The 115,343-nt window shown below is 56.5% G+C and carries 103 protein-coding genes and 2 pseudogenes (1 of these 105 running past the window's edge); 51 read left to right on the forward strand and 54 right to left on the reverse strand.

The genetic code is table 11. The features are described 5' to 3' along the window. Positions 1-830 carry the 3' portion of an NAD(P)/FAD-dependent oxidoreductase gene (locus tag B3511_RS09785; RefSeq protein WP_286782070.1) on the forward strand. The gene continues 373 nt to the left of window position 1, outside the view, so the window shows 830 of its 1,203 coding nt (coding positions 374-1,203); its start codon lies off the left edge, out of view; it ends in the stop codon at positions 828-830. A 67-nt stretch (positions 831-897) separates the two neighbouring features. Here the strand turns inward: B3511_RS09785 and araJ are convergent, their stop codons facing one another. Then, the gene (araJ, locus tag B3511_RS09790; RefSeq protein ID WP_046885429.1) at positions 898-2,073 is read right to left on the reverse strand and encodes an MFS transporter AraJ; all 1,176 of its coding nucleotides are present in this window, start codon (positions 2,071-2,073) and stop codon (positions 898-900) included. Between the two features lie 198 nt (positions 2,074-2,271). On the opposite strand from araJ, the gene ppk2 reads away from it, so the two are divergent. The 3 genes from ppk2 (at position 2,272) to B3511_RS09805 (ending at position 3,706) form a co-directional block, all read left to right on the forward strand. After that, positions 2,272-3,090: a polyphosphate kinase 2 gene (gene ppk2 / locus B3511_RS09795; RefSeq protein ID WP_040075650.1), complete on the forward strand. Its 819-nt coding sequence runs from the start codon at positions 2,272-2,274 to the stop codon at positions 3,088-3,090. 104 nt (positions 3,091-3,194) lie between these two features. Next, on the forward strand, positions 3,195-3,383 hold the full coding sequence (locus B3511_RS09800) for a hypothetical protein (RefSeq protein WP_040075649.1): 189 nt from the start codon (positions 3,195-3,197) through the stop codon (positions 3,381-3,383). Beyond that, the gene (locus tag B3511_RS09805; RefSeq protein ID WP_040075648.1) at positions 3,383-3,706 is read left to right on the forward strand and encodes a CcdB family protein; all 324 of its coding nucleotides are present in this window, start codon (positions 3,383-3,385) and stop codon (positions 3,704-3,706) included. The genes B3511_RS09800 and B3511_RS09805 overlap by 1 nt, the downstream gene beginning before the upstream one ends. A 43-nt stretch (positions 3,707-3,749) precedes the next feature. On the opposite strand, the gene fdnI is transcribed toward B3511_RS09805, so the two are convergent. Genes fdnI through fdnG form a run of 3 tightly spaced genes read right to left on the reverse strand, consistent with a single transcriptional unit; the run spans position 3,750 to position 8,342 of the window. Next, complete coding sequence (gene fdnI / locus B3511_RS09810; RefSeq protein WP_286782074.1) at positions 3,750-4,406, reverse strand: formate dehydrogenase-N subunit gamma; 657 nt, start codon at positions 4,404-4,406, stop codon at positions 3,750-3,752. Then, positions 4,399-5,283, reverse strand: a complete 885-nt coding sequence (gene fdxH / locus B3511_RS09815) for a formate dehydrogenase subunit beta (RefSeq protein WP_207293776.1) — start codon at positions 5,281-5,283, stop codon at positions 4,399-4,401. The genes fdnI and fdxH overlap by 8 nt, the downstream gene beginning before the upstream one ends. 11 nt (positions 5,284-5,294) lie before the next feature. Then, positions 5,295-8,342: a formate dehydrogenase-N subunit alpha gene (gene fdnG, locus B3511_RS09820; RefSeq protein WP_286782076.1), complete on the reverse strand. Its 3,048-nt coding sequence runs from the start codon at positions 8,340-8,342 to the stop codon at positions 5,295-5,297. A gap of 220 nt (positions 8,343-8,562) precedes the next feature. On the opposite strand from fdnG, the gene yddG reads away from it, so the two are divergent. From yddG to B3511_RS09835, 3 genes are all read left to right on the forward strand, one after another. Beyond that, positions 8,563-9,441 (forward strand): aromatic amino acid DMT transporter YddG, encoded by an 879-nt coding sequence (gene yddG, locus B3511_RS09825; RefSeq protein WP_286782079.1) that lies wholly within the window; start codon positions 8,563-8,565, stop codon positions 9,439-9,441. Between the two features lie 612 nt (positions 9,442-10,053). Next, positions 10,054-11,130, forward strand: coding sequence for a porin OmpC (gene ompC / locus B3511_RS09830; protein ID WP_286782080.1), 1,077 nt, complete (start codon positions 10,054-10,056; stop codon positions 11,128-11,130). Positions 11,131-11,198: 68 nt separating this feature from the next. Beyond that, complete coding sequence (locus B3511_RS09835; protein ID WP_286782082.1) at positions 11,199-11,639, forward strand: GFA family protein; 441 nt, start codon at positions 11,199-11,201, stop codon at positions 11,637-11,639. On the opposite strand, the gene B3511_RS09840 is transcribed toward B3511_RS09835, so the two are convergent. Next, positions 11,629-12,573, reverse strand: a complete 945-nt coding sequence (locus B3511_RS09840) for a LysR substrate-binding domain-containing protein (RefSeq protein ID WP_263616975.1) — start codon at positions 12,571-12,573, stop codon at positions 11,629-11,631. The genes B3511_RS09835 and B3511_RS09840 overlap by 11 nt on opposite strands. Before the next feature lie 171 nt (positions 12,574-12,744). Here B3511_RS09840 and B3511_RS09845 point away from each other — a divergent pair, with 171 nt between their 5' ends. From B3511_RS09845 to B3511_RS09875, 7 genes are read left to right on the forward strand one after another with little or no spacing between them, the layout of a single operon-like run. Continuing rightward, positions 12,745-13,695, forward strand: a complete 951-nt coding sequence (locus B3511_RS09845) for a branched-chain amino acid ABC transporter permease (protein WP_286782085.1) — start codon at positions 12,745-12,747, stop codon at positions 13,693-13,695. A gap of 8 nt (positions 13,696-13,703) precedes the next feature. Then, a complete protein-coding gene (locus B3511_RS09850) occupies positions 13,704-14,810 on the forward strand; it encodes a branched-chain amino acid ABC transporter permease (RefSeq protein WP_286782087.1) in 1,107 nt (368 codons plus the stop codon). Beyond that, a complete protein-coding gene (locus B3511_RS09855; protein WP_040075634.1) occupies positions 14,807-15,574 on the forward strand; it encodes an ABC transporter ATP-binding protein in 768 nt (255 codons plus the stop codon). The genes B3511_RS09850 and B3511_RS09855 overlap by 4 nt, the downstream gene beginning before the upstream one ends. Continuing rightward, complete coding sequence (locus B3511_RS09860; protein ID WP_286782089.1) at positions 15,567-16,286, forward strand: ABC transporter ATP-binding protein; 720 nt, start codon at positions 15,567-15,569, stop codon at positions 16,284-16,286. Before B3511_RS09855 ends, B3511_RS09860 begins: the two co-directional genes overlap by 8 nt. 24 nt (positions 16,287-16,310) lie before the next feature. Further along, a complete protein-coding gene (locus tag B3511_RS09865; RefSeq protein WP_286782091.1) occupies positions 16,311-17,468 on the forward strand; it encodes a branched-chain amino acid ABC transporter substrate-binding protein in 1,158 nt (385 codons plus the stop codon). 17 nt (positions 17,469-17,485) lie between these two features. Beyond that, on the forward strand, positions 17,486-17,971 hold the full coding sequence (locus B3511_RS09870; RefSeq protein WP_040075631.1) for an L-2-amino-thiazoline-4-carboxylic acid hydrolase: 486 nt from the start codon (positions 17,486-17,488) through the stop codon (positions 17,969-17,971). Further along, entirely contained in the window at positions 17,968-19,194 is a 1,227-nt protein-coding gene (locus B3511_RS09875) for a Zn-dependent hydrolase (RefSeq protein WP_286782094.1), read from the forward strand. The genes B3511_RS09870 and B3511_RS09875 overlap by 4 nt, the downstream gene beginning before the upstream one ends. A 74-nt stretch (positions 19,195-19,268) precedes the next feature. Here B3511_RS09875 and B3511_RS09880 read toward each other — a convergent pair whose 3' ends face one another. After that, positions 19,269-20,759, reverse strand: coding sequence for an MFS transporter (locus B3511_RS09880; RefSeq protein WP_286783675.1), 1,491 nt, complete (start codon positions 20,757-20,759; stop codon positions 19,269-19,271). 116 nt (positions 20,760-20,875) lie between these two features. Between B3511_RS09880 and B3511_RS09885 the strand changes: the two genes are divergently transcribed. The 6 genes from B3511_RS09885 (at position 20,876) to narI (ending at position 29,767) form a co-directional block, all read left to right on the forward strand. Continuing rightward, a complete protein-coding gene (locus B3511_RS09885; RefSeq protein ID WP_286782096.1) occupies positions 20,876-21,451 on the forward strand; it encodes a TetR family transcriptional regulator in 576 nt (191 codons plus the stop codon). 202 nt (positions 21,452-21,653) lie between these two features. Continuing rightward, complete coding sequence (locus B3511_RS09890) at positions 21,654-23,045, forward strand: NarK family nitrate/nitrite MFS transporter (protein ID WP_040075627.1); 1,392 nt, start codon at positions 21,654-21,656, stop codon at positions 23,043-23,045. Between the two features lie 68 nt (positions 23,046-23,113). Beyond that, positions 23,114-26,854: a nitrate reductase subunit alpha gene (locus tag B3511_RS09895; protein WP_286782098.1), complete on the forward strand. Its 3,741-nt coding sequence runs from the start codon at positions 23,114-23,116 to the stop codon at positions 26,852-26,854. Further along, positions 26,851-28,395 carry a nitrate reductase subunit beta gene (gene narH, locus B3511_RS09900; RefSeq protein WP_207293762.1) on the forward strand — a complete coding sequence of 515 codons (1,545 nt, stop codon included), beginning with the start codon at positions 26,851-26,853 and terminating at the stop codon, positions 28,393-28,395. Before B3511_RS09895 ends, narH begins: the two co-directional genes overlap by 4 nt. Beyond that, on the forward strand, positions 28,395-29,090 hold the full coding sequence (narW, locus tag B3511_RS09905) for a nitrate reductase molybdenum cofactor assembly chaperone (protein WP_286782100.1): 696 nt from the start codon (positions 28,395-28,397) through the stop codon (positions 29,088-29,090). The genes narH and narW overlap by 1 nt, the downstream gene beginning before the upstream one ends. Next, complete coding sequence (narI, locus tag B3511_RS09910) at positions 29,087-29,767, forward strand: respiratory nitrate reductase subunit gamma (protein ID WP_212476028.1); 681 nt, start codon at positions 29,087-29,089, stop codon at positions 29,765-29,767. The genes narW and narI overlap by 4 nt, the downstream gene beginning before the upstream one ends. A gap of 29 nt (positions 29,768-29,796) precedes the next feature. On the opposite strand, the gene nhoA is transcribed toward narI, so the two are convergent. From nhoA to B3511_RS09930, 4 genes are all read right to left on the reverse strand, one after another. After that, positions 29,797-30,642 carry an N-hydroxyarylamine O-acetyltransferase gene (nhoA, locus tag B3511_RS09915; RefSeq protein ID WP_212476027.1) on the reverse strand — a complete coding sequence of 282 codons (846 nt, stop codon included), beginning with the start codon at positions 30,640-30,642 and terminating at the stop codon, positions 29,797-29,799. 73 nt (positions 30,643-30,715) lie between these two features. Beyond that, on the reverse strand, positions 30,716-32,371 hold the full coding sequence (locus B3511_RS09920; RefSeq protein ID WP_286782103.1) for an ABC transporter permease: 1,656 nt from the start codon (positions 32,369-32,371) through the stop codon (positions 30,716-30,718). A gap of 38 nt (positions 32,372-32,409) precedes the next feature. Next, positions 32,410-33,378, reverse strand: a complete 969-nt coding sequence (locus B3511_RS09925) for an ABC transporter substrate-binding protein (RefSeq protein WP_046885407.1) — start codon at positions 33,376-33,378, stop codon at positions 32,410-32,412. Continuing rightward, the gene (locus B3511_RS09930; RefSeq protein ID WP_286782106.1) at positions 33,375-34,067 is read right to left on the reverse strand and encodes an ABC transporter ATP-binding protein; all 693 of its coding nucleotides are present in this window, start codon (positions 34,065-34,067) and stop codon (positions 33,375-33,377) included. The genes B3511_RS09925 and B3511_RS09930 overlap by 4 nt, the downstream gene beginning before the upstream one ends. A gap of 135 nt (positions 34,068-34,202) precedes the next feature. Here B3511_RS09930 and B3511_RS09935 point away from each other — a divergent pair, with 135 nt between their 5' ends. Further along, positions 34,203-34,775: a flavin reductase family protein gene (locus B3511_RS09935; RefSeq protein WP_046885406.1), complete on the forward strand. Its 573-nt coding sequence runs from the start codon at positions 34,203-34,205 to the stop codon at positions 34,773-34,775. Positions 34,776-34,821: 46 nt separating this feature from the next. Here the strand turns inward: B3511_RS09935 and fusA are convergent, their stop codons facing one another. After that, positions 34,822-36,924: an elongation factor G gene (fusA, locus tag B3511_RS09940; protein WP_286782109.1), complete on the reverse strand. Its 2,103-nt coding sequence runs from the start codon at positions 36,922-36,924 to the stop codon at positions 34,822-34,824. A gap of 159 nt (positions 36,925-37,083) precedes the next feature. Here fusA and B3511_RS09945 point away from each other — a divergent pair, with 159 nt between their 5' ends. Continuing rightward, complete coding sequence (locus tag B3511_RS09945) at positions 37,084-37,404, forward strand: ArsR/SmtB family transcription factor (RefSeq protein WP_286782111.1); 321 nt, start codon at positions 37,084-37,086, stop codon at positions 37,402-37,404. A gap of 19 nt (positions 37,405-37,423) precedes the next feature. Here the strand turns inward: B3511_RS09945 and B3511_RS09950 are convergent, their stop codons facing one another. Next, a complete protein-coding gene (locus tag B3511_RS09950) occupies positions 37,424-38,299 on the reverse strand; it encodes an MBL fold metallo-hydrolase (protein WP_286782113.1) in 876 nt (291 codons plus the stop codon). Between the two features lie 119 nt (positions 38,300-38,418). Between B3511_RS09950 and B3511_RS09955 the strand changes: the two genes are divergently transcribed. Beyond that, positions 38,419-39,342 carry a LysR family transcriptional regulator gene (locus B3511_RS09955; RefSeq protein WP_286782115.1) on the forward strand — a complete coding sequence of 308 codons (924 nt, stop codon included), beginning with the start codon at positions 38,419-38,421 and terminating at the stop codon, positions 39,340-39,342. Positions 39,343-39,486: 144 nt separating this feature from the next. On the opposite strand, the gene pptA is transcribed toward B3511_RS09955, so the two are convergent. The 10 genes and pseudogenes from pptA to B3511_RS10005 all read right to left on the reverse strand — a co-directional run bounded on the left by pptA (position 39,487) and on the right by B3511_RS10005 (position 48,549). Then, complete coding sequence (gene pptA, locus B3511_RS09960; protein WP_040075610.1) at positions 39,487-39,717, reverse strand: tautomerase PptA; 231 nt, start codon at positions 39,715-39,717, stop codon at positions 39,487-39,489. 36 nt (positions 39,718-39,753) lie between these two features. Further along, positions 39,754-40,371 carry a glutathione S-transferase family protein gene (locus tag B3511_RS09965; protein ID WP_040075609.1) on the reverse strand — a complete coding sequence of 206 codons (618 nt, stop codon included), beginning with the start codon at positions 40,369-40,371 and terminating at the stop codon, positions 39,754-39,756. Between the two features lie 40 nt (positions 40,372-40,411). Further along, the gene (locus B3511_RS09970; RefSeq protein WP_286782117.1) at positions 40,412-41,299 is read right to left on the reverse strand and encodes a transporter substrate-binding domain-containing protein; all 888 of its coding nucleotides are present in this window, start codon (positions 41,297-41,299) and stop codon (positions 40,412-40,414) included. A 9-nt stretch (positions 41,300-41,308) separates the two neighbouring features. Beyond that, positions 41,309-42,082, reverse strand: a complete 774-nt coding sequence (locus B3511_RS09975; protein ID WP_046885400.1) for an amino acid ABC transporter ATP-binding protein — start codon at positions 42,080-42,082, stop codon at positions 41,309-41,311. Next, positions 42,066-42,992, reverse strand: a complete 927-nt coding sequence (locus B3511_RS09980; RefSeq protein ID WP_286782120.1) for an amino acid ABC transporter permease — start codon at positions 42,990-42,992, stop codon at positions 42,066-42,068. The genes B3511_RS09975 and B3511_RS09980 overlap by 17 nt, the downstream gene beginning before the upstream one ends. A 10-nt stretch (positions 42,993-43,002) precedes the next feature. Beyond that, complete coding sequence (locus B3511_RS09985) at positions 43,003-43,512, reverse strand: GNAT family N-acetyltransferase (protein ID WP_286782121.1); 510 nt, start codon at positions 43,510-43,512, stop codon at positions 43,003-43,005. Positions 43,513-43,521: 9 nt separating this feature from the next. Next, positions 43,522-45,785: pseudogene (locus B3511_RS09990) on the reverse strand (NtaA/DmoA family FMN-dependent monooxygenase). 15 nt (positions 45,786-45,800) lie between these two features. Further along, positions 45,801-46,922 (reverse strand): amidohydrolase, encoded by a 1,122-nt coding sequence (locus B3511_RS09995; RefSeq protein WP_286782122.1) that lies wholly within the window; start codon positions 46,920-46,922, stop codon positions 45,801-45,803. Then, the gene (locus B3511_RS10000) at positions 46,919-47,899 is read right to left on the reverse strand and encodes an LLM class flavin-dependent oxidoreductase (protein ID WP_286782123.1); all 981 of its coding nucleotides are present in this window, start codon (positions 47,897-47,899) and stop codon (positions 46,919-46,921) included. The genes B3511_RS09995 and B3511_RS10000 overlap by 4 nt, the downstream gene beginning before the upstream one ends. Before the next feature lie 110 nt (positions 47,900-48,009). Continuing rightward, positions 48,010-48,549: an AAA family ATPase gene (locus B3511_RS10005; protein WP_046885393.1), complete on the reverse strand. Its 540-nt coding sequence runs from the start codon at positions 48,547-48,549 to the stop codon at positions 48,010-48,012. A gap of 343 nt (positions 48,550-48,892) precedes the next feature. On the opposite strand from B3511_RS10005, the gene B3511_RS10010 reads away from it, so the two are divergent. After that, complete coding sequence (locus B3511_RS10010; RefSeq protein WP_286782125.1) at positions 48,893-50,428, forward strand: methyl-accepting chemotaxis protein; 1,536 nt, start codon at positions 48,893-48,895, stop codon at positions 50,426-50,428. A 29-nt stretch (positions 50,429-50,457) separates the two neighbouring features. Here the strand turns inward: B3511_RS10010 and B3511_RS10015 are convergent, their stop codons facing one another. Further along, entirely contained in the window at positions 50,458-50,856 is a 399-nt protein-coding gene (locus B3511_RS10015) for a (R)-mandelonitrile lyase (protein ID WP_286782127.1), read from the reverse strand. Positions 50,857-50,966: 110 nt separating this feature from the next. Here B3511_RS10015 and B3511_RS10020 point away from each other — a divergent pair, with 110 nt between their 5' ends. Continuing rightward, positions 50,967-51,857, forward strand: a complete 891-nt coding sequence (locus B3511_RS10020) for a LysR family transcriptional regulator (protein ID WP_046885390.1) — start codon at positions 50,967-50,969, stop codon at positions 51,855-51,857. A gap of 1 nt (position 51,858) precedes the next feature. Here the strand turns inward: B3511_RS10020 and B3511_RS10025 are convergent, their stop codons facing one another. Further along, a complete protein-coding gene (locus B3511_RS10025; RefSeq protein ID WP_046885389.1) occupies positions 51,859-52,842 on the reverse strand; it encodes an aldo/keto reductase in 984 nt (327 codons plus the stop codon). A gap of 425 nt (positions 52,843-53,267) precedes the next feature. Here B3511_RS10025 and ansP point away from each other — a divergent pair, with 425 nt between their 5' ends. Continuing rightward, entirely contained in the window at positions 53,268-54,764 is a 1,497-nt protein-coding gene (ansP, locus tag B3511_RS10030; protein ID WP_286782131.1) for an L-asparagine permease, read from the forward strand. Positions 54,765-54,838: 74 nt separating this feature from the next. Here ansP and B3511_RS10035 read toward each other — a convergent pair whose 3' ends face one another. Further along, positions 54,839-55,900 carry a YncE family protein gene (locus tag B3511_RS10035; protein WP_207293740.1) on the reverse strand — a complete coding sequence of 354 codons (1,062 nt, stop codon included), beginning with the start codon at positions 55,898-55,900 and terminating at the stop codon, positions 54,839-54,841. Between the two features lie 264 nt (positions 55,901-56,164). Between B3511_RS10035 and pqqU the strand changes: the two genes are divergently transcribed. After that, on the forward strand, positions 56,165-58,279 hold the full coding sequence (gene pqqU, locus B3511_RS10040) for a TonB-dependent receptor PqqU (RefSeq protein WP_286782134.1): 2,115 nt from the start codon (positions 56,165-56,167) through the stop codon (positions 58,277-58,279). Between the two features lie 37 nt (positions 58,280-58,316). On the opposite strand, the gene B3511_RS10045 is transcribed toward pqqU, so the two are convergent. From B3511_RS10045 to B3511_RS10060, 4 genes are all read right to left on the reverse strand, one after another. Next, complete coding sequence (locus tag B3511_RS10045; protein WP_286782136.1) at positions 58,317-59,855, reverse strand: methyl-accepting chemotaxis protein; 1,539 nt, start codon at positions 59,853-59,855, stop codon at positions 58,317-58,319. 186 nt (positions 59,856-60,041) lie between these two features. Beyond that, positions 60,042-60,710, reverse strand: a complete 669-nt coding sequence (locus B3511_RS10050; protein ID WP_286782138.1) for a GntR family transcriptional regulator — start codon at positions 60,708-60,710, stop codon at positions 60,042-60,044. Positions 60,711-60,967: 257 nt separating this feature from the next. Further along, positions 60,968-62,005: an NADP-dependent oxidoreductase gene (locus tag B3511_RS10055; RefSeq protein WP_212475962.1), complete on the reverse strand. Its 1,038-nt coding sequence runs from the start codon at positions 62,003-62,005 to the stop codon at positions 60,968-60,970. A gap of 65 nt (positions 62,006-62,070) precedes the next feature. Further along, positions 62,071-62,646, reverse strand: coding sequence for a helix-turn-helix domain-containing protein (locus tag B3511_RS10060; protein ID WP_040075580.1), 576 nt, complete (start codon positions 62,644-62,646; stop codon positions 62,071-62,073). Between the two features lie 150 nt (positions 62,647-62,796). Here B3511_RS10060 and B3511_RS10065 point away from each other — a divergent pair, with 150 nt between their 5' ends. Next, on the forward strand, positions 62,797-63,315 hold the full coding sequence (locus B3511_RS10065; protein WP_286782141.1) for a GNAT family N-acetyltransferase: 519 nt from the start codon (positions 62,797-62,799) through the stop codon (positions 63,313-63,315). Beyond that, complete coding sequence (locus B3511_RS10070; protein ID WP_040075577.1) at positions 63,312-63,761, forward strand: DMT family transporter; 450 nt, start codon at positions 63,312-63,314, stop codon at positions 63,759-63,761. Before B3511_RS10065 ends, B3511_RS10070 begins: the two co-directional genes overlap by 4 nt. Before the next feature lies 1 nt (position 63,762). Here B3511_RS10070 and B3511_RS10075 read toward each other — a convergent pair whose 3' ends face one another. Then, the gene (locus B3511_RS10075) at positions 63,763-63,996 is read right to left on the reverse strand and encodes a YdcY family protein (protein ID WP_040075575.1); all 234 of its coding nucleotides are present in this window, start codon (positions 63,994-63,996) and stop codon (positions 63,763-63,765) included. A gap of 50 nt (positions 63,997-64,046) precedes the next feature. Further along, positions 64,047-65,645 carry an ABC transporter substrate-binding protein gene (locus tag B3511_RS10080; protein ID WP_286782143.1) on the reverse strand — a complete coding sequence of 533 codons (1,599 nt, stop codon included), beginning with the start codon at positions 65,643-65,645 and terminating at the stop codon, positions 64,047-64,049. Between the two features lie 281 nt (positions 65,646-65,926). Here B3511_RS10080 and B3511_RS10085 point away from each other — a divergent pair, with 281 nt between their 5' ends. The 3 genes from B3511_RS10085 to B3511_RS10095 are packed head-to-tail and all read left to right on the forward strand — an operon-like array spanning position 65,927 to position 72,430. Further along, the gene (locus tag B3511_RS10085; protein ID WP_286782145.1) at positions 65,927-67,291 is read left to right on the forward strand and encodes an SrfA family protein; all 1,365 of its coding nucleotides are present in this window, start codon (positions 65,927-65,929) and stop codon (positions 67,289-67,291) included. A 4-nt stretch (positions 67,292-67,295) separates the two neighbouring features. Next, the gene (locus B3511_RS10090) at positions 67,296-70,277 is read left to right on the forward strand and encodes a virulence factor SrfB (RefSeq protein WP_286782147.1); all 2,982 of its coding nucleotides are present in this window, start codon (positions 67,296-67,298) and stop codon (positions 70,275-70,277) included. Next, positions 70,274-72,430, forward strand: coding sequence for a virulence factor SrfC family protein (locus B3511_RS10095; RefSeq protein WP_286782149.1), 2,157 nt, complete (start codon positions 70,274-70,276; stop codon positions 72,428-72,430). The genes B3511_RS10090 and B3511_RS10095 overlap by 4 nt, the downstream gene beginning before the upstream one ends. A 162-nt stretch (positions 72,431-72,592) precedes the next feature. On the opposite strand, the gene B3511_RS10100 is transcribed toward B3511_RS10095, so the two are convergent. Both B3511_RS10100 and B3511_RS20660 read right to left on the reverse strand, forming a co-directional pair. After that, a complete protein-coding gene (locus tag B3511_RS10100) occupies positions 72,593-72,766 on the reverse strand; it encodes a GhoT/OrtT family toxin (RefSeq protein WP_046885377.1) in 174 nt (57 codons plus the stop codon). Between the two features lie 163 nt (positions 72,767-72,929). Next, entirely contained in the window at positions 72,930-73,022 is a 93-nt protein-coding gene (locus B3511_RS20660; protein ID WP_411815355.1) for a hypothetical protein, read from the reverse strand. A 131-nt stretch (positions 73,023-73,153) separates the two neighbouring features. Between B3511_RS20660 and B3511_RS10105 the strand changes: the two genes are divergently transcribed. The 3 genes from B3511_RS10105 to B3511_RS10115 are packed head-to-tail and all read left to right on the forward strand — an operon-like array spanning position 73,154 to position 74,048. Beyond that, positions 73,154-73,480 (forward strand): DUF1971 domain-containing protein, encoded by a 327-nt coding sequence (locus B3511_RS10105; protein WP_040075567.1) that lies wholly within the window; start codon positions 73,154-73,156, stop codon positions 73,478-73,480. A gap of 28 nt (positions 73,481-73,508) precedes the next feature. Next, positions 73,509-73,862 (forward strand): DUF1971 domain-containing protein, encoded by a 354-nt coding sequence (locus B3511_RS10110; protein ID WP_040075566.1) that lies wholly within the window; start codon positions 73,509-73,511, stop codon positions 73,860-73,862. Positions 73,863-73,865: 3 nt separating this feature from the next. Further along, complete coding sequence (locus B3511_RS10115; protein ID WP_286782152.1) at positions 73,866-74,048, forward strand: DUF1869 domain-containing protein; 183 nt, start codon at positions 73,866-73,868, stop codon at positions 74,046-74,048. A 37-nt stretch (positions 74,049-74,085) separates the two neighbouring features. Here the strand turns inward: B3511_RS10115 and B3511_RS10120 are convergent, their stop codons facing one another. The 8 genes from B3511_RS10120 to B3511_RS10155 form a co-directional block, all read right to left on the reverse strand. Next, entirely contained in the window at positions 74,086-75,531 is a 1,446-nt protein-coding gene (locus tag B3511_RS10120) for a flagellin (RefSeq protein WP_286782154.1), read from the reverse strand. Positions 75,532-75,695: 164 nt separating this feature from the next. Further along, positions 75,696-77,120, reverse strand: a complete 1,425-nt coding sequence (patD, locus tag B3511_RS10125) for an aminobutyraldehyde dehydrogenase (protein WP_286782156.1) — start codon at positions 77,118-77,120, stop codon at positions 75,696-75,698. Positions 77,121-77,143: 23 nt separating this feature from the next. Beyond that, positions 77,144-77,950 carry an ABC transporter permease gene (locus tag B3511_RS10130; protein WP_046885373.1) on the reverse strand — a complete coding sequence of 269 codons (807 nt, stop codon included), beginning with the start codon at positions 77,948-77,950 and terminating at the stop codon, positions 77,144-77,146. Next, on the reverse strand, positions 77,940-78,878 hold the full coding sequence (locus tag B3511_RS10135) for an ABC transporter permease (RefSeq protein ID WP_212476247.1): 939 nt from the start codon (positions 78,876-78,878) through the stop codon (positions 77,940-77,942). The genes B3511_RS10130 and B3511_RS10135 overlap by 11 nt, the downstream gene beginning before the upstream one ends. Positions 78,879-78,885: 7 nt before the next feature. Then, the gene (locus B3511_RS10140; protein ID WP_212475946.1) at positions 78,886-79,899 is read right to left on the reverse strand and encodes an ABC transporter ATP-binding protein; all 1,014 of its coding nucleotides are present in this window, start codon (positions 79,897-79,899) and stop codon (positions 78,886-78,888) included. Between the two features lie 17 nt (positions 79,900-79,916). Beyond that, complete coding sequence (gene ydcS / locus B3511_RS10145) at positions 79,917-81,062, reverse strand: putative ABC transporter substrate-binding protein YdcS (RefSeq protein WP_040075558.1); 1,146 nt, start codon at positions 81,060-81,062, stop codon at positions 79,917-79,919. A 280-nt stretch (positions 81,063-81,342) separates the two neighbouring features. Beyond that, positions 81,343-82,758, reverse strand: a complete 1,416-nt coding sequence (locus B3511_RS10150) for a PLP-dependent aminotransferase family protein (protein ID WP_212475944.1) — start codon at positions 82,756-82,758, stop codon at positions 81,343-81,345. A 113-nt stretch (positions 82,759-82,871) separates the two neighbouring features. Next, complete coding sequence (locus B3511_RS10155; protein ID WP_046885369.1) at positions 82,872-83,057, reverse strand: hypothetical protein; 186 nt, start codon at positions 83,055-83,057, stop codon at positions 82,872-82,874. 412 nt (positions 83,058-83,469) lie between these two features. On the opposite strand from B3511_RS10155, the gene B3511_RS10160 reads away from it, so the two are divergent. From B3511_RS10160 to B3511_RS10185, 6 genes and pseudogenes are all read left to right on the forward strand, one after another. After that, the gene (locus B3511_RS10160; RefSeq protein ID WP_040075554.1) at positions 83,470-84,495 is read left to right on the forward strand and encodes an LLM class flavin-dependent oxidoreductase; all 1,026 of its coding nucleotides are present in this window, start codon (positions 83,470-83,472) and stop codon (positions 84,493-84,495) included. 167 nt (positions 84,496-84,662) lie between these two features. After that, a pseudogene (locus B3511_RS10165) lies at positions 84,663-84,983 on the forward strand (tlde1 domain-containing protein); the annotation flags it as partial. A gap of 404 nt (positions 84,984-85,387) precedes the next feature. Continuing rightward, positions 85,388-86,794 carry a cytochrome ubiquinol oxidase subunit I gene (locus B3511_RS10170; RefSeq protein ID WP_286782163.1) on the forward strand — a complete coding sequence of 469 codons (1,407 nt, stop codon included), beginning with the start codon at positions 85,388-85,390 and terminating at the stop codon, positions 86,792-86,794. After that, positions 86,794-87,804, forward strand: a complete 1,011-nt coding sequence (gene cydB, locus B3511_RS10175; RefSeq protein WP_286782165.1) for a cytochrome d ubiquinol oxidase subunit II — start codon at positions 86,794-86,796, stop codon at positions 87,802-87,804. Before B3511_RS10170 ends, cydB begins: the two co-directional genes overlap by 1 nt. Then, positions 87,804-87,932, forward strand: a complete 129-nt coding sequence (locus B3511_RS10180; RefSeq protein WP_046885363.1) for a DUF2474 domain-containing protein — start codon at positions 87,804-87,806, stop codon at positions 87,930-87,932. The genes cydB and B3511_RS10180 overlap by 1 nt, the downstream gene beginning before the upstream one ends. Before the next feature lie 126 nt (positions 87,933-88,058). Then, a complete protein-coding gene (locus tag B3511_RS10185; protein WP_046885362.1) occupies positions 88,059-88,289 on the forward strand; it encodes a DUF2554 family protein in 231 nt (76 codons plus the stop codon). Here the strand turns inward: B3511_RS10185 and B3511_RS10190 are convergent, their stop codons facing one another. Together B3511_RS10190 and B3511_RS10195 are read right to left on the reverse strand one after the other, a co-directional pair. After that, positions 88,290-90,254 carry a peptidase U32 family protein gene (locus B3511_RS10190; RefSeq protein WP_286782167.1) on the reverse strand — a complete coding sequence of 655 codons (1,965 nt, stop codon included), beginning with the start codon at positions 90,252-90,254 and terminating at the stop codon, positions 88,290-88,292. An 80-nt stretch (positions 90,255-90,334) separates the two neighbouring features. Further along, positions 90,335-90,862 (reverse strand): helix-turn-helix domain-containing protein, encoded by a 528-nt coding sequence (locus B3511_RS10195; RefSeq protein WP_286782168.1) that lies wholly within the window; start codon positions 90,860-90,862, stop codon positions 90,335-90,337. 89 nt (positions 90,863-90,951) lie between these two features. Here B3511_RS10195 and B3511_RS10200 point away from each other — a divergent pair, with 89 nt between their 5' ends. Beyond that, positions 90,952-92,118 (forward strand): benzoate/H(+) symporter BenE family transporter, encoded by a 1,167-nt coding sequence (locus B3511_RS10200; protein WP_286782170.1) that lies wholly within the window; start codon positions 90,952-90,954, stop codon positions 92,116-92,118. Here the strand turns inward: B3511_RS10200 and B3511_RS10205 are convergent. Further along, positions 92,098-92,970 (reverse strand): helix-turn-helix domain-containing protein, encoded by an 873-nt coding sequence (locus B3511_RS10205; RefSeq protein WP_286782172.1) that lies wholly within the window; start codon positions 92,968-92,970, stop codon positions 92,098-92,100. The genes B3511_RS10200 and B3511_RS10205 overlap by 21 nt on opposite strands. Before the next feature lie 208 nt (positions 92,971-93,178). On the opposite strand from B3511_RS10205, the gene B3511_RS10210 reads away from it, so the two are divergent. Continuing rightward, positions 93,179-94,075 (forward strand): DMT family transporter, encoded by an 897-nt coding sequence (locus B3511_RS10210; RefSeq protein WP_046885357.1) that lies wholly within the window; start codon positions 93,179-93,181, stop codon positions 94,073-94,075. 35 nt (positions 94,076-94,110) lie between these two features. Here B3511_RS10210 and B3511_RS10215 read toward each other — a convergent pair whose 3' ends face one another. Both B3511_RS10215 and B3511_RS10220 read right to left on the reverse strand, forming a co-directional pair. Continuing rightward, positions 94,111-94,785, reverse strand: coding sequence for a DUF3313 domain-containing protein (locus tag B3511_RS10215; protein WP_286782173.1), 675 nt, complete (start codon positions 94,783-94,785; stop codon positions 94,111-94,113). Positions 94,786-94,924: 139 nt separating this feature from the next. Continuing rightward, the gene (locus tag B3511_RS10220; protein WP_286782174.1) at positions 94,925-96,517 is read right to left on the reverse strand and encodes an ABC transporter substrate-binding protein; all 1,593 of its coding nucleotides are present in this window, start codon (positions 96,515-96,517) and stop codon (positions 94,925-94,927) included. A gap of 110 nt (positions 96,518-96,627) precedes the next feature. On the opposite strand from B3511_RS10220, the gene pepT reads away from it, so the two are divergent. Then, complete coding sequence (pepT, locus tag B3511_RS10225) at positions 96,628-97,857, forward strand: peptidase T (protein WP_286782176.1); 1,230 nt, start codon at positions 96,628-96,630, stop codon at positions 97,855-97,857. Here the strand turns inward: pepT and tehB are convergent. After that, a complete protein-coding gene (gene tehB / locus B3511_RS10230) occupies positions 97,854-98,450 on the reverse strand; it encodes a tellurite resistance methyltransferase TehB (RefSeq protein ID WP_286782178.1) in 597 nt (198 codons plus the stop codon). The genes pepT and tehB overlap by 4 nt on opposite strands. Then, positions 98,447-99,451 carry a dicarboxylate transporter/tellurite-resistance protein TehA gene (gene tehA / locus B3511_RS10235; protein WP_286782179.1) on the reverse strand — a complete coding sequence of 335 codons (1,005 nt, stop codon included), beginning with the start codon at positions 99,449-99,451 and terminating at the stop codon, positions 98,447-98,449. Before tehA ends, tehB begins: the two co-directional genes overlap by 4 nt. 122 nt (positions 99,452-99,573) lie before the next feature. Between tehA and ydcK the strand changes: the two genes are divergently transcribed. Continuing rightward, on the forward strand, positions 99,574-100,554 hold the full coding sequence (ydcK, locus tag B3511_RS10240) for a YdcK family protein (RefSeq protein ID WP_286782181.1): 981 nt from the start codon (positions 99,574-99,576) through the stop codon (positions 100,552-100,554). On the opposite strand, the gene rimL is transcribed toward ydcK, so the two are convergent. The 4 genes from rimL to B3511_RS10260 all read right to left on the reverse strand — a co-directional run bounded on the left by rimL (position 100,549) and on the right by B3511_RS10260 (position 105,069). Beyond that, positions 100,549-101,088: a 50S ribosomal protein L7/L12-serine acetyltransferase gene (rimL, locus tag B3511_RS10245; RefSeq protein WP_233802513.1), complete on the reverse strand. Its 540-nt coding sequence runs from the start codon at positions 101,086-101,088 to the stop codon at positions 100,549-100,551. The two genes, ydcK and rimL, sit on opposite strands and share 6 nt — an antisense overlap. A 123-nt stretch (positions 101,089-101,211) precedes the next feature. Beyond that, positions 101,212-102,867 (reverse strand): glucan biosynthesis protein D, encoded by a 1,656-nt coding sequence (locus tag B3511_RS10250; protein ID WP_286782183.1) that lies wholly within the window; start codon positions 102,865-102,867, stop codon positions 101,212-101,214. A 247-nt stretch (positions 102,868-103,114) separates the two neighbouring features. Further along, positions 103,115-103,888, reverse strand: a complete 774-nt coding sequence (locus B3511_RS10255) for an ABC transporter substrate-binding protein (protein ID WP_046885350.1) — start codon at positions 103,886-103,888, stop codon at positions 103,115-103,117. 11 nt (positions 103,889-103,899) lie between these two features. After that, complete coding sequence (locus B3511_RS10260; RefSeq protein WP_286782186.1) at positions 103,900-105,069, reverse strand: pyridoxal phosphate-dependent aminotransferase; 1,170 nt, start codon at positions 105,067-105,069, stop codon at positions 103,900-103,902. Positions 105,070-105,180: 111 nt separating this feature from the next. Here B3511_RS10260 and B3511_RS10265 point away from each other — a divergent pair, with 111 nt between their 5' ends. Next, entirely contained in the window at positions 105,181-106,023 is an 843-nt protein-coding gene (locus B3511_RS10265) for a LysR family transcriptional regulator (RefSeq protein ID WP_286782188.1), read from the forward strand. Here the strand turns inward: B3511_RS10265 and B3511_RS10270 are convergent. Together B3511_RS10270 and hglS are read right to left on the reverse strand one after the other, a co-directional pair. Further along, positions 106,010-107,518: a carboxylesterase/lipase family protein gene (locus tag B3511_RS10270; protein ID WP_286782190.1), complete on the reverse strand. Its 1,509-nt coding sequence runs from the start codon at positions 107,516-107,518 to the stop codon at positions 106,010-106,012. The genes B3511_RS10265 and B3511_RS10270 overlap by 14 nt on opposite strands. Before the next feature lie 42 nt (positions 107,519-107,560). Further along, positions 107,561-108,904 carry a 2-oxoadipate dioxygenase/decarboxylase HglS gene (hglS, locus tag B3511_RS10275; RefSeq protein ID WP_286782191.1) on the reverse strand — a complete coding sequence of 448 codons (1,344 nt, stop codon included), beginning with the start codon at positions 108,902-108,904 and terminating at the stop codon, positions 107,561-107,563. A gap of 383 nt (positions 108,905-109,287) precedes the next feature. Here hglS and B3511_RS10280 point away from each other — a divergent pair, with 383 nt between their 5' ends. The 5 genes from B3511_RS10280 to B3511_RS10300 all read left to right on the forward strand — a co-directional run bounded on the left by B3511_RS10280 (position 109,288) and on the right by B3511_RS10300 (position 115,170). Beyond that, positions 109,288-111,687: a DMSO/selenate family reductase complex A subunit gene (locus tag B3511_RS10280; RefSeq protein WP_286782193.1), complete on the forward strand. Its 2,400-nt coding sequence runs from the start codon at positions 109,288-109,290 to the stop codon at positions 111,685-111,687. Next, positions 111,671-112,303: a DMSO/selenate family reductase complex B subunit gene (locus tag B3511_RS10285; protein WP_040075526.1), complete on the forward strand. Its 633-nt coding sequence runs from the start codon at positions 111,671-111,673 to the stop codon at positions 112,301-112,303. Before B3511_RS10280 ends, B3511_RS10285 begins: the two co-directional genes overlap by 17 nt. Beyond that, a complete protein-coding gene (locus tag B3511_RS10290) occupies positions 112,296-113,129 on the forward strand; it encodes a dimethyl sulfoxide reductase anchor subunit family protein (RefSeq protein WP_046885343.1) in 834 nt (277 codons plus the stop codon). Before B3511_RS10285 ends, B3511_RS10290 begins: the two co-directional genes overlap by 8 nt. A 5-nt stretch (positions 113,130-113,134) precedes the next feature. Then, positions 113,135-114,004, forward strand: a complete 870-nt coding sequence (locus B3511_RS10295) for a 4Fe-4S binding protein (RefSeq protein WP_286782196.1) — start codon at positions 113,135-113,137, stop codon at positions 114,002-114,004. Positions 114,005-114,246: 242 nt separating this feature from the next. Continuing rightward, positions 114,247-115,170: a LysR substrate-binding domain-containing protein gene (locus B3511_RS10300; protein WP_040075523.1), complete on the forward strand. Its 924-nt coding sequence runs from the start codon at positions 114,247-114,249 to the stop codon at positions 115,168-115,170. The last annotated feature ends 173 nt before the right edge of the window (positions 115,171-115,343 follow it).

Below are 115,343 nucleotides of genomic sequence, written 5' to 3' on the forward strand. Positions count from 1 at the left end.
CTTTTGATATCGACCAGATGGAATCTGCGCAAATCTTTGAAAAACACCTCGACGAACTGGTCAATCAGCCAGCGAGCCTTGCGCGAAATACGGTGGTGGTCTGCGGTGGCGGTTTTACCGGCATTGAGCTGGCGACCGAATTACCGGCACGTCTGCGTGCACGTCTTGGTGATGATACCCAGACCAGAGTTATCGTAGTTGAGCGCGGTGATAAAATCGGCGGACGTTTCAGCGAGGCACTGAGTCAGGTCATCGCGGAAGCCAGCATTGGGCTGGGCGTTGAATGGCGCGTGAACAGCGAAGTTGAGTCCATCGACGCGACGGGCGTAACGCTAAAAGGCGGCGAAAATATTGAATCGTCTACCGTGGTCTGGACCGCCGGTGTGGAGGCGCATCCCCTTACCCAGCAGATCCGCGCTGAACGCGATGCGCAGGGGCGTCTGCGCGTAAATGATTTACTGCAAATCCCGACCCAACCCGACGTCTATGCCACCGGCGATACGGCACATGCGAAAACCGACGAGCTCGGTAATACCGCGCTGATGACCTGCCAGCATGCGATCCAGCTTGGAAAATTCGCCGGTCATAATGCGGCGGCCAGCCTGCTGAACGCCGCGCCTCACCCTTATCGTCAGATTAATTATGTTACCTGTCTGGATCTCGGGGGCTGGGGCGCGGTCTACACAGAAGGCTGGGAACAGGCGGTGAAGAGCGTGCGTGAGGAGGCGAAAAAAATCAAAATCGCCATTACTAACGAACTCATCTACCCACCGGCGGCAAACCGCGCGATTGCCTTTGCCGCCGGCGATCCGCTGGCAAAATTTGTTTAATACCGCCAACCGCCCTCATGGGCGGTTGTTTAACATTCTGCATGAAACCAGACGGGCCTGAAAAGCATCAGGCTACCGCGCTGGCGCTGGAATGAGCCCCTTTAGATTTCCGATATCCGTACATCAATAAACAGGACATTGCGGCAAACGACAGCAGGGCTGCGGGCAGCGTGACATAGTCCCAGCTGTAGCCAAGCGTAATCATCAATCCACCGAACCAGGCCCCAATTGCGCTGCCAAGGTTAAAGGCCACCTGGCCGCCTGCCGCCCCCAGCAATTCCCCGCCCTTCGCGTTTTGCAGTAACAAAATCTGCAACGGCGCAGAGAGTGCAAAGAGGCCGGCGCAGCAGATAAAGCCCATCACCAGCGAGGCGGTTTGGTTCTCACCGAAAGTGAACAGCAGCAAGAGGGACAAGACAATCACCAGGTCTGTCGTGGCGGCAATGCGCAGCGGGCTGAAACGTCCTGATAACTTGCCGCTGAGCAGGTTGCCGAGCACCATCCCCAGCCCCATCAGCATCATGATGAAGGTCATAAACAGGTCAGAGAAACCGGAGACATTAACCATGAAGGGTTTAACGAAGCTAAACCAGGCAAACACCCCTGCGTTGCCAAACATGGTCGCGGCAAAGATCAGCCAGGGCTCAGGTTTCTTCAAAAAATGGAACTGCTCGGTGAGGCGGGCTTCGCTTTTATCGTAGAGCTTAGGCACCCATAAGAGTATGGAAATAATCACCAGCGCATCGAAAAGCGCAATCAGGGCGAAGGTGTAACGCCAATGATAGGTCTGGCCAATCCAGGTGCCCAGCGGCACGCCCATCAGATTGGCGACCGTCATGCCGGCAATCATTCCGGATACGGCCAGCGTGACTTTACCCGGCGGCGCAATTTTAGAGAGGAGGATGGCCCCGACGCCAAAGAAAGCGCCATGCGGAAGACCCGAGATCAGACGGCCCAGCGCCAGCATGGTATAGGAGTTTGCGCAGGTGAAAATGGCATTACCTGCCACGCAGAGCGCCACCAGAAAGAGCAGCGTGCTCTTCAGGGAAAACTTACTGGAGAAGAGCGCGATGATCGGCGCGCCAATCACTACGCCAAAAGCGTAAAACGAGATCATATTGCCCGCAGAGGGAATGGAGATCCCGGTATCCTGCGCCAGTTCAGTTAACACACCCATAATGCCAAATTCGGCCATACCCAGGCCGAAGGTGCCAAGTGCCAACGAAAAAATGGTTTTTTTCATACCACGACCACTTGTTAATAGATTGCGACGCGCATTATCGGCCAATCTTGCTGTGTGAGCCAGTTCAAAACTGTCCGCTGACCGTTTCATCCATTATTTCGGGTAGGGTGTGAATATTTTCCGCCAGCCTGCCACGCCACGATTACACTTCAAGGTGTTAGCACGCAATGAACCTGCAACTCCATCGAGGATCGCAACATGGCAGAGAAGAAAAAGAGCAAGGCCGCCGCGGATGCCACCCCCACTGCGCCGCTTAAAAACAAAGCGTATGAAAAAGAGCTGCGCCGACTGCACGTGGAGCTGGTTAAATTGCAGCAGTGGGTGGTCGCAAAAGGGTTAAAAGTCTGCATCGTCTTTGAAGGGCGAGATGGTGCCGGTAAAGGCGGTACCATCAAAGCCATTACCGAGCGCGTCAGCCCGCGGGTATTTCGGGTGGTGGCTCTCCCTGCCCCAACCGAAAAAGAGAAAAGCCAACTCTACATGCAGCGCTATGTGCCTCATCTGCCTTCTGCCGGCGAGATCGTCATCTTTGACCGCAGCTGGTATAACCGCGCCGGTGTAGAGCGAGTGATGGGATTCTGTACCGAGGATCAAGTCGAAAAATTTCTCGATGGCACCCCGGTAATGGAAAAGGCCATGGTGGATGCAGGCATTATCTTGCTGAAGTATTGGCTTGAGGTTACACCGAAAGAGCAAGAGCGCCGGCTTCGCGATCGTATTAACGACGGGCGCAAGACCTGGAAGCTCTCCCCGATGGATATTAAATCCTTCAATATGTGGGATGAATATACCGCCGCCCGCGACGCCATGTTTGAAGCCACTGACACCGCCTGGGCGCCCTGGTTTGTGGCGCGTTCAGAAGATAAAAAGCGCGTTCGCCTGAATATTATTTCGCATCTGCTGTCACAGATTCCGTATAAAGATCTGCATATTAAGCCGATGGATTTACCGAAGCGAAAAATAGGCAAGATAAAACCGACGAAATATCCGTTCAGGTATATTGCGGAGCGCTTCTAAAATTACTGGAAGACGCCTCGAAAGAATCACTCTTGCCAGGAGAAGTGCTATTGTCTTTTGTCGGCTGCGGTTGATAATAACCGCACCAACACAGGAGGTGAAAAATGAAAGCAAACGAGAAAGAAAATCGCTGTACTCAGCAGCATCTAAGCCCAGCGATGCCGCTTCCCGCCTTGCACAAAGATGATAAATTACCGCCGGGCCAGCACGACAAAGAATTTATTAAAGCTATGAATGCGTTTACAGCAAAAGCGGGGCTATTGTCAGATGATCCCTATTTCGGAGGGATTTGATGGGATATCAGTTCGATATTTACCGCAACCCATCGGGCAGGACTTGCGAGTATCAACCCTATTTTATGATCATTCAACATGATTGGTATGACGACTTATCAACGAGGCTTATTATACCATTAAGTTATCGTATTCATCTGAATAGCCATATTCACTCTGCAACTCCTCTGGTTAACATTGAATTCGAGAAGTTGTTCCTGAATACACCTGGTATGACTCATATAGATAAAAATAAGCTCAATAAGAAAAACTATGTCTGTAATTTACAGAGTGCACGAAGTCGTGTTATCGCAAGCATTGATGCTTTAATCACCAATACATGACCCGCAAAGCGCCGCCGGACTCTGCCGACGGCGCACGGCCGGGTTAGTTTATCCCCTCTTCACTCTCTTTCTTCGCTTCCAGACGTTCCACATCCTGATACCAGCGCGGATGGTGTTTCTTCGCCCAGCGGCGGCTCACCTTCCCTTCAATCATCCCCTTAATCGACCCTTTAACCCAGAAAGCCATATACATATGGATCAGAATGGCATGGATCAAAATAATGGCAGACGTCGCGTGGATCAGCAGGCTATAACGCACCAGCTGAATCGGGAATAAGTGGGCAAAATAAGGACGCCAGATTATGACGCCCGTCACCAGCAGCACAAAAATCATGCTCATGATGGTCCAGAACATCATTTTTTGCCCGGCGTTATATTTCCCCACTTTTGCGACTTTATGTTCGTTCCCTTTCAGGACCTCAACAATCCCCTTCACCCACGGAATATCCTGCTTGTCCGGAATGTTATGGTGTACGAAGCGCACGAACATAAACATCAGCGCCACGAAGATCAGCACGCCGAAGAACGGATGCAGAATGCGCCCCATCTGCGGGGTACCGAAGGTTTCGGTCAGCCACTGTAGCGTCGGGAAGAAGAACGAAATTCCCGATACCGCCACCAGGAAGAAGCAGATCACCACCGTCCAGTGACAGGCGCGGTCGATAAATTTCGTGCGCACAATCATCTTTGACTTACTCATGATGCTCCTCCTCGTCGTCATCCACCTCTTTGTTCGGACCAATGCCAATATAGTGATAAATCAGCCCCGCAAAGGTGGCGATAAAGCCCGCCGCAGAGAGGGGTTTCAACGCCCCTTTCCACAGGTTGATCGAAGTATCGATCGCCGGGTCTTTCGGCAGATTGTGGTACAGCTCCGGCTGGTCGTTGTGGTGCAACACATACATCACGTGTGTCCCCCCGACTCCCTGTGGATTGTAGATCCCCGCGTTGGCGTAGCCGCGCGCTTTTAACTTGTCGACGCGCTGCTGCGCCACTTCCAGCATCTCTTTTTTGGTCCCGAAGTGAATGGCGCCCGTCGGACAGGTCTTCACGCAGGCCGGCTCTTGCCCAACGCTGACGCGATCCACACACAGGGTGCATTTATAGACCCGGTTATCCTCTTTATTAAGACGTGGGACGTTAAACGGACAGCCCGCAATGCAGTAGCCGCAGCCGATACAGTTGTCCTGCTGAAAATCCACGATGCCGTTGGCGTACTGAATAATCGCGCCGGCAGACGGGCAAGCCTTGAGGCAGCCCGGATCTTCGCAGTGCATACAGCCATCTTTGCGGATCAACCACTCCAGCTTGCCGTTCTGGTCGGTTTCGCTAAAGCGCATCACCGTCCAGGATTTGGCGCTCAAATCCGCCGGGTTATCGTAGACCCCGACGCAATGGCCCACTTCGTCACGGATATCATTCCACTCTGAACACGCCACCTGGCAGGCTTTGCAGCCCACACAGGATGACACATCGATAAGCTTGGCAACTTCGGCCTTGTAATCCCGCGCGCGGGGCGCGGGAGTGATGCCATTGGTCGCGGAGCGTTTAATAATGTCTTGTGTTTCCATCGCCATCTTATCGCTCCTTACGCTTTCTCGATGTTAACCAGAAACGCTTTGTACTCCGGCGTTTGCGAGTTGGCGTCGCCGACGTTAGGCGTCAGGGTATTGGCGATATAGCCTTTCTGCGCCACCCCTTCAAAGCCCCAATGCAGCGGAATACCGACGGTTTCCACCTGCTGACCGTGTACGTTCAGGGTCTGCAGACGACGGGTCACCACCGCAACGGCGCGTATAAAGCCGCGCTTGCTGCTCACCTTCACGCGGTCGCCGTTGGCAATCCCCTTCGCTTTCGCCAGATTTTCACTGATCTCCACAAACTGTTCCGGCTGCGCGATGGCGTTGAGTCGCGCGTGTTTGGTCCAAGTGTGGAAATGCTCTGTCAGGCGGTAGGTGGTCCCCACGTACGGGAACTTGTCCTTCTTACCTAAACGCAGCACGTCGTCTTCGTAGATACGCACCACCGGGCTAGACACCACGTTCGGGTGCAGCGGGTTGGTGCCGAGCGGCGTTTCCATCGGCTCGTAGTGTTCCGGGAATGGCCCTTCCGCCAGTTTGTCGAGGGCAAACAGACGCCCCAGCCCTTCCGGCTGCATAATAAACGGACCGGTGTTGCTGCCCGGCGCGGCGGTGTTGAAGTCCGGGATATCATTCCCCGCCCACTTCGATCCGTTCCACGCGATCAGCATCCGTTTTGGATCCCACGGCTTGCCGTTGATGTCCGCCGACGCACGGTTGTAGAGCACGCGACGGTTAAGCGGCCACGCCCATGCCCAGCCCAGCGTATTGCCCAGACCTGATGGGTCTGCGTTGTCGCGGTTGGCCATCTGGTTACCCTGCTCGGTCCAGCTGCCGGTATAAATCCAGCACGAGGAGGCCGTGGTGCCGTCATCACGCAGCAGCGCGAAGCTGTTCAGCAGCTGGCCTTTCTTCGCCAGCAGGTTACCGTTAGCATCATAGAGATCCGCCAGCGCAACGCCGTTGTTCTCTTTGGCCACTTCCTCTGACTCAGGATGATCCGGCTGCTTATAGCTCCAGCTCATCTTCAGCAGCGGCTCGACGCCCTTGCCGCCTTCCGTGCGATACATGTCGCGCAGACGGTGGTAAATGCCTGCCAGAATTTCGCCATCGTTACGTGCTTCACCCGGCGCATCCTGGCCTTTCCAGTGCCACTGCAGCCAGCGGCCAGAGTTGGCAATAGAGCCATCCTCTTCCGCGAAGCAGGTGGACGGCAGGCGGAACACCTCGGTCTGAATCGAGGCCGGATCCACGTCGTTAGACTCCCCGTGGTTCTGCCAGAAGGTCGAGGTTTCAGTCACCAGCGGATCGATAACCACCATGTACTTCAGCTTGCTCAGGCTGCGAACCACTTTGTTTTTGTCCGGGAACGAGGCTACAGGGTTAAAGCCCTGGCAGATATAGCCCGTCACCTTGCCCTGATCCATCAGGTTGAAATACTTGATGACGTCCCAGGACTGATCCCACTTCGGCAGCCAGTCAAAGCCCCAGTCGTTCTCTTTCTGCGCCGCATCGCCGTAGAAAGATTTCATCAGGCTGACGTAGAACTTCGGATAGTTGCTCCAGTAGTTCACCTGATCCGGTAACGTCGCTTTTGGCGTATTTGCTGCCAGATAGCTTTGCAGATCGGTCTGTTTTTCTGACGGCAGCGTCAGGTATCCCGGCAGGCTGGTGGAGAGCAGCCCAAGATCGGTCAGACCCTGAATGTTGGAGTGGCCGCGCAGCGCGTTCACCCCACCGCCCGCCATCCCCATGTTGCCAAGCAGCAGCTGGATCATCGCCATGGTGCGGATGTTCTGCGCACCCACGGTATGCTGTGTCCAGCCCAGCGCGTACAGGAAGGTGGTGGTTCTGTCTGCTGCACTGGTTGAGGCCAGCACTTCACACACTTTCAGGAAGTCCGCTTTCGGCGTACCACAGATGTTTTCCACTACGTCCGGCGTATAACGGGAAACGTGCTGTTTGAGCAAATTCCACACGCAGCGAGGATGCGTTAGTGTTTCATCGCGCATCGCATAACCGTTTTCATCGAACTGATAGTTCCAGGAGGATTTATCGTACAGGCGTTTTTCCGCGTCATAGCCGCTGAACAGCCCGTCTTCGAAGGCAAAATCATCCCGCACCAGCAGGTTTGCGTTGGTGTAGTGCTTAACGTATTCCGCGTTAATTTTGTTATTTTCGATCAGATACAGCAGTACCCCAGAGAGGAACGTAATGTCCGTACCTGAGCGAATAGGCGCATAGATATCGGCCACCGATGCCGTACGCGTAAAGCGCGGATCGACGACGATAAGCGTTGCGTCGTTGTTGTTTTTTGCTTCCATCGCCCAGCGGAACCCCACCGGATGGGCTTCAGCGGCGTTACCGCCCATCACCACCACGACATTCGCGTTTTTGATATCAACCCAGTGGTTGGTCATCGCACCGCGACCAAATGTTGGAGCAAGACTTGCTACCGTTGGTCCGTGTCAGACGCGCGCCTGGTTATCTACCGCCAGCATGCCGAGGGAGCGCACAAACTTTTGCGTCAGCATGCCGGTTTCATTACTTGCCGCGGATGCACAAAGCATCCCGGTGGAAAGCCAGCGGTTAACCGTGACGCCCTGTGCGTTCTTTTCAATAAAGTTGGCATCGCGGTCGGCTTTCATTAATTTTGCAATTCGGGAGAAGGCCTCATCCCAGGAGATGCGCTGCCATTTATTGGAACCTGGCGCGCGGTACTCCGGATAGCGTAGACGGTTGCCGCTGTGAACGTAATCCAACAGCCCCGCCCCTTTCGGGCACAGTGCCCCGCGGCTTACCGGATGATCCGGATCCCCTTCAATATGATAAATCGCCTCTTTGGCGTTCTTCGCACCATCACCCAGGCTATACATTAATAGCCCGCATCCAACGGAGCAGTATGTGCAGGTGTTACGGATCTCTTTAGCGCGCAACAGTTTGTAGTTGCGTGCCTGAGCCAGCGCCATTTTGGGCGCAAATCCCAGCATTGCTGCTGTAGTCCCGGCCATACCGCCCGCGCAGATTTTAAAGAACTGTCTGCGGCTGACGTCCATTGCTGTCCTCTTTTTCTGATAACTCTTCGCGCCGCAAACTATCAGCAAAGCCCCTGTTTTTATTGCGTCAAATCAAAGTCACCTGAATTCGCCCTCTTAATTGTCATGATTAGTCGTTTTGCTTAACCCGTTGGTATTAGCTCGCTTACGTTTCATTCGCGAAAGCGGCTCAAAGGGTGCTATAAACTTTTCCCTTTATTTCAATACCTCCGGGAGAGATATGGACAAGAAAAAAGCCACGCTGATCGGCCTGCTCGCCATTGTGTTATGGAGCACCATGGTGGGACTTATTCGGAGCGTCAGCGAAGGACTGGGGCCGGTGGGTGGTGCGGCAATGATTTATACCCTGAGCGGCCTATTATGTTGGCTGATTGTTGGGTTTCCATCGCTTCGCCGTTTTACGCCAGGCTACCTGATTGCTGGTAGCCTGCTATTCGTCAGCTACGAAATATGTCTGGCGCTGTCGCTCGGTTATGCCAGTACTCGCCATCAGGCGATTGAAGTGGGGATGGTGAATTATCTCTGGCCAAGTCTGACCATTGTTTTTGCTATTCTCTTTAACGGGCAGAAAAGCAGCCTGTGGGTAGTGCCCGGATTACTCATCGCACTCTTCGGCGTAAGTTGGGTATTAGGAGGTGAACAGGGTCTGCATGTTGATGAAATAGTCAGCAATATTCTCTCAAATCCTCTGAGCTATGGCCTGGCCTTTGCCGGTGCGTTTATCTGGGCGGCCTACTGCACCGTTACCCGCAAATATGCTAAGGGTCAGAATGGCATTACGCTCTTTGTGTTACTCACCGCCCTGACGCTGTGGATGAAATATCTGCTGAGCGACCAGCCGGAGATGACCTTTAGCCTGCCGATCGTTTTCAAATTGCTTCTGTGCGGCATGGCTCTGGGTGTCGGCTATGCGTCCTGGAATATTGGTATCCTGCACGGAAATGTTTCCCTGCTGGCGACAGTCTCCTATTTCACACCGGTGTTATCTGCCGCCCTTGCCGCCGCGCTACTGAGCGCGCCTCTCTCTTTCACCTTCTGGCAGGGTGCATTACTGGTCTGCGCCGGGTCGCTGCTCTGCTGGTATGCCACGCGCAATTAACGGTTTGGCTCCCTCCCGCGGGGAGGGGGGCCTCAGTTGTTAATTAAAATGTGATCTCTCCTCAGAATATTTAGGTAAACACTAGCCGCTACGTTGTGTGTTTGTTTATATTTGTTTCCGTCGTAAATAAATATTTCATTGCACTTACATTTATTGACAACAGATGTAATTAATTGACTCCTAATACTCACGTGAGATATAGCACGAAGTGCAATAGTATGTTTCTGAATATTTCAAAGATAAATGTACAAAATATAGCCTTGCCGCTGGGTAACCCTCTGTTTTCGACTAATTAAATGTCTTAAGCCGATCAAATTTCGCACATCCGCCCTGCTAATTACGCTTCGAAACAAAACCTCTCCAAAACTATAAATAGATTAATAATAAATTACGGCACTAAATAAATTTCAGAACATTTTCTAAGCTAATTTTGCAATATATGCGCTCATTTTACCGATCGCGATCACACTAATTGAAATTAAGATTAATAATTTGAAACTTATTATTGAAACGATGCAGCAAGAATCTTAAAAATAGCGTGCCATTGACGAGCGGCCTCGTTCATCAAGGGTTGAGGGTGTGCTTAAAAGAAAATTATAAGGATTACAAGCAATGAAACTTAAATTAGTTGCAGTGGCAGTGACTACCCTGTTGGCGGCTGGCGCAGTAAACGCAGCCGAAGTTTATAACAAAGACGGCAACAAACTGGATCTGTACGGTAAAGTGACAGGTCTGCACTATTTCTCTGACGACACCGATAACGACGGCGACAAAACTTATGTTCGTCTGGGCTTCAAAGGTGAAACTCAGATCAACGATCAGCTGACCGGTTTTGGTCAGTGGGAATATGAATTCCGCGGTGACAATGCTGAATCTCAGGGTTCTGACGGTAATAAAACCCGTCTGGCCTTTGCTGGTCTGAAATTCAACGAGTTCGGCTCCTTCGACTACGGCCGTAACTACGGTGTTGCATATGACATCGGCGCATGGACCGACGTTCTGCCGGAATACGGCGGCGATACCTGGACCCAGACTGATGGCTTTATGACTGGCCGTACTACTGGCGTAGCGACCTACCGTAACACCGACTTCTTCGGTCTGGTGGAAGGCTGGAACTTCGCGGTTCAGTATCAGGGTAAAAACGACCGTGATGATATCGCCGAATCCAATGGCGATGGCTGGGGTCTCTCCTCTACCTATGAAATGGACGGTTTCGGTGTAGGTGCAACCTACGCGAAATCTGACCGTACCGACGATCAGGTTCGTGCAGCAGTTAACGAACTGAACGCTGGCGGCGATGACGCAGACGTATGGGCAGCGGGTCTGAAATATGACGCAAACAACCTGTACCTGGCAACCACCTATTCTGAAACTCGCAACATGACCAGCTTCGGTGACGGTTATATTGCGAACAAAACCCAGAACTTTGAAGCGGTTGCTCAGTACCAGTTCGACTTCGGTCTGCGTCCGTCCGTTTCTTACCTGAAGTCCAAAGGTAAAGACATCGGTTCTTACGGCGACCAGGATCTGGTTGAGTACATTGAAGTGGGCGCAACCTACTACTTCAACAAAAACATGTCTACCTACGTTGATTACAAAATCAACCTGCTGGACGACAGCACCTTCACCGATACTGCCGGTATTGCAACCGACAACATCGTTGCACTGGGTCTGACCTACCAGTTCTAATCGACATATCATGTCTAAGGCCAGCCTCCGAGCTGGCCTTTTTATTGGGCGTAATAAAGGAATATGCCATGCAACGTTTTACCGGGCGCTGTTTATGCGGGATGAGCCACTTCAGCGTTACGATCAAGAACTTCGAGGTCTATGCGTGCCACTGCACCCTCTGTCAGAAATGGTCTGGCGGGGTGGCAATGTACCTTGAAACTGAGGGCGAGCCGCAGGTAGAACAGGGTTCTATCGCCCCCTCGCATTTTCACTCCTCCGAACGCGGGGAGCGTCGGTTCTGCCCCGGCTGCGGCTGTCCGCTCTGGTCCACACTCACCAGCGTCGGACGCTATTTTGTTCCCTGGACGCTGCTGGAACTGAGCAAAGATGAACGCTGCCGCCTGGTCTTGGCCGCCGAAATTTACACCGAAACGCAGCCGGCCTTCTGGCGTTTGACCGGGCAATATGCGCGCTTCAGCGGCACCGAGATCGAAGCGCTGGATAATTACTGTTCGCTTACGCCGTAACGTCACCGCCCCCCGCCGCTCGGCGCAGCCACGATTGCAGCAGTTTGCCATCCTGGGTCATATCAGAATCCTGGCGCACACAAAGGTAATAATCGCGGCCGTCATCGATAGGGGCATCAAAAATTTTCACCAGTTCACCGCTCTCCAGATAGGGTGCAATCAGCGGCTCGCGCATGAGGGCGCACCCTAACCCCGCCTGCACCCCCGCCAGCGTCAATAAGCCATCTTCAAACATCGGCCCGCTGCGGCGCGCCGGACGTTTTACCCCCTGCTGGGTGAACCACATCTGCCAGGTTGCACGCTCTTCGTCATGCAGAAGCGGCATTTGCAGCAGCTGTTCCGGGGTATCGATATGGCCATGGAGCCGCAAGAACGCCCTGCTACAAACCGGCACCATCTGGCCCGAGATCAGCTTTTCACTCTGATAGCCCGTCCACTGACCGTTACCAAAGCGGATAGACATATCCGACGCGTCGCTAAGGTAGTTACGGTGGTTGGCATAGACCACGTTGATCTCGGTCTGGGGATTGGCACGCATAAAGGTCGGTAAGCGCGGAATAAACCACCCCATACCAAACAGCGGGATCAGGCTGATCGTGACCTGCCGGGTCTGCGCCTGCTCCACCAGGTGCTCGGTGGCCTGGCGCAGCACATTGAAGGCCGCCCGTATCGAGCGGTAATAGTCGCGACCATTTTGACTGAGTACCAGCTTGCGCCCCTGCCGTTCAGTCAGCGGCATTTGCAAATATCCCTCCAGCACCCGCAGCTGATGACTGACCGCTGAAGGAGAGATTGCCAGCTCCTGTGCCGCGAGCGTGACGCTGCCGAGTCGGGCGATGGCCTCAAAAGCGCGTACCGCCCGTAAAGGGGGATCGTTGGCCAGACGGCTCTCTGCGTAAGCGGCCAGCATCACTGATTGTTCTGTTTTATTCATATATTGATTTTAATGAAGAAATCGCCCTGAGGGTCCATTGCACTATTGTGTTTAAAATCATGCAGATAAATCAATCATTAAATATCATAAGAAATAATATATGCGTATTTTACAATTTAATTCATTTATCAGATGTTACCCGCTGAAAGAGCAATTTGTCGGGTAGGAACGTTGGACACTCTCATACAACAACTAATCAATGGGGTAATGCTTGGCAGCATCTACGCCCTGATCGCGCTGGGCTATACCATGGTGTATGGCATTTTGCGCATTATTAACTTTGCCCACGGCGATATTCTGATGGTTGGCGCGCTCACAACGCTTTCTGCCATTAACGCCCTGAATAACCATTTCCCTGAAATGCCGCTGCTGTTACAGCTCGGTTTTGCGTTGATCATCGCAATGGCGGTGTGTGCCCTGCTGGCGATGGCGGTAGAACGTTTCGCCTACCGCCGCCTGCGTAATGCCCCGCGCCTTGCGCCGCTCATCTCCGGTATCGGCGTCTCCGTACTGCTGCAGACGGTGGCGATGATCGTCTGGACGCGCAATCCGCTGATGTTCCCGCAGATCCTGCCCATGGATCCGATCGCCGTTACCGCCGGTAGCGACGCCCATCCTCCCGCAATTATCACCGTTACCGGCATGGTAACGGTTGCGCTGGCGCTGGTGGTGATGATCGGCCTCTGGTTGCTGGTGGAATACACCCGCCTCGGGCGTGGGATGCGCGCAGTGGCGGAAAACCCGCGTGTCGCCACCTTAATGGGCGTTAACCCTAACGCCATTATCACCCTCACCTTTGCCATTGGCGGCATCTTCGCCGCGCTGGCCGGGGTGATGATGGCCAGCAATTTTGGTAATGCCAGCTTCTCGATGGGCTTTTTGCCGGGGATAAAAGCCTTTACCGCTGCGGTATTAGGCGGCATCGGTAACATTCGCGGCGCGATGGTGGGCGGGATCCTGCTCGGCCTTATCGAATCGCTCGGCGCGGGCTACCTTGGCGATCTGACCCATGGCGTGTTCGGCAGTAATTACCAGGATGTGTTTGCCTTTATTGTGCTGATTCTGGTGCTGGTCTTCCGTCCGGCAGGTCTGCTGGGCGAGCGCGTAGCGCACAGGGCGTAGAGGAATTTATGACAACCATACAAATACAGGCACCCGCCTCTACCCGCCGATTCTGGTCCGGCATGACGCTGTTTATCATTGCCCTGCTGGTGGCCCCCGTGGTGGCCTCCCAGCTCGGCGGCAACTACTGGGTGCGCGTGATCGACTTCGCGCTGCTCTATATCATGCTGGCGCTCGGGCTCAATATTGTTGTGGGCTATACCGGCCTGCTGGATATGGGATTCATCGCCTTTTACGCGGTGGGCGCCTACCTGGCCGCGCTGCTGGCCTCTCCGCATCTGCTGGAGGTCTTCCCGATCCTTGCCGTCTGGTTCCCGAACGGGCTGCACACCTCTTACTTGCTGATTATCCCTGTTGCCGCGCTGGTGGCGGCGGTATGCGGGATCCTGCTGGGGGCGCCGACCTTAAAGCTACGAGGAGACTACCTCGCGATTGTCACCCTCGGTTTTGGCGAGATCATTCGCATTCTGATGCGTAACCTCGACCGTCCGGTCGACATCACCAACGGCGCAAAAGGCATTACCGGCGTTGATACCCTGAACCTGTTTGGCCTGAAGTTTAGCGGGGTTTATCACTGGTTTGGCATGAAGGTTCCCGCGCTGTGGCTCTGGTATTACCTGCTGATGGTCGTCATCGTCGGCATTATATTTGTCTGCCTGCGCCTGCAACACTCGCGCATCGGCCGGGCCTGGCACGCCATCCGTGAAGATGAAGACGTGGCCCGGGCAATGGGAATTAACGTGCGCAACTATAAGCTGCTGGCTTTTGCCATGGGCGCCTCGTTTGGTGGCGTGGCGGGCGCGCTGTTCGGCGCGTTCCAGGGCTTTGTGTCCCCAGAGTCCTTCACCCTGCAGGAATCCATTGCCGTACTGGCGATGGTCGTGCTGGGCGGGATGGGTCATATCCCCGGCGTGATCCTCGGGGCCGTGCTGCTGACCGCCCTGCCGGAAGTGCTGCGCAGCCAGGCGGCCCCGCTGCAACAGGCATTGTTTGGTTCCGTGCTGGTTGACCCGGAAATATTACGCCAGCTCTTCTACGGCCTGGCCCTGGTCGGCGTGATGCTGGTGCGCCCTTCCGGCATCTGGCCGATGCGCCACAAGGAGGTTAAAGCATGAGCCTGTTAACGGTGCGCAATATGTCAAAACGTTTTGGCGGCCTGACGGCGGTCGATAATGTTTCGCTATCGATTAATCGCGGTGAGATTTACGGGCTGATTGGCCCTAACGGCGCGGGCAAAACGACCTGTTTTAACCTCATCACCGGCCTTTACCCGGCGGACAGCGGTGAATTTTCTATTGCCGATAAACCCTATTACCCGAAGCAGATTGAGAAAGTGACCGCCGTCGGCATCGCCCGCACCTTCCAGAACGTGCGGCTGTTTAACGAGATGTCGGTACTGGAAAACGTGATGGTAGGCCGCCATGTCCGCACCCGAAATGGGCTGTGGGCCGCGCTGAGCCGCCATAAACGCGCCCGGGAAGAAGAGGCGCAAACCCGTGAGCAGGCATGGCACTGGCTGGAGTACACCGGTATCGCCAAATATGCCCATTATCGCGCCTGTGACCTCGCCTATGGCCATCAACGGCGACTTGAGATTGCCCGTGCGCTGGCAACCGACCCGCTGCTGCTGGCGCTTGACGAACCGGCCGCCGGGATGAATGCCGTCGAAAAAATGGCGTTAGGTGAGCTTCTGACTCGTATTCGCGACGATGGCAAAACTCTGTTGATGATTGAGCACGACGTAAAGCTGGTGATGGGGATTTGCGATCGTCTCACGGTACTGGATTACGGTAAAACCCTGGCAAGCGGCACGCCGGATATCGTCCGTCGCGACCCGGCGGTCATCGCCGCCTGGCTTGGAGGCAGTGCCCATGTCTGAGTTATTAAAAGTTGAACATCTGGATGTGCATTACGGCGGTATTCAGGCCGTGCGCGATCTCTCTTTCACCCTCCACGAAGGTGAACAGGCCACGCTAATTGGCGCTAACGGCGCCGGTAAAAGCTCCACGGTGCGGGCCATTACCGGGCTGGAGAACTTTAGCGGCCATATTGCTTTTAACGGTAAATCGGTACGCAAACATAAAGCCGAAGCGCTGCTGCGCGATGGACTGGTGATGGTGCCGGAAGGACGCGGGATCTTTGCCCGTATGACGGTGCTGGAAAATTTGCAGATGGGGGCGTGGCTTCGCCGTGACACTGTCACGGTCAGGCAGGAGATGGCAGAAATTTTTGACCGCTTCCCACGCCTTGGCGAGCGCCAGCATCAACTCGCCGGTTTGCTCTCTGGCGGTGAACAACAGCTGCTGGCGCTAAATCGCGCCCTGCTCAGCCGCCCGCGCCTGCTCATTCTGGATGAACCTTCAATGGGGCTGGCTCCACGGATGGTTGAGAACATTTTTGCGGTGATCGCCGGACTGCGGGAGCGCGGCGTGGCGTTACTGCTGATTGAACAAAATGCCCGTCTGGCGCTGGAGGTTACCGATCGCGTCTGGGTGATGGACAGCGGCAGCATCGTGCATCACGGCGAGTCAAAAGCGATGCTCGACGACGATCATATTGCACAGATTTATTTGGGCGAAATGCCCGTTTAATACACCAACATCAGGGAAAACATAATGAAAACAATCAAAATTAGCGCACTGAGCGCAGCACTGTTGCTCGGCGGATTTGGCACCGCTACCAGCTGGGCTGCCGACAGCGAGACCGTGGTTATCGGACTGGCTGGCCCGTTAACCGGCCCTTCTGCCCGTATCGGTAAAGATTTGGAAAACGGGGCGCAGCTGGCCATTGACGACATCAATAAGCAGCACCCCACCATCGGCGGCAAAGCAGTCACGTTCAAACTGCAGTCTGAGGACGATCAATCTGACCCACGTACCGCGGTAGCCGTCGCTCAGCGTCTGGTCGATAGTGATGTGGCCGGGGTTGTCGGTCACTGGAATACCGGTACCAGCATCCCGGCGGCGCGGGTCTACCACGATGCGGGCATCGCCCAGGTCGCACCGGTTGCCACCGGACACGCCTATACCAAACAGGGGTTTGATACCAGCTTCCGCGTGATGGGTCACGACGATGACGGCGGCCAGTTTGCCGGTGAGTACGCGGTAAATACTCTGAAAGCAAAACGCATTGCCGTGATCGATGACCGTACCGCCTTTGGCCAGGGGCTGGCCGATGAGTTCATCAAATCGCTCGAGGCGCAGGGGGTAAAAATTGTCGATCGCCAGTATGTGGATGATAAAACCGTCGATTTCAGCGCCGTGCTGACCGCCATTCGCAGTAAAAACGCCGATCTGATCTTCTTTGGCGGCGTCGATAGCCAGGCCGCGCCGCTGGCGCGCCGTATCAAACAACTCGGGATGAAAGCGACGCTGATGGGCGCAGGCGGTTTTGTTAGCCAGACCTTCCTGCAGCTGGCGCAAAAAGAGGGTGACGGCGTTGTTGCCCTGGAGCCAGGCCTGCCTGTTGATCAGATGCCTGGCGGTAAAGCCTTTGAACAGGCGTATCAGTCTCGCTATCACACCCATATCGAACTCCACGCCCCGTTCGCCTATGACGCTACCCGCGTGCTGGTTGCTGCCATGGAAAAAGCCGACTCTGTCGATCCTGCTGACTATCTGCCTGCCCTGCGCGCGATTAACTATTCTGGCGTCACCGGTCAGATCGCCTTTGACGGTCAGGGCAATCTGAAGGCGCCGTCATTTACCGTTTACAAAGTGGTGGACGGGAAATGGCAACCGCAAACCGTGCTGGGTGGCGCAAAAACGAAGTAACGTAGTGAGGCAATGTGATGAGCAATAATAATGAGCTGGGTATTCTCGCCCGCCGCAAAATTGAAGCAGAAATTATTAAACCTATTTACGAAATCCTGGTGCGTGAGATAGGCAAAACGCGCGCGCAGGCGGTGATCGGCGAGGCCATTGAGCAGGCCGCGATCGATGCGGGAAAGTCGTTTGCCAGTAAAGAGCCGAACGGTGCGGATGTTAAGAGCTTTATCGCCCTGCAGTATCTTTGGGAAAAAGATAATGCGCTGGAGGTAAAAGTCATCGACGCCGATGACCAGCAGTACAACTACGACGTCACCCGCTGCCGCTACGCTGAGATGTATCACGAGATGGGGCTGGGGGAGATTGGTCATCTGCTTTCGTGCGCCCGCGATGAGAAATTTATCGTCGGCTATGCACCTGACGTGAAGCTGACCCGTACTACCACCATCATGCAGGGCGGCAAATGCTGTGATTTCCGTTACCGTAGCCAGAAAAAGGACAACGCATGATACGCATCGATGCGGCGCGACTCTGGTCCACGCTTGAAACGATGGCACACATCGGTGGAACCCCTGCCGGCGGCGTTACCCGTCTGGCCCTGAGCGATGAGGATCGCATGGCGCGCACCCTTCTGCGCGACTGGGCTCTGGAGGCCGGATTCAGCTGCGATGTGGATAGCATGGGCAACATGTTCATCCGCCGCGCGGGCAAAAACCGCGCGCTCCCGCCGGTGATGACCGGTTCGCACGTGGATTCACAGCCGCTGGGAGGCAATTACGACGGCATTTACGGCGTTCTCGCCGGGCTGGAGGTGCTACGTACGTTGAATGACAACCAGACGGAAACGGAACGCGATATCGTACTGGTGAACTGGACCAATGAAGAAGGCGCCCGCTTTGCCCCGGCAATGCTGGCCTCTGGCGTCTGGTCCGGACAACTTACGCAAGAGTTCGCTTACGCGCGGAGCGACAGCGCAAAAATCACCGTCCGCGAGGCGCTGGAAGCTATCGGTTACCGGGGCGAACTGCCCGCCCGCGCGTTTCCGGTTCACGCCTGCTATGAGCTGCATATTGAGCAGGGACCGATCCTGGAAGATGAAGGCATAGATATCGGGCTGGTTCGCGCGGCGATGGGTCAGCGCTGGTTTACGATCGCCCTCGAAGGTTTTGCCGCACATGCGGGTACGACACCGATGCACAGCCGTCGGGATGCCCTCACCGCGTTTGCGGAGCTGGCGCTGCAGGTGGAGGCGATTGGCTATCAGCATGCGCCGGATGGACGAGCGACTATCGGCATGGCGCAGGTCATCCCTAACTCCCGAAACGTGGTCCCTTCCCGCGTAGTGTGCAGCGTGGAGTTTCGTCATCCCGACAGTGAAGCACTGGCGGCAATGGAAGCGTCGCTGCGTCAGGCCGCTGAGGAGCTGGCGGCCCGCGGCGTGCGGGCTGATGTAGAACGCATTTTTGACTACGCCCCTATTACCTTTGACGCCGACTGTCTGGCACGCAGTGAAGCAGCGGTCACAGCGCTGGGGTATACGGCAAAACCGATGGTTTCCGGTGCCGGCCACGATACCTGTTACATCAGCAAAATCGCCCCGGCGAGTATGATCTTTATCCCCTGCGTTAGGGGCATCAGTCATAACGAGGAGGAGCGGATCTTACCGGCGTGGTCTGAGAAAGGGGCAAATGTGTTGCTGCATAGCCTGTTGAGTGCGGCGCAGGAGTGTTAGTTTTGCACTTTCCCCGGCCACAGGCCGGGGAACCTTGTTGAAATAAAAACTAATAGTATGTTGTAACTAATGAATTAAGCCGAACGCGGTACCTCTGCCAGGCTAAACCAGATGCCGATGGCAAGTAACAGCAACATTCCGCCGGCACTCCCCAGCGCCACGCTATGGGAGCTGATAAACGCCGTTTTCGCCGCCTGGATGACCGACTCCGCCAGGGCCGGTGGCAGTTCCTGCGCCACTTTTACCGCCTCGCCAATCGACGAGGAGGCCTGTTCTGCCACCCTGCTCTCCAGCCCCTGCGGTAAGGCAATCGCGGCGGAGAAGCTGCGGGTAAGCAGCAAGCCAAACAGAGCAATGCCCAGACCGGCACCCAGTTCGTAGGACATGGTCTCGATGGCGCCTGCGGCCGCAGCCTTCTCCTTCGGCGCGGCGGCCATAATGGCCGAGGTCGATGCCAGCAAGGCACTGGCCGCGCTGAACCCGAGCAATACCATTAAGCCCCAGGCCAGCCACTGCTGAGTACTGAAATCGAGCATCGACAGGCCGATAAAGCTCAGCGCGCTCAGTCCCATTCCCCCGGCCGCAACGATGCGTAGCCCCAGCTTACTCACCAGCACACCCGCAATCGGCCCACTAAATCCGCTGGCCACCATCACCGGCAGCATAAACATGCCCGCGTCGAAGGGAGTAAAACCATGCACGAACTGAAGTTCCTGCGCCATCAATAGCTCAAATCCCACCAGCGCAATCATCGCCGTCATGGCCATCACCACCCCGCTCAGGATGATGCGGTGGCCGAAAAGACGCATATCGATCATGGGGATCGCGGCGCGCAGCTGGATGCGGACAAATATAAACAGCAGCATCGCCCCGATAAACAGCGTAGTGGCGACCATCCAGGGCGAGAGCGCCCCTTTCAGCGCGGTTTTGGCACTGAACACCAGCAACAGGATTGCCACTATCAACATAATGGCGTGGTTGATATTGAGCGGCTGCTCCGGGCGCCCCTGCTGCGGCGGCACCAGACGCGCCGTCAGGACCACCACAATCGCCACGATAGGAACGTTAATGAGAAAGACCGATCCCCAGTAAAAGTGTTCCAGCAATGCCCCACCAATCAGCGGCCCGAAGGCTGCGCCGCCTGACCCTACCGCGGCCCAGACGCCGAGGGCAATGTTGCGTTGACGCGCCTCGGTAAAGAGCGTGCGGATCCCGGCGAGGGTAGCCGGAATAATCATCGCCGCCCCTATCGCCAGGCTGGCACGCGCTGCAATCAGCCAGCCGGCAGAGCTGGACGCTGCCGCCCACAGGGAAGAGAGACCAAAGAGCACGCTGCCCAGCATTAACAGGCGTTTAAATCCGATACGATCGCCCAGGGCCCCCATTGGCAGCACCATACCTGCCATGACCAACGAATAAATATCGATGATCCACAGCAGTTCGTTGCCGCTGGCGCCCAGCGTCATGCTTAATGTCGGCGCCGCCACGTGCAGTACCGTGGCATCAATGGCCACAGGGATATAAACCAGCACGATTATCACTAACGCTAACCACTGACGAAACATAAATGTCCTTTTCATTACAAACCTGGACACATGTCCAGAAATGCGATCCTACGGAAAGCTGAACAACTGTCCAGCTTTTTGTTACACTCGTTGCGTCGCGATTGAGGGTGAACAGAATGGCCTATTTAAACAAGGATGAACGTCGGGAAGCGATCCTGCATGCCGCCATGCATGTGGCATTAAGTGAGGGATTAACCAGCATGACGGTTCGACGTATCGCGGCCGAGGCCGACGTCGCCGCAGGCCAGGTCCATCACCATTTCGCCAGCATTGGTGAGTTAAAATCACAGGCTTTTATTCATCTTATCCGCGACCTGCTGGATGCAGAGGTGGTGCCCGCCGATGCCAGTTGGCACGACAAGCTTCACGCCATGCTGGGTAGCGACGACCGCCACTTTGAACCCTACATCCGTTTATGGCGCGAAGCGCAAATCCTTGCTGCCCGCGATGAAGAGATTAAAGGTGCTTATGTCCTGACGATGGAGATGTGGCACAAGGAGACGGTAGCCATTATTGCTGCGGGTGCAGATGAAAAAGTCTTTAATCTTCATGACACGCCAGAGAATATAGCCTGGCGATTGATAAGCCTGGTTTGCGGTTTAGACGGAATATATATGTTAAATATTGCCGGTATGGATGAAGCTGCATTTAATAAGCATCTTCATAAAGTCATTACTCTGGAATTATATTAATCCGCGTTACAAAATTATAATTTTACAATTAGTAACACTTAAGCAGGCGCTTCTTAACCCTTCACAGCTCATGGATTCCCATTCTTATCTATCCTTTCAGACATATCCCAAAATTTCCTGATAATTCAATAGAACAAACCTGCAGGCAACTGCCTGATTCCCGGTGCTTTTTCTGCTGTTTATGGACATTTAAGAGGGCGATATGTCACAACTTAATGAGAAAAATAATCATTATCTATTAAACAACTGGAAACCCGAAAACCCCGCCTTCTGGGAAAATAAAGGCAAACATATCGCCCGTCGTAATTTATGGATCTCCGTCAGTTGTTTACTTTTAGCCTTCTGCGTCTGGATGTTATTTAGCGCGGTGAGCGTAAACCTGAATAAGGTGGGTTTTAATTTCACCACCGATCAACTCTTTATGTTAACGGCCCTCCCTTCTCTTTCAGGCGCAATATTACGCGTCCCCTACTCCTTTATGGTGCCTATTTTTGGTGGTCGCTACTGGACGGTATTAAGTACCGTAATACTGATTGTTCCCTGCGTCTGGCTGGGCATTGCCGTACAGAATAACGCTACTCCGTACTGGGTATTTATTATTATCGCGCTGCTGTGTGGTTTCGCCGGGGCTAACTTTGCCTCCAGCATGGGCAACATCAGCTTCTTCTTCCCGAAAGCGAAACAGGGCAGCGCGCTGGGTATCAACGGCGGGCTGGGTAATCTGGGCGTGAGCGTCATGCAAATGGTCGCTCCGGTCGTGATATTCCTGCCGATGTTTACCTTCCTCGGCGTGCACGGCGTGCCGCAGGAGGATGGCTCTCTCCTGTCGCTGGCCAACGCGGCCTGGATATGGGTACCGCTGCTGGTGCTGGCAACCCTTGCCGCCTTTTTTGGCATGAACGATATCGCCAGTTCTAAGGCCTCGATTGCCAGTCAGTTACCGGTACTGAAACAGCCGCACCTCTGGCTGTTGAGCCTGCTCTATCTTGCAACCTTCGGCTCGTTTATCGGCTTTTCCGCCGGTTTTGCGATGCTCTCAAAAACGCAGTTCCCGGATGTGAATATTCTGCACCTCGCCTTCTTCGGGCCGCTGATTGGGGCGCTGGCGCGATCGGCCGGCGGCGTGGTCTCTGACAAACTGGGCGGCGTGCGCGTGACGCTGGTGAACTTTGTTCTTATGGCGATCTTCACCGCCCTGCTGTTCTTCACCCTGCCGGGCTCAGGCTCCGGCAACTTTACCGCCTTCTACATCGTCTTTATGGGGCTGTTCCTCACCGCCGGGCTGGGCAGCGGATCGACCTTCCAGATGATCGCCGTCATCTTTCGGCAAATTACGATTTATAAAGTGAAATTGCGCGGCGGTAGTGAACAGCAGGCGCAACAAGAGGCCGTGACTGACACCGCTGCCGCGCTCGGCTTTATCTCCGCCATTGGCGCAGTCGGCGGGTTCTTCATTCCGAAGGCCTTCGGCACCTCGCTGGCAATGACCGGGTCCCCGGTAGGCGCGATGAAAGTGTTCCTCGTCTTTTACATCGTCTGTGTATTCATCACCTGGCTGGTGTATGGCCGCCGTCAAAAGCACATCAAATCATAAACATGCCATTAATTACGTTATGAGCAGTGTAACCACGGGGCGGGAGTCGCCCCGTCAGGAGAGACGTCATGAGTAAATTGTTGGATCGCTTCCGTTACTTCAAACAAAAAGGCGACAGTTTCGCCGATGGGCACGGACAGGTGTACCACACCAACCGTGACTGGGAGGACAGCTATCGTCAGCGCTGGCAGTTCGATAAGATCGTGCGATCCACCCACGGGGTTAACTGTACCGGCTCCTGTAGCTGGAAAATTTACGTTAAAAATGGCCTGGTGACCTGGGAGACCCAGCAGACTGACTACCCCCGTACCCGCCCCGACCTGCCTAACCATGAGCCGCGAGGCTGCCCGCGCGGTGCCAGCTACTCCTGGTATCTCTATAGCGCAAACCGCCTGAAGTACCCCCTGGTGCGCCGCGCCCTGATTGAACTCTGGCGTGAAGCGCTGGCGCAGCATGGCGACCCGGTGCTGGCCTGGGATGCCATCCAGAGCGACCCGGTGAAATGTCAGCGCTACAAACAGGCACGTGGGAAAGGCGGATTTATTCGATCGGGCTGGAAGGAGCTCAATCAACTGATTGCCGCCGCCAACGTCTGGACCATCAAAAACTACGGCCCCGACCGCGTGGCGGGGTTCTCGCCCATCCCGGCGATGTCGATGGTCTCCTACGCCGCCGGCACCCGCTATTTGTCATTGCTGGGCGGTACCTGTCTCAGTTTCTACGACTGGTATTGCGACCTTCCTCCCGCTTCGCCGATGACCTGGGGCGAGCAGACCGACGTGCCAGAATCGGCCGACTGGTACAACTCCGGCTACATCATCGCCTGGGGTTCCAACGTGCCGCAGACGCGTACCCCGGATGCCCACTTCTTTACCGAAGTGCGCTACAAAGGCACCAAAACCATCGCCATCACCCCCGATTTTTCGGAAGTGGCAAAGCTTAGCGATCAGTGGCTTGCCCCTAAACAGGGTACCGACAGCGCGCTGGCCATGGCGATGGGCCATGTCATTCTGAAAGAGTTCCACCTCGATAACCCCAGCGACTACTTCCTGAACTACTGCCGTCGCTACACCGACATGCCGATGCTGGTGATGCTCGATGAGCGTGAGGACGGGACCCATGTGCCAGGCCGGATGCTGCGCGCCTCGGATCTCACCGACGGGCTGGGAGAGGCCAATAATCCGGAGTGGAAGACCGTTGCCTTTACCCTGGCCGGTGAACTGGTGGCGCCGAATGGCTCTATTGGCTTCCGCTGGGGAGAAAAGGGCAAATGGAACCTGGAACCGCTGGCGGCAGGCCAGGAGACGGAGCTGACGCTCTCGCTGCTGATCACCCACGATCGCGTCGCTAACGTGGCGTTCCCCTACTTTGGCGGCAACGAAAATCCCCATTTCCGCAGCGTGAAGCAGGAGCCGGTGTTACTGCGCAAAGTACCGGCAAAAACACTGACTCTGGCAGACGGCACCACCAGACAGGTGGTCAGCGTCTATGACCTGGTGCTGGCCAACTACGGCCTCGACCGTGGGCTGGACGACAGCAACGCCGCCACCGATTACGCAGAGATCAAAGCTTACACCCCGGCCTGGGGCGAGCAGATCACCGGCGTGCCGCGCCACCATATCGAACAGATCGCCCGGGAATTTGCCGATACCGCCAATAAAACCCATGGCCGCTCGATGATCATTCTCGGCGCCGGGGTGAACCACTGGTATCACATGGATATGAACTACCGGGGGATGATCAATATGCTGGTCTTCTGCGGCTGCGTAGGCCAGAGCGGTGGCGGCTGGTCGCACTATGTGGGCCAGGAGAAACTGCGTCCGCAAACCGGTTGGCTGCCGCTGGCTTTTGCCCTGGACTGGAACCGGCCGCCGCGCCAGATGAACAGCACCTCCTATTTTTATAACCACGCCAGCCAGTGGCGCTATGAAAAGCTGACGGCGCAGGAGCTGCTCTCGCCGCTGGCGGACCCGGGGCAGTTTACCGGGCACCTGATTGACTTCAACGTCCGCGCCGAGCGCATGGGCTGGCTCCCCTCCGCCCCGCAGCTCAATCTCAATCCGCTGCATATTAAAGCCCGCGCCGATGCTGCCGGCATGACGCCGCAGGAGTACACCGTGCAGGGGCTAAAATCGGGCGATATCCGCTTTGCCTGCGAGCAGCCGGATAACGGTAAAAACCATCCACGTAACCTGTTCGTCTGGCGCTCTAACCTGCTGGGCTCCTCCGGTAAAGGCCACGAGTACATGCTGAAATACCTGCTGGGGACCGAGAGCGGGATTCAGGGCGAAGATCTGGGCTCGACGGATGATGTGAAACCGGAAGAGGTGGAGTGGCAGACCCCCGCCATCGAAGGGAAGCTTGACCTGCTGGTGACCCTCGATTTCCGCATGTCCAGCACCTGCCTGTTCTCGGATATTGTCCTGCCGACCGCCACCTGGTACGAGAAAGACGACATGAATACCTCGGATATGCATCCGTTTATTCATCCGCTTTCGGCCGCCGTTGACCCCGCCTGGGAGTCCCGCAGCGACTGGGAGATCTACAAAGGGCTCGCCAAAGTTTTCTCGGAAGTCTGCGTGGGCCATATCGGTACCGAAACCGATGTGGTGCTGCAACCCCTGCAGCATGACTCCCCGGCGGAGCTCTCGCAGCCTTTTGATATTCAGGACTGGCGCAAAGGCGAGTGTGAGCTGGTTCCCGGCAAGACTGCCCCCTCCATTGCGGTGGTGGAACGTAACTACCCGGAAACCTACGAGCGCTTCACCGCCCTCGGTCCGCTGCTGGATAAACTGGGCAACGGCGGGAAAGGCATTTCGTGGAACACCGAGAAAGAGATCGATTTCCTCGGCAAGCTGAACTACGTCAAGTTGGATGGCCCGGCGAAAGGCCGCCCGCGTATCGAAACCGCCATCGACGCTTCAGAGGTGATTCTCGCCCTCGCCCCGGAAACCAACGGTCAGGTTGCCGTGAAAGCCTGGGAAGCCCTGGGGCAGCTGACCGGACGGGATCATACCCACCTGGCGCTGAATAAAGAGGATGAAAAAATCCGCTTCCGCGATATTCAGGCGCAGCCGCGCAAGATTATCTCCAGCCCCACCTGGTCCGGCCTCGAGAGCGAACATGTCTCTTACAACGCCGGTTATACCAACGTCCATGAGCTGATTCCGTGGCGCACTCTCTCGGGCCGTCAGCAGCTTTACCAGGATCACCTGTGGATGCGCGCCTTCGGCGAAAGTCTGGTGGTTTATCGTCCGCCAATTGATACCCGTAGCGTGACGCACATGCGTGACATTCCGCCGAACGGCTTCCCGGAGAAAGCGCTGAACTTCCTGACGCCGCACCAGAAATGGGGCATCCACTCGACCTACAGCGAAAACCTGCTGATGCAGACCCTGTCGCGCGGTGGTCCGATTGTCTGGATAAGCGAAACGGATGCCCGGGAACTGGGTATTGAGGATAACGACTGGATCGAGGCATTTAATGCCAACGGCGCCCTCACCGCTCGCGCCGTAGTGAGCCAGCGCGTGCCGCCGGGCATGACCATGATGTACCACGCCCAGGAGCGCATTCTGAACATTCCAGGTTCGGAAGTGACTGGCCGACGCGGCGGTATTCATAACTCAGTTACCCGCATCTGCCCGAAACCGACCCACATGATCGGCGGTTACGCGCAGTTGGCCTACGGCTTTAACTACTACGGCACCGTCGGGTCGAACCGCGATGAGTTCATCATGATCCGCAAAATGAAAAACATTAACTGGCTGGATGGTGAAGGTCGGGACCAGGTACAGGAGGCGAAAAAATGAAGATCCGCTCACAGGTCGGCATGGTACTGAACCTTGATAAGTGTATTGGCTGTCATACCTGCTCGGTCACTTGCAAAAACGTCTGGACCGGGCGTGAAGGGATGGAGTATGCCTGGTTTAACAACGTTGAGACCAAGCCGGGCATCGGCTACCCCAAAAACTGGGAAGACCAGGAGGAGTGGCAAGGCGGCTGGATCCGCGGTATCACCGGCAAGCTCACTCCCCGCCTCGGCGGCAAAATGGGGGTGCTGTCGAAAATCTTCGCCAACCCGGTCTTACCGCAGATTGACGACTATTACGAACCCTTCACCTTTGACTACCAGGATCTGCACCGCGCCCCGCAGGGAGATCACTTACCTACCGCCCGTCCACGCTCGCTGATTGACGGCAAGCGGATGGATAAAATCAAATGGGGGCCAAACTGGGAAGAGCTGCTCGGCGGTGAGTTCGAAAAGCGCGCCCGCGACCGAAACTTCGACAAGATGCAGAAGGAGATGTACGGCCAGTTTGAAAACACCTTCATGATGTACCTGCCGCGCCTGTGCGAGCACTGCCTGAACCCAAGCTGCGTCGCCACCTGCCCCAGCGGCGCCATCTATAAACGCGAAGAAGATGGCATCGTGCTCATTGACCAGGATAAGTGCCGCGGCTGGCGTCTGTGTATCAGCGGCTGCCCGTACAAAAAAATCTACTTCAACTGGAAGAGCGGTAAGTCAGAAAAATGTATCTTCTGCTACCCGCGTATTGAATCCGGCCAGCCGACGGTCTGCTCAGAGACCTGCGTCGGGCGTATTCGCTATCTCGGCGTGCTGCTTTACGACGCGGATCGTATTGAGGAGGCGGCCAGCACCGAACATGTCACCGATCTTTATGAGCGCCAGTGCGATGTCTTTTTAGATCCGCACGATCCGGCGGTGATCGAAGAGGCCGTTAAGCAAGGTATTCCGCAGAACGTGATTGACGCTGCCCAGCGCTCGCCGGTTTACAAGATGGCGATGGACTGGAAGCTGGCCCTGCCGCTGCACCCGGAATACCGTACCCTGCCGATGGTCTGGTATGTGCCGCCGCTGTCACCGATTCAGTCCTACGCCGATGCGGGCGGCCTGCCCAAAACCGACGGCGTGCTCCCCGCCGTGGAGAGCCTGCGTATCCCGGTCCAGTATCTGGCAAATATGCTGAGCGCGGGCGATACCGGCCCGGTGCTTCGCGCCCTGAAGCGAATGATGGCCATGCGCCATTACAAACGTTCGCAAACCGTGGAAGGCGTGACCGATACCCGCGCCATTGAAGAGGTCGGGTTGACGGTCGAACAGGTGGAAGAGATGTATCGCTATCTCGCCATTGCGAACTACGAAGATCGCTTCGTGATCCCCACCAGCCACCGTGAAATGGCCCGGGATGCCTTCCCCGAGAAGAACGGCTGCGGCTTTACCTTCGGCGATGGCTGCCATGGCTCAGACACCAAATTCAACCTCTTCAACAGTAGCCGTATCGACGCCATCAATATTACCGAGGTGCGTGAACACGGGGAGGGAGAGTAATGCGGATTCTGAAAATCATTGCGCTGTTAATGGAGTATCCCGACGAGGTGTTATGGGAGAACCGCGATGAGGCGTTAGATCTCATTGCCCAGGATGCCCCGACGCTGTTGCCCTTTACGCGAACCTATCTCAGCGCCCCGCTGCTGGACAGGCAGGCCGAGTGGTGCGAAGTGTTCGAACGTGGCCGGGCCACCTCGCTGCTGCTGTTTGAACATGTGCACGCCGAGTCGCGGGATCGCGGCCAGGCGATGGTCGACCTGATGGCGCAGTACGAGAAAGTTGGTCTGCAGCTGGATTGCCGGGAGCTTCCCGATTATCTGCCCCTTTATCTAGAATATCTCAGCATAGTGGACGACGCGGAAGCGCGCGATGGGCTGCAGAACGTCGCCCCGATCCTGGCGCTGATTGGTGGGCGGCTGAAGCAGCGCGACGTTGCCCATTATCAGCTGTTTGACGCTCTGCTACGACTGGCCGAAACCCGGCTTTCCAGCGATAGCGTAGCGGCACAGGTTGCCACCGAGAAGCGTGATGACACTCGTCAGGCGCTGGATGCGGTGTGGGAAGAAGAGCAGGTGAAGTTTATCGAAGACAACGCCACGTCGTGCGACAGTTCGCCGATGCAGCAATATCAACGACGCTTTAGCCAGGACGTTGCACCGCAGTACGTGGACGTCGGCGCCGGAGGCCCCAAATGACGCACTACCTGAACGTGTTTTTCTATGACATCTATCCCTATATTTGCGCCACCGTCTTCTTCCTCGGAAGCTGGCTGCGTTATGACTATGGTCAGTACACCTGGCGTGCCTCGTCGAGCCAGATGCTGAGCAAGCGCGGCATGAACTGGGCCTCTAACCTGTTTCATATCGGTATTCTGGGGATCTTCTTCGGCCACCTGTTCGGGATGCTGACCCCGCACTGGATGTACGCCTGGTTTTTACCTATCGCCGTGAAACAGCAGCTGGCCATGTTCGCCGGGGGCGTGTGCGGTGTGTTAACGCTGATTGGTGGGTCAATGCTGCTCTACCGCCGGCTTTTTAATCAGCGGGTGCGCGCCACCTCCACCACGCCGGACATCATCATCATGAGCATTTTACTGCTTCAGTGCATTCTGGGGCTGAGCACGATTCCCTTCTCCGCCCGTTTTCCGGACGGCAGCGAGATGATGAAACTGGTAGGCTGGGCGCAGGGTATCGTCACTTTCCGCGGCGGCTCATCGGAGATGCTTAACGGCGTGGACTTTATCTTCCGTGTGCATCTGGTGCTGGGGATGACCATTTTCCTGATCTTCCCCTTCACCCGTCTGGTGCATGTGTGGAGCGCGCCGTTTGAATATTTCACCCGCCGGTATCAGGTTGTTCGGTCACGGCGCTAATTTATACGGGTGGCGTCGCCGCCACCCGGCTATTTCCCTGCCTGCGGATGCGTCTCAAACCCCGCCATCACCGCCGTCAGCTCGGCCAGTGAAAAACCGTTTTTCGGATCAGATACCCCCAGCCCAAACTGCTCCTGCAATACCTGATACAGCTCGGCGGCATCGGCGAGATGACGCTGCTCAACCGCCAGCGCCCCCTGCCAGCGGGTGAAATTAAAATTGGTTAAGGTCAGTTTGCCCCCCTCGGGCAGGTGTCGGCACATCAGCAGGTGATGGCGAAAATGCGATTGCGGCCAGTGAGCCGACCAGAAATTGCCCATCACATAGTCATTGAAATGCTGCTCTGCGAGATCGAACTGGTACATCGACTGCCAGCGATCGTGATGGTGAACCTGTAAGGCCCAGTTATCCCCTTCGTTCTGCAGGCGGTACATGCCGTGGGGCGTAGGCTGCTCCAGGTCGGCAATCAGGCGAACCGGCGCGGTCAACGTCTGGCCACCAAAGCCCACATCAGCAATCCAGCGTTCGCCGTTTAGCTCAACCAGCAACAGTCGGTGGGTACGCGGCGGCATCTGTGGCGGATTCGCCAGCACCACACGGCCCAGCAAGCTGCGGACCGTAAAGCCCACCTCACGCAGCACGCGCTCGAAGAGTCCGTTCTGCTCAAAGCAGTACCCACCGCGACGGGCGGTAACCAGTTTGTCTTGCACGCTCTCCTCGTCGAGCTGGATCTCGCGTGGCAACACCACGTCAAGATTCTCAAACGGGATACTGCAGTTATGGTGGAGATGCAGCCCGCGCAGGGTGTCGATATCCGGGGTCGCGGGCTGTTGCCAGCCCGTGCGGGCGAAATACGCAGTCAGAAATGGAGACATAGTGAACTTCCTTGCAATGATGTTCCCTGTTTATAAACTATTTTTGCGTCGCCACCTGTGTAAAAGTGCTTTTTTAGCGTCCCGTCGTGCGCTGCATGATACCCAGCGCGCTCAGCATCAATATCAGTCCGGTCACTAACGTCAGGGTGGCCATCGCCATTCCCTGGCCAATCGAGCCTTGTTCGAACTGGCGCCAGATAAAGACCGAGACGGTCTGCGTCCCCGCCGGGGCCAGTAATAGCGATGTCACCAGCTCGCGAGAGGCAATGGCAAAGACCATCAACATCGCCGCCAGCATGGCCGGCGACACCAGCGGTATCACGATAAAACGTAGCGCCTGCAGCGCCGACGCGCCGTGTACCCGCGCCGCCGGTTCGAGATTGCCACCCAACTGGCGCAGCGCACTGCCAATGTAGCGAACCGGCCAGGGTAATAGCAGGCAGCAGTAAGAGAGCAGCAGTATGACCCAGCTGTTATAAGGTGATAGCGGCCAGAAGGTGCGGTTCCACAGTAAAATAAGCCCCACGCCCACCACAATGCCTGGCAGCGCGGCGGGCATCAGGGATAACGCATCCACCAGCGCCCGGCCTCTGATTTTTTGCACCACCACCAGCCAGGCGGCTAGCAGCCCCAGTAGCCCGGTAATGCACGCCGTTCCCAGCGCCAGCGACAGGCTGGTACCCAGCGCAGCCAGGGCATCTCCCTGCTGGCTGAAGAGTGCCGCGTAATGTGACAACGTCACGTTAGCCGCAGTGACACCCGCCGATAAGGTGCCGAGCACGCCTGAAAGCGCCATCGAGGCCGCGGGCAGCACCACAGCAATCAGCCCAACCAGCCCCATCAGCACGACGACGGGCAATATAAAGATCCCGGCATCCGCCCCTCTGTTCTCGGTCGGCTTACCCGTGACGCTGGTTACGTCGTGCTGGCCCGTTAGCTTTTTCTGTAACGCCCAGGCGCAGAGCGCGATCGCCACCAGTATCACAGACAACATCGATGCCCCCGAGAGATCGATAGGCCAGTCGGCCAGCTTTTTCTCGATATCGGTGGTCAGCATCAACACCCCTGCCCGCGTCCCCAGCGCCGCCGGCACGCCGTACTCTTCGATCGCCAGCGTAAACGAGAGCAGCATGCCTGCCGCCAGCGCCGGTGAAAGCAAGGGCAGCGTGATATGCCAGAAGGCCCGCCCTGCGCTGGCACCATGCACCCGCGCAACCCACGCCAGCCGCTGCCCGCTGGCCAGCAGACTGCGCGAGACGGCAAAATAGACTACCGGGAAGATATTGAGCGCCATCACCAGCACAATACCGGTTTTACTGAACAGCAGGTCGTTCAGATTGACACCCGTTAGCTGTTGCAGGTAGCCATTACTCTGCAGGACCAGCATCCACGACAAGGCTGCGATATAGGGCGGCGTTAAAAAGGGGATCAGGAAGAGCAGATCCCACAGGCGCGGCAGCGGCAACGTCAGTAGCCCGCGCGCGACCCCCAGCGGAAAACCAATCAGCGCGCTGACCAGCGCCACGCCCAGGGCGATCTGCAGAGTTCCCCCCAACATCCCCGGGAGCTGCGGCGCGGCCAGCAGTTGAGATACGCCACCAAAGGCGGCCGAAAAAGAGCCGGCGCTAAATTGCGGGAATACCGCCTGTAGCACAATAAACAGTAGCGGAAGCGCCACCAGTACCATCAGCATGGCCAGCGTCGCCCCTGAAAGAAAGGAGTGTTTCACACGCGATCCTGAAGACGGGGTTGCCCCCGTCGGAAAAGTTACAGAGAGAAGAGCGTGTTAAAACGCTTCAGAATGGCGCTGCGCTCGCTGTTGCCGTCGCTTTTGGTCGGCAGGATATTCAGTTCGTTCAGCAGCGGGCGTTTCGCCTTGATGTCTTCGCGGGCTGGCATCAACCAGGCGTCGGCCACCATCGCCTGGCCTTCCGGCGACAACACATAATCAACGAAGGCTTTGGCGTCATCCGCATGCGGGGTAGATTTGAGGATCATCATCGGGCGTGGGGCAATCACCGTGCCGCTGGCCGGGAAGATCACCTTCAGGGATTCCCCCTGGTGAATGTTGCCGTAAGAGACGTAATCCACCGCGCCAAATACCGCCGCTTTTGCCCCCTGCATGACCGGGGTGACCGCCTGAGCGTTCGGGCCGCTAACCACCATGCCGTTCTTCTTCAGGTTATCAAATAGCGACCAGGCCTTATCGCCCATCCCATTTTGTAACCCGATCAGCAGATCGAGAGAGGCACCCGACAGCGCCGGGTCTGGCGTCGTCACTTTATCTTTGAAGGCGTCGGTAGTCAGGTCCTGCCACTCCTTCGGCTCCGGGGTGCCGCTTTTGGTGTTCCAGACGATGCCCAGCGCCGATACCCCCTGGGCCACGAAATCGGTAGATTTCAGGTCGGCGGGCACGTGTTCAGCGTTGGCGCTCTGGTACGGCAACAGCCAGCCGCGGTTATGCAGATCTTCCGCCGTATCCCAGGAGGCGGAGATCAGAATGTCGGCCTGCGGGTTGGCCTGCTCCGCTTCGAGGCGCGCCATCACTTTACCGGTAGTGGCCTGGAAGATATCCACCTTCACGCCGGTTTTCTTTTCAAAGCCGCTTGCAAGGTTCTTCGCCAGCGATCCCGGCCCGGCGGTATAGAGGGTGAGCGCGTGGGCGCTCGACATCATGACGGACGATAATGCCATGGCTACCAGCACTCCTTTTTTTACGGACAGTGTAATTTTCATGCGAACTCCCCTGAGGATTGAATCAAACGATCGGCAGCGACGCTGCCAGCAGAAAGGTGCACGATGCGATCGGCCAGAATCTCGGCTTCACGGCGGTCATGCGTAACGTAAACGGCGGTGGTGCCAAGCTGGCGCAGTAGCGACGCCATCTCCAGGCAGAGTGATTCGCGCAGTTCGCTATCGAGGTTGGAGAGCGGCTCGTCAAAGAGCAGTACCCGGGGTTCGGCGACAATGGCGCGGGCCAGGGCGACGCGCTGCTGCTGCCCACCGGAGAGCCCGGCGGGTTTGCGGTCGGCAAAGTCAGCCAGGCCCACGCGCCGTAAAGCCTGCGCGACGCGATCGTCACGCGCGCTGGCTGAGACATTGCGCATCTTCAGTGGAAACGCCACGTTCTGCGCCACCGTCATATGGGGCCAGAGCGCGTAGTCCTGGAAGACCATGCCGATATCGCGGGCCTCGGGCGGTAACGACCAGCCCGCCCTCGCCACCTGACGATCGCCGAAATGGATATCGCCCTGCAGCGGGTGGGTTAACCCGGCCAGCAGACGTAACAGCGTGCTTTTTCCACAGCCCGAGGGTCCGAGCAGCGCAACCACACTACCCGCCTCGATGTGCAGATCGATTTGGTTTAATACGGTATTCGCGCCAAACGCGTACGAGACGCCTTTGAGCGTGATGGGGGTGAGCATATTGTTATCCTCTTTGGGATTTAGTGCCGTCACTGTAGGGGGGCTATGTGACGAAACCATGAACAAAATGTTGCGTATTGATTTTGTCTGCGCTTCAGAGGTTTAATGGCCTGGCGCTAATACTGAGGAGTTGTTATGAGCCACTTTCGCCCCGTCGAGTTAAAACACGCCAGCCGTCTGCTGAATCACGGCCCTACGGTGCTGATCACCAGCCGGGATGAGCAGATTGACCGACGTAATGTTATGGCGGCTGCCTGGTCGATGCCGGTCGAGTTTGAACCGCCGCGTATCGCCATCGTGGTGGATAAAAGCGCCTGGTCTCGCGAGCTGATTGAGCGCAGCGGCATGTTTGGCATTGTGGTGCCGGGCGTTGCCGCCGCTAACTGGACCTACGCGGTGGGTAGCGTGAGCGGGCGGGATGAAGATAAATTTAACTGCTACGGGATCCCAGTTATTAACGGCCCGGTGCTGGGGCTGCCGGTCGTTGAAGAGAAGTGTCTGGCATGGATGGAGTGTCGGCTATTACCGGTGACCTCCGCCGCCGAGAAATATGACACCCTGTTTGGCGAAGTGGTGGCCGCGGCCGCAGATGAGCGGGCGTTTGTCGCCGGACGCTGGCAGTTTGATGAGGATAAGCGCAATACGCTGCATCACCTGGGCGCAGGGACCTTTGTGACCAGCGGTAAGATGGTGAAGGCGGCGGAATAGCCGCCTGGCCCTCGCCCCAATGGAGCGAGAGTATTTACTGCAACAATTAACCTTTCGAACGGCTGGCGATAATCCCTTCTGCAACATTACGCGGCGCTTCGGCATAGTGATGAAACTCCATGCTGTAGGTCGCGCGGCCCTGGGACATCGAGCGCAGCGTGGTGGCATAGCCGAACATCTCTGCCAGCGGCACATCGGCGCGGATAATCTGGCTACCGTACCGCTCCTCCATGCCCTGCACCATGCCGCGGCGGGAAGAGAGATCGCCCATTACATTCCCGGCATAGGTCTCAGGCGTCTCGACCTCAACGTGCATCACCGGCTCCAGGATGACCGGATCGGCCCGACGCGCCCCCTCTTTGAAACCAAAGATCGCCGCCATGCGGAAGGCCATCTCCGAGGAGTCCACGTCGTGATACGAACCAAAGGTCAGGGTCGCTTTTACGTCCACGACCGGATAGCCCGCCAGCACGCCGCTGTTCATCGCCTCGCGCAGCCCTTTTTCCACCGAAGGAATGTATTCGCGCGGCACCACCCCGCCTTTCGTGGCATCTTCAAAGACAAAACCGCTGCCCGGCTCCAGGGGTTCGAGGTTGAGGACAACATGGCCGTACTGCCCTTTACCGCCGGACTGACGCACAAATTTGCCCTCGATCTCTTTCACCGCTTTGCGCAGGGTTTCACGGTAGGTTACCTGCGGCCGACCGATATTCGCCTCCACGCCAAACTCGCGTTTCATCCGGTCAACGATAATCTCCAGATGCAGCTCACCCATTCCGGAGATGATCGTCTGCCCTGACTCCTCGTCGGTGTGCAGGCGGAACGACGGATCTTCTGCAGCCAGACGTTGCAGCGCGATCCCCATTTTCTCCTGATCCGCTTTGGTTTTTGGCTCTATGGCCAGCGAAATCACCGGATCCGGGAACTCCATCCGTTCAAGGGTAATCACCGCTGACGGATCACAGAGCGTGTCGCCGGTAGTGACATCTTTTAACCCGACACAGGCCGCGATATCCCCGGCGCGCAGCTCGTCTACCTCGTGGCGATCGTTAGCCTGCATCAGCACAATGCGGCCAATACGCTCCTTCTTGTCTTTCACCGGATTGTAAACCGCGTCGCCTTTTCTCAGCACGCCGGAATAGACCCGGATAAAGGTCAACTGGCCCACGTAGGGGTCGGTCATTAGCTTGAACGCCAGCGCCGAGAAGGGTTCGTCGTCGCTCGGGTGGCGCTCGGCAGCCTGCCCCTTCGCATCCACCCCGTCAATTGCCGGGACGTCCAGCGGCGAGGGCATCAGTTCAATCACCGCGTCGAGCATCCGCTGCACCCCTTTGTTTTTAAAGGCGCTGCCGCAGAGCATCGGCTGGATTTCGCCCGCCACAGTGCGTTGACGCAACCCGCTGATGATGTCAGCTTCGTCCAGATCGCCCGTTTCCAGATATTTATCCATGAGCGCATCGCTGGCTTCAGCCGCCGCCGAGACCATCTGCTCACGCCAGGTCTGCGCGGTGGCCTGCAGCTCATCCGGCACCGGCGCATAGCTGAAGGTCATGCCCTGCGTGGCATCGTCCCAGACGATAGCGCGCATCTTAATGAGATCGACCACGCCGGTGAAATGCTCTTCCGCCCCGATCGGAATCACGATCGGCACCGGGTGAGCTTTTAGCCTGTCGACCATCATCTGGACCACGCGGAAGAAATCGGCACCCGGGCGGTCCATTTTGTTGACGAACGCGATACGGGGTACGTGATACTTATTGGCCTGCCGCCAGACAGTTTCCGACTGGGGCTGCACGCCACCGACAGAGTCATACACCATGACCGCGCCGTCCAGCACCCGCATGGAGCGTTCTACTTCAATGGTAAAATCTACGTGCCCCGGGGTATCGATGATATTAATCCGGTGCGGTTCATAGCTACGGTCCATACCGGGCCAGAAACAGCTCACCGCCGCAGAGGTAATGGTAATACCTCGCTCTTGCTCCTGCGCCATCCAGTCGGTTGTTGCCGCGCCATCGTGGACTTCACCCAGTTTGTGACTCATTCCGGTATAAAACAGGATGCGCTCAGTGGTGGTCGTTTTACCGGCATCGATATGCGCGGAGATACCGATGTTGCGATAACGTTCGAGAGGGATGGGTCGGGGCATGATGCGTCCTTAGTCAGTTGACTGTGAGTAAGCGACCGGGATGGTCGCGTCTGAGTTCGTCTGCTATCATAGTCCTACTGTACGAGTATGTACGAACTATTTTTTAAGGTTTGCGCTATCAATGGTATAGCTCAAACTGATGCCTTATCCAGGAGCCTTATGATCCCTAACCATCCCGAACCGGAACAGATACAGCTGGAAAACGTGCTTTTAGCGCTGGGTAATCCGCTGCGTCTCGCCATCATTCGCCAGCTTGCAGACGGCTGCGAAGCAAGCTGCAACGCCCTGCGACCGCCGGATATCGCGAAATCGACCATGACACACCACTGGCGCGTACTGCGCGACAGCGGGGTCATCTGGCAGCGGCCACAGGGGCGAGAAAATATGATTTCATTGCGCAGCGAGGATCTGGATAATCGCTTTCCCGGCCTGCTGGAAACATTGTTGCGGGTGATGAATAACGAGGCTCCGCGCGCCTGAGTCAGGCGCGCCAGCGACATCAGAACGCCGGGGAGCCGCCGTCGTATTGCAGGCTAAATGTCGCATCGCCGCGCTTTACGCTGGCGCTTACCGGTGAATTGAAGTGCATACCGGTCACGCTGAGATGATCTGTCGCTACCCGCTCAAGCAGGCGTTTGCGCGTTGCCGCCGCGGTCTCCGGATCGCTGTCAAAGGCAATGGTGACATCCGGCTGCTCCACCTGGATATGCGGGAAATGGACGATATCCCCCCAGATTAATAGCGAATCCTGCGCGTTCCCGACCACATAGCCGGTATGCCCCGGCGTGTGACCAGGCAGTGGCACCGCCTGAATACCGGGCAAAATATCTTCCTGTGTGAAGGTCACCAGTCTGTCGTCATACGCGGCAAAAGCATTTTGTGCCAGCTCGAACGAGGGCTTAAACCTCTCTGGTGCGCTGGCCTGCATCGTTTTGTTGCGCCAGAACGCCAGTTCACGCTCGTGCACAAACAGCCGTTCAACATGGCGAAAATGGGGCGTGGCGAGCGGCCCGGCAAGGCCACCGATATGGTCTGGATGGGCATGTGTAAGCAGGACGGTGTTGATCTGCAAGGGATCAATTCCTGCCGCCGCCAGCGCCACCGGCAGCCGCCCGCCCCGGCCTTTGAAGTTGCCCGCGCCGCTATCCACCAACACCGTATGCTGCCCGGTCTGGATCACGTAGATGTTGATGTTCATACGTGGCAATGTGCTCACGCCCCGCGCCTGCAGCAGGGCTTCGGCTTTTGAGCCGCTGATCCCCGAAAGCAGCTCAAACGACCCATCCAGGTAGCCATCGCTGAGCATGGTAACGATGCTATCGCCCACTTTTTTCCGGTTGACCCTAGGTGCCTGAACCTGGTGTGTTAACGGCATGATATGACCTCTCTGGTTGGTGTGGCTTAAGCATAAGTCGTTGGTGAGGCAGTAAAAAGAGGCGTTTTCGTATTACACTGTTATCCACAGAGTAATAATCGTTAGCTGAGGCCATCCCGATGCGTGCCAGAATGTATGAACAGATGACCATTTTTGTTGAAGTCGCCGAACGGGGAAGTTTCGCCCGGGCGGCGGATGTGCTTCACCTGCATCGCCCCGCCGTAACCAAAGCCATCCAGCAGCTGGAAGAGGAGCTGGGTACGCGCTTACTGCATCGCACCACCCGAAAAGTCAGCCTCACCTCTGAGGGCGAGCTCTTTTTCCAGCGGGCGAAAGCGTTGCTGCATGAGATGGACGATGTGATGGCATCGTTTTCGCCGACGCGCCCTCCGCGCGGTCGACTACGCGTTGATACGCCACTCTCGCTGGCACATGCCGTACTGATCCCGGCGCTGAGGGACTTTCAGGCACGTTATCCGGATATTGAACTGGAGCTGACCTCTTCCGATCATCGGGTTGATATGGTGGCTGAGGGCATTGATTGCGTGATCCGCCTTGGCGAATTGCAGGACTCTACGCTGGTGTCACGACGTCTGGGCGATGCGCGGTTGGTCACCTGCGCTACGCCGGAATATCTGGCGCACTATGGCGTGCCCGGCACGCCGGAGGATCTCGCCAGACACCAGACCGTGATGTTTTTCAGCGGGCACAATCGGGTTGTGATGAAGTGGCGATTTATAAAAGAAGGTACGCCGGTGACGGTACACCCGGCCAGACACATGCTGGTCGACAACACCGATATTATGCTCTCCTGCGGGCTGTCGGGGCTGGGGATAATCCAGGGTATCCATGCGGTTATGGCCCCTCATCTCGCCGCCGGCCGACTGGTGGAAGTGCTCTCTGAGTACACCACCGCATCGAAACCGGTCTCGGTTCTCTTTCCGGACCGACGCTATCTGACACCTAAAGTACGGGTCTTTATCGACTGGCTGAGCGAACTTTTTGCCGCTAAATCCGGGGGGTTTAAAAGATTATTATCCTGAAAGAAACAGTGCGCGGAGAGCGGCGATGGTATTAACTCACAAACCTTACAGGTAAATGCCGTAAGAGAATGACCCGATGTCGCCCTCCTCCTTCGCGCCACAATTCCGCTAAAAAAAACGGTAACCTTCGTTACCGTCTTGGCCTTACAGAGAATATCCCGGCTTCTTAATCAGCTCGTCGAGCTTCGGGCCAATCTCCGTATCCCAGACCTGCGCTTTCCAGTCTGCTTCCTGAACTTCGTTAAGCGCCACGGAAACAGCGCGATCTTTACTGTTCAGGTGACGAACGATCACCTCGGCGATCTCCTCTGCCAGAGCGGTTTTTTGTTCGTCATTCAGATCGCGTGGGAAACATTTAATATCAACGTGCGGCATAAGCAGGGCTCCTTTATCAGTTAGCCTTTCACGCTATCAGATTATCTCGTTAGCTTTTAGCACCTTGTGCAGTTTAGCGAGCTGGCTCACCTTATCGGCGATGGCGACGATATTGGGCGTATTGGCCGCGAACCACTCGCCGCGCGGCCCCCAGCTACGCATCACCACAAGGTAGGCGTCGAGTAAGGTGAGCTGTTCGCCAAGGGCCCATGGCGTGGCCTTGAGATGGTTATCCAGCCACAGATAGAGCGATTTGCGATACTCCCGACAGTTTTCTTGCAGTTGCTGCGGTGCATCAGGCGCCCAGCGCTCCGGATAATCGGCGTAGGTAAAGGTGGGATAGACGTTAGCGACCAGCCAGATGAGTAAGCGCTGAAACTGCTGACGTTCACTGTGCCCTACCGGCGGCGCCAGTTCGGGGCAGCGGTCGAGGATCATCAGCGCAATCGCGGCGGTCTCCGTCATGATCTCGCCATTCTCCAGTTCTAGCGTGGGCACCTGGCACAGCGGGTTAAGCCGCTCAAGCCTTTCGCGCTGCGGCCCGGGGGCGTCAAAGCCCTCTACGTTGATAAACTGATACGGAATATCGGCGAGGGTCAGCATCACCTCACTGATTGCCGAGCCCCAGCCGGGTACGCCATAGACTTTAATCATGCTGCCTCCACGCAAGAGAAACCCTAAGTGTAGAGCAGCATTAGTAGGTTATCCCCGGCGGATTGACCTCCGATCGTTCCACCGCTTCGCCCTGCTCGCCCCAGCGCGCCAGCACCTGCTGATACTCCCCGCGCTGGATTGCCCCGTCCAGCGCCGCCTGCAGGGCATAGACCAGGCCATTGCCCTTCCTGGTAGTGGTTGCTACATAGGCCTTCTTCGGCCCTAACCCGACCACGCGGGTTTTGCCGGTGAGGGCCGCTTTGTAAGCTGAGACCGACTGCGGCCCGAAGAAGACATCCGCCCTGCCGGACTGTATATAGAGATTGCCCGAGGCATCGTCCGTCAGGTAGACCGGCAGCGCCGGCTGGCGCCCCGCCCGAATATTTTCTTCATTCCAGCCCAGTAGGATCCGCTCCTGATTCGTCCCCGAGCCGACAATCACTTTTTTGCCCGCCAGATCGGCGGCCGTGTTGATCGACGCTATTTCGCTGGTGGATTTCACCGAAAACGCCAGCGAATCCACGCGATAGGTGGCAAAGTCGAACTTCTGCTTACGCTGCTCCGTCACCGCTATGTTCACCAGCGCCACGTCGTAGCGCCCGGCGATGATCCCCAGCGGCCAGTCTTCCCAGGCCACGGGAATCAGCTTCAGCTTTAACCCGAGACTGCCCGCCAGCAGCCGGGCAATATCCGGATCGCTGCCGATACGGGTGCGGTTATCGCTGGCCAGAAGCGCCAGCGGGGGCGAATTGAGGGCCGAGATCGCAACGGTCAGGGTGCCCGGCTCGATAAAGCGATAATCTGCCGGGATCTTCGCCACCGCCTGTTTGTCGAGGGTTACCGTCAGCGGCTGTTCATTGGCCTGCAGATCAATGCTGGCGTGGCTGGCGGTGGATACGAGTAGCCCGGCCAGAAGTCCATATTTCATCTACGCTCCTTACAACACTTTCGAGAGGAACTGGCGCGTACGCGCATGGGAAGGACGGTTCAAAACTTCGTCGCTGCTACCCTGCTCCACAATTTTGCCATCGACCATAAACACCACCTGGTCCGCCACTTCACGCGCAAAGCCAATCTCATGAGTCACCACGACCAGCGTGGTGCCCGAGCGGGCCAGCTTTTTAATCACATCCAGCACTTCGCCCACCAGCTCAGGATCAAGCGCCGAGGTAGGTTCATCAAACAGCATGACGCGCGGTCGCAGCGCCAGGGCGCGGGCGATGGCAATGCGCTGCTGCTGCCCACCGGAGAGATGGCGCGACCAGGCGTCGGCCTTATCGCGCAGCCCTACCACATCCAGCAGCTCGTAAGCGCGTTCAACTGCCGCTTTACGGGTCAGCTTTTTGTGCGCCACGGGGGCTTCAATCAGGTTTTCCAGCACCGTTAAATGCGGGAAGAGGTTAAAGTTCTGGAACACATACCCCACGTTCACCCGCTGCTTGAGGATCGCTTTCTCTTTCAGTTCAAAGAGCTTGTCGCCCTGACGGCGATAGCCGATGTAGTCGCCATCTATCTGAATAAACCCTTCGTCCACCCGCTCCAGGTGGTTAATGGTGCGCAGCAGGGTCGATTTGCCCGAGCCGGAGGGGCCGAGGATCACCGTCACGGAACCCGGCGGGATCTCCAGCGAGACGTTATCCAGCGCCTTGTGGCGACCAAAATACTTACTGACGCCGGTGATTGAAATATGTCCTTCAGGAGAGGCTGGCATGGATAGGCTCCTGTGTCTGGGTAGTAATAACGGAACGGCTGCGGCTGGCGCTGCGGTTCTGGTTGACCGCGGAGCGACGCTCGCTGCGGGCGAGCCCGCGCTCCACCAGGTGTTGAATAGCCGAAAGGACGGTCGTGATTGCCAGATACCAGACGGCACCCACCATCAGCAGCGGTATCACCTCCTGGGTACGGTTGTAGATCATCTGAATGGTGTAAAAGAGCTCAGGCATCGCCAGCACGTAAACCATTGCCGTCCCCTTGGCGAGGCTGATGATCTCGTTAAACCCGGCCGGCAGAATGGTGCGCAGCGCCTGAGGCAATATGATGCGCAGGGTGCGGCGCGAGGCGGGTAACCCCAACGCAGCGGCCGCTTCATACTGACCGTGATCCACCCCCAGAAAACCGCCGCGAATGATCTCGGCGGTATAGGCGCTCTGCACCAGCGTCAGCCCCACTACCGCGGTGGAGAACTGCCCGAGCACGTTAATGGTCTCAAAACGGCCCCAGGTGATCTGCGTAAAAGGCACTCCGAGAGAGAGCGTGTCGTACAGATACGAGAAGTTATAGAGAATAATCAGCACCACAATCAGCGGTAGCGAGCGGAATAGCCAGATATAGCCCCACGCGAGGCCACTGAGCAACCATGACGACGACAGACGCGCCAGCGCCAGCATGCCGCCAATCACCACGCTCAGCGCGGTGCCAATCAGGGTGAGTAACAGCGTCTGCCCCACCCCCTCCAGGATGACCGGGTCGAAGAACCAGTGGGCAAACACCGCCCACTCCCAGCGCGGATTAAAGGCCACCGACTGTACGACCACAGCCAGCACAAAGAGTGCCACAACGGCCCCCAGGGTACGCAGCGGGTAGCGCGCCGGGACCACTTTGATGGTTTCAACGTTGTTCATTGTCACTTCCTCATGCGGTTTTACTGAGCGCTTCGCGCACCAGCGTTTTGGTGAAGCGCAGACGGCCATCGAACGGTGGCTGGCTGTACTCTTCCGGATCGCGATTCAGATCGAACTGCGGCTGATACCCCTGACTGAGATAGAGCCGCACCGCCTCTGGCTGGCGAAAACCGGTAGTAAGGTACATCTGGCTATAACCTGCACGCACTGCCCTGCGCTCCAGCTCCTGCACCACCCTGGCCGCCAGCCCCTGCTGACGCAGCGTTTTGTCCGTCCAGATCCGTTTGATCTCTGCGGTTTGGGGATCAAAGGCTTTATACGCGCCGGTGGCGATAATCACCCCGTTGCGCTCCAGCACGATAAACAGCCCCTGCGGCTTCAAATACCACTCGGTCAGTTCGACTTCCGCATCTTTCGAGAAGTAGTCGCCGTAGCGGTCGGCATACTCCTGGAACAGTCCTTCGAGAATCGGCTGCAGATCGGCATCTTGCGGCGAAACGTCGCGAAATAGCTCGCTCATGGGGCCTCCTTAGTCGCCAAGTCCGGCCGGATTCACTTCAGAGTGCGGAATACGCTCCACGCCCTCGCCCCAGCGGTTGAGTACCTTGTCGTAATCGCCATTTTTGATCGCCCCGTTGAGCGCGGTCTGCACCGGCTCGACCAGGCCACCGCCTTTTTTCAGCGTCACGGCGATGTGCGCCGCCTTCGGCCAGCCGCCATCCACGCTGCCCACCAATTTCGTTTTACCGGTGAGCGCGGCTTTCCAGGCCCCAATCACGTTCGGGCCAAAAAAGGCATCAGCACGACCCGACTGGATCGCCAGGGTTTGCGCCGCGTCATCCTTGGTATAGACCGGGATAAAGGGTTTCAGCCCTTTTTTGAGGTTCTGCTCATTCCACGCCAGCAGGATGGCCTCCTGATTAGTGCCGGAGCCCACAATAATGCGCAGTCCGGCGATATCTTCCGCTTTCTCAATGGCGTGGATCGGACTGGAGGATTTAACGTAGAAGCCGAGAGAGTCTTTTCGGTAGGTGGCAAAGTCGAACTTCTCTTTGCGCGCTTTGGTCACGGTAATATTGCTGATTGCGGCGTCATATTTGCCGGACGAGACCCCCAGCGGCCAGTCCTCCCAGGAGGTTGGCACCACGTTCAGCGCCAGCCCAAGGCTATCGGCGACGAGCCGCGCGACGTCGACTTCACTGCCCAGCAACGTTTTGTTGTCATCAGAAAAAACAGTCAGCGGCGGTGAATTTAACGCTGCCACCGCCACGGTAAACTTCCCCGGCACCGCAAAGCGATAGTCTTTCGGCAACTGTGCCACCGCTTCGTCGTTTTTCGGGGTATGGATTGGGGTTTTATTGGCCTCAAGGCTCACGCCGGTGCCGTTAATATTGACATTCTCTGCCCAGACGGCAGGGGTAAAGGCCAGCGCGAGCGCCAGAATAAGCGATGTTTTCTGCATAGCGGATGTCTCTTTTATTATTTTACGAACTGGTTTTCAGGCTGCTCTAACCCCAGGCTGTCGCGCAGGGTGGTCCCAGGATAGTCGGTGCGGAACAGGCCGCGGGACTGCAGGATCGGCACCACCTCATCGACAAAGCGCGGGAAGGTCTCCGGCGTGCCGCCCTGAATGATAAAACCGTCCGCGCCCCGGGCGTCGAACCACTGCTGCAGACCGTCTGCCACCTCTTGCGGGGTGCCGGAAAAACGCGGGCGCGGTGAGGCCGCCTCCAGCGCAACCTGGCGCAGCGTGAGCTTGCGCTCGCGGGCATTGCGCTTGATCTCATCGGTGGTGCTGCGAAAGCTGTTCTGCCCCAGCTCGCCGATGTCCGGGAAGGGTTCGTCGAGAGGATATTGCGCGAAATCGTGATGCTCGAAATAACGACCCAGATAGTTGAGCGCGTCATGAATGGACACTAACGCCGCCGTGGTTTGATATTGTTGCTCTACGTCATCGGCATCTTTGCCCACAATGACGCTCACCCCCTGAAAAATATGTAACTCCTCGTGGCGGCGACCGTGTAATTCGAGCTGTTGTTTAACATCCTCATAAAAGGCGCGGGCCTCCTGCAGGCTGTCGTGGTGAGTAAAAATGGCGTCGGCATGTTTCGCCGCCAGCTTTTTGCCGTCGTCTGACGCCCCGGCCTGAAATACAATCGGTCGCCCCTGCGGCGTACGCCCGATATTCAGCGGCCCTGCTACCTGGAAGAAATCGCCCCGATGGTTGAGGGTATGCAGCTTTTCAGGATCAAAAAACTGACCGCTCTCTTTATCACGAATAAAAGCGTCTGCCTCCCAGGAGTCCCAAAGCCCTTTTACCACCTCCAGATACTCGTCGGCGATGCGATAACGTAGCGCGTGCTCCGGATGTTTATCCCGGGAGAAGTTTTTCGCCGAGCCTTCCAGCGGCGAGGTCACCACGTTCCAGCCCGCGCGCCCGTTGCTCAGGTGGTCGAGGCTGGCAAACTGCCGGGCCACGGTAAAGGGTTCGCTATAGGAGGTGGAGAGCGTGCCCACCAGTCCCAGGCGTGAGGTCAGGGTCGCCAGAGCGGATAATACCGTCAGGGGTTCGAAGCGATTTAAAAAATGCGGAATCGACTTCTCATTAATATAAAGACCGTCGGCGACAAAAATAAAGTCCAGCTTGCCCGCTTCCGCCTTTAACGCCGTCTCTTTAACAAAGTTAAAATTAATACTGGCATCGGCAATCGCCGCCGGATGGCGCCAGGCCGACATATTTCCGGAAGCGCCATGCAGTATGGTCCCCAGTCGCAATTGTCGTGTTGCAGACATATTCACCCCTTACGATTAAATGTGTTGTAACGCTTTCTCTGCAAGCTGCGCGAAATATCGTGCGGCGGGCTCGATTAATGCCTCGTCCGGATTGAACGCCGGATGGTGCAGTCCGAACGCGCTGGCGCTGCCAATACTGACGAACGCACCGGGGATCTGTTGCAGGTACACCGCAAAATCTTCTCCCCCCATATGCAGTTCGGCGTGGTGGGTTTCGTAGCCGGTCTCCCTGGCCACGGCGGTGGCGAAATCAGCCCAGTGCGCATCGTTAACCAGCGCCGACGGGCCGGTGTACCAGGTGACATCAATCTGGGCGTTAAACGCGCTGGCAAAGCCGGCGGCAATTTCACTGACCCGATCCTTCACCTTCTGCTGTACCTGGGTGCTGTGGGTACGCAGGGTCCCCTCCAACTCGACGCTTTCCGGCAGGACGTTCCAGGTATTGCCCCCTTCGATACGGGTTACGCTGAGCACCACCGACTCCAGCGTATTAACATTACGGCTGGCCACGCTCTGCAGGGCCGTAACTAACTGGCTGGCGAGCACGATAGCGTCTGAACCCTCATGCGGGCGCGCCGCATGGGCACCTTTACCGGTGATACGAAAGACAAAGCGATCGACGTTGGCATAGAACGGGCCCCCACGGGTGGCAAAGGCTCCCACCGGCAAACCGGGTTCGTTGTGCATGCCAAAGATAGCGCTGACACCCTGCAGGGCTCCCGCGCGGATCAGGCTTTTCGCGCCGCCAAAGTTCTCTTCTGCGGGCTGGAACAGAATACGCACGCGACCGGGCAGCGTGGCTTCACGGGCTTTTAGCTGCAGGGCCGCGCCGAGGATCACGCTGGTGTGAATATCGTGACCGCAGGCGTGCATCACCCCGGCGTGTTGCGAGCTAAACGCAACACCGCTGCGCTCATCGATGGGTAAGGCATCAATATCGGCCCGCAGGGCGATCTGTTTCGGCCCGGTGCCGATCTCGGCGATCACGCCCGTCGGGATGTCATACGGGAGTACGGCGATCCCGGCGTTATCGAGCCAGCGGCGAATGCGGGCGGTGGTTTCCACTTCCTCGCCCGACAGCTCCGGGTAGCGATGCAGCTCGCGCCGCCAGGCGATCAGTTGTTCATTGAAGTTCATGCCAGCACCTCGCGGGTTTGCGCCAGCAGACGCAAGGACTGCGCCCGGCTCTGCCCGTCGGCGATCGGCGTATCGATAATAAATTCGTCGATGCCCCAGCGGTCATGCAGCGCCTGCAATTGCGCCGCCACTGACTTTGCGGTGCCTGCCAGCAGCGACTGGGCGCGGCGGGCAATGCGCAGCGGCTCGCTACCCGCCTGGCGTGCGAAAGCATAAGCCTGCTCTTCGCTGGCTACCGACACGCGCTGGCCATTCACCAGCTCCACGCCCCACACCTCGACCTTTTCCGCCAGGGCATCGGCCTGGGCCTGGGTCGGCGCGACGATGGCCTGCACGGCCACTATCACGTCCAGCGCACTGCTGGCGCGCCAGGTGGCAATCACATCGCGTAGCAGATCGGGGTCGCCGTTCAGGTGCGCGGCGAAGACAAAGTTCCAGTTAAGGCGCGCCGCCAGCAGTGCGCTCTCGATGCTGGCCCCCAGCAGATACCCCTGCGCCGGAATGGCGGGCAGCGGAGTGGCACGCAGTTCGTTATCAGAGGGGGTTAGCCAGCCGTCCAGTTGGGTCAGTTGTTCGGCGAAACTGCCCTTCTCCTGCGGATTCACCCCCTGTTGCAGGGCGCGGGTCGAGAGCGGCAGTCCGCCCGGGGCTTTGCCGACGCCGAGATCGACCCGGCCAGGGGCGAGATTAGCCAGCACGTTGAAGTTTTCTGCCACTTTATAAGGGCTGTAGTGTTGCAGCATTACGCCGCCAGAGCCGACGCGGATGCGGGAGGTCTGCCCGAGGATCCAGGCAATCAGTAACTCCGGGGATGGACTGGCCAGCTGCGCGGTGTTGTGGTGCTCGGCAATCCAGAAGCGGTGGTAACCCCAGGCTTCGGCCTGCCTGGCCAGCTGTAAGGTACGCGCCAGCGCATCGGCGGCGGTGTCGTTTTCCGCAACGGGACTTTTATCCAGAATGCTGATTCGCCAGGACATGTTTTGTTCTCGTTTGACTTAACATGTCGTCATTATTAAAGGGCGATTTCAGCGCTGAGAAACAATTAATTTACATTTGGTTTGCCGGAAATCAGAAATAGCGCAACGAATTACGCCATTGTGCGTAGCTCAGCAATCAGATCGTCGGCCTGCTGGCGTCGGGTTATCCGCACAAAGCGAATATGGGAAAATTGCGGGTTAGCCATGTCGGCTTCATAGCGCGCACGGTTGCTGCGCCAGGTTTTAATGGTCCAGAGCAGAACCGATTCGCGGCTGAAGAAGGAACGGCGAAAGCTCTCGCGATTGCCGGTGCCGGGCCATAACTCTTGCTGGCTCCAGGCGCGTTTAGCTGCCCTTACCACCGCCTGGCGAAGCGTACGCATAAACCCGTAATCGACCCAGATAATCAGATCCACATCACGCCACTTTACGGGACGCGTGCGATTGTAGTTGCCATCCAGCACCCAGCCCGGCGTAGCGCTGAGGACGTTTTCCAGCTTTGCAAAGAGCTCCTCATCAGGCGTACCTTGCCACGCTGGCCGCCAGTAGAGCGTATCCATTTCGATATAAGGGAGATGCAGTTCGGCGGCGAGGCGTCGCGCCAGGGTGCTTTTACCACTGCCGCTGGTACCAATAAGATTGATCTTCACAAACGGGCTCCGTCAGGGATTATCGGGGGCGTATAATAGCGTTTTCAGCTTGTTAATGAAACGGCAGTTCAAAACAATAGTTTTGCCCACGGATTCATTTCGCGCTTTTTATTTCACTTAAGTCACTTCATTCACCCGCCCTGCTTATTAACATGGTGATGTTATTTTCATTTTTATTACATTATCGTCGGCACGGTATTAAAAATTATTTAATTTAGGCACTTTCTAATTCCAGATATTTTGTGGAGAATACGCCGCCTGGTTTATAAAAATAAATACTTTATCTTGCCTGATACTTTATCGGGTAATCGCTATTTATGACGACACCACCCTGGAGTAACGTATGAGGCGTAACAGTCCTGTTACACAAAACGAGTATTTGCTTAACGATGGCACGACGTTAATGTCGACCACGAATACGCAAAGTCATATTACTTACGCCAACTCGGCTTTTATTGCGGCCAGCGGTTATAAAGAAGAAGAACTAATTGGCGAGCCGCATAATGTGATTCGTCATCCGGATATGCCGCCGGAGGCCTTTAGCGATCTGTGGTACACCCTGCAACAAGGCGAGAGCTGGACAGGGCTGGTGAAAAACCGCCGCCAGAATGGCGATCACTACTGGGTGCGTGCCAACGTGACGCCCGTTTATCAGAACGACACGCTGACCGGCTATATTTCAGTGCGTAATATTCCCCTGCGCGACGAAATCGCCGCCAGCGAAAAATTATACGCACGCGTCTGCAATAATGAATTAAAAGGGCATCGCTTTTATAAAGGGGTGCTGATACGCCGGGGTCTTCTCTCTTTCTTATCATTATTTAAGCGTATTAGCACCGCCAGTCGGGTCAATTATGCAATGGTGGTATTCGCCGCTCTGGCGATGACGACCCCTTTTTTATTTACTCAGCCGCTCTGGCAAGCCTCCGTGCTGGCCCTCTTATTTGTCTTGCAGGCGTGCTATCTCAATAGCCAGATTTGCCGCCCGCTAAAAACAATCGTTAAACAGATGCAGCGCGTCGTTTCAGGCCGAAAAACCGATTATTACCATTTTGACCGCGTGGATGAAATTGGGTTGATGATGCGCCTGGTAAACCAGTCAGGGTTGAATCTCAATTCGCTGGTTGACGACGTAGGGACTCAAATTGCCGGTATTCGCGAGATCAGCCAGCGGGTTGCCACCGAGGGCGATGCGCTGCAGGCGCGTTCGGAGGAGATGGCGGACGATCTGCAGCAAACCGCCGCCGCCGTAGAAGAGATAGCCAGTGCGGTAAAACAGACCGCCGAAACAGCCCGTGAAGCGATCCTGATGGCCGACCAGACCCGTACCAGCGCAGACCATAGCGAAGCGATCATGAAGCAGACCATTGGCATGATGCAGGCGGTATCACAGGATAATAGCCAGATCGTCGACATTATCGGGGTGATTGATCGTATCGCGTTTCAGACCAATATTCTGGCGTTGAACGCCGCGGTCGAGGCCGCGCGCGCCGGGGACGCCGGTCGGGGCTTTGCGGTGGTGGCAGCCGAGGTGCGCCACCTGGCGCAGCACTCTGCCTCCGCTGCAAAAGAGATCAAAGCGCTGATTGAGAAAAACGTCGCCAGTGTTAACGCCGGCGTGGATAAAGTGGAGCAGACTGAAACCCACCTGAGCGCAATGATCGGCAACGTGCTGACCATGTCGACATTGATTAAAGAGATAGGCCACGCGACTCGGGAACAGACGCAGGCGTTGTCCCTTATCAATACCGCCATTTCACGTATTGGCGTGATGACCCATAACAATACCGCCATGGTTGATAATGTCACCCAGGCGGCAAATCACCTCACCCAACGCACCACCCGCCTGCAGCACGCGATTGCGGTATTTGGCGGCTAAACGGTCGCCCTTTGCCAGGTATCGGGCCGTTAGCGGCCCTGATACTGCTCGTCGCTGACCTTCTCCATCCACGTCACCGGGCTGCCGTCCACCGATTCCGCAATAGCAATATGGATCATTGCGTTTTCGCTGCTCGCCCCGTGCCAGTGTTTTACGCCGGGTGGGATCCAGGCGATATCCCCTGCATTCAGCTGCTGCGCCTCTTCGCCCCATGCCTGCAGCCAGCCGCGCCCCTGGGTGACAATGAGCGTTTGTCCCAGCGGATGGGTGTGCCAGGCCGTGCGTGCGCCGGGTTCAAAGGTGACAGTTGCGCCACCGACGGTGGCGGGCCCGGTTGCCTGAAACGGGGCATCAATGCGTACGGCGCCGGTAAACCATGCTTCGGGGCCGCGCACGGAGGGCAGTGAACCATTTCGGATAATTTTCATTTTCGCTCCTGTTTAGCTGATGCGTTAACAGTAGCGCACCTCTGCTGCGCCGATTAGACTGCATAATCAGAAAGGAACCATGAGCCAAATTCATTAATGGGAAGCCCGGCATGCTGAAAGACAATTTTAACGATCTGCTCTCCTTTATGGTGGTGGCACGCGAGCGCAGTTTTACCCGTGCGGCGGCGCAGCTGGGGGTCTCTCAGTCGGCGCTTAGCCATGCGATGCGTAATCTGGAGGCGCGCCTTGATGTGCGCCTGCTGACCCGCACCACCCGCAGCGTGGCCCCCACCGAGGCGGGCGAGCAGTTATTTCTCCGTTTGCGTCCCCATCTGCTGGAGATTGAACAAGAGCTGACAGCCCTGCGCGATATGCGTGACAAACCGGCCGGGAATATTCGTATCACCGCCGGAGAGCATGCCATGTCGGCGGTGCTGTGGCCGGTACTGAAGCCGTTTATGGCGCAGTATCCCGATATCCATATTGAGGTGACGGTCGACAACGGGTTGACGGACATTGTTGATGGTCGCTTTGACGCGGGGATACGGCTTGGTGAGCAGGTGGCGAAAGATATGATCGCGGTACGGATCGCCCCGGATATGCGCATGGCAGTCGTCGGCTCGCCCGCCTATTTTGCCCGTTACGGCGTGCCAGAAACGCCAGAACAGCTGGAAAACCACCGCTGCATCAATATGCGTTTACCGACGCGCGGTGGATTATATGCCTGGGAGTTTGAAAAAGAGGGCCGGGAGCTGCGGGTGCGGGTTGACGGGCAGCTTACGCTCAATAACCTGCCTCAGCGACTGGATGCCGCCGAGGCCGGGTTAGGTCTGGCCTACGTGCCGGATGATACTGTCCAGCAGGCACTCGCCGAAGGTCGGTTGATTCGGGTACTGGAGGAGTGGTGCACGCCTTTCGATGGCTATCACCTCTACTACCCCAGCCGCCGTCAGCACACCACGGCCTTTGCCCTGTTTCTGGAGGCGTTACGTCAGCAATAGTTTATTTGCCCACTCGCGCCTGAAGATGTTTCGGATAGCGATCTCCCACTACATCAATGCCTTCCAGCGCCTGGTTAATTCGTGCCAGCGCGTCAGGTGACAACGTCACCTCTGCGGCACCGAGGTTCTCCAGCAGACGGTGCTGTTTGGTGGTACCGGGAATAGGCACTATCCATGGCGCTTTCGCCAACAGCCACGCCAGGGCAATCTGCGCCGGGGTCACCCCCTGCTCTCTGGCGAGGCGTTGCACCACATCGATGAGCTGCTGATTCGCCAGCCGCGAGGCTTCGCTAAAACGCGGCACCTGATTACGGAAGTCCTGCGCATCAAACGTGGTCTGTGCGTTAATCGCGCCGGTCAGAAAACCTTTCCCGAGCGGGCTGAAGGGGACAAAGCCGATATTCAGCTCAGCCAGAAGCGGTAAAATGGCTTTCTCCGGCTCCCGCCACCAGAGGGAATATTCGCTCTGCAAAGCAGAAACCGGGCACACAGCATGGGCGCGGCGGATAGTCTCCACCCCCGCCTCAGAAAGGCCAAAATACTTAACCTTCCCCTCTGCAATCAGATCCCTGAGAGTACCGGCCACCTCCTCGATGCCCACATCCGGATCGACGCGGTGCTGATAATAGAGATCGATAACCTCGGTTTTCAGCCGTTTCAGCGATCCCTCCACGGCGGCGCGAATGTGCGCCGGTCGGCTGTTCAATACCTGGCCCGGCTGTGTACAGTCGAAGCCGAACTTGGTAGCAATCACCACTTGATCACGTACCGGCGCCAGCGCCTCACCGACCACCTCTTCATTGATGAACGGGCCGTAAATTTCTGCCGTATCAAACAAGGTCACTCCGTTTTCTACGGCGTTACGAATCAGAGAGATGGCCTGCGCTTTATCGGTTGCCGGGCCGTAGCCATAGCTTAGCCCCATGCAGCCCAGCCCGAGGGCGGATACCTGTAAACCGTTTGAACCTAACTGTCGCTGCTGCATTGTTTGCCTCATGAGGTTGTTAAATGACCTCAACAAGTGTGAACGGGAAATTTAATGAATACTACGCCAGCAATATGCTTAACGTTATGAATCCTATTCATCAATTTCACTGTCTAATAATTAAGCAAACCTGATGTGTTGTACGCCATTTAAGCGAAATACAGTTTCAAAATTTTAACCGATTCAGCCCTCTGTAACCCGCGCCTGCTCTGACCAGACGAATTTTTTCGACCTCTATCACTTTCGACCCGTTATATTTTGCGTCACTTATTAATTGCGGGTAGGATGCTTCGCCATGTTTCGCCTATTCCACACGAAGAATAACTGGAAAGGGAGCATGTTTCCGGCCAAAGGCAATCGTTTGTGTCGCCGGGGCCGGAGAGAGGACATCCGAGGATGATTCAGACAGGTAAACAGGTAACTCAATGAAAACAAGCAATAAAAGCGCAGCCGACCATCAGGCGGCAAAACGTCGCTGGCTGGATGCCCACGAAGAGGGGTATCACAAGGCGATGGGCAACCGTCAGGTGCAGATGATCGCAATTGGCGGCGCAATCGGTACGGGGTTGTTTTTAGGTGCAGGCGCGCGCCTGCAGATGGCGGGTCCGGCACTGGCGCTGGTCTATCTGGTATGCGGCATCTTCTCTTTCTTCATCTTACGCGCATTGGGCGAACTGGTTTTACACCGCCCCTCCAGCGGCAGTTTTGTTTCCTATGCCCGTGAATTCCTCGGTGAAAAAGCCGCCTATGTTGCCGGCTGGATGTACTTCGTCAACTGGGCGATGACCGGTATTGTCGATATCACCGCCGTGGCGCTCTATATGCACTACTGGGGCGCGTTTGGCGATGTTCCGCAGTGGGTCTTCGCGCTGGGCGCGCTGGCGATTGTGGGCACCATGAACATGATTGGCGTGAAGTGGTTCGCCGAGATGGAGTTCTGGTTTGCGCTGGTAAAAGTTCTGGCGATTGTGATCTTCCTGGTGGTGGGTACCGTGTTTCTCGGTACCGGCAAGCCGCTGGACGGCAATGCCACCGGCTTCCATTTAATCACTGATAACGGCGGCCTCTTCCCACACGGCCTGCTGCCTGCGCTGGTACTGGTTCAGGGCGTGGTCTTCGCCTTTGCCTCCATTGAGCTGGTCGGTACCGCGGCAGGCGAATGTAAAGATCCGCAGACGATGGTACCGAAAGCGATCAATAGCGTGATCTGGCGTATCGGCCTGTTCTATGTCGGCTCCGTGGTGCTGCTGGTACTGCTGCTGCCGTGGAATGCGTACCAGGCAGGTCAGAGCCCGTTCGTCACCTTCTTCTCGAAGCTGGGCGTGCCGTATGTGGGCAGCATCATGAACATCGTGGTGCTTACCGCCGCGCTCTCCAGCCTGAACTCAGGCCTCTACTCCACCGGCCGTATTCTGCGCTCTATGTCGATGGGTGGCTCTGCACCGAAGTTCATGTCAAAGATGAGCAAGCAGCAGGTCCCTTATGCCGGGATCCTCGCCACGCTGGTAGTCTATGTGTTTGGCGTGTTCCTGAACTATCTGGTGCCTTCTCAGGTATTTGAGATTGTGCTGAACGTTGCCGCGCTAGGTATTATCGCCTCCTGGGCCTTTATCGTGGTGTGCCAGATGCGTCTGCGCAAGGCCATCAAAGAGGGTAAAGCCGCCGAGGTGAAATTCAAGCTGCCGGGCGCACCGGTGACCTCCTGGCTCACCCTGCTGTTCCTGCTTAGCGTGCTGGTGCTGATGGCCTTTGACTACCCGAACGGGACCTACACCATCGCGACCATTCCGCTGCTGGCTATTCTGCTGGTTGCCGGCTGGTTCGGGGTGCGTAAGCGCGTGCATGAAATCCATAGCACTGCCCCGGTTCATGCTGAAGAGGGAAATCAGGATGGTCCGCTGGTTGAAGAGACCTCGCGTTAATCGAACTTAGCCACTAAAAAAAGGGAAGGCATAGCGCCTTCCCTTTTTATTTGCCTGCGTAAGGTCAACTACCCTTAAAGCGCAATACGAATCACATCGTCAGGCTGGGTCGCTTCCTGCTGACGGGTAGACTTCTGCTTCACCGTCACGTACAGGGTTTTGCCATCGGCAGAAAGTGCCAGGCTGTTCGGGAAGGTCGGGGTCTCGAAGGTTTTGGTCACTTTATAGGTTTTGGTGTCGATCACGCTCACTTTACCCGCTTCGCGATGCGTCACGTAGGCTTCATTACGCGTCGGGTTGAAGAGCACGGCCAGCGACTCTGGCGCCGCCACTTTCTTGATCACGCTGCCATCTTTCAGCGAGACAACCAGCACTTCCGGCTGTTTGGAGTCGGTGAGGAAGGCGCGCTGGCCCGCCACGTCCAGGCTCAGGTTCAGGTAGAAGTGCTCTTTCCCGTCATCCTGCAGTTTTTTACGGCTGAGAATTTTGTGGGTAGCGGTATCAATGGTCAGCAGTTCACCGTCGGCATTGGTGGTGTAAAGGCGTTTCGCCTGTGCATCCAGCGCCAGACCAGTGCTGAACTTACCGGTATTGGCGATGGTCTCTTTCAGCTTCAGCGTGGCGCCGTCCACAACCCAGATCACGCTCTCTTTGCCGATACCAGTGATATAGACGGTGTTGGTGGTGTCATCGGCCACCAGCTCGCGCGGCTGCAGCGGTTTAACCGTTTCGCTGCGCTGACGATCGTCCAGCACCAGGCGCCCTTTTACTTCACCCGTTTTCGCATCGATCGCGGTGACGGCGCTGTTGGTGGTATTGCCAAACCACAGGGTTTGCGTGGCGTTGTTGATGGTCGCGCCAAAAGGTTTCAAATCGTTATGAATGGCCTGGGTCACTTCGAGGGTGACGGGATCAAGACGATAGACCACCCCGCCTTTATCTGTTTTGCGGCTCTGGGTGGTGGCAACCCACAGCGCGTTCTCCTGCTGGCTGACGGCCATCTCGTAAGCGCCTTTTCCCACCGCTTTACGCAGCATCTCTTCGGCGGCATGGACATTGAACGTACCCGCTACTAGCAGAGAACCCAGCAGCAAAGAACCACGCAGACGCGGTGAGCACAGATGACGTAAATTCATAACAACTCCCTTTTAAACATAGGTGGAATGGCTGACATCGCTTCCGGCTGCAAAGTCATGGCTTTGCATTTATTGAATGCGAATACTAATCATTATTTATATGAATGTGGAGTAAATCTTGCCGCTTCCGTTGCGATCCGTCTTTTTTATCTACACTTCGATTAACGCAATGTGCGTTTATGGTTTTCAATACATTTACAAAACATTTAACATACACGCACATGTTCCATTTGGTACGTTTAATTCCACTATCGGCAACTATTCATGAAAATCATTTCTGCCAGTAAGGCAACGTTTCCCCTGCTGTTGGTTCCTGTCGTCTTTACCCCCTTTAACGCCATGGCTGCCGACGAACAGACCATGATCGTCAGCGCAACGCCGCAAACCGTTTCAGAACTGGACACCCCCGCCGCCGTCAGCGTGGTGAACGGCGAAGATATGCGTCAGGCTACGCCGCGCATTAACCTGTCGGAGTCGCTGGGCAGCGTGCCGGGCTTGCAGATTCAGAATCGCCAGAACTATGCCCAGGATCTGCAGTTGTCGATGCGTGGCTTTGGCGCCCGCTCTACCTTCGGCGTGCGCGGCATCCGTATGTATGTCGACGGCATCCCCGCTACGATGCCGGATGGCCAGGGGCAGACCTCCAATATCGATCTCAGCAGCGTCGAGAGCGTGGAAGTCTTGCGCGGCCCCTTCTCTGCCCTGTATGGCAATGCCTCCGGCGGGGTGATCAACGTCGCCACCGAGACCGGCAAACAGCCAAATACCATTGAAGCCAGCAGCTACTATGGCAGCTTCGGCAGCTGGCGTTATGGCATGAAGGCCACCGGAGCGATGGGCGACGGCACCCAGCCGGGCGACGTGGATTACACCGTTTCAACCACCCGTTTCACCACCAAAGGCTATCGCGACCACAGCGGCGCGCGTAAAAATCTCGCCAACGCCAAACTGGGCGTGCGCATTGACGATGTCAGTAAGCTGACCCTGCTGTTCAACAGCGTGGATATTAAAGCCGACGACCCGGGCGGGCTGACCGAACAGGAGTGGCGTGCTAATCCGACCCAGTCGCCGCGTGCCGAACAGTACAATACCCGCAAAAACATCAAACAGACGCAGGCCGGCTTGCGCTATGAGCGCCAACTGAGCCAGCAGGACGACCTGAGCGTGATGATGTACGCGGGTGAGCGTGAAATGAACCAGTACCAGTCGATCCCCATTGGTCCGCAGCAGAATCCAACGCACTCCGGCGGCGTGATTGATATGCAGCGTCATTATCAGGGTATCGACACCCGCTGGACCCACCGGGGCGAGCTGCTGGTGCCAATGACTTTCACCACCGGTCTTAATTACGAGAACATGAGTGAGAACCGCCGCGGCTATGAAAACTACGTGCGCAATAACGGCGTGCCTACTTTCGGCGAAAAAGGTAACCTGCGTCGCAAAGAACGCAACCTGATGTGGAACGTCGACCCCTATCTGCAGACTAGCTGGCAGCTAACCCAGAAGCTGACCCTGGACGCGGGCGTGCGTTACAGCTCGGTCTACTTTGACTCCAACGACCACTATATTCAGGGCAAAAATGGCGATGACAGCGGCGACGCCAGCTACCACAAATGGCTGCCGGCCAGCTCCCTGAAATATGCGGTGACCGACGGCTGGAATCTGTATGCCGCGGCCGGACGCGGGTTCGAAACCCCGACCATCAACGAACTCTCCTACCGCTCTGACGGCCAGGGCGGGCTTAACTTCGGCCTGAAGCCATCGACCAACAATACCTGGGAAGTGGGGAGCAAAACGCGCATTGGTAATGGTCTGCTGACCGCCGCGCTGTTCCGTACCGATACCGATGATGAGATTGTGGTCGATGCCAGCGGCGGCGGCCGTACCAGCTATAAAAACGCCGGGAAAACCCGCCGTCAGGGGGTCGAAGTGGCCCTGGATCAGCAGTTCGCCGAGAACTGGAAGCTGAAAATGGCGTGGACCTATCTGGATGCCACCTACCGCACGAACGTCTGTTCCGACAGCGACTGCAACGGTAACCGTATGCCGGGCATCGCCCGTAATATGGGCTTTGCCTCCTTTGGCTGGCAGCCTGTTGAAGGCTGGTACGCCGGCACCGATGTGCGCTATATGAGTGACATTATGGCGGACGATGAAAACACGGCGAAAGCCCCCTCCTATACCGTTGTTGGCCTGAACACCGGCTACAAGTTTAACTACGGTAACTGGGGAATGGACCTCTTTGGTCGCGTGGATAACCTGTTCGACAAAGAGTATGCCGGTTCGGTTATTGTCAATGAATCGAATGGGCGTTACTACGAACCCGCGCCGGGGCGTAACTACGGCGTCGGCTTGTCGGTGTCGTACCGTTTCGAGTAATAAAAAAAACCGGCAGCCTTGCGCTGCCGGTGCTTTTTTAAGCCAGCTGCGCCTTCTGATCCAGGCGGAACGCGGCAACCAGCGTCTCCAGCAGACGCGCCTGATCTTCCAGCGCCTCTGCCGCCGTTGACGAGGCGCCCACCAGCGAGGCGTTTTGCTGGGTTGTGGTATCCAGCTCCATCACCGCACGCGAAATCTGCTCAATGCCGCGGCTCTGCTCTTCCGATGCCGAGGAGATCTCTCCCATAATGTCATTCACCCGGGTGACCGAGTTCACCACCTGCTCCATGGTCTGCCCGGCTTTCGCCACCAGGTCGCTACCGGTGGTAATGCGCGAGACCGATTCGCTAATCAACAGTTCAATATCCTTCGCCGCCTGCGAGCTGCGCTGCGAAAGGCTGCGCACTTCGCTCGCCACAACGGCAAAGCCGCGCCCTTGCTCACCCGCGCGGGCGGCCTCGACGGCGGCGTTCAGCGCCAGGATATTGGTCTGGAAGGCGATACTGTTAATCACTGCGGTGATATCGGCAATTTTCTGCGAACTGGTATTGATGTCGCTCATGGTACTGACCACATCCTGCATCACGCGTCCGCCCTGGGTGGCGGTTTGCGAGGCTTCTGCCGCCAGCTGACTGGCGTGACGGGCGTTGTCGGCGTTGTTTTTTACCGTGGCGGTGAGCTCTTCCATACTGGCGGCGGTCTCGACGACGGCAGCTGCCTGCTGCTCGGTACGGGAAGAGAGATCGGTGTTGCCCTCGGCGATTTCGGAAGCCGCCAGCGACACCTGCGCCACGCTGCTGCGTACTTCGCCAATCATGGCGCGCAGTTTCTCGTTCATCCGGCCCATCGCCCCGGTCAGTTTACCCAGCTCATCTTCACCCTGCGGATGGATTTCGGAGCTGAGATCGCCGCTGGCAATCCGTTCCGCCAGCTGCAGGTTGTGTTTCACCGGATGGGTAATCTGGCGGGTGACCCACCAGGAGACAATGATCCCGAACAGAATCGCCACCACGCCAACAATGGCGGTGATGGTACTGGAGCTATAAGCCAACGCATCGTTATGCTTTTTCACCAGGGCGATAATGGCGCGCAGAGAGGCGCTACTGTCATCCCCTGCGGTTTTGACGTTATCTTCTGCCGCTTTCAGCGCGGCAACGGCTGCCGGGTCGTTCTTGTCAGCGGTATACGCCGTCATGGAGGTCTGCATTTCGCTTACGCTACGGCCAAAACGGGCCAGGTGCCCCGCCACATCATCGACAATCGCCTTCTCTTGCGTGGTCCACTCCAGCTGCTGCGCTTCGGTGGTTAATTCAGCGGCGTGTTTGACATAATTTGCCATCAGCTGACCCGACTTCTCGTCAGCGGTATAGAGGAATTTGAGACGGTTAATCTTGGCCTGGAAAACCTCGATGTTGATGTTGTAGATCAGATTGGTTTGCTGGTAGACATCGCGGATCTCTTTAAAGCGCAATACGCTCATCAGTGTTGATACCGCCACTAACAGCAGCACCAGACCAAAACCTGCGGCGAGCTTTTTGCTCATTTTTATATTACGTAATCGTTGACTGACACTCATTCCTGGCTCCTTAAAAGGCAACTGTGCCTTTTAAGGTTATCGGCAGGACAATTGGTTATTTCAGCGTCAGTCTGGTCTTATCAGTCGAGAAATGAAATAACGTTTCCGGCAGCACAAAGTCTGCCGGAAATTATTGACAGCGCAATATCGAGCGATATTACCGCCGAGCCCGGTTTAGAAAATGACTTAGCTTAAATATTGCAGAATCAATATGTCGTTCGCTTCATCTATTACTTTATCGATGGCGGTCCGACAGCCCTCGACATCGCCTTTTTCTAGCGCACGGAGCAGTGCATCATAGCGATACGTAGACGACGGGAGATCGATATTCTCGTCATAGAGGCAATTAAAACAGGGGCCAATGCGTACCCATAGCTGCTCGATAAGCGACATCAGCGTGGGCATACCGGCATAGTGATACAGCGTAAAGCGAAAGGCCCGGTTGGCATGCAGCGCTCGCTCAACTTCACCGTTGTGCATCGCTTCATGGAATTTCTCTGACAGGTTTCGCAACGTCGTCAGTTTCTCGGCGGACATTTGCAAACAGGCCTCTTCAGCGGCCATGCCCTCCAGCGTCTTACGAATGGCGTTAACTTCTCTATAACGCTCGAGTGACACTTCCGGCACCAGAAACGCTTGCGCCGGGGTCGCGTGCAGTGCACCTGCGGAGACCAACCGCAGCAACGCTTCACGCACAGGAGTAATACTGGTACCTAATTTATCCGCAATCTCTTTGGTGACGAGCCGGGCGCCTGGTTTCAGCGCGCCTGCAATCAGGGCGCTTTTAAGACTCATTTCAACCTGCGTCGTCAGGCTCATTCGTTGAGCTTTTTCTAAGTTGTCCAAATCCAGCATGTTCTATTCCTGTAACCAACACTTACCCTTGTTAGCCGCAGCGGCGGGAAATTCGCCACTGCGGGTATGATATGTCCTGTATCTGCATGCCTGGTTCGTGCTAAGAGAAACAATAACTAACAGCAAACCTGCCTAAGTGATTGAATTAACTCAATCCACAGGGACGACTGGAGTAATCTTTGCTTGTATAATTAAAGACGTTATTTGGAAATTTGCACAACTTAATATGGCGGAACAATCCGCCATATCCGCAAAAGTTAGTTATCTTTCGCCACGCGTATAACCACTTTGCCGAAGTTCTTACCTTCCAGCAAACCGATGAACGCCTGCGGGGCATTTTCCAGGTCGTCCGTTACCTGTTCGCGGTAGTGTATTTTACCTTCGTTCACCCAGCGCCCCATCTCCTGCTGAAACTCGTCGATGCGATCGCCATAGTCCTGAGCGATGATAAAACCCTGCATGCGAATGCGTTTTTTCAGGATGGTGCCCATCAGCAGTCCCAGACGATCGGGTCCGGGCGGCAAATCGGTAGCGTTATATCCGCTAACCAGACCACAGACCGGAACGCGGGCCGAGGTATTCAGCAGCGGCAGTACCGCATCAAACACCTTGCCACCCACATTCTCATAATAGATATCGATACCCTCAGGACAGGCTTGTTTCAGCTGCTGCGCAAAGTCGTCTGCGTGGTGATCGATACAGCGGTCAAAGCCCAGGACCTCGACGGCATGGCGACATTTTTCCGCTCCCCCGGCAATCCCGACCACATGACAGCCTTTGATTTTACCAATCTGCCCGACGGTGGCACCAACCGGCCCGGTAGCCGCAGCCACCACCAGGGTTTCGCCTGATTTGGGCTGGCCAATATCCAGCAGGCCCATGTAGGCCGTAAAGCCCGGCATTCCCAGGATACCCAGCGCCCAGGAAGGGTGCTGCGGGTTGCTGCCCAGTTTCACCAGGCCTGTACCGTCCGACAACGCATAATCTTGCCAGCCGCTGTAGCTCAGTACCCATTCGCCGACGGGATAGTCAGGGTGTTGGGATTGTTCAACGCGGCTGACCGTGCCACCCACCATGACCGCCCCGATCTCAACCGGCGGTGAATAGGAGGGGGCATCGCTCATACGCCCGCGCATATAGGGATCTAACGAGAGATAAACGGTGCGCAGTAAGAGCTGGCCCTCTTCAGGCTGAGGGACCGAGGTCTTTTCCAGACGAAAGTTCTCTACGGTGGGTGCGCCATGGGGACGGGAGGCCAGAACCCATTGACGATTCTGTGTTGAAGACAGACTCATACATCACTCCTGTTTATGCAAATGTCTTTAAAGACTAGCGTTAACCTCCCAGGTTCGCCTGGCCATTATGCGCCGGATTGATTAAGCCGAACGATCAGGTAAACGCAGGGAGCGTCGCTTTCGTTGATGAACCGGCAGTCATTTGGCGGCCCCAGTTCGAGGCAGTCGCCGGCGTGCATCTCGTGGCGGGTATCCCCTTCCTGGAAAATGAGTTCCCCCGATTGTAACCAGATCAGCTGGCGTGCCAGCGCATACGACGACGCAGGCATCGGCACATCACTCCCGGCAGGCAGTTCTACCTGCACCAGATCGATAGGCAGGTCGGTGCGCGGCGAAACATGTCGTCGTAGATAATGCGTTTGCGGGTCACGCCAGACGGGTTGATTTTCCAGACGCAGCAGCTTGCCCTCCTGCATCTCGGCGCGGGCAATCAGGGTGGACATGCTAATGCCAAACGCACCGGACAGACGCGCCAGCAATGTCGCCGTTGGGCTGCTGTCGGCGCGTTCAATTTTGTGGATCATCGCCCGCGATACGCCCGCACGCTCGGCAAGCTCGCTTAACGACCATCCCCGGGACTCTCGCTCAAGGCGAATACGCGCGCTGATGCGATGATTGATGTTGTCTGACATAGTATTCATGGCGTAATACTATAGTTTAGAAAATCTATTTCAACGCCGTTTTTGATAACAAAAAGATATGGTTTATACCGTAGCGAGAGCGGCGCCCGCTTGTGTAATATGGTGACGCACCGTACTACTATAGTGAACAATACACGCCGAGGTTTCTCCATGCTTATCCGTCACGCCTGTAAAGAAGATTGCGCCGCCATTGGCGAGATTTATAACCACGCGGTGCTGCATACCGCCGCGATCTGGAATGATACAACCGTTGATACCGACAACCGTATCGCCTGGTATGAAGCGCGAACCTTGATGGGTTACCCGGTACTGGTCTGCGAGCAGGAGGGTCAGGTTGTCGGTTATGCCTCCTTTGGCGACTGGCGTGCTTTCGATGGCTTCCGCCACACCGTGGAGCACTCTGTCTATATTCATCCTGAGCACCAGGGCAAAGGCATCGGTCGGGCGTTAATGAAACAGCTGATTATCGAAGCGCGGAACATTGGCAAGCATGTGATGGTCGCCGGTATCGAAGCGCAAAACCGCGGCTCTATTCATCTGCACGAAACCTTAGGCTTTATCAACACGGGCCAGATGCCGCAGGTGGGCACCAAGTTTGGCCGCTGGCTGGACCTCACCTTTATGCAGCTGCAGCTTGATGAGCGCACCGACCCGGACGCCATCGGATGAATCAGTCATTAACGCTGGTATTTCTGGTGGCGGCAGGCATTGGCCTGGTCGTGCAAAACACTCTGATGGTGCGGATCACCCAGTCCTCCAGCACCATCCTGATCGCCATGCTGCTAAATTCGCTGGTGGGCATTGTGCTGTTCGTCTCGATCTTGCTGATTAAAAATGGCGTGGCGGGGTTTAGCGAGCTGGTGCACACCCTGAAGTGGTGGACCTTAATTCCGGGACTGCTGGGGTCGTTCTTTGTCTTCGCCAGCATTAGCGGTTATCAGTATGTGGGCGCCGCCACCACCATTGCGGTGCTGGTTGCCAGTCAGTTGATCGGCGGGCTGGTGATGGATGTGGTACGCAGTCAGGGGATCCCCCTGCGGGCGCTGATTGGGCCGGTATCGGGTGCGATCATGCTGGTGATTGGCGCCTGGCTGGTGGCAAGGCGCCAGTTCTGACTCAGAGAATGGTGCCGCCTTTCGTCAGCTGCTGGTGGCGGGCCTCCATCTCTTCTTTATGCTGTTTACCATGATGGGCAATGGCAGTGCGCAGACGTTGCTGTTGGGTATAGCGATCTTCGCGGCTCAGGGCGGCGTCATCGCTGAGCGCAATCAGCAACTCATTCATATGCGTAATCACGCTCTCTTCAAGGGTGGCATCTACGCGGGCGATCACTTCCTCTAAATGTGACATTGTCACTCCTTATCGGTTCACCGGGTGGCACCCTGCCACCCGGCACAGGCTTAGTTGAGCTTCGCTTTCGAGAAATCGCTCCCCATCAGACTGACGCTATAACCGCTCACGTTGCTGCGGGTGGCAAAGAAAGTCTTGCCATTCGCCAGCGCGATCCACGGCGCCTGCTGGTAGAAGATCTCCTGCGCCTGGCTGTAAAGCTTAGCGCGTGCAGCCGGGTCGCTGGTCAGCTTCGCTTTGTTGACCAGCTCATCATACCCCTTGTCACACCAGCGTGCAGCGTTGGAACCGGTTTTAATGCTGTCGCAGCCCAGCAGCACGTCGGCAAAGTTATCCGGGTCACCGTTATCCGACATCCAGCCGAACAGGGCGCTGTCGTGTTCCCCTTTGCGCATACCGGACAGGTATTCGCCCCATTCATACGAGACGATTTTTGCTTTCACGCCCACTTTCGCCCAGTCGCTCTGAATCATCTCGGCGATACGGCGAGAGTTGGGGTTATAAGGGCGTTGCACCGGCATAGACCAGAGGGTGACTTCTGCCCCCTGATCCAGCCCGGCCTGCTTCAGCAGGGCTTTCGCTTTTTCCGGATCGTACGGGTAATCTTTCAGATCTTTATTAAAGCCCATCATATTCGGCGGAATCGGGGATTTTGCCACCGTACCCGAGCCCATAAAGACGGCATTGATAATCGCTTTTTTATCGGTAGCGTAGTTCAGCGCCTGTCGCACCAGCACGTTATCAAACGGCTTTTTCTCGGTATTAAATGCTAAATAACCGACATTCAGCGCATCGACCGTATGCAGGGTCAGATCTTTATTCTTTTTAATGACGTCGAACTGCACCGGCGACGGCGCAGGAATGATCTGGCATTCGTTCGTTTGCAGCTTCGCCAGACGGGTCTCCACGTTGGGGGTGATGGAGAAGATCAGGTGCTTAGTCGGAACCGCCCCGTCCCAGTAGTTCGGGTTGGCAATATAGCGAATCAGGGAGTCAACTTTATACTGCTGCAGGACGTACGGCCCGGTGCCAATTGGCCAGTTGTCTACGTTTTCCGGCGTCCCTTTTTTCAGCATGGCGTCGCCATACTCAGCCGAGAGAATAGAGGCGAAATCCATCCCCCAGTCGGCAAGGAAGGCGGCATTCGGCTCACTCAGTACAAACTGCACGTGATAATCATCAATCTTCTTCACGTCCTGAATCAGCTTATCCAGCCCGACATCATTAAAGTATTCGTAGTTGCCCTGGGAGACGTTGTGATACGGGTGCTTAGAGTCTTTCTGACGCATAACCGAGAAAATAACGTCATCGGCATTAAAGTCGCGGGTAGGTTTAAAGAACTTATTACTGTTGAACTTCACCCCTTTACGCAGCGTAAAGGTATAGGTTTTACCATCCGGCGAAATAGTCCAGGACTCCGCCAGCGACGGAACCGGGGTGTTTTTTACCGGATCGAAGTTGATAAGGCGGTTATAGAGCACCTGCGAACTGGCCACAAAAGTGGGGCCTGAGCTGGCGATTTGCGGGTTGAAAGACTCCGGGGAGGCTTCTGAACAGTAAATAATCGTATCGTTATTCGCGGCCCATGCCGCGCTTGCCGGTAACAGCGCGCTGAATGCCAGCGCGAGGAGCGTTTTCCCTGTAGACATCGTTATTACCCTTTGCGGATTTATTATGAAGAACCGTAATAACAGCACAGCACATTCGTACTGGCAAATAACGAAACACTATCAGGATATTCTAAAGGCGCTATTTTCGCTGGTTTTCTCACCGCTGCTCCAGGGAGATTTGCCTTAAGTGCCATTCAGCGTCAAGCACTTTTCGTCCGCGCAATGCGGTAAGAAATCGCCCCTTTTGTTGTCTCTTCTGCCGTTTAGTTGCCAACGGATTCCGTAAAGTACAAGGGTGAAGAAGTCTATGGGATCAAATCGTGGCAAAAACACTTTTACGTAGCGGTAATCTGGATGATTTTCAGGCCGTTGGCGGCGGCGGTCAGGCCGTTTTCGAATCTGCATTACAAATCCGCGAGGCGCTGCGCCTGCGCAAACAGCAGTCCATCGTCGACTGCCTGGCGATTCCGCAAGTCAACGACGAGGGTGACAGGGTTGACTGGTATGCCCCTGTTGAGGGCAGCGTAAGTAGCTGGAAGGCCGCCGATGAAGATGCCCGCTATCGCGCCCTGCGCCTGCTTGAAAGCACCCTCTCCAGCGTCGAGTCCCTGAGCAAAAAATCGCTGCAGTCCCCCAAAACCGCTCAACAGCTGTTTGGCTCCCTACTGTCCAAAGCCTTCCAGTTCCCCGGCGAAAACTTTTTATTCCTGGTGGATGGCAAACCGGTCATCACTTTCTGGGGTTTTGTTAATCTTAACGAAAACGCCAGGGACGATGTGCTCGAGTGCCTGCGCGAATCCCTGCGCCCGGTGGAGATCCCCGCCCCGGTAGAAGAGCCCGAGCCGGAACCGGTGCAGGAGATCATCTTCGAAAAAGCCGATGAACCGCTGATTTCAGCCCCGGCCACGATTCAGATCACCGCAGACGATCTCTACACCGCTCAACCCGCCCCGCAGGCGTTAGCCAAAGAGCCTGAACCCGAGCCCGAAGCGCCGCTTGCCACGCCTGTAGTGATGAAAAAACGCCGCTTCCCGCTGTGGCCATTGCCGGTGGCCGCGCTGGTCGTCGTAGCCGTGGCTGCGCCACTCTTGTGGTCTACCCATAGCGCCCCGGTAGAGACCGCTGAGGCCCAGCCTGCCCCTGCCCCTGTCGCGGCCGTAGAGATTGCACCTAAACCCGTCGCGACGGTGAAGCCCCTGCCCTTAACGCTGCCTCTGCACCAGGCGGAAGTGGTGGCCGCGCAGGTGAAAGCGCCGGAGCCTGCCTCCCCAACCGAGCCGGTAGTGATTGCCGCTATCCCGAAAGAGGCGCTGGTGATGGAGGCCGGTCAGGTGAAAGCCGGCTCAACCCGCTTCCTTAACGGTAGCTGGCGCGTCATGCTGGATGTGAAAGATCCTATCACCGGTAAACCGCCCTCACTGCGCTACCAAATCCAGAACAATAAAGGCACCGCGCGCGTGGTGCATGGCGACAATATCGTCTGCCGTACGGAGGTCTTCTCCGGGCTGCACAGCAACGGTGAGCTGATGATTAAAACGCGCGGCAATGCCCGCTGCACTGACGGCTCTCGCTATCCGATGCCGGAGATCGCCTGCAAAGCCGGGGTGAACGATGTGGCGGAATGTACCGCCCGTTACGACGCCAAAACCGTGGTTCCGTTGACATTCAGAAAAGCAGGTGCGTGATCCCATGCTGGTAACTCTTTGCGACTATAAACAGAGCGTCACGCTTATCGCCAACAGTGGCGTACAGTTTCTTGATTTTGGCCTGACGCCGCAGGACAGTGCCCAGAGCGGACGTTTTGTGCGTAAAACCGCCAACGGCCCCTTGCTGCGTCTCAATTTTGACGTGATTAACAACCGCTACACGCTGCCCGCCAGCGGTGGTGGCCAGCCGGAAGTGGTTAAACCCGAAAGCACCCTTTCGCTGCAGCAATCCCTGACGGTGCTGGATGGCGTCTGGCTGCCGGTGCCCTTCCTGCGCTTCAACCCGCCGCGTACCTTCGTAGAAGGCCCGGATAACTGGGCGCGAGTGCAGGTGCGTAAGCTGGAAGCGCCGGATAGCGCAGGCCATACCCACCGGGTGACGCTGGCTCTGGATAGCCAGATAGCGCCGCATGCTACCTCCCGACTCTCACCGGTGGAAAACGATATCCTGAACGGGACCCGTTTCTCCCTCGCCTGGCGTGATGACGAAGTGGCGGATTTCCTCGACCAGACCTGGATTGACGGCTGGCTGCGAGAAGCCTTTACCCAGTACGCTTCCGGCGTAGAGAACCGTGCCGACCGCGATCTGCAGTTGGCGATGCGTAACTTTGAGTACCAGGCCCACTGGCTCAACGTGCTGGCCATGCTCGGTGAACAGCTCACCATACCGGAAGTGAAATTTGTCACCCATACCCTCAGCACTCCGGCTATCCCAGTGGATCTGATTCTGGATGTGGGGAATACCCATACCTGCGGCGTGATCATTGAAGATCATGGCGACGCCAACGATGGCCTGCGCCAGACGGCAGAGCTCCAGGTGCGCTCCCTGAGCGAACCCCAGTTCCTGAATGAGCCGCTGTTTACCAGCCGTCTCGAGTTTTCTGAAGCCCGCTTCGGCAAGCAGCACTTCTCCGTAGAGAGTGGACGCGAAGACGCGTTCGTCTGGCCGTCGATTGTGCGCGTGGGCGATGAAGCCCGTAAACTGGCGACCCAGCGTCTGGGAACCGAAGGCAACAGCGGGATTTCAAGCCCGCGCCGCTATCTGTGGGATGAGACCCCGGTGGTGCAGGACTGGCGTTTTAGTCAGATGAATGCCAAAACCCAGCGCGAACCGCTGGCGACCGCTTTCCCGCTGATGAACCTGATGAATGACGACGGAGAGCCGCTGTTTACCCTGCCGCAGGACGAGCGCTTGCCGGTCTTCTCGCCGCAGTACAGCCGCAGCACCCTGATGACCCACATGCTGTGCGAACTGCTGGCACAGGCGCTGGGGCAGATCAATAGCGTCGCCACCCGTCTGCGTCTGGGCTTCCCGGCCTCCCCGCGTCAGCTACGCACCCTGATCCTTACCCTGCCGTCGGCAATGCCCAAACAGGAGCGTGAGATCTTCCGTCGCCGCATGTTTGAAGCTATCGCCATTGTCTGGAAGGCGATGGGCTGGCATCCACAGGATGAAGATTTCGCCAGCCGCAAGCAGCAGGAAAAGAGCGTGGTACCGGTGCCGGAAATTCAGATGGAGTGGGACGAGGCGAGCTGCGGTCAGCTGGTATGGCTCTATAACGAAGCCATCTCGCATTACGCTGGCCAGACCGAAACGTTCTTTGCCTCCGTCGCGCGTCCTGACCGCGAGCCGGAGCCTGGCTGTGCGCCAGGCCGGGCGCTGCGGGTAGCCTCTATCGATATTGGCGGTGGCACCACCGACATGGCCATCACCCATTATCAGCTGGATGACGGTTCTGGTAGCAATGTCAAAATCACCCCGCAACTGCTGTTCCGCGAAGGCTTTAAGGTGGCCGGTGATGACACCCTGCTGGATGTGATCCAGCGCTATGTACTGCCGGCCCTGCAGACAGAGCTGCAAAAAGCAGGCATTGCCGACGCTTCGCTGCTGATGGCCTCGCTGTTTGGCGACTCCGGGCGTATTGATACCCAGGCAGTGCTGCGCCAGCAGACGGCCCTGCAGCTCTTTATGCCGATAGGTCATGCCATTCTTGGCGCCTGGGAAGCCAGTGATATCGACGACCCGCTGGACGGACTGCATGCCACCTTTGGCGATCTGCTGAGCCGCAAACCGACGCGCAACGTCATGAACTACCTTCAGCAGGCTATCGATCATGCGCTGCCGGCTGGCTCAGCGCCGTTTGACCTCTTCGCGGTGCCGCTGCATGTTAACTTCCGCGAAATGCAGGAGGCGATGCTGGCGGGCCATTTCACCCTCGCCGCCCCGCTGCATGCGGTATCTGAGGCGATCTCCCATTACGCCTGCGATATTTTGCTGATTACCGGCCGTCCGGGTTGCCTGCCGGGCGTCCAGGCGCTGATCCGTCATCTGCAGCCTGTTCCCGTTAGCCGTATGGTGTGGCTGGATAAGTACCGTGTCCACGAATGGTATCCCTTCAGTCAGCAAGGGCGCATCGGCAATCCGAAATCCACCGCCGCCGTCGGCGCCATGCTCTGTAGCCTGGCGCTGGATCTGCGTCTGCCGCGCTTCAACTTCAAAGCGGCAGATATCGGCGCTTACTCGACCGTGCGCTATCTCGGCGTACTTGATAACACCGTGAATACCCTGCGTGACGAGAACGTCTGGTATCAGGATATCGACCTCGATAAGCCCGGTGCGAAACTGGACACCCGGCTGCACTTCCCGCTGCGCGGCAACGTCACGCTCGGCTTCCGCCAGTTGGCAAACGCCCGCTGGCCTGCGACGCCGCTCTATACCCTGAGCATCAACTCCGCCGACCTGGCGAAGTCCATCGCGGGCGACGGAGTGCTGAACGTGCGCCTGCAACTGCGCGGCGGCAGCCGACATGAAGGGCCGGAGGCCTTTGAGCTTAGCGATGCCTGGCTCCAGGACGGTACGCCGGTACCGCCCGACGCCCTCACCTTTAAACTGAACACCCTGGCCGATCGCCGTCATAGCGGTAGCCACTACTGGATCGACAGCGGGAGCGTATACCTGAAATGAGTGCATCCATTACTAAGGCAGTCATCGACTGGATTAATCAGACCCGCCAGCACGCTCCAATACTGGATAACGACGCCGACGCTCTGCTGGCGCGGCTGGCCGCAGCAGAAGCCCAGGAGAGCGCCATCGAACGTGCGCTGCATGCAGGCAGCACCATCGGGCTGTATGGCCACGCTCAGGCTGCGAAAGCGCATCTGCTGGCCTCCCTGTGCGGCAGCGGCAACGGACGTATGAACGTGACCGTGGGCGCACGGACTTTCGACTACTTCACCCATATCAACCCCGGTCATGCCCTGACCAATATGGCGATCCGTTTTACGCCGACCGCCGAAGCGCCTGCCGACGACGCCTTCCCGCTGCGTCTGAGCCTGATTACCGAGGCCGAACTGGTGCAGCTCTTTATCACCCGTGCAACCGTGCCGGCGGTGGATAAAGCGGTGATTGAGGCGCGTCTGGAAAAATGGCGCGCCCTGCGACAACCTCAGGCGGTGCCGGGGATCTCCGCCGCCGATGTGGGATCCATTGCCCGCTACTGGCGTGACACCGTGCCTGCCGCAGTACAGCAAATGGACGACGCCCTCTGGCATCAGTTCGCGCTGCTACTGCCTTCGCTGGATCTCAGTACCCGCGCCAGCGTCTGGTCGCTGCTGTGGGGTGAACAGCAGGAGCTAACCCAGGCCTGGCTGGCGCTGGCGCATATTCTGCATCAGACCAGCCATGCTCCGGAGCTGGCAGCACCGGTCAGCCTGCTGGTCGATAATTTTGGTCTTCCGACCGAAGGTTTTCTCACTCAGGGCGATCTTGCCCAGCCGGATGTTCAACAGGCGGTACTGCACCCCGTGCAGAACGGCGAACTGATGAACGCCATCAGTATCCCTCTGGACGTGCTGGCCCTGCTCACCCGCGAAGTGGTGCTCCCGGTGGAGAGCAGCGCGCTGGATGGCGTAGCGATGATTGATATTCCCGCACCCGCGGCGCAGAGCGAAGCACCGCTGGCGCAGGCGAAGCGTCAGTGGCTACTGGAGCACTACCGCCAGCAGTTGCAACCGGATGTGCTGGTGATCTGTAACGCCACTCTCCAGCACAGCCAGACCGCCAGCACCGCCCGCGCGCTGCTGAACTGGGTTCAGGATACCCAACCCGGCGAAGAGGCCGCGCTGCCAGGGCTGGTATGGGCGATTACGCCGCAGGATGCCCGTTTTACCACCCGCTCGAATCTCGACGAGTCGGTTCAGCAACTGCTGGGCAAACCGGGTCAGCATTGGGGCACGCTGCAGGCACTGGACAGCAGTAGCATGCAGCGCGTCATTGAATGGCTGTCGCAAGCGACGCTTGCTGGTCAGCGTCAGGCGCGCTTACAGGCGCTGCGCGCGCGCTTGCACCGCGAACTGCGTACGATGATGCAGGGTTATCTGGCTCCGCTGACTCAGGAGCCCGCGGCACAGCGTAGCGCCGCAGAAGGGGTCGTTCGCGCCCTGCAGGGGATGGCTGGCCGTCATGGTGAGTTACTGGAGGGGCTGTTGCCGCCGCTTAAGGCCTTTGAAACCCTGATGGCCGTGCAACAACCGCGTGAAGAGCAGGTCAATGGTCTCTTCACCGATGCCATTGATCTGTTTGCCGACAGCGCCCAGCAGAGCGATGAGCGCTGGGAGCCGCAAGACAAAGCCCGGCTGGCACACAAATTATGGGTTAACCATGTTCGCCAGTGGAGCCGCGACGACGGGGCCGCCCATCGTCTGGGACTGGAAGCCAGGGTGTTGCAACAGATTGCTGACGTGCTGGTCACCAGCAGCTACCGACTGAATCTGACGGGGCAACTGAAGCAGATCGTTGATGCTGACAAAGGCAGCGCCGCCCAGCTGTATGCCGCGCTGGGTAACTTCGTAAGCTGGGTGGGTTATGCGCAGACCCCTGCCGAAGCACGCCCGGCCAGCCGTATTCGCAAAGGGCAGCCGATTTTCGTCACGCCGACGGTGGACAGCACCGCGCCGCGCCTGAGCCGTCTTGGCGAACAACCGGTTCATGCGGCCACGGCGTATGTTTACGACTGGCTGGTCGCGCTTTATACCCAGGCGTGCGAGAACATCGGCTACCAGCATCCACAGGATGTGACGCCAGCGGCACGCCAGCAGTTAAAAGCGATTTTGTCGTAACGCTCACGGCGGCCCGCTCACCAGCGGGTCGTCTCTTCACTCCTGCCGTCAGCCAGTGCCTTCGCCAGGACGGAGGAGATCGCTTATGACACTGCGCGTCCAGCGTGTGGATCATTCACCGTCCCGAGAGCAGAGCGGCTTTTGTCGGCGCGGAACAGGGCTCTAGAAAAGCGAGATCAGTAGCGCCACCGGGAAGCTCATCGGCCAGGTTGAACCGACAAGAAAGGCGCTCAGGAAGCGGATACGCTTACGATCTTTGGAGAGGAACCAGGTGATCAGCGCGCAGATGGAGGCCATGATTGCGTAAAACACCAACATTTTTTGATACAACGTCATCGCATTCACCCAATCTGTTTAAAATAACCGCGCGCAATATGCGGTATACGTTGATACAGATCAAGTTTTTTTGTTACAAGTTATCCATGAAATTTGTGTGGTAATAACAAATGAGTATAACCCGCTACATAAAAAAGGTCGCCGAAGCGACCTTTACACGGTGTTATTTTTTCACCGGCTGTGGCTGTTTATCACCCGACTCGGGCGCATTCTGAGGATCGTCTTTTTCAACATACTGCATAAGCATCTCCTGCATTGCCATCGGAATGGGTAAGTATAGACCACCTGAGAGGTACCACTTTAAAGTTGTATTTTAAATGCACTTTATGCAAAATAACCCTTACTGAAGCGTGGTGTAATGGTCTCAGGCTTTAGAGGGAAAAAACGATGCTACCTATTCCGCAAAGTTGTATTCATACCCGTTCCACGCCGTTCTGGAACAAAGAGACTGCCCCTGCTGGCATCTTCCAGCGCCATCTTGACCAGGGCACCCGTCCCGGCGTCTATCCTCGCCTGAGCGTGATGCGGGGCACTGTACGCTATCTCGGCTATGCTGATGCAACCACCCCCGAGCCCGACAGCATCCTGATCATTGAAGCCGGTCATTTCGGCGTCTTTCCGCCGGAGCGCTGGCATCACATTGAGGTGATGAGCGATGACACGCTGTTCAATATCGATTTCTTCGTCGAGCCCGATGTTTTGAAATCACTTTAAGCGCCCTGCCGCTGATAAGGAACTGACTATGTTACGTATTCCTGAAAACTATGTTCACACCCGTGCGACCCCGTTCTGGAACCAGACAACCGCCCCTAAAGCGCTCTTTACCCATCACAACACCAAAGCCGGCGTGTATGGTCGACTCTCCGTGATGCAGGGTGCAGTGCGTTACTTTGGTTTTGCCGATGCTGATGCCACCGAGCCGGATCTGGAGCTGGTGATTGAAGCGGGCAGTTTCGGTATCTCCCCGCCGCAGAAGTGGCATCGCATTGAGTTACTGACGGACGACACCTACTTTAATATCGACTTTTTCGCTGACCCGGCAGCGACTCTCGAAGGCGCAGGACTGGGTAAAGTGGTCAATACACATAAGGAGTAAGCCATGGGCAAGGCAACGTATACCGTCACCGTGATCAACAACAGCAACGGTGTGTCGGTGGACTACGAGACAGAAGCCCCAATGGAGCTATTGATTCCGGACGTCGCCGCCGACGTGGTGAAGGATCTGGTTAACACCGTTCGCGCCTACGACAGTGAGAATGAGCATAACGTCTGCGGATGGTAATTGTTGCGCAGCGGTGCCCTCGCCGCTGCGTGAGCCTTTATTTAAGCAGGTCGAGCACGGTTTGTGGGCTCTGATTTGCGATTTTTAGCGCCGCATTCTGCCCCTGAGAGATGATCTGCGCCCGGGCTAAACGGCTGGCTTCGACAGCGTAGTCCGCATCCTGAATACGGCTCCGGCTGGCCTGTAACGCAATACCCTGCTGTGATAAAACCGACTTGTGTGATTCAAAGCTGTTGATCAGCCCGCCGTACTGGCTGCGGTAACCGCTGACTTTTTCCAGCGCCGCGTCCAGGGTCGCCATACAGCTTCTGGCCCCGGCCTGGGTCGTCATTTCGCTGTTTTCCAGCTTCAGCGTTTTAAGGTCGGTCGGCGTGGGTTCGATCGTCATCTGCTGAACCTCCTCGCCAAAATTGGCGCTGGTCACCACTTCAATCGCGCGACTCTGCTTTGGCGGCACCGTCGGGGGCATTGTCGGTGTCGGCAGATTCCCCCAGGTAATGGCGCTGGTGAAAGAGCCATTACCTACCACCACCACCAGCAGATCTTCCGTGACGTTATCAAGCGTGATGCGCTCGACCATATTGCTGCCATTGGTACCGTCGTTGAACCCGCCGTTGGTGCTGTCTTCATAGCGGTCACCGTCGCCGCTATAGGTGATATTCATGCCGTTATAGTTGAGCGTTGCACCGGTAGGATCCCAGCTTGCCCCCCCTTCGACTAACTGGGAGCCGTCGTAGGTGGCCCCAGCGGTAAAACCGTTTTCAGGCGTCATAAAGGCGTGGGTCGCCGTGGCGGCATCGCTGATGCCACGGCTGACCCAGGTGTAATCGGCATCGACCCCTTCAAGTGGCGTCCCGACCAGATGTTTACCGTCGCGAGTAAAGAGCTGGAGATCGTCATCCTGTCCTAACGAGTTAATATTTATCGCAATCGTAGTCGAGCCCGCCGGAATATAGGCCAGGGGAATAATGCCCGAGGAAAAAGCATAACTGTTACCCTGAATCGGGAATTTTGTATTTAACGGGCTGACATCGCCGATTAATTGCGGCGGAAAAGTGGGGTTATCCGTCGCCAGTGGATATTGACCAAATATTTCTGTCGTTTCAGCAATATGCATAATACCGGCAAGAATATGCTGGTATTCATTATTTATACTGATGCGATCGGTTTCGGAAAGCGTATCGGTTGCTGCCTGAACCGCCAGCGTTTTGGCCCGAATCAGCATATTGCTCACTTCGCTCAATGCCCCCTCAGCGGTCTGCGCCAGGCTTATCGCATCATCCATGCCCCGCGAGATCGCGCTGTCTGCGTTGATGGAGGAGAGCATACGGTTAGTAATGGACAGACCGGCCGCATCATCTTTAGTACCGTTAATACGTAACCCTGATGAGAGTCGCTCTACCGTCTGCGCGAGTAATGATTCGTTATTTTTCCGGGATTTAAGCAAGAGCCCGGTCATTTCATTATGATTAATAGCCAGCATGATATTGGATCGCAGAAAAGGTAATTAATGACATTATCGGCGAGGACGCAGTTTAATTTAGGGCGCGGATTGTAAAGGCATGACGATATATTCTTCAAAGAATATATAAAATATTCATAATAAAAAGCGACCGCCAGAAGGATCACTCCTGGCGGCAAGGCAAATTAATGTTTAAACATGACGTGGCGCACCACGGTATAATCCTCCAGCCCGTAGACCGACATATCCTTGCCGTAGCCCGACATTTTCATTCCGCCGTGCGGCATCTCGCTCACCAGCATAAAGTGGGTATTGACCCAGGTGCAGCCGTATTGCAAACGCGCGCTGACGCGATGCGCCCGTCCTACGTCCTGCGTCCAGACGGACGAGGCCAGCCCGTACTGCGAGTCGTTGGCCCAGGCCAGGACCTGCGCTTCGTCCTCAAACGCCGTGACGCTGACCACCGGGCCAAAAACTTCGCGCTGGACGATAGCGTCCTCCTGTTTTGCTCCCGCCAACAGCGTGGGCTGGAAAAAGTAACCCTTGCCATCATGCTTGCTGCCGCCGGTAATCACCTGCACATGGGCCAGCGCTTTCGCCTCCTCCACCGCGTGGCTTACGCGGTCAAGATGCGCCTGTGAACTGAGCGGCCCCAGCTCGGTTGTCTCCTCGTCCGGTGCGCCCATTTTCAGGCTGGCGACAGCGGCGCCCAGCTTTTCGACCAGCGCGGCGTAGATCCCCTGCTGAGCATAGATACGGCAGGCGGCGGTACAGTCCTGCCCGGCGTTGTAGAAGCCAAAAGTGCGTACCCCTTCCACGACGGCGTCGAGATCGGCATCGTCAAACACAATGACGGGCGCTTTGCCGCCCAGTTCCATGTGGGTGCGTTTTATCGACGACGCGGTATGACCAATTATATGCTCCCCGGTCGCGATGGAGCCCGTGAGTGACACCATACGTACTTTTTCGTGCCCGGTCAGGGGATCACCCACCGTTTTTCCGCGCCCGAACAGTACGTTAAGGACGCCTGCCGGGAAGATGGTTTTAGCCAGTTCGCCGAGCTTCAGAGCCGTGAGCGGCGTGATTTCAGAGGGTTTGAGTACCACACAGTTGCCCGCCGCCAGCGCCGGTGCCAGCTTCCAGGCCGCCATCATCAGTGGATAGTTCCAGGGGGCGATAGACGCCACAACCCCGACCGGATCGCGGCGAATCATTGAGGTATGCCCCTCAAGATATTCGCCTGCGGCTTGCCCGTTCAGACAGCGGGCGGCACCGGCAAAGAAGCGAAACACATCAGCCACCGCCGGGATCTCATCGCTCTTGACGCAGTGCAGCGGTTTGCCGCAGTTGAGCGACTCCAGTTCGGCGAACGTTCCGGCATTCTGCTCAATGACCTCCGCCAGTTTCAGTAACGCGTCGGCGCGCGTTTTCGGCGTGGCCTGCCCCCAAAGGGCAAAGGCGGCATCGGCGGCCTGCACGGCGGCATCGACCTGCGCAGGGCTGGCTTCGGCAATTTCTACCAGCACCTCGCCGGTGGCAGGATTGTAGACCGGCTGTTTTTCCCCAGCGCCATTTACCAGTTCACCCTTGATCAACAATTGAGTTTGCATAGCATTGTCCCGTTGAATAAACGTTATTTTCCGCTACCGGCCACGCTATCGCCGTCGCGGGTGAGCCACCAGGCTCCCAGAATGGGGATGGTTGTTACCAGCATGACCAGCAGTGCCACCACGTTAGTCACCGGCACGTCGCGCGGGCGACCCAGCTGATTTAACAACCACAGCGGTAACGTCCGTTCATGTCCTGCGGTAAAGGTGGTGACGATGATCTCATCGAATGAGAGAGCAAAGGCCAGCATTCCGCCGGCCAGCAGCGCCGTGCCCAGGTTGGGCAGCACGACATAGCGGAAGGTTTGCCAGCCGTTGGCCCCTAAATCCATCGAGGCTTCGACCAGGCTCCATGAGGTCCGCCTGAAGCGGGCAATGACATTATTGAACACCACCACCACGCAGAAGGTGGCGTGGCCGACCACAATGGTGAAGAAACCCGGTTCAAGATTGACGGTTTTAAAGGCGGTAAGCAGTGCCAGGCCGGTGATGATTCCCGGCAGTGCGATGGGAAGGAGCAGCAACAGTGAGATCGCATTTTTGCCAAAGAAGTCACTGCGCCATAACGCCGCGGCCGCCAGCGTACCCAGCACCAGCGCAATCACGGTGGAGAGCGCGGCAATTTTAAGTGACAACGTCACGGAGTCAATGATATCGCCCCGCGCTGCCGCGACGCTAAACCACTTCAACGTTAGCCCCTGCGGTGGAAAACTGAACGCGGCATCCTCGGTATTAAACGCATAGATAGCAATGATTAATAGCGGGAAGTGAAGGAAGATCACCCCGCCCCAGGTAGCAATTTTGAGAAACAGCGGTGCGCGTTCAGAGTGCATCAAAGGCTCCCAGGCGTTTCACGAACGCCAGGTAGACCGCGATCAGAATGATGGGCACCAGCGTAAACGCGGCCGCCATCGGCATGTTGCCAATCGCCCCCTGCTGGGAGTAGACCATCTGACCAATAAAATAGCCTGGTGGCCCCACTAGCTGCGGCACGATAAAGTCGCCCAGCGTCAATGAAAAGGTGAAGATAGACCCGGCAGCAATACCCGGGATCGCCAGCGGCAACACGATATAACGGAAGGTCTGACGCGGGCGGGCCCCGAGATCGCCGGAGGCCTGAAGCAGCGAGGCTGGCAGACGCTCCAGCGCGGCCTGCACCGGCAGGATCATAAAGGGCAACCAGATGTAGACGAAGACCAGGAAACGCCCCAGCCCGGAGGTGGACAGCGTATTGCCGCCAATGGCGGGTAACGTCAGCAGTGAGGTGAGCAGCGGCTCAAGCCCCATATGGCCCAGAAACCATTGCGCCACGCCATCTTTGGCCAGCAATAGCGTCCAGGCGTAGGCTTTAACAATGTAGCTGGCCCACATCGGCAGCATTACCGCAATATAGAAAAACGCTTTCCATTTGCCGCGGGTATAGCGTGCCATATACCACGCCATTGGAAACGCCAGCACCGCGCTGGCGAGCGTTACCGCCATCGCCATCACCAGCGTGCGAATGATGATGTCGTAGTTCGCCGGGTTAAAGAGCGCGTAAAGATTCGCCAGGGTCAAATCCGGCGTTACCGACATGGTGAAATCGTCGAAGGTATAGAACCCCTGCCACAACAGGGTGAGCAGCGACCCTAAATAGACAATGCCAAACCACATCAGCGGCCCTAACAACAGCAGGAAAAGTCCCAGCGATGGCCTGCGCCAGAACAGGCCGGAGAGCCGATTGACCATCCCCTGCGATGCGATTCCCGGTGAGGTACTCATCGCCATCTCATCCCTCCCCATGGAGCGGCACCATCGCCGACCGCGCCCATGAGGCGGTGACCGGCTGGCCAATCTCCAGCCCGGCGGGTAAGTACGCATCGCTGAGATTGGCCTGGCTCACCAGCAATTTTGCGCCATCGGCCAGCCGCAGCTCAAAGCGGGTCGCGGCCCCCTGATACTGTACCGCCTGCACCACCCCCTGCACCTGGACTTCACCGCCCACGTTCAGGCGGATATGCTCCGGGCGCAGAGCGAAGAGGCCCGGCATGCCACAGACCCGCTGGGCTTGCTCGTCATTAAACAGGTTCGAGGTGCCAACAAATCCGGCGACAAAAGGCGTGCGTGGGCGCATATAGAGCGCCTGGGGTGTGTCAATTTGCTCGATGCGGCCGTTATTAAATACTGCGACCCGGTCCGACATCGAGAGCGCTTCGCCCTGATCGTGGGTCACGAAGATAAAGGTTATCCCCAGTTCTTGCTGGAGCTTTTTAAGTTCGAACTGCATCTGCTCGCGCAGTTTTAGATCCAGCGCTCCCAGCGGCTCGTCCAGCAGCAATACCCGCGGCTGATTGACCAGCGCGCGGGCAATCGCCACTCGCTGACGCTGGCCGCCCGAAAGCTGAGAAGGTTTCCGGGCCACGGCGAAGCCCAGACTGACCTTTTCCAGCGCCTCATGCGCCCGGGCATGACGCGTTTTTTTGTCGATGCCCTTTACCATCAGCCCGTAGGCGACGTTATCGAGAATCGACATATGGGGGAAGAGCGCATAGTCCTGAAAGACGGTATTCACATCCCGCTCCCAGGGAGGGAGTTCGCTGGCCTCTTTACCGAACAGGGTAATGGCCCCACCGCTCAGCTGTTCAAACCCGGCAATCAGGCGCAGACAGGTGGTTTTGCCGGAGCCCGAAGGCCCCAGCATGGAGAAGAACTCCCCGTCACGGATCCCCATGGTGACGCGATCCACCGCGCGCACCTCACCATAGCGTCGGGAGACGTCGTTAAACTCTACCGCGTACGTCATCTTCTGCTCCCGGGCGATTAACGGCCGCCCATAATGGCGATGTAATCTTGCGTCCAGCGGCTGTAAGGGACGAACTTGCCGCCCTGGGCTATCGGGGTTTTCCAGAACATGATTTTGTCGAAGTAGGTGTAGCCGTTGGTCTCACACCCTTTTTCACCCAGCAGGGTGCTGGCTTTGCATCCCTCCGCCACCACCGGCAGCGAGCCGAACCACGCGGCCAGATCGCCCTGCACTTTTGGCGTGAGCGACCAGTTCATCCACTTATAGGCACACACTGGATGTTTGGCATCGCTGTGCAGCATGGTGGTATCCGCCCAGCCGGTCACCCCCTCCTTCGGAAAGACGGTAGCGACGGGCTGGTTGTCGGCTTTCAGGGCGTTAGCCTGATACGGCCAGGCGCTGGAGGCCACCACACCTTCGTTTTTGAAATCACTCATCTGCACGGTGGTATCGTGCCAGTAACGGTGGATTAGGGCATGCTGGTCGCGAAGCACTTTTAGCACGGCGGCATACTGTGCTTCGGTGAGTTGATACGGGTCGGTAATACCGAGATCGGGCTGAGTGGCTTTGACGAACAGTGCCGCATCGGCGATGTAAATCGGGCCGTCATAGGCCTGCACGCGCCCCTGATTGGTTTTGCCGTCGGGTAGATTTTGCTTAACGAAGATCACGCTCCAGCTATCGGGCGGCGTCGGGAAGGTTTTGGTGTTATACATCAGCAGGTTTGGTCCCCACTGATACGGGGTGCCGTAGACTTTACCGCCGACGTTAAACCACTCCCCCTTCACCATACGCGGATCAACGGTTTTCCAGTTGGGGATTAAATCAGGGTTTATTGGCTGCACGCGCTTACCCATGATTAAGCGCAGGGAGGCGTCGCCGGAGGCGGTGACCAGGTCATAGCCGCCCTTCGCCATCAGGCTGACCATCTCATCCGAGGTGGCGGCAGTCTTCACGTTGACTTTACAGCCCGTCTCCTGTTCAAACGGAGTAACCCAGTCGTAGGCTTTATCGGTCTGGCCGCGCTCGATATAGCCAGGCCAGGCAATAATATCCAGCCGCCCTTCGCCTTTTCCGATCTCTTTGGGTGGCTCGGCCGCTTGTGCAGTCAGAATCGTCATGCCGAGCGCACACAGGCTGCTACGGGCAAATTTTTTGCTCATACACGTTACTCCTGTCGCAATGCAATCTGGCGGCGGCCGTGCCGTTTAAAATATCTCCTGTATTAAACGTAGACCGCGCGAATGCGGCGCACCCGGCACGCTGTAGATATTTCATCAGGTTGTGACCGAGGGCGCATTCCCCGTTAACTGGATTATAGACAAGGAGTTAGCGCTAACGCGCGGTATGCAAATTTCCTATGACAGCGAAAAGTAAAACGCCGCGAATTTATCGCGGCGAGGAGAGATGAAGATGAATAAACCTGGCAGTGCGGAGAGAGAATTAATTCGGAGAAAGCATGGAGCGGATTAATTTCGCCAGTTGAATAACTGCCTGCTCTTCGCGCTCCCCCCATGCCCACGAGGTGTTAAACCGGAAAAACGGGGTCCAGGCATCGGAGGTCGAAAACATTTTGCCCGGCGCAATGCTGATGTGGTGGCGCAGGGCCTGCTCACTGAGTTTACCGGCATCCAGCGTCGGGGGCAGTTCCAGCCATAAAAAGTAACCGCTATCGCTGTGGTGAATAACCACCTCGGCAGGCAGATGACGTAATAGCGATTGCCAGGCCTGCTGTTTGCGTTCAGCCAGGGTGCGGCGAAGTCGGCGCAGATGGGCGTCGTAACGCCGGGTCGCCAGGTAATCTACCAGCGCCAGCTGCATGGGCGAACTGGTCGACAAGGTGCTCATCAACTGCAGTTGCTGAATGCGGCGGGCATGTTTGCCTGCCGCCACCCAGCCAAGACGAAACCCGGCCACCAGACATTTCGAAAATGACGAACAGTGCAACGTCATGTCGTTGCTGTCCCACGCCTTCGCCGGCAGCGGTTTTTCCCGACCGTAGTACAGCTCGCTATAGACGTCGTCTTCAATCAGGGTGACGTTATGCTGGGTTAATAGCGCCACCAGCCGCGCTTTTTTTTCTGCGCTGAGCGTAAATCCCAGCGGATTCTGGCTATTGGTCATTAACCAGCAGGCTTTCACCGGATAGTCGTTCAGCGCCTGTTCCAGCGCCTGAAGATCTATCCCATCGCGCACATCCGTCGCCACCGACAGTGCTTTAAGTTTTAACCGCTCCAGTGCCTGGAGAGCGCCGTAAAAACAGGGATTTTCAACAATGACCCAGTCGCCCGGCTCGGTCACGGCCTGCAGGCTGAGGTTCAGCGCCTCCAGCGCCCCGGCGGTGATCACTATCTCCTCCGGGGAGATGTTCATCCCCTGCTGGGCATAGCGACGGGCAATGGCATGGCGCAGATCGCTGTTTCCGGGGGGAAGGTTTTCGATCACGCTCATGGCGGTGGCCGTTTTGCTGACGTTCGCCAGCGAGCGGTTGAGTTGTTGCAGTGGAAAGAGTCGCGGATCGGGAAAGGCAGAGGCGAAGGGAACGACGGACGGGTCGCGGCTGGCCTGCAATACATCGAAAATATAGGTATTAATGTCCACGGCTTCGTCGCGCATCACTTGCGCAGGGGGCGCAGGCTGCTGGCCCATCGGCCGTGCGGCGACGTAATAACCTGATTGCGGACGGGCAACGATGCGGCCCTGACTTTCCAGCATCTGGTAGGCATGGCCAACGGTCATAAAGCTCATGCCGCTGCTGACCACTTGCTCTCGCAGCGAGGGCAATTTATCGCCGGGTTGCCAGACACCCAACTCGATCTGCGAAATGATTTGCTGCGCCAGGCGCTGATATTTTTTCATCGTTCTCTCCTTGCTGCGAAACACTCTATATCAGCAGGAGAAAAAAGGAAGAATTAATGAACTGTTATGGTTACGAGAGGGGGAAAAGCCGGGCGTGACGGCGCCGCGGGCAATTACTTACGCAGTTCAAAAGGGACGCGCTGCGCGTGCTGTGATACGGCAATATGGTCAAACGTCATCATGGCCGACTTGCAGAAGATGCACTTGGCACCCATCGGGTTTTTTGATGAGACGTCGAAAACCGACGTGCGGTATTGCGAACCATGGCAGCATGGGCAACGAAAATGAATGTTAGTCATGAAAATCTCCAGAACGTTAAACGTTATAAACTAATGGGCCTTTAAGGCAATAAGGGTCTGAGACAAAACTAATCAGAGCGTAAAGAAAAAACCCAGGAGAGGCTGTGGAGAGGCACAACGTGATGAGAGATGCTTTAAGAAACTGCTACGATATCTTTTGGATTTCAAACCGAAGAGCCATTAACGCATGGTTGCAGTAATGTTGCAAGCTATTTTTTTAACTAAAGAAATTCCCTCCAGCAGCGCAGCCACGCTCGTCATGATAATCGTCTCCCGCCTGGCCTTATTCAAATTATTTGAAAAGTTATGTTAAACAAATGGCATTTATTCTCATCGACTTAGGGGTAAAGTAAAGATCAATTCCGGCGGGTAGTCGCCTGTCGAAGACACCTCTAACCAGGATACCCCTGTCATGAAAAAGATTGGATTTTTGTCTTTTGGTCACTGGACTCCCTCTCCGCAGTCCGGTACCCGCTCTGCCGCCGACGCGCTGTTGCAGTCCATCGATCTGGCTGTCGCAGCGGAGGAGCTGGGAGCTGATGGCGCCTATTTCCGGGTGCATCATTTTGCCCGTCAGCTCGCCTCCCCCTTCCCGCTGCTGGCTGCAATTGGCGCAAAGACCCAGCGAATCGAGATAGGTACCGGCGTTATCGACATGCGCTATGAAAATCCCCTCTATATGGCGGAGGATGCGGGTGCGGCCGATCTCATTTCGGGTGGGCGGCTTCAGTTAGGTATCAGCCGTGGATCTCCGGAACAGGTCATAGATGGCTGGCGCTACTTTGGCTATGTTCCTGCCGAAGGCGAGAACGAGTCAGACATGGCGCGTCGTCATACCGAGGTGCTGCTGGATGTCCTGCGTGGAGAGGGCTTTGCGAAGCCAAATCCACAGCCGATGTTCCCTAACCCACCGGGCCTGCTGCGCCTGGAACCCCATTCCGAAGGGTTGCGCGAGCGAATCTGGTGGGGCGCAGGATCGAATGCGACGGCGGAGTGGGCAGCGAAGCTGGGAATGAATCTGCAAAGTTCGACGTTAAAAGACGACGAGACCGGCGAGCCATTCCATATTCAACAGGCAAAACAGATTCGTGCCTACCGCGAGGCCTGGGCTGCGGCCGGCCATACTCGCACGCCGCGCGTCTCGGTTAGCCGCAGTATATTTGCCCTGATGAATCAGCAGGATCGCGCCTATTTCGGTGCCAGCCGCAACGAAAGCGACAGCGTGGGCTATCTGGATGAGAAAACCCGCGCTATTTTCGGACGCAGCTACGCCGCTGAGCCGGATAAGCTGATCGAACAGCTTAAACAGGACGAAGCCATCGCCGAAGCGGATACGTTATTACTGACCGTACCGAATCAGCTGGGCGTGGAGTATAACGTGCATGTTATAGAGTCAATACTGAAGCATGTTGCGCCGGGAATGGGCTGGCGGGATTAATATTTTAATTTTAGAGCCCCTGAAGGATACATCAGTTCAGGGGCTCTAATAATATGGTTTGATATAAACCAACTGATATATCTCAAATATTTATAGCACACACTGCCTGGACATTAGCCGAAAAACGGTATTAAGTAACGTCCGATTTAACTGGCCCAGGGAGAGGATATTATATTGTCGCCCGGCCGCGTGGAGGTTTACTTTCTCGCTGGCATGATATGATAAAAGAACTTGAGAGTGGTTCTAATCGCGATCACTGGTTTGCGCTTTATAGGGATGATAATGACGTTAACGACTCAACTTTTATAGAAAGCGTTGAGCGAGGCGCCTTTCGCCTACTTCCGGCGGGAAGTTCGGGAATAAGCGAAGGATGTATTACCTTACCCAGCCATGCTCATTACCGAATTCTCCACCATGCTCTATTAAGTTCGATGCCTGGATTAATAACGGCAGAACTTAGCGCTTTCGGTACGATACAGGTGTATTAATGAAGCCTATAGATAGCGTTTTGACAGGGGTAGGATCATTATTCCTTCTTAGCATTTTATTCTCGCTACTCTGCGCATTCATGCCAGATATTTACTTATATGATCTCTACACCAGTAAATTTGGTTTTTTGACGGAAACCGAATGGTATGACCGCTATATCACCGCTCTGATGATATTGTCATTACTCTTCACATTATTGCTTGTCTGGTTACTCTCCCTTTTCTGGAAAAGAATAAAAACTGGCTAACTGGCGGGGCACACGCCCCGCCGCAATACCATAACAGACCTTCCCATTCACCCACTTTACTTCAACTGTTATAGGTAAATTTCCCTTTTCTGCGTCTGATACTTTTGATTAACCCGCTATACCCTGTCTGCACAACGATTGACTTTGAGGTTGTGCATGTTTGGTTTAGATGCGTTTCACCTGGCAAGGATCCAGTTTGCTTTTACGGTCTCCTTCCACATTATTTTCCCGGCGATCACCATCGGGCTCGCCAGCTATCTGGCGGTTCTGGAGGGATTATGGCTAAAAACCAAAAATCCGGTCTGGCGCTCACTTTATCATTTCTGGTCGAAGATCTTTGCCGTCAATTTTGGCATGGGCGTGGTCTCCGGCCTGGTCATGGCTTATCAGTTTGGCACTAACTGGAGCGGCTTTTCGCAGTTCGCTGGCAGTATTACCGGCCCCCTGCTCACCTATGAAGTGCTGACCGCCTTCTTCCTCGAAGCCGGTTTCCTCGGGGTGATGCTCTTTGGCTGGAAGAAAGTCGGGCCTGGACTGCACTTTTTTTCAACCTGTATGGTGGCGCTAGGCACGCTGATCTCCACCTTCTGGATCCTCGCCTCCAACAGCTGGATGCAGACGCCGCAAGGCCATGAAATCATCAACGGCGTGGTCGTTCCGGTAGACTGGTTCGCCGTCGTATTTAACCCCTCTTTCCCCTATCGCCTGCTACACATGTCGATTGCCGCCTTCCTGAGCAGCGCGCTATTCGTTGGTGCTTCGGCGGCCTGGCATCTGCTGCGCGGCAATAACACGCCGGCGATCCGCAAAATGTTCTCCATGGCACTGTGGATGACGCTCATTGTCGCTCCGCTGCAGGCCATGATTGGCGATATGCACGGTCTCAACACCCTGAAATATCAGCCTGCAAAAATAGCCGCTATCGAAGGACACTGGGAAAACCTGCCAGGCGAGCCGACGCCGCTGCTGCTGTTTGGTCTGCCCGATATGGAGCAAGAGCGCACCCGCTATGGTCTGGCGATCCCAGCCCTGGGCAGCCTGATCCTGACCCACAGTCTGGATAAGCAAGTTCCGGCCCTGAAAGAGTTCCCGAAAGCGGATCGTCCTAATTCCACCCTGGTGTTCTGGTCATTTCGCATCATGGCCGGGCTGGGCATTTTAATGCTCACCCTTGGTGCCATCGCCCTGTGGCTGCGCTACCGAAAACGGCTATATCAATCCCGGCCATTCCTGTGGTTTGCTTTGCTGATGGGGCCGTCAGGCCTGATCGCCATCCTGGCCGGTTGGGTGACGACTGAGGTTGGCCGTCAACCCTGGGTGGTGTATGGCCTGCAGCGCACCGAAGATGCGGTCTCTGCTCATGGCAACCTGCATATGAGCGTCAGCCTGCTGGCCTTTATCCTCGTCTACACCTCGGTGTTTGGTGTGGGTTACAGCTACATGGTACGCCTGATCAAAAAAGGGCCGCAGGATGACGAAACCTTCCCGAGCGAAACCGATGGCCGCCCCGCGCGTCCGCTTTCAGCCGCCAGTACAGCATTTGATACAAAGGAGACACCATAATGGGTATCGATCTCTCCCTGATCTGGTTTGTCATTATCGTCTTTGCCACCCTGATGTATATCGTGATGGATGGCTTTGACCTGGGGATTGGCATTCTTTTTCCCGCCGTGCGCGATCCGGACGATCGCGACGTGATGGTCAACACCGTCGCCCCGGTATGGGATGGCAATGAAACCTGGCTGGTCCTCGGTGGTGCTGCGCTGTTTGGCGCTTTCCCGCTGGCCTACGCGGTCATCATCGATGCGCTCACCATTCCTTTGACGCTGATGCTCATCGGGCTGATTTTTCGCGGTGTGGCCTTTGAGTTTCGGTTCAAAGCGACCCCTGCCCACCGGCCATTCTGGGATAAAGCCTTTATCGGCGGTTCACTGCTTGCCACTTTCACCCAGGGGATCGTGGTCGGCGCGGTAATCAATGGCTTTCCGGTTACCCATCGCGCCTACAGCGGCGGCCCCTTTGACTGGTTCACCCCTTTCAATCTTTTCTGCGGTCTGGGACTGATAGTGGCGTATGCGTTGTTAGGTGCCAGCTGGCTGGTGATGAAAAGTGAAAACCCGCTGCAGCAGCGGATGCGGCAGCTCTCCAGACGCCTGCTGATGGCGCTGCTGGGGGTGATCGCTATCATCAGTCTCTGGACTCCGCTGGCACACGCGGCCATTGCTGACCGCTGGTTTACGCTACCGAATCTTTTCTTCCTGCTGCCCGTGCCGGTGTTGGTGGCGGCGCTGAGTCTCTGGCAATGGCGCTGCCTGCATAATCCGCGCAGCCACACGCTGCCGTTCGTCCTGACCTTAGGGCTGGTCTTTCTCGGCTTCAGTGGGCTTGGGATCAGCATCTGGCCACATCTCATTCCGCCTTCCATCACTCTCTGGCAGGCCGCCGCGCCGGCGCAAAGCCAGGGCTTTATGCTGGTGGGGGCGCTCCTCATTATCCCGATAATCCTTGTCTACACTTTCTGGAGCTACTACGTATTTCGTGGGAAGGTACAACCCGGGGAGGGATATCACTGATGCAGCAATCTGTCTGGAAACGCCTGTTCTGGCTGGCCGTTATCTGGGGTGGCAGCGTACTTGCACTGGCGCTGGTGGGAATGTTTTTCCGCCTGCTGATGACTGCCGCCGGATTCAAATCGCACTGAAATAAGCCCTCTGCGGAGGGCTTTGCACGAATCCTGACAAATCCTTGCCTGGATTTGAAGAGTTGAATAATAACCTGAAGCAACTATCGGCATTATAGCCCGGAAACGTAAACCGATGGTGGCCTGATGTATACAAAAACGTTATCGATTGTGATGCTGACCTGCGCCCTCTTCTCCGGCCAGTTAATGGCCGGGCATAAAGGGCATGAGTATTATTGGGTAAAGAGTGTCGAACATCAGCTGCGTCACGAAGCCGACAGCGATGAGCTACGGGCCGTGGCACAAGAGTCTGCCGAGGGGCTGCGCGAACATCAGCACTGGCAGAAGTCACGCAAACCCGACACCCATTTTCGTTAATTACACACCCTTGCGTTTCGGCAGGGTTTTCATCAACTCGTCCGGGCTGACTGAGGCCACAATGCTGCCCGGCTGCGGCATTTTGAAGATGTGATTCTTCATTTTGCCGATCACGTGCATCTCGCAGGGGCGGCAGTCGAACTTCAGGGTCAGAACCTCGTCGCCATTCACCAGCTGCATCGGGGTCGCTTTCCAGCTCTTGATATTGCCCTTCGCCTGTTTCGGACAGAGGTTAAAGGCAAAACGCAGGCAGTGCTTGGTGATCATCACCGGCACGTCGCCCTTCTCTTCATGCGCCTCATAGGCGGCGTCAATTAGCTCAACGCCATAGCGTTGATAAAATGCCCGCGCCTTGTGGTTATAGACGTTAGCCAGGAAGCTGAGATGGGTATCCGGATAGACCGGCGGCGGCACCGAGACGGGCTTACGGCTGCCGCGGGGGTAGTTTGCCAGACGCGCCGCGTCGAGCTTATCTGCCGTCTCACGGCGGAACTGGTTCAGCAGGCTGTTAGGCACAAAAAGGGCATCCGCCAGGTTAATCTCGATATTGCGCGCGTAGTAGATAGTCTGGCCCAGTTTCGCCACGCCATCCTTAAGGTTGCTCAGCGCCTTCTCGCGATGGGTTGCCACATCGAACTGCCCGTCCAGCGTATGGGTAACAGTCACCCCCTCTTCGCTGGTCATAGTCAGAATCAGCTGTTCTTCCCAGCCGCCCAGTTCAATATCCACCGCCACGCGGCGCTCGCTGGAGGTTTTCAGCAGCGCCTGCTGCCAGTTATGGTCCAGGTTGCGATTTAACGGGGTATTCGGGCGGATTTTGTGCAGATCGGCCGGCATTTCATTCGGCCAGACGCGATAGCGGTTTTCACCCGTTTTTTCCACCGTATTAGCGCGAAAGCCCACGACTTCACGTTTGATCATCACATTCAGACCATCGCCGTTCGCCAGCGGCTCGGTCACTTCCACGTCCAGGTGTTGTTTCGATACCTTCAGCACTTCACCCACCGGCAGGCCGATAAATTTTGGCGAGTCAAACGCGCCGATATCACCTTTGCGCGCATTCACGAAGTAGTCTGTGCTACCGCGGTGGAACGTCTTATCGGTAGAGGGAATAAAGAAGTGCTCGGTACGGCCGGACGAGGCGCGCGCCAGATCGCCGCGATCGTCAATAATGGCGTCGAGCATCTGACGATAGTGCGCGGTGATATTCTTAACGTAGCTCATGTCTTTATAGCGCCCTTCAATTTTGAAGGAGCGCACCCCCGCGTCGATCAGCGCCGCCAGGTTTGCCGTCTGGTCGTTATCTTTCATCGACAGCAGGTGCTTTTCAAAGGCAACGACGCGCCCCTGATCGTCTTTCAGGGTATACGGCAGGCGGCAGGCTTGCGAGCAGTCACCCCGGTTGGCGCTGCGCCCGGTCTGCGCGTGGGAGATGTTGCACTGACCCGAATAGGCCACGCACAGGGCACCGTGAATAAAGAATTCAATGGTGGCGTCGGTGGCCTGGTAGATCTCACGAATCTGATTCAGGTTCAGTTCACGCGCCAGAACAATCTGGCTAAAGCCGGCATCAGAGAGAAATTTCGCTTTTTCGACGCTACGGATGTCGCACTGGGTACTGGCATGCAGTTCAATCGGCGGGATATCCAGTTCCATTACGCCCATATCCTGCACAATCAGCGCATCCACGCCGGTCTGGTACAGGTCGGCGATCATGCGTTGCGCCGGCTCCAGCTCATCATCATGAAGTATGGTGTTCAGGGTCACAAACACCTTCGCCCCGTAGCGATGGGCGAATGGCACCAGCTCGGCGATATCGCGCAGGCTGTTGCTGGCATTATGGCGAGCACCAAAACCCGGGCCGCCGATATAGACCGCATCGGCACCGTGAAGAATCGCTTCACGGGCAATAGCGGCGTCACGAGCCGGGCTCAAAAGTTCAAGATGATGGGATTGCAGGCGCATACTTCGTCGTTATCCGTTATGGTCAAAATGGCGGCTATTGTAGTCAGAAGTCTGCGGCAACGGAATCGTTTTACGTAGGTTTAGCGGGGATAATGGATAAGCGAGTGAAAGTGCACCTGCTGCTCGCTGCTGTTGCGATAGGCGTGCGGTTTATCGCCTGCAAAACGGACGCCGGTATCCGGGAGAATACGCCGCCATTCGTCGTCGATTTTCATCTCCAGTTCGCCGCTGATCACCACAACATGCTCCACTACGCCCGCCTCATGCGGCGTGGATTCACTGCAGGCGCCCGGGGCGAGGGTGATGGAAAAGTGGTCATATTTCAGTTCATCATCCCAGGGAAACAACGGTTTAATCACCATCGCCTGCTGCTGTGGGTCGAATACCGGCTGCGCTTCGGCCTCCGGGCTAATAAAAGTCGAAAACGGGACATTCAGGCCGGTGGCGATTTTCCACAAAGTCGAGACCGTCGGACTGGATTCGTTGCGCTCCACCTGACCGAGCATCGCCTTCGATACGCCGGTCTCTTCCGCCAGTCTGGAGAGACTCCAGCCTCGCGCCTGGCGTAATGTTTTCAGTGTAGTAGCAAGATGTTGCGTGATGTCCATAACCCCTCCCGTTGGCCCGAGTGTACCACTTGTATGCTATAGCGCACAGTGATACATTCCCCGTATGTTATAACGCACAAGGAGCCGCTATGCGGGCCATTTCCCTCACTTTTCCCACGGTGTTATCCGGCTTCGTTGCCGTGCTGGTCGGCTATGCCAGCTCTGCCGCCATCATCTGGCAGGCAGCTGCTGCGGCGGGGGCGACGCCAACGCAAATCGCAGGCTGGATGACCGCACTGGGAATGGGGATGGGTATCAGCACCCTGCTCCTCTCGTGGTGGTATAAAGCCCCGGTGCTTACCGCCTGGTCGACTCCGGGCGCCGCGCTGCTGGCGACCAGCCTGCAGGGGGTGACCTTAGCGGAAACCATCGGCATTTTTATCTTTGCTAATGCGCTCATCTTACTCTGCGGGGTCACCGGATTATTTGCCCGCCTGATGAAAATCATTCCCCACTCGCTGGCCGCCGCTATGCTGGCCGGGGTCCTGCTGCGCTTTGGCCTGCAGGCCTTCAGCAATATGGACGGGCATCTGGTGCTCTGTGGCAGCATGTTGCTGGCGTGGCTGGCGGCAAAGGCGCTGGCCCCACGCTATGCCATTGTCGCTACGCTGCTGGTGGGCGCAGCGGTAGCAGGTCTTAATGGTGACGTTGTCACAGAAAAGTTAACCCTGACGCTGGTGATGCCCCAGTACATTGCCCCCTCTTTCACGCTGACAACCTTGATCAGCATCGGCATTCCTTTCTTCCTTGTGACCATGGCCTCGCAGAACGCGCCGGGGTTCGCCACCCTGAAAGCATCAGGATACCCGGTTGCCGTCTCGCCGCTCATCATCGCCACCGGCGGCCTGGCGTTGCTGCTCGCACCCTTGGGCGTCTACTCGATTTGCATTGCCGCGATCACCGCCGCGATCTGTCAAAGTCCGGATGCCCATCCCGATCCTGACAAACGCTGGCTGGCCGCCGCTGCCGCAGGCGTTTTTTATCTGCTGGCGGGGGTGTTCGGCGGGTCGATCACCGGCGTCATGGCGGCACTGCCGCTAAGCTGGATCCAGACGCTGGCCGGGCTGGCGCTGCTGGGCACCATTAGCGGGAGCCTCTATCAGGCCCTGCACAACGAGCGGGAACGTGATGCGGCTATCGTAACCTTTCTGCTAACGGCAAGCGGCGTCACGCTGGGCGGTATTGGTTCGGCATTCTGGGGGCTGGTGGCAGGCGGGGTGTGTTATCTGGTGCTGTTACGCACGCGCCGCGCGTAGCTGCGAGGGCGTCATTCCCATTACGCTGCGAAAGCGATTACTGAAGTGGCTGGCCGAGCTAAAACCGCAGGTCAGCGCAATCTCCGTCAGGGGAAGCTGGGTAGAAGTGACCAGCCTTCTGGCCTTATCCATCCGGCGCTGCATCACGTACTGATGCGGTGCCATCTGCATCGACTGGCGGAACATGCGCGCGAAGTGGTACTCACTCAGACTCGCCTGGGTAGCCAGATCCGCAAGGGTTAATGCGGCAGACAGGTTCTCTTCAATATAACTGAGTACATTGCGCAGCGTAAAAGGTGATAACCCCCCGGTGACGGTGGGGAGCCGCCACTGCACATTACTGTAATGCTGTACCAGATGGGTGAGCAACAGCGTAGAGGCGCTGCTCAGGGTTAGCTGATTCGCCTTTTGCCCCCAGTCGCAGCCCAGAATGAAGTGGCGATAGAGCGCGGTAATTTTTTCGTCGTCACCAAACAGGTTTTCATCCAGGGTAAAGCCATACGGACTTTTGTCCCAGATCTTTTCACCCACCTCGCGCAGATGGGCATCGGTGCAATACAGATGCACAAATGATAAGTCATCGCGAATATCCCAGCTCGACTCACTCTCTTTTGGCATCAGGCAAAAGCGGTCCGGCCCGCCGCCGTTTTTCCAGCCGGCCGAGGTTTTGTGGTAACTCTCGTAGCCGTCGGCCACGTACAGACTCAGAGTGTGGTGATCGCAATACTGGGTGATGGTATCGCGTTTGTTGGACCAGGCCGCCAGTTGGATCCCCGAATTGAGCGCAACAGCGTTATGCAGCACCGCTTTATGTCTGCGCAGATTTTCAAAGGCACCGTACATCTCAGCCATATCGCCCAACACTCCCGTTAACCAGAGCTCATCAGTTTAAAAAGAACGTTGTACCAGTGCCACCCCTCACTTCGCGATGGCGATAAAAAAGCGCAAGAATTTGCAAGTCCTGCGCAAGGCGGTGCAAGCCGCCCAGGACCGCAAGCCGCATACTCAGGCCATTACAGACAACGAAGAGAGCCGTTGATGTCAGGCTCGGAGAGAGAATATGAACGCACTATTATACGGTCTGGTGGTCATCATTTGGGGAACAACCTGGATTGCGATCTATTTACAGCAAGGGCCCGTTGCGGCGCCCGTCTCTATTTTTTGGCGCTTTGCCGTCGCGACCGCTACCATCATGCTCGTTTTGCTGGCGCTGCGACGCCTGCGTAAAATTCACCTGCGCGACCACCTGTTCTGTCTATTACAGGGCTGCTGCGTCTTTTGTTTTAATTTCTGGTGTTTCTATACCGCCGCCTCCTATATCAATACCGGCCTGGAGTCGGTCATTTTCTCAATGGCGGTACTCTATAACGCGTTGAATAGTTTTCTGTTTTTTGGTCAGCGCCCGCCTGCACGCTTTTACCTGGCGGCGGCGATGGGCCTGCTCGGTATTATCACCCTCTTCTGGAGCGATCTGATCGCCAGCGGCTGGAATGCAGGTCTCCTCTTCGGTATCGCCTTGTCGGCGCTGGGTACCTACGGTTTCTCGCTGGGGAATATGATCAGCTTACGTCATCAGCGTAACGGGCTCGAGACCATGACCACCAACGCCTGGGCGATGCTGTATGGCACACTGGTTATGGGCGCGATTGCACTCATTCGCGGGGATAGCTTCGCACCCGAGTGGACGCTGAGCTATATGGGCGCGCTGCTTTATCTGGCGCTGTTTGGCTCGGTGATTGCTTTTGGTGCCTATTTCACTCTGGTTGGGCGTATTGGCGCGGGCAAAGCGGCTTACAGCACCTTGCTGTTCCCGCTGGTGGCGTTGTCATTTTCAACGGTCTATGAGGGATATGTCTGGCATGCCAATGCGATTGCGGGCTTACTGTTGATCTTAACCGGAAACCTGGTGATGTTTGCAAAACCAGAAACCTGGTTCAGACGCCCACGGCTGGCGTAAAAATTCCGGCCTGCGTGCAGGCCGGAAGAGAGGCATTATTTCATCGTTTTGTGGACATCAAACATGGTGGCGTCTGTCGCCATGTCGTCCACCACCTGTTTCAACGTCGCCAGCGTCATTGGCGAGTTTTCATTATTGAGCTCTTTCCCCTCGCCCATACGCACCACCTTAATGACCGGTTTATTGGTCTGCGCGTCAATCAGCTCGCCTTCAAAGAAGAGATGCGTATCCATGGTGCGGTGGCCGCTTGCCATTTGCGTACCGGCAATAACCAGCGCCACAGGGACCACTTCATAGAACTGCAGCCCCTCTTTCTGCGAGCTAACACCGGTAATGGCGCCGCGGAAGATCAGGCTATGCGCGCCAGGCTTGGTCACAATGGGTTTCCGCTGACCAATCGCCGTTTTCATTTTGGTATTGGTATACGCCAGAATATCATCCAGCGCGCGTTGACCTACCTGTGTGGTGGGTTTTGGCGTTGGATAATAGGTGATTGGCGTCCAGATAATGCTGTCATATTTAGATTCGTCGTAAGAAGGATCGACCCAGCGCAGGGTGGGTTTACCCGATGCGGAGGTGGTTTGCTGAAGGCCGGAGTAGTCTTTTAAAAAGCCTGAATATTGATTAGGTTCTGCCACTTTTGATGCACAACCCGTCAACATGAGCAGGCCAGAGAGCGCTGCAACTTTGAATAAAGTTTTGGTACGCATAATGGGTATGTCCCTGTGGATTGTAGATATGCAATTCAAGTTATAGCAAAACTATTAATCACGCGTTGTGACAAAAAAAGGGGGCGGAATGTATTTCGGAAAAAAACTGCCCGCCAGGGCGACAGGCAGTTTGTTCGGGTTACTTAATATCTACTTGCCAGAATAAATGTTTGCCGAAAGGATCAATTTCGTAACCTGTAACCTCTTTACGTACGGGTTCGAATATTGTTGAGTGGGCAATCATGACCGCAGGCATCTGGTCGTGCATCATCTGTTGCGCCTCTTTATACAGCGCCGCGCGTTTACCCTGATCGGTGATCGATTTTGCTTCAGCAATGATTTTATCAAAGGGCTGATAACACCATTTCGCCGAGTTCGATCCCCCGTTTGCAGAGGTACAGGTAAAGAGTGGCCCGAAGAAGTTATCCGGATCGCCGGTCGCGGTGGTCCAGCCCATCAGCGCCGCCTGATGTTCTCCGCTCTTCACCCGCTTCAGGTATTCGCCCCATTCGTAAGTGACGATTTTGGTCTGCACGCCAATTTTCGCCCAGTCGGCCTGAATCATTTCGGCCATCCGTTTCGCATTCGGGTTATAGGGGCGCTGCACCGGCATGGCCCATAAATCGATAGTCACGCCGTTGGCGAAGCCGGCCTCTTTCAGGAGCGCTTTCGCTTTTTCAGGGTCGTAATCGTAATCTTTCAGTTCACTATCTGCGCTCCAGACGCCCGGCGGCAGCAGGTTTTTCGCGGCGGTGCCGGTACCGTGGAAGACCGCGTCGATAATCGCCGGTTTGTTGATCGCCATGGCCAGCGCTTGACGCACCTTCAGATTATCCAGCGGCGCTTTTTGCGTATTGAAGGCCAGGAAGCCGGTATTCAGCCCCGCCTTACTCATCAGGTTAAGATCTTTGTTGGCTTTCATTCGCGGCAGGTCGGCGGGGTTCGGGAAAGGCATTACCTGACATTCGCCCTTTTCCAGCTTTGCGAATCGCACGGAGGCATCCGGAGTGATGCTAAAGATCAATCGATCGAGCTTCGCTTTACCCTGCCAGTATTCCGGGAAGGCGGTGAACAGGATGCGGGAGTCTTTCTGGTACTGCGCCAGTTTAAACGGCCCGGTACCGATTGGATTCATATCGACCTTCTCAGGGGTACCGGCTTTTAACATCGCATCGGCATACTCTGCCGACAAGATTGAGGCGAAATACCAGGCCAGATCGGCTACAAACGGCGCTTCCGGGTGCGCCAGGGTAAAGCGTACCGTGTTATCGTCAACGCGATCGATGGCGGTAATCAGCGTGCCAAATTCCAGACTTTCAAAGTTGGAATAGCTGCCGTTAGAGACGTTGTGATAGGGATGTTTCGCATCTTTTTGCCGCATGAATGAGAAGATCACGTCATCCGCATTAAATTCGCGCGTTGGGGTAAAGAATTTGTTGCTCTGGAATTTCACCCCTTTGCGTAAATGGAAGGTGTAGACCTTGCCATCATCGCTCACGTCCCAGCTTTCAGCGAGGCTCGGCACCAGCTCGGTGGTACCGGGTTTGAAATCGACCAGACGGTTATAGACCGGCACCGCGCTGGCGTCCACGCTGGTACCCGAGGTATAGAGTTGCGGATTAAAGTTCTCAGGGGAGCCTTCAGAACAGTAAACCAGCGTTTTGGCGGCAACGGTGGAACTGACCGTCAGCGCGGCCAGGGCCAGAGCTAAAGTTGTGAGCTTGCTTTTCATCACGTTTTCCTGTCTTTTAATTCGACGGCTAATCATTCTTTTGCCATTTCATAAATAACATTAAAGTGACTATGCAAACACCTGATAATACAAATAAAGAAGGATTCACTATGGCTTCGACGCTATCCAGACAATTAACCCATCGCTTTTTTCGCTATCTCGCCATCACCAGCCAGAGCGATGCCCAAATAAAAACCCTCCCCTCTACGCCAGGCCAACATGACATGGCGCGCGAGCTGGCGAAGGAGCTGGAATCACTGGGTCTGGATGAGATTGTGATCGATGAATTTGCTACCGTTACCGCGGTAAAAAAAGGGAATGTGCCAGGCGCTCCGCGCATTGGTTTTATTACCCATATTGATACTGTAGACGTCGGATTATCACCGGATATTCATCCACAAATATTAACTTTTAAGGGTGAAGATCTCTGTCTGAATAAAGAGAAAGATATTTGGCTGCGGGTCGATGAGCATCCTGAAATACGGGCTTACCCGAATGAAGAGATTATTTTTAGCGACGGCACCAGCGTGCTGGGGGCAGATAATAAAGCCGCCGTCACCGTGGTGATGACCCTGCTGGAGAACCTTACCGCTGAACATGCGCATGGCGATATCGTGGTCGCCTTCGTGCCGGATGAAGAGATTGGACTATTAGGGGCCAAAGCCCTGGATTTGAAACGCTTCGACGTGGATTTCGCCTGGACTATAGACTGCTGCGAGATCGGCGAGATCGTCTACGAGAACTTTAACGCCGCCACGGCGGAAATCCGCTTTACCGGCGTGACCGCGCATCCGATGTCGGCGAAGGGGGTGCTGGTGAACCCGCTGCTGATGGCCATGGATTACATCAACCATTTCGATCGCCAGCAAACGCCAGAGTGCACCGAAGGACGGGAAGGTTACATCTGGTTCCAGGGGATGCAGGCCGGACAGAACGAAGCCATTCTGAAGGCGAATATTCGCGACTTCGACCAGCAGAGCTTTGCTGCCCGTAAGGCGCAAATTGCCGACGTAGCCGAGAAAATTGCGGCTCAACACCCCACCGCACAGGTGAGCTGGCATATCGAAGAGACCTACAGCAATATCAGCAATGCGTTGGGTGACGACCGTCGCGCCATTGATCTGATGTTTGCGGCGATGGAGAGCCTGGGCATTACGCCGAAACCGACGCCAATGCGCGGCGGTACCGACGGCGCTGCGCTCTCCGCCAAAGGGCTGCTGACCCCGAACTTCTTCACCGGCGCGCATAACTTCCACTCGAAGTTCGAGTTCTTGCCGCTGTCGTCGTTCGAGGCCTCTTACAACACGGCGCTGCAAATCTGCCTGATGGCGGCCCGTTAAGCCGGTTTGCGCGCCAGCATAGTAGCAAAACGCAATTTAATGCGATTCCCCTCGGCGTCGGTGCGGTGTAGCTCACCGACGTCTTCGTTATATTTCAGCAGATCCCAGCCCGCATAATACGCACTCAGCTCCCCGCTTTTAAAGGCAAACGGGAACCCCACCGTGCAGGGGAAATCGTCGGTGTCCATCGCGGCCACGATCAGGTTGTACCCACCCGCTTTGGTGCACTCCTGCATGTTGGCAATCAGACCCGGAATGGTCTTCGCTTCGAGGAACATCATCACCACGGTTGAGAGGATAAAATCGTATTCGCCGTCAAAGCGCAGGGTGTTGAGATCCTTGATGGCCGTCTGCAGCGTTGTGATGCCCTCTTTGGCTTTAATGCTTTCGATGTTGCTAATGCCGGCCGGATTTTTGTCCCAGGCGGTGACATCGAAACCGTTCGCAGCCAGGTAAAGGCTATTGCGTCCGTTACCACAGCCGAGGTCGAGTGTTTTACCCGGTTTGACAATCCCGGCGCTGTACAGCACCTCGGAATGGGTGCGGGTCAGGCCATATTTTTCGGTGAAGTAGTTCTCATCAATCACAGTCATTTTTTTTCCTCAGTCTGCATCAGTAAGGCTTTGTCTGTACGAATTAACAGCTTGCCCTGCATCAGCAAAATAAATGTGCGAACCAGTAACAGCGCGATTATCGCGTTGGTGAAAATAAACAGCGGAATAGCAATAAAGTGGAACAGTCCGGTATTACTACTCTGCCCCAGATGCAGGCCGGTAGTAGCGAGCGCCGAGACGCCGAACGAGAAGCTCCAGAACGAGGCATTAAAGGGTTGCGACAAATACCAGGGCATCAGGCGCAGCATAAACAGCAGTTGCAGCAGGCCGTAGCCGAACAACATTTTGGCAAAGGTATCCGCTTCGCCGCCGTTCACGCTAAACCAGGCGCTACAGGCCACCAGCGCGGGGGCAAGCTGGATGCCAAGCGAAGTGCGTAGCGCCTGGGGCAGCTCTCCCGCGCTGCGCAGGCGTTGCAAAATGACCGGCTCAAGACTCAGCCACGAGAAGACACCCGCCCCCAAAAACAGCAGCCCGGCATCGTGAAAACCCAGGGCTCCGCAGCCCATCGCGCTGATGAAGTTATTGGCCACCGTGGGCAGATACAGCCCCGGCGTGGTGGCCTCCTCCGGATGGCGCCCGCGCCACAACCCGGCGCTCTGCCAGGCGGCGTAGCTGAGTTGCACCACTACACCGATGCTAAACAACACCAGCGCCAACGGGCGATACCAGGGCACCACGCCAATTGACACCAGTAGCGTAGTGGCAGGAAAGAGGCTGACGAAACTGCTCATCACCGGATGGCGCATCTCCGTCAGCACGCTTTGCGGGAACCGCACCGCACGTGTCATAAACGCCACCGTCAAAAGCAGCCAGAGGGTTATCGCCAGCCCCACGAGGATCTCCCCCGGCCAGCGCGTTACAGGCCAGATTGTTCCGGCATAACGCCAGGCGAAACCCATGCCGATGATCCCCAGCACCATGCCGTAATAGCCGGAGGGTAAGTTAAGAACCTGTTCAGATTTGTTAGTTTTATACATTTATTTTAAATTATAAAGTATATTTGAAATGCTATTTTAAGGGGTTTCAATAGTGGATGCCACTCTTTCGAACAACGTAAAGTTTGCTACGTTTAGTAAAGAGAACAACTGCGGAAACCCTGATGAATAAATACCGCCTTAGCGATGAAACGCGCCTGCACCATTGGCATGACGGCGACCACAAATCGTACGTGACGCTCCGCCAGCTGATCGCCACCCGGGATTTTGCCGACGTCCCCTGCGGCAGCCGTGGCGGCTGGGTTGAGGACGAGGCAGCCTTATCGCAAGAGGGAGATTGCTGGCTCTACGACCAGAACAGCGTGGTATTTGCCGGGGCACAAGTCACCGGCAACGCGCGGATCACCCAGCCTTGTGTGATCAGCCATCACGCCCGCATTGGGGACAACGTCTGGATTGATGGCGCAGAGGTCAGCCACGGTGCCCGCCTGTGTGACAACGTCACGGTTCAGGCATCCGTAGTGCGCGGCGAATGTCATCTCTACGGTAATGCGCGCATTCTGCATAACAGCGTCGTCATAGCCGCCAAAGGGTTAACTCCGGATCGGGATCTGATTCTGCAAATCTACGGCAACGCCACGGTCAGCGAGTCGCGCGTGGTACATCAGGCGCAGATCTACGGCAATGCTATTGTGAACTGGGCGTTTATTGAGCATCGCGCTGAGGTCTTCGACAATGCGCTGCTGGAAGGCAATGAGCTGAATAACGTCTGGGTATGTGACTGCGCCAAAGTCTACGGCAATGCGCGCCTGCGCGCCGGGCGCGAGGACGATGCCATCCCCACCCTGCGTTACAGCTCCCAGGTGGCGGAAAATGCGCTCGTGGAAGGCAACTGCGTCATCAAACATCATGTGCTGATTGGCGGCGAGGCGTGGCTAAGCGGCGGGCCAATTCTTATTGATGATAAGGTGGTGATTCAGGGACGCGCGCGCATCCGTGGCGAAGTGCTGATCGAGCATCATATTGATATTACCGACGATGCGGTGATCGAGGCCCTGGATGGCGAGGTCATTCATCTACGCGGCGCGAAGGTGATTAACGGCGCGCAGCGTATTATCCGCACACCGCTGCTGGGGGCCTTATAGTTCGACAATCCGGGCGTAGATATTCTGGTCGTCGTAGTGTCCGTTGAGGAACTCAGCCTGTTTCAGGCACCCTTCCAGCTCAAAGCCATTGGCCAGCGCCACGCGATTGCTGGCCGCGTTCGCCACGCGACATTTGATGACGAAACGGCGAATCTCTTTACGTTCAGCGTAATAGCGGATAAAGCCCTGTAACGCCTGCGAGAGGATCCCCTGCCCCTGATGCGCCTCATCCAGCCAGTAGCCGATATACCCGGTTTTGTTCAGCGGCTCAATGGCGTTAAACGACAGCACCCCCACCAGCACGTTATCGAGAAAGATCAGGAACATTTTGGCGTAACCGCGCTGATGCAGCATCTGGTTACTCTGAATATTTTTTAGCGAATCTTCTGCACTCCCCACATATTGCGGCCACTCCAGAAACTGCTGCAGCCAGTCGCGATTTTTAATCACCAGGTTGTACAGCTCAGCGGCATGACTTTCCTCTACCGCGCGCAGTTCAAGCGAGGCAGAAATAGGGATAATTTCAGGGGGGATAGCGGTCATAGGGCCTACGTGTTGTGGATTTACGTGGCGTCAGTCTACTGAACCACGACCACGGCGGCTACGCCCAGGATTGAGGGTTTCTGGCCCCTCCCGGTCAGAGAGGGGCTTCATCCTTTAGCGCATTACGCGGTCATCCACGTAGTTACGCTTGTCCGGCGCCGGCGGGAAGTATTGATACAGCCAGGTTTCGCTGATTGCATCCCCCTGGCAGCGCAGGAACATGCGCATTTCAACCGGATCGGTCGAATCTTCGGTGGGATACCAGTCGAACAGAATGCGGTAGCCATCGAAGGGCTCGACGTAGAGGATCTCAACCTGCTTCGCTTCGCCGTTAGAGAGGGTAATGACCGGCTCGATCCCCTTTGGCGCGGCCGCTTTCAGGTCGCCGCCGATAAAGTCGATGGCGAAACGGCGGGCCCAGACTTTCGGGTAGTGCTCACCGGGTGCCCAGCCTTCCGGGAAGCCCCCCATGCCGGTGCGGGTGGCAAACACGTTGGCCAGCGGTGAACGCACCGGAGGTTTGGCGCTCCAGTGCAGACGATACTGGAACTCCAGTTCATCCCCCGCCTTCACCGGTTTTTCAGGCTGCCAGAAGCAGACCACGTTATCCAGGGTCTCGCCGGTGGTGGGGATCTCCATCAGGCCTACGGCCCCTTTCCCCCACTTGTTCAGCGGCTCCACCCACAGACTTGGACGCTTGTTATACCAGCCCATAATGTCCTGATAATGCGAGAAGTCGCGATCCAGCTGCAGCAGACCAAAACCTTTTGGGTTCTTATCCTGGAAGGCATTGAACTGCAGCTTTTGCGGGTTATTCAGCGGACGGCATACCCACTCACCGTTGCCGCGCCACATGGCCAGACGGTCGGAGTCGTGGATCTGCGGATGGATGGTGTCGCACATGCGGCGCTCATTGTTGCCGCAGGCAAACATACTGGTCATCGGCGAAATACCGAGCTGTTTAATATCTTTGCGGGCGAAGAGATGGTTATCCACCTCCATAACCACCCGATCGTTCTCGCAGTGGATCACGAACTTATACGCGCCGGTTACGCTCGGGCTGTCGAGCAGCGTATAGACCGTAAAGGTGGTATCGCCCGGTTTGACCGTTTCAAACCAGAACGAGGTAAAGTCCGGGAACTCTTCCGGCGAATCGGTGAAGGTATCAATGGCGAGGCCACGGGCGGACAAACCGTACTGATAGGTGTCATCTACCGCGCGGAAGTAGCTCGCCCCCAGGAAGGAGACGATATCCCGACGTGCCAGCTCAGGCGCTTTAAAGGCACGGAAGCCCGCAAAGCCTAAATCGCTCTGCCCTTCCAGTTGCCGGGTGTCCACGCCCGCGTCGTGATAGTTAAACAGCTCCGGACGGAAGTGGATTTCGCGCGCCTGGGAGGTGGCGGAGTCCAGAGAGAACATCCGCACGCGACGGCGAAAACCCATCCCGACGTGGAAAAACTGTACGTCCAGTTCACGATTATCGATGTTATTCCACAGGGAGTGTTTTGCATCATACTGAATGCTGTTGTAGGCCTGCGGCGTGAGAGTCGCCAGGGTTTCAGGCAGCGCACGCGGTGCGCCTCCCCAGGGTTTTTGCGCCAGGTCGTGGGCCATAGACTGCAACACTGAGAAGTCGAAGCGACGGCTCAGACCGTCGGCAATATCCGATTCAGCTGCGTTAGCTGCGCGGGAAAATAGCGCCGCGAAACCCGATGTGCCGCTAAGCGCGGCGACCGCCAGTGAGCCTTGTAAAAAACGTCTGCGATTCATGCCTGGAAAAACGTCCTTATGGTCGTGGATGTGAGTTTCGCGTTGATCGAAACGACGGCAAAAAAGAGCACCCTTAGAGGGGCACAGCCTAAACAAAAACGGTTAATAATCCAATTGTTGGTCGGTGTTTATCTGAACAAAGCGAGAAATATTTTCTGTCGAGGAGAAAAGGCTGAATCGGAGGTAAAGTTACGTATAAAAAGGACCCCTGCCTGACATCATCAGCAGGGGCCAGTATGGCGCACTATTATTTTACGCTGACATCGATACCCGGGAAGTACTTCTGGGCCAGTTTATCGATCGTTCCATCAGCGCGGACTTTATCGATAGCGGCATCGAGCTGCTTTCTGGAAGCTTCATCCCCTTTTCGCAACCCAAAGCCGATACCACTGCCGAGGATCGTGTCGTCAGACACGGGTTTGCCAATGAAACCAAACCCTTTACCCTGCGGCTTGCTAAGGAAACCTGCCTGCCCGGCCGCCGACATCACCAACGAAGCGTCAATGCGGCCATTCAGCAGGTCACCCCATGCCATATTCTGATCTTTATAAGACACCACGGTGACACCGTGCTTCTCCCAGTGCTCTTTCGCGTAGGTTTCCTGAATTGAGCCCTGCAGTACGCCAATGGTTTTTCCTTTCAGCCCGGCCGGGGTGGCATCCACCGCCATCCCCGATTTGCCCACCAACTGGGAGGGAATACGGTAGATGGGCTGCGTGAAGTCGATGCTTTCACGACGCTTTTCAGTAATGTTCATTGCCGAGTTAATGGCATCAAACTTTTTCGCCACCAGCCCAGGGATGAGCGCGTCAAACGACGTCTCCACCCAGCTGCACTTCAGCGCAGCGGCGGCACAGATGGCATTACCCAGATCGATATCAAACCCTTCCAGTTCGCCTGAGGCATTGCGGCTTTCAAACGGCGGATATTCCGCTTCGACCCCGTAACGTAATTCGGTGGCGGCAAAGGTGGAGAAAGAACAGAGCAATCCCAGGCCGACGACGAACGCATTTACTTTCATACCCGTACTCCTTAGCGTGGTTTAACCTGGCATAGCGCCTGCGCACCTGCCCGTAGTGTGGCCTCATCTTTCGCGAAAGAGAGACGAATCAGTTTGTTATCTGTGCCATCCGTGTAAAACGCCGACAGGGGAATGGTCGCGACGCCACAATCGACAATCAGCCGTTTCACCATCTCGCTGTCGCGTTCATCGCTAAAGTGGCTGTAATCCGCCAGCAGGAAGAACGAACCGGCGCTCGGCAGCAGACGGAAAGGCGAGTCCGCCAGCAGGCTCACCAGCAGGTCGCGCTTACGCTGATAGAAAGCCGCCAGCGAGAGCCATGTCTGCGGATCGGCCATGTGCTCGGCAAACGCGTACTGCATAGGAGTATCGGCAGAAAACATTAAAAATTGATGGACCTTGCAGATCTCATCCATCAATTCTGCCGGGGCCACACAGTAGCCTACGCGCCAGCCGGTGACGTGATAGGTCTTGCCAAATGACGAAATAATGACGCTCCGCTCCGCCAGCTGCGGATGCGTCGCCATGCCATGATGTGGCACGCCGTCGAAGACAACATGCTCGTACACCTCATCGGAAAGAATGATGATATCGGTGTTGCGCGTCAGCGTTGCCAGCTGCTTCAGGTCATCCGCCGAAAAGACCTGCCCGCTCGGGTTGTGGGGTGTATTGATGATGATCATTCGGGTGCGGGGCGTAATGGCGGCCCGCACTTCATCCCAGTTGACGGCAAAATCTGGCACCGTCAGCTTGATGGCGACCGGTGTCGCCCCCTGCAAACGGACAATCGGCGCGTAACTGTCAAACGAGGGCTCGAAATAGATCACCTCATCCCCGGGATGCACCAGCCCGCTGATAGCAGAGTAAAGCCCTTCGCTGGCGCTGGCGGTGACCAGCACTTCACTTTCGGCATCGTAGCGGGTGCCGTACAGACCTTCGATTTTATCGGCGATGCGCGTTTTCAGCGCCGCCAGGCCGGTCATCGCCGCATACTGATTGCGATCGGCCTCCATCGCGCGGGTTACGCCGGCGATCAGTTTAGGATCGCAGGAAAAGTTCGGGGCGCCCTGAGAGAGGTTGATGGCGTTATGCTGCGCCGAAAGCTGACCGATAACGGTAAAGATGGTGGTGCCCACATCCGGCAGTTTGGAACGGGTCTGGATTGGCGTGCGTAAAGTCATCGGTAGTCCTTTCTCGTGGAGAGTGCATAACTATTCAATCTGAAGCAGATTGCGGCGACAATCGAATTGTTGTCATAATAGCCATGAGAAAAAAACATACCTGGAGGCGCTATGGCGCGTCGTACTTTTCCGCTAAACGCCGTTGAGACCTTCCTGGTCACCGCCCGGCATCTCAATTTGACCCATGCGGCGAAAGAGTTATGTCTGACCCAGGGTGCGGTGAGTCGAAAGATTGCCGCCCTGGAAAACTGGTTTGGCTTTCCCCTCTTTGAGCGCCACGCCCGCGGCCTGCGGCTCTCTTCCCAGGGCAGCGCTCTGCTGCCGGATCTGCGCAGCGCCTTCGAGCACTTCCTGACGGTGGCAGACCAGGCGCGCGCCCAACAGACGGTGGTGCGTCTGAAGGCGCCGACCTGTGCCATGCGCTGGCTCATACCCCGCCTGATTGAGGTGGAGCACCAGCAGCCTGAGCTGCAAGTCGCCCTGACCACGACCATCGATCACAGCGTGAACTTCAAAACAGAATCCTATGACGCAGCGATTGTCTTTGGTGCCCAGCTGAGCGCGGGCGATCTGCTGTTCGAAGAGGCGCTAACGCCGGTGGTCAGCCCGTTGCGAGGGGGTATAGACGTCGAAAACCTGACCTTTTTACACCCGACCCGGGATAACACCGACTGGTCATTGTGGCTGGAAAAACAGGGCATGCCGCCCCCTGCCATGCACAAAAATCAACACTTCGACACCATGGACCTGGCGATCACCGCCGCGATTCAGGGGCTGGGAGTGGCGATTGCCGATGAGACGCTGGTGGCAGAAGATCTCCGCACCGGGCGGCTACTGCGGCCCTACCCCAGCAGCGTCAAAACCGGTGCGAGTTATCGTCTGGTGTTGCGAGAGTCACCTGACAAAGCGACGGCGCTGACGGCGTTTCGCGCCTGTCTGCTTAATCGAGGCTGACATGGTGTTTCATCACCCGTTTAAATAGGGCCAGTCGGGCGTGCATAAAGCGGGTCTCAAGCTTAAATCCTGCATTTTTATTCAAACCAATGCGTAACAAGACGTCTCGCCCTTTAATGCAGGCAGGCCAGCGGATGGCGCCATTCAGCGAGGCACAGTCCCGGCTGGCGTGGCGGGCAAAATTAACCCAGTAATCCGCGACCCTGGCCGAAAAGGCGAGATCCCGTACATTAACATACTCCCGCGCCGGCTCGGCCAGCGTTAGGGTATCAAATACGTAAGGCACCTCATTACCGTGCCAGGCGCCGTTTGCGTAGGTGTCATGCTCTGCTTCCGCCACATAATCAAACCAGTAGCGCCAGCAGGGCTCGCCGACCCGCTGCTGCGCCTGCATCACCACATAACCCAGCGTAGTAAAGGCCATATCACGACAGACCTCGCGCCCCAGGGCTTCATCCCCCTTTACGCCCGGATAGAGCAGTTTAATCAGGCCCAGTCCCAGCCGCCGCTCTTGCCGCAGCTTCTGGATCTGCCCGGCGAGATCGACGCCAAAGACCGCCATCACGCTGGCCTCATCGCTGTTGGAACCAATCATCACCGGCATTGGGTGCTGGCGGGCAGCATAGAAGCACTCCAGCATCGGCTCCGGCAGAACGCAATCGCCCACGATAGGCGCAGGCGCGACATTCAAGGGTGCCGTGAGCGGCCAGAAGGCTTCGGCCGGGAGGGCCCTCAGCTGCTCTGCCGTTGCGTTTTCCAGACCAAAGTGGCGCGCCAGCGCGACGCCTTTTTCCAGCGCCTGCGTGCGAGGCGTATCGGGCAAGGTATAACCGCTCTGGATAATAGCTTTATGGAACAGCCCTTTCGCCAGCGGCGAGGCCATTAATGACAACACGCTGCGCGCCCCTGCGGATTCGCCAAACAACGTTACGTTTTGCGCATCGCCGCCAAATGCGGCGATGTTGTCACGCACCCATTCCAGCGCCGCTATTTGATCTAACAGCGCGAAATTGTGCACCACCTGCTCCTCTTCCCCCTCCAGCGCCGGATGGGCAAAAAACCCGAGATGGCCGAGGCGGTAGTTGAGCGTCACCAGAATCACATCCCGCCGGGCCAGAGCCTTACCGTTATAGGGCGGTAAGCCACCAGCACCAATGGTAAATCCCCCGCCGTGCAGCCAGACCATGACGGGGAGCGGTGTAGGACGTTTTACCGGTGCCCAGACGTTCAGATAGAGGCAATCTTCCGAGAAACGCCCCGGATCGCCGCCCCCCAGTTCCTGGCAATATTCACTGTTTTGCCAGCTGGACGGGGCCATTTCCTGCGCCGGACGTACGCCCGTCCAGCCTTCGACCGGCTGCGGCGACTGCCAGCGTAGCGCACCAACGGGTGGTGCAGCATACGGAATGCCGAGCCAGACCTGAACATTATCGTCCGTCGCGCCAAGCAGCGCGCCATGACGGGTCGTCACTATCGGGGTGGAGAGGTTTTCCATTCACGCCTTCTCTTAACAATACACCCCAGCAGAGTAACGGTTTCAGAGCAAACCGCAACGCCGTTTACTGCGTGATTCCGCCTCTTCATAGAGGGCAAACTCATCCAGTACCGGGCAGCCCAGCGCGGTTTCAAACGCCTCACGGCTGGCATTGCCATGGCTGCGCGCCTGGGTTTCATTCCCCAGATTTGACTGGAAAATCCCGGCGGCGCTCACCGGCAGAAAATCCTCGTAGGTAATAGGTTGTGCTACCACCCAACCGCGCTCAATCAGCGGCTGCGGATCGTCACCGGGACCAAAAGCGTGGCGATGTGCTTCACCGCTCGGCGTCAGACGATAGCGGAACCATGCCAGACCCTGACGGCGCAACATCATTTCACTGTCAGGGAAGGCGCGGAACACTTCCTGCAAATGCAGCTGGTGCGTGAGGTTATCTTTACCGGTACCTGCTTCAGCCAGCAGGCGATCGTAGAGTTCACGCCCTTTCGGCGTTAACGCCACGCCCCGCTGTTCAATTTCGCCAAAACGGGCAGTATGCGTGCCCAAATGTTCTCCGGCAAAATGAACGGGCTCCTCCAGCGCTTTAAAGCTGGTCTGACGCAGCAACAGCGGGATCTCGCGGCGTGGCGGCCCTTCGATCAGGATCTTCGGCTCAATACCGTATTCCGGCATGAGCGCCTGTGCCCGATCGATATCCAGGGTTCGCGGAGTCAGATGGTTGATATGACAGCCGGGGAAGCAGACCACGTCGGCTATCAGACGGTGTTCGTTGTGCAGCGCCATATAAGTCTCTTGATCCACGGTGGCATGGCGGTGCCAGCGGAAGGTTTCCAGTGCCTCTTGCACAAACTCATGCGCCTGGGCTTCGGTAAATCCCCCAGCCGTCTCGTACAGATCGATCAATGCCAGGCAGCGCGGGGTGAAGATGTTGCGCTGGGCCAGAATTGCCGCCGCCTTCTCGCGCAGAGCCACATTTTCAATCAGCTCCAGGCGTAACAATGAGGTAAAGACCCGAAACGGGTTGCGGCATAATGCGGCGTCATCCACCGGGCGGAACGCCGTCGAGTGTACCGGCACCCCGGCCTGCGAAAGATCGTAATAGCTGACCGGGAACATCCCCATGATGGCAAACATCCGGCGCAGGGTCGCCAGTTCCTGGGCCGTGCCCACGCGGATGGCCCCGTGGCGCTCCACGTTCAGTCGCGCCAGTTCGTCGGCATTCGCCAGTTGTTCATGTAAAAGTGGGTTATTTTCCAGAACGGCCAGATTCACATCCGCCACCAGCTCTAGCAAGGTGCCGTACTGCGGAACTTCCTGCTGGTACATCTCCGACATAGCTTGCGAAAAGTGTTCCCGAATATCATCTGCCGTGATGGTGTTCGCCATGATGTCATGCCTCCAGTGAATATTACCTGGAGTGTAGAGAAGGCTGCTGCGGACGTTTGAGAGAATTTCTGAAGTGTGATCCCGATTGCTGGATGGAGAATTTATAATCGACCCCCCTTTAATATTTCCGGGGGAAATGAAATATGACATAACAATATAAAATGTAATATTTTTTATTTCGACATAGCGCCCATGAAAAACTGTTTACGCTATCACTCATCTGAATAATACAAGACTTTCTCAGCCGTTTTTTACGCCATTTTAATTGCTAACAATTATCATTTAAATGAGGATGTTATATTCCTCTCCCGCCCCTTGATTAATATCAATTACCCCCTTCGGGCTATAAGACAAAATACGCGCTCTTTAAAAGAGGAACAATTATGTCTGCACCTGAAAACAATGACGACAGCCTCCCGCTCGGCGTCTCCCGACGGGGATTCCTGAAAGCGAGTTCGGCCGCTGTAGCCCTCCCTTTTTTGTTCAACCAACGAGCAAATGCCACGGGGAGTGATGCCGGTACGGTCATCAACGAGGTTCACGCAGCGGAACGCGTAGTGCAAACCTGCAGTACCTTCGATTGCGGCGGTAAATGTGACATTCGGGCCCACATTGCCGACGGCGTGGTGACCCAAATTACCACGCGTCCGGACAGCGCACTTGATACGCAAATGCCGGTAATGCGCGCCTGCGTTCGCGGCCGCAGCTACCGTAAATTCGTTTATCATCCCGACCGTCTTAAATATCCGATGAAGCGGGTAGGAAAACGCGGCGAAGGTAAATTCGAACGTATCTCCTGGGACGAAGCCACCACCCTTATTGCGGATAACATCAAACGTATTACCGCCAAATATGGTCCTGAGTCGCGTTTTGTTCATAATAATACCGCCGTCAGCGGAGGGACTTTTTCCGGCGATAAAATGATGCGCCGTTTATTTAATCTCACCGGCGGCTATCTGCAATATTATCACTCCGTCAGCATGGGCAATACAGCCGCCGCCACCCCTTATACCTACGGCACCGCTGCCAGCGGCAGTTCACTGGATACGCTGGCCGATACCCCGCTGGTCATTCTCTGGGGACATAACCCGACTGAGACCATCTTTGGCCACAGCAACCACTATTTCCAGCAAATGAAGCAAAAAGGTACGCGCTTTATTGTGGTTGACCCGCGCTATTCCGATACGGTGTCATCGCTGGCCGATGAATGGGTGCCGCTTCTGCCCTCAACGGATAATGCGCTGATGGATGCGATGATGTATGTCATCGTCAGCGAAAACCTTCATGATAAGGCCTTTATTGAACGATATACCCTCGGCTTTGATGAAGCGTCCATGCCAGAGGGGGTACCGGCCAACGAATCGCTGGTCGCTTACCTGACGGGTAAAAAAGACGGCATCGTAAAAACGCCGGAATGGGCCGAGAAAATTACCCACGTCCCGGCGCAAACCATTCGCCAGCTCGCACGTGACTATGCCACCACCAAACCGGCGGCGCTGATTCAGGGCTGGGGTCCTCAACGCCATATCTGCGGCGAGCGTACCGCCCGCGGCTCTACCCTGCTGGCTACCCTGACCGGTAACGTCGGCGTGAAAGGCGGCTGGGCGGCAGGCTACGGCGGCTGTGGAAACCGTAAGTTTACGACCGGTCCCGAGATGCCCGACAACCCGGTAAAAGAGAAAATCTCTATCATGAACTGGGTGCAGGCCGCCGACGATGCCAGCAAGGTTACGCCGCAGGACGGCCTCACCGGTGCCACACAGCTGAAAAGCAACATCCGCATGCTGGTGTCGCTGGCGGGTAACTATCTGGCAAACCAGAACCCCGACCTGCTCCAGGCGGTAAAGGTGCTGGAGGATGAATCCAAAATAGAGTTTATCTTAGTCAGCGATCTCTATATGACCCCCAGCGCCCGTTACGCCGATCTGCTGCTCCCGGAAACCAGCTTTATGGAGCGCTGGAACATCGGCGAAACCTGGGGGACCGGCAGCTATCTGATCCTCTCTGAAAAGCTGATTGAGCCCGAATTTGAACGCCGTTCGGATTACGACTGGCAGCGCGAAGTGGCCGCCAAGCTCGGCGTTGAGCCGCAATTCAGTGAAGGGCGCAGTGAAAAAGAGTGGATCGAACACATCTGGGAGCAGACCCGCCAGGCGATGCCGGATGAGCATTTGCCCACCTTTACTGAGCTGCAGCAAACGCGCCAGCATCTATTTAAAAGCGAACCCTACGTGGCGTTTGAAGCCAACATTCGCGATCCCGAGGCGAACCCGTTCCCCACGCCGTCGGGCAAAATCGAGATTTTCTCCAAACGGCTGTACGACATGAAGCATCCCGACATTCCTGCCCTGTCGCACTACGTCCCGGCGGCGGAAGGCCCGGAGGATCCGCTGGTCAAACAGTATCCGCTGCAGCTGATCACCTGGAAAGGAAAGAACCGCGCAAACTCCACGCAATATGCCAACCCCTGGCTGCAGGAGGTGCAGATCCAAAAACTGTGGATCAACCCGCTGGATGCGCAAAAACGGGGTATCCGCCAGGGCGACCTCGTGCGCATTCACAATGCGCGCGGCGTCTGTCAGGTGCCGGCTGAAGTGACGCCGCGCATCATTCCCGGCGTCGTGGCCATGCAGGCGGGTGCCTGGTGGCAGCCGGATGCCGACGGGGTCGATCTCGGCGGTTGTCCAAACGTACTAAGCTCGGCGCGAATTACTCCGCTTGCTAAAGGTAACGCGCATCAAACCCTGCTTGTGGAGGTCGTCAAGTATGAGTCAGCAGTATAAAGAGTTCCCCGCGGTCAGCGATAAACAGCTGGGATTTTTCATCGATTCTTCGCGCTGCTCGGGCTGTAAAGCCTGTCAGGTGGCCTGCAAAGACAAACATAATCTTGAGGTGGGTCGACGCTTTCGTCGGGTATACGAGGTGAATGGCGGCGGATTTATCCCGACCGGTCAGGGGGGCGTGAGCAACTCGGTATTCGCTTATACCCTCTCGATCTCCTGTAACCATTGTGCCGATCCTATCTGCACTAAAAACTGCCCCACCACCGCGATGCACAAACGGCCCGGCGACGGCATCGTGCGCGTCGATACCCGCAAATGCGTGGGCTGCGGCTATTGCGCCTGGTCCTGCCCGTACGGCGCACCGCAGATGAATGAGGAGACGGGGCAGATGTCGAAATGCGACCTGTGCGTAGATTTACTGGCGCAAGGCGAGCAGCCCATCTGCGTAGCAACCTGTCCGCTGGGGGCCATTAAGTTTGGCCCCATCGATGAGCTCCGCGCCCTGTACGGTACGGTTTGCGATGTTCAGGGGCTGCCGGATTCGTCCATTACGCAGCCGAACCTGGTGATAAAACCCCACGCTGGGGCAGAAAAAGAGGAGCCGCCGCATGCATGAGTTGCCATTACTGATTTTCACCCTGCTGGTGCAAGGCTCGGTCGGTATCACGCTGTTTTTAACCCTCGCCGTCAGAAAGGCGAAAACGCTGCCTGCGGCCCAGCGTCAGCTGCTGCCAGCCATGCTGCTGGCCTGCATTGCCGGCGGGCTGGGTCTGGTGGCCTCGACGCTGCACCTGGGTTATCCGCTGAATGCGTTTAATGCGCTGCGCCATGTAGCCAGCTCGTGGTTAAGCCGTGAAATCGTCTTCGCCAGTCTCTATCTCGCGGTGCTTGGTCTTTGCACGCTCAGCATGCTGGTAAGAAAATCACCGCTGGCGCTGTTGTTGCCGGTTGCCACGCTGCTAGGGTTGATCGACGTCTGGTGCATGAGCGCGATCTACGCCAGCAGCACGGTGGTGACCTGGATGCATTTCAACACCTGGCTGATGTTTTATGGCGCGGTGGGCATTCTCGGCGCGGTGGCGATGGCCTGGCTGCCCCTACTGAATACCCCTGGCGTGATGCAGGCTCGCACGCGACTTCTGCGTCTGGCGGCGATGCTGGTTATCGCGATTGTGGCGGTGCGTCTGCTGGCTCAGCCAGCCTACGTGCACTATCTGGCCAGCGCGCCGCTGAATGGCGTCGTCACCCTGCCGCATCAGCCGGTTGAGGCCTTCAATCAGCATGGCGGGCTGCGACTGTTTAGCTGGGTTGCCAGCGTCCTGGGCGCCATTCTGTTTGCGTTCAGCGCCTGGCGTCACCGTAGAAACGGCGTGCTGTTCGGAGGGCTCCTGCTGATCCTGGCAGAGATTCTCTTCCGCTTTGTTTTCTTTAGCATCGGCTGATTGTGATGCGTCCTTTCTCCATAAAGCCCTCACCGCCCCCCGGCGTGGGGGCCTCTTGCCTGCGTAAAACGTTCTCGCGCCACCGCTGCCAGGCCTGTGCAGATGCCTGTCCGGTGGCGGCAATCAACATCGGTTCTGACGGGCCGCACCTCGACGCTGACGCTTGCCTGCGCTGCGGTAATTGTCTCTTCATCTGTCCGACCGATGCGCTGACTCATCTTCAGCCCCTCAGACGCAACCTGTGTAACAACCGACTGGTCGGCCCCTTTTCGACCACCATTACCCCAGAAGAGCTGCTGCTATGGCACCGCCAGTACGCGATAGGGGGCGTGGAATTGGATTACGCGGCCCACCCCGCCTGGTTGCGTGCGGTGGCTGCGCTTAATGTGATCCTGAGGGAACTGAACGAAGCGGAGTGGCAGATTTTTCCACCGCCGTCGCGCCCTGTGGATGGCTTTCGTCGGCACTGGCTTCGCGTACCCGATGATGCGCACCAGACCGCAAGCGTCACGGCAGATCAGCCCACACGCCTGCAGGCTTACCACCCTTTTACCCCTTACGAACTGGACTTTTCGCTATCACGCTGTGTGGCCTGTGGGGCCTGCGCCCGGGCATGCGCGGAAAAAGCGCTGCGCTTCACCCAGACCGCACTGGAGTGGGATTCTTCTGCCTGCTCCGGATGCCATGCCTGCACGGCGGTCTGTTTTACCGGGGCAATCACTCTCCGGCGAGAGATCGCCGCAGCGCATGCGCAGCGGTTTCCGCTGATGCAGAAGGTCTGTTCCGTCTGTCGCCACCCCTTTTCTACCTTTTCGCCTCAGGCTGAGCGCTGTCATATTTGTCACCAACATCGCCACGCCATGCGCGAAGCATAACCTCTCTTTATGTTCTCGCCCCGCCTCCCGGCTGTGCCGGTTCGGGGGTCAGGATCCTCTTTTCGTTTACTGCCGCAGATTTAATCCTGTCGAAACAACAGCCTGGTGGCACACGCTTTTTACAAGGCGGCAAACTGGCACTTTGCATAAAATGAGTAAATGTTAATGATATTTTGCTAGCAGGTTATCAAAATTAAACAACTTTTCTTGTCTCTCTCATCGCTCTGCTTTAAACATCGCCTATGGAAAAAAATGGTCTGTTTAGTCAGCGCATTCGCTTGCGCCATCTGCATACATTCGTGGCCGTCGCTCAACAGGGAACGCTGGGGCGAGCGGCTGAAACGCTTAATTTAAGCCAGCCGGCGTTATCAAAAACGCTCAATGAGCTGGAGCAACTTACCGGTACCCGCCTTTTTGAACGCGGGCGGCTGGGGGCGCAGCTTACGTTGATGGGCGAACAATTTCTGACCCATGCCGTTAAGGTGCTGGACGCCCTGAACACCGCCGGGCAGTCGTTGACGCGCAAAGATGAACACACCCCGGATGTGGTGCGTATTGGCGCCCTGCCCACCGCCGCGCTGGGCATTTTACCTGCGGTCATAGGCCAGTTTCATAAGCAGCAGCGCAACATTACGCTGCAGGTCGCAACCATGAATAACCCCATGCTGCTGGCGGGGCTCAAATCTGGCGAGCTGGATCTGGGCATTGGCCGCATGTCAGATCCTGAATTAATGAGCGGTCTGAATTATGAGTTGCTGTTCCTCGAATCCCTGAAGCTGGTGGTTCGCCCCAATCACCCCTTGCTTAACGATACCGTGACCCTGAGCCGGGTGATGGAGTGGCCGGTGGTGGTGTCGCCGAAAGGCACGGTGCCGCGTCAGACCGCCGAAACCCTGCTTCAGGCACAGGGCTGCAAACTTCCGCCGGGCTGTATCGAGACGCTATCGGCCTCACTCTCTCGTCAGCTTACAGTTGATTTCGACTACGTCTGGTTTGTGCCTTCTGGCGCCGTTAAAGAAGATTTACGCCAGGGCACCCTGGTCTCACTCCCTGTCCCCTCCACCGGCGCGGGTGAACCTATAGGTGTACTGACGCGGGTGGATAGCCCTCTCTCTTCCGCCGCACAAACGCTACTAAGCTCGATACGAAAATCCATGCCGGTCTAATCGCCCCACCTCAGGCCCGTCTTGTCGACGGGCTTTTTCTCGCCTTAATCAAATAATGCGAAATCATTCATTAACAATTGCGTAAAACAATTTAACAGATTTATCATACCCGCCAATTCACCAAATGGTTCGCTAACACTGTAAAACGGTGAATTACACGGCCCGCTAGCTGG

The sequence above is a fragment of the Leclercia sp. UBA1284 genome, from assembly GCF_002308415.1.
In the GTDB taxonomy this organism is placed as follows: Bacteria; Pseudomonadota; Gammaproteobacteria; order Enterobacterales; family Enterobacteriaceae; genus Enterobacter; species Enterobacter pneumoniae.

What these genes read in the sequence shown, in the direction of transcription:
- B3511_RS09925 (WP_046885407.1), bottom strand. Translation starts at nt 33,378, where the DNA reads ATGAAAATTACACTGTCCGTAAAAAAAGGAGTGCTGGTAGCCATGGCA.
- B3511_RS10075 (WP_040075575.1), bottom strand. Translation starts at nt 63,996, where the DNA reads ATGTCACATTTAGAGGAAGTGATCGCCCGCGTAGATGCCACCCTTGAA.
- B3511_RS10185 (WP_046885362.1), top strand. Translation starts at nt 88,059, where the DNA reads ATGTATACAAAAACGTTATCGATTGTGATGCTGACCTGCGCCCTCTTC.
- B3511_RS09880 (WP_286783675.1), bottom strand. Translation starts at nt 20,759, where the DNA reads ATGTTTCGTCAGTGGTTAGCGTTAGTGATAATCGTGCTGGTTTATATC.
- fdxH (WP_207293776.1), bottom strand. Translation starts at nt 5,283, where the DNA reads ATGGCGATGGAAACACAAGACATTATTAAACGCTCCGCGACCAATGGC.
- ydcS (WP_040075558.1), bottom strand. Translation starts at nt 81,062, where the DNA reads ATGAGCAAAAAATTTGCCCGTAGCAGCCTGTGTGCGCTCGGCATGACG.
- patD (WP_286782156.1), bottom strand. Translation starts at nt 77,120, where the DNA reads ATGCAAACTCAATTGTTGATCAAGGGTGAACTGGTAAATGGCGCTGGG.
- B3511_RS10135 (WP_212476247.1), bottom strand. Translation starts at nt 78,878, where the DNA reads ATGAGTACCTCACCGGGAATCGCATCGCAGGGGATGGTCAATCGGCTC.
- B3511_RS10045 (WP_286782136.1), bottom strand. Translation starts at nt 59,855, where the DNA reads ATGAGTGTCAGTCAACGATTACGTAATATAAAAATGAGCAAAAAGCTC.
- B3511_RS09975 (WP_046885400.1), bottom strand. Translation starts at nt 42,082, where the DNA reads ATGCCAGCCTCTCCTGAAGGACATATTTCAATCACCGGCGTCAGTAAG.
- ompC (WP_286782080.1), top strand. Translation starts at nt 10,054, where the DNA reads ATGAAACTTAAATTAGTTGCAGTGGCAGTGACTACCCTGTTGGCGGCT.
- B3511_RS09935 (WP_046885406.1), top strand. Translation starts at nt 34,203, where the DNA reads ATGAGCCACTTTCGCCCCGTCGAGTTAAAACACGCCAGCCGTCTGCTG.
- B3511_RS10265 (WP_286782188.1), top strand. Translation starts at nt 105,181, where the DNA reads ATGGCGCGTCGTACTTTTCCGCTAAACGCCGTTGAGACCTTCCTGGTC.
- B3511_RS09980 (WP_286782120.1), bottom strand. Translation starts at nt 42,992, where the DNA reads ATGAACAACGTTGAAACCATCAAAGTGGTCCCGGCGCGCTACCCGCTG.
- yddG (WP_286782079.1), top strand. Translation starts at nt 8,563, where the DNA reads ATGGACAAGAAAAAAGCCACGCTGATCGGCCTGCTCGCCATTGTGTTA.
- pptA (WP_040075610.1), bottom strand. Translation starts at nt 39,717, where the DNA reads ATGCCGCACGTTGATATTAAATGTTTCCCACGCGATCTGAATGACGAA.
- narH (WP_207293762.1), top strand. Translation starts at nt 26,851, where the DNA reads ATGAAGATCCGCTCACAGGTCGGCATGGTACTGAACCTTGATAAGTGT.
- tehB (WP_286782178.1), bottom strand. Translation starts at nt 98,450, where the DNA reads ATGACTGTGATTGATGAGAACTACTTCACCGAAAAATATGGCCTGACC.
- B3511_RS10160 (WP_040075554.1), top strand. Translation starts at nt 83,470, where the DNA reads ATGAAAAAGATTGGATTTTTGTCTTTTGGTCACTGGACTCCCTCTCCG.
- B3511_RS10170 (WP_286782163.1), top strand. Translation starts at nt 85,388, where the DNA reads ATGTTTGGTTTAGATGCGTTTCACCTGGCAAGGATCCAGTTTGCTTTT.
- B3511_RS10000 (WP_286782123.1), bottom strand. Translation starts at nt 47,899, where the DNA reads ATGTCCTGGCGAATCAGCATTCTGGATAAAAGTCCCGTTGCGGAAAAC.
- B3511_RS10285 (WP_040075526.1), top strand. Translation starts at nt 111,671, where the DNA reads ATGAGTCAGCAGTATAAAGAGTTCCCCGCGGTCAGCGATAAACAGCTG.
- narW (WP_286782100.1), top strand. Translation starts at nt 28,395, where the DNA reads ATGCGGATTCTGAAAATCATTGCGCTGTTAATGGAGTATCCCGACGAG.
- B3511_RS10255 (WP_046885350.1), bottom strand. Translation starts at nt 103,888, where the DNA reads ATGAAAGTAAATGCGTTCGTCGTCGGCCTGGGATTGCTCTGTTCTTTC.
- B3511_RS10100 (WP_046885377.1), bottom strand. Translation starts at nt 72,766, where the DNA reads ATGACGTTGTATCAAAAAATGTTGGTGTTTTACGCAATCATGGCCTCC.
- B3511_RS10050 (WP_286782138.1), bottom strand. Translation starts at nt 60,710, where the DNA reads ATGCTGGATTTGGACAACTTAGAAAAAGCTCAACGAATGAGCCTGACG.
- B3511_RS10205 (WP_286782172.1), bottom strand. Translation starts at nt 92,970, where the DNA reads ATGGCTGAGATGTACGGTGCCTTTGAAAATCTGCGCAGACATAAAGCG.
- B3511_RS10060 (WP_040075580.1), bottom strand. Translation starts at nt 62,646, where the DNA reads ATGAATACTATGTCAGACAACATCAATCATCGCATCAGCGCGCGTATT.
- B3511_RS10220 (WP_286782174.1), bottom strand. Translation starts at nt 96,517, where the DNA reads ATGAAAAGCAAGCTCACAACTTTAGCTCTGGCCCTGGCCGCGCTGACG.
- B3511_RS09930 (WP_286782106.1), bottom strand. Translation starts at nt 34,067, where the DNA reads ATGCTCACCCCCATCACGCTCAAAGGCGTCTCGTACGCGTTTGGCGCG.
- ydcK (WP_286782181.1), top strand. Translation starts at nt 99,574, where the DNA reads ATGAATAAATACCGCCTTAGCGATGAAACGCGCCTGCACCATTGGCAT.
- B3511_RS09835 (WP_286782082.1), top strand. Translation starts at nt 11,199, where the DNA reads ATGCAACGTTTTACCGGGCGCTGTTTATGCGGGATGAGCCACTTCAGC.
- B3511_RS10215 (WP_286782173.1), bottom strand. Translation starts at nt 94,785, where the DNA reads ATGCGTACCAAAACTTTATTCAAAGTTGCAGCGCTCTCTGGCCTGCTC.
- B3511_RS10070 (WP_040075577.1), top strand. Translation starts at nt 63,312, where the DNA reads ATGAATCAGTCATTAACGCTGGTATTTCTGGTGGCGGCAGGCATTGGC.
- B3511_RS09965 (WP_040075609.1), bottom strand. Translation starts at nt 40,371, where the DNA reads ATGATTAAAGTCTATGGCGTACCCGGCTGGGGCTCGGCAATCAGTGAG.
- B3511_RS09950 (WP_286782113.1), bottom strand. Translation starts at nt 38,299, where the DNA reads ATGCCGTTAACACACCAGGTTCAGGCACCTAGGGTCAACCGGAAAAAA.
- ansP (WP_286782131.1), top strand. Translation starts at nt 53,268, where the DNA reads ATGAAAACAAGCAATAAAAGCGCAGCCGACCATCAGGCGGCAAAACGT.
- B3511_RS10065 (WP_286782141.1), top strand. Translation starts at nt 62,797, where the DNA reads ATGCTTATCCGTCACGCCTGTAAAGAAGATTGCGCCGCCATTGGCGAG.
- B3511_RS09955 (WP_286782115.1), top strand. Translation starts at nt 38,419, where the DNA reads ATGCGTGCCAGAATGTATGAACAGATGACCATTTTTGTTGAAGTCGCC.
- B3511_RS10020 (WP_046885390.1), top strand. Translation starts at nt 50,967, where the DNA reads ATGCTGAAAGACAATTTTAACGATCTGCTCTCCTTTATGGTGGTGGCA.
- B3511_RS09870 (WP_040075631.1), top strand. Translation starts at nt 17,486, where the DNA reads ATGAGCAATAATAATGAGCTGGGTATTCTCGCCCGCCGCAAAATTGAA.
- B3511_RS10195 (WP_286782168.1), bottom strand. Translation starts at nt 90,862, where the DNA reads ATGGACATCACGCAACATCTTGCTACTACACTGAAAACATTACGCCAG.
- B3511_RS10280 (WP_286782193.1), top strand. Translation starts at nt 109,288, where the DNA reads ATGTCTGCACCTGAAAACAATGACGACAGCCTCCCGCTCGGCGTCTCC.
- B3511_RS10200 (WP_286782170.1), top strand. Translation starts at nt 90,952, where the DNA reads ATGCGGGCCATTTCCCTCACTTTTCCCACGGTGTTATCCGGCTTCGTT.
- B3511_RS10080 (WP_286782143.1), bottom strand. Translation starts at nt 65,645, where the DNA reads ATGTCTACAGGGAAAACGCTCCTCGCGCTGGCATTCAGCGCGCTGTTA.
- B3511_RS10015 (WP_286782127.1), bottom strand. Translation starts at nt 50,856, where the DNA reads ATGAAAATTATCCGAAATGGTTCACTGCCCTCCGTGCGCGGCCCCGAA.
- fdnI (WP_286782074.1), bottom strand. Translation starts at nt 4,406, where the DNA reads ATGAGTAAGTCAAAGATGATTGTGCGCACGAAATTTATCGACCGCGCC.
- B3511_RS09855 (WP_040075634.1), top strand. Translation starts at nt 14,807, where the DNA reads ATGAGCCTGTTAACGGTGCGCAATATGTCAAAACGTTTTGGCGGCCTG.
- B3511_RS10120 (WP_286782154.1), bottom strand. Translation starts at nt 75,531, where the DNA reads ATGCTGGCTATTAATCATAATGAAATGACCGGGCTCTTGCTTAAATCC.
- hglS (WP_286782191.1), bottom strand. Translation starts at nt 108,904, where the DNA reads ATGGCGAACACCATCACGGCAGATGATATTCGGGAACACTTTTCGCAA.
- B3511_RS09800 (WP_040075649.1), top strand. Translation starts at nt 3,195, where the DNA reads ATGAAAGCAAACGAGAAAGAAAATCGCTGTACTCAGCAGCATCTAAGC.
- B3511_RS09840 (WP_263616975.1), bottom strand. Translation starts at nt 12,573, where the DNA reads ATGAATAAAACAGAACAATCAGTGATGCTGGCCGCTTACGCAGAGAGC.
- B3511_RS10295 (WP_286782196.1), top strand. Translation starts at nt 113,135, where the DNA reads ATGCGTCCTTTCTCCATAAAGCCCTCACCGCCCCCCGGCGTGGGGGCC.
- B3511_RS09890 (WP_040075627.1), top strand. Translation starts at nt 21,654, where the DNA reads ATGTCACAACTTAATGAGAAAAATAATCATTATCTATTAAACAACTGG.
- B3511_RS10210 (WP_046885357.1), top strand. Translation starts at nt 93,179, where the DNA reads ATGAACGCACTATTATACGGTCTGGTGGTCATCATTTGGGGAACAACC.
- B3511_RS09805 (WP_040075648.1), top strand. Translation starts at nt 3,383, where the DNA reads ATGGGATATCAGTTCGATATTTACCGCAACCCATCGGGCAGGACTTGC.
- B3511_RS09945 (WP_286782111.1), top strand. Translation starts at nt 37,084, where the DNA reads ATGATCCCTAACCATCCCGAACCGGAACAGATACAGCTGGAAAACGTG.
- narI (WP_212476028.1), top strand. Translation starts at nt 29,087, where the DNA reads ATGACGCACTACCTGAACGTGTTTTTCTATGACATCTATCCCTATATT.
- B3511_RS09860 (WP_286782089.1), top strand. Translation starts at nt 15,567, where the DNA reads ATGTCTGAGTTATTAAAAGTTGAACATCTGGATGTGCATTACGGCGGT.
- B3511_RS10105 (WP_040075567.1), top strand. Translation starts at nt 73,154, where the DNA reads ATGCTACCTATTCCGCAAAGTTGTATTCATACCCGTTCCACGCCGTTC.
- B3511_RS09970 (WP_286782117.1), bottom strand. Translation starts at nt 41,299, where the DNA reads ATGAAATATGGACTTCTGGCCGGGCTACTCGTATCCACCGCCAGCCAC.
- pepT (WP_286782176.1), top strand. Translation starts at nt 96,628, where the DNA reads ATGGCTTCGACGCTATCCAGACAATTAACCCATCGCTTTTTTCGCTAT.
- B3511_RS10190 (WP_286782167.1), bottom strand. Translation starts at nt 90,254, where the DNA reads ATGCGCCTGCAATCCCATCATCTTGAACTTTTGAGCCCGGCTCGTGAC.
- B3511_RS10025 (WP_046885389.1), bottom strand. Translation starts at nt 52,842, where the DNA reads ATGCAGCAGCGACAGTTAGGTTCAAACGGTTTACAGGTATCCGCCCTC.
- B3511_RS09895 (WP_286782098.1), top strand. Translation starts at nt 23,114, where the DNA reads ATGAGTAAATTGTTGGATCGCTTCCGTTACTTCAAACAAAAAGGCGAC.
- B3511_RS10270 (WP_286782190.1), bottom strand. Translation starts at nt 107,518, where the DNA reads ATGGAAAACCTCTCCACCCCGATAGTGACGACCCGTCATGGCGCGCTG.
- cydB (WP_286782165.1), top strand. Translation starts at nt 86,794, where the DNA reads ATGGGTATCGATCTCTCCCTGATCTGGTTTGTCATTATCGTCTTTGCC.
- B3511_RS10110 (WP_040075566.1), top strand. Translation starts at nt 73,509, where the DNA reads ATGTTACGTATTCCTGAAAACTATGTTCACACCCGTGCGACCCCGTTC.
- araJ (WP_046885429.1), bottom strand. Translation starts at nt 2,073, where the DNA reads ATGAAAAAAACCATTTTTTCGTTGGCACTTGGCACCTTCGGCCTGGGT.
- fusA (WP_286782109.1), bottom strand. Translation starts at nt 36,924, where the DNA reads ATGCCCCGACCCATCCCTCTCGAACGTTATCGCAACATCGGTATCTCC.
- B3511_RS09865 (WP_286782091.1), top strand. Translation starts at nt 16,311, where the DNA reads ATGAAAACAATCAAAATTAGCGCACTGAGCGCAGCACTGTTGCTCGGC.
- B3511_RS20660 (WP_411815355.1), bottom strand. Translation starts at nt 73,022, where the DNA reads ATGCAGGAGATGCTTATGCAGTATGTTGAAAAAGACGATCCTCAGAAT.
- B3511_RS10290 (WP_046885343.1), top strand. Translation starts at nt 112,296, where the DNA reads ATGCATGAGTTGCCATTACTGATTTTCACCCTGCTGGTGCAAGGCTCG.
- B3511_RS09995 (WP_286782122.1), bottom strand. Translation starts at nt 46,922, where the DNA reads ATGAACTTCAATGAACAACTGATCGCCTGGCGGCGCGAGCTGCATCGC.
- B3511_RS10095 (WP_286782149.1), top strand. Translation starts at nt 70,274, where the DNA reads ATGAGTGCATCCATTACTAAGGCAGTCATCGACTGGATTAATCAGACC.
- B3511_RS09985 (WP_286782121.1), bottom strand. Translation starts at nt 43,512, where the DNA reads ATGAGCGAGCTATTTCGCGACGTTTCGCCGCAAGATGCCGATCTGCAG.
- B3511_RS10150 (WP_212475944.1), bottom strand. Translation starts at nt 82,758, where the DNA reads ATGAAAAAATATCAGCGCCTGGCGCAGCAAATCATTTCGCAGATCGAG.
- B3511_RS09885 (WP_286782096.1), top strand. Translation starts at nt 20,876, where the DNA reads ATGGCCTATTTAAACAAGGATGAACGTCGGGAAGCGATCCTGCATGCC.
- B3511_RS09850 (WP_286782087.1), top strand. Translation starts at nt 13,704, where the DNA reads ATGACAACCATACAAATACAGGCACCCGCCTCTACCCGCCGATTCTGG.
- B3511_RS10090 (WP_286782147.1), top strand. Translation starts at nt 67,296, where the DNA reads ATGCTGGTAACTCTTTGCGACTATAAACAGAGCGTCACGCTTATCGCC.
- pqqU (WP_286782134.1), top strand. Translation starts at nt 56,165, where the DNA reads ATGAAAATCATTTCTGCCAGTAAGGCAACGTTTCCCCTGCTGTTGGTT.
- B3511_RS10155 (WP_046885369.1), bottom strand. Translation starts at nt 83,057, where the DNA reads ATGACTAACATTCATTTTCGTTGCCCATGCTGCCATGGTTCGCAATAC.
- B3511_RS10130 (WP_046885373.1), bottom strand. Translation starts at nt 77,950, where the DNA reads ATGCACTCTGAACGCGCACCGCTGTTTCTCAAAATTGCTACCTGGGGC.
- nhoA (WP_212476027.1), bottom strand. Translation starts at nt 30,642, where the DNA reads ATGTCTCCATTTCTGACTGCGTATTTCGCCCGCACGGGCTGGCAACAG.
- B3511_RS10260 (WP_286782186.1), bottom strand. Translation starts at nt 105,069, where the DNA reads ATGACTTTACGCACGCCAATCCAGACCCGTTCCAAACTGCCGGATGTG.
- B3511_RS10250 (WP_286782183.1), bottom strand. Translation starts at nt 102,867, where the DNA reads ATGAATCGCAGACGTTTTTTACAAGGCTCACTGGCGGTCGCCGCGCTT.
- ppk2 (WP_040075650.1), top strand. Translation starts at nt 2,272, where the DNA reads ATGGCAGAGAAGAAAAAGAGCAAGGCCGCCGCGGATGCCACCCCCACT.
- B3511_RS09875 (WP_286782094.1), top strand. Translation starts at nt 17,968, where the DNA reads ATGATACGCATCGATGCGGCGCGACTCTGGTCCACGCTTGAAACGATG.
- B3511_RS10055 (WP_212475962.1), bottom strand. Translation starts at nt 62,005, where the DNA reads ATGAGTCTGTCTTCAACACAGAATCGTCAATGGGTTCTGGCCTCCCGT.
- B3511_RS10300 (WP_040075523.1), top strand. Translation starts at nt 114,247, where the DNA reads ATGGAAAAAAATGGTCTGTTTAGTCAGCGCATTCGCTTGCGCCATCTG.
- B3511_RS10010 (WP_286782125.1), top strand. Translation starts at nt 48,893, where the DNA reads ATGAGGCGTAACAGTCCTGTTACACAAAACGAGTATTTGCTTAACGAT.
- B3511_RS10115 (WP_286782152.1), top strand. Translation starts at nt 73,866, where the DNA reads ATGGGCAAGGCAACGTATACCGTCACCGTGATCAACAACAGCAACGGT.
- B3511_RS10180 (WP_046885363.1), top strand. Translation starts at nt 87,804, where the DNA reads ATGCAGCAATCTGTCTGGAAACGCCTGTTCTGGCTGGCCGTTATCTGG.
- B3511_RS10035 (WP_207293740.1), bottom strand. Translation starts at nt 55,900, where the DNA reads ATGAATTTACGTCATCTGTGCTCACCGCGTCTGCGTGGTTCTTTGCTG.
- B3511_RS10140 (WP_212475946.1), bottom strand. Translation starts at nt 79,899, where the DNA reads ATGACGTACGCGGTAGAGTTTAACGACGTCTCCCGACGCTATGGTGAG.
- tehA (WP_286782179.1), bottom strand. Translation starts at nt 99,451, where the DNA reads ATGTATAAAACTAACAAATCTGAACAGGTTCTTAACTTACCCTCCGGC.